The organism is Pollutimonas subterranea, from assembly GCF_002849655.1.
Taxonomy (GTDB): Bacteria; Pseudomonadota; Gammaproteobacteria; order Burkholderiales; family Burkholderiaceae_B; genus Pollutimonas; species Pollutimonas subterranea.
Genome location: NZ_PDNW01000017.1, coordinates 1 through 88,445 on the forward strand (window position 1 = coordinate 1; position 88,445 = coordinate 88,445).

Here is an 88,445-nt window from a genome sequence, read left to right on the forward strand (position 1 = left end):
TACTCACCACGGTGCTCTTGCACCATGCGCACAGCGCGCTCACGCACCTCGGGGGAAAACTTGTTCTGCTTCTTCATAGCTCCATTCTCTCAGATGTTGGAGCCTCTACAAATCCCGGGGCGCTTCAGAGCGTCTCTTCCAAGAAGCTTATTGTTTCCTTCGACGATGTCGTTCCATGACAATCACCGAGGTTGAAGTCCGCCCGTTGCTGTCCGGGATCTGCATGCGTCGGAGCCCCGATTGCGGACATGCAGTGACAACTGAGTTGGACCACATAGTCATGGCGTTCGTGGGTTTGCTTTATGACGCGCGCCAACTCTTTGTGATATGGCTCATGGAAACGAGCCAGGCGCTCCTGAGCTTCAGCGATAGTGAGTTTGCGCTCCTGGAACGGCTCGCCATAACGCGACAGACGTTTGAAAAGACCTAGGCCCCGCTGAGTGAAGTCACTTGCTTCAATAGGCCCAGGCCACACTCCTTCTATTAGCTCCGGGTCGATATCCCGGGCACTTCGATTGGTATCGATATACATATTGGGAAAACATGCATAGAGCAGTGTGCCTCCGAGGTCCGGTGTAGCCGCGTAGATTTCGTCAACATACATCGAAATATTGTCATGCACGGTGGTGAGCGCCACTGGGGAACGAAAATCATGGGGATATTCACGGCCGCTTCGTGAAACATCGACAACAAGTGGCGAGGGCTCGCTACGCGGGTCGTCCCTATAGAACACGCCGCGTAAGGCGGCAGATGGTGTGTCAGGATGTTGAGTTGGCATGGTGTTGTGTCCATTCGAGTAAAAGTCTTGGCCGGCAGACCGAATCACACGGCGTCTACCTACTATTTACGAAAATATATATTATTTTCGAAAAAAGCTCGACTAGGGATTACCCGCTTTCAGCCTATCTTCCGACGCATAGGGACGGCCAACGAAACCCAAGACTAAGACGCGGATTCCATAACATCGGGCCACACGAGCGAATGGGATCGCGCAGTACGGGGGAAACTCCACACTGAAAGTAGGTTTGCACGCCATCGAATAACCTCCAGTCTCCCCTTGAGCCGGGACACGCCTTCTGCACCTACGCTGACACCGCGCGGTGCACATGAGACGATATACAACGCTGGATCGGCTCGACCGTCGTACAATGTTTTCGAATATATGACTTGATTAGAGGCGATCGATGCGGAACATGCCACACCATAACGCTCACACCCGTGACGACGGGGAACAGCTGTCGACGGGCTCATCCTTGTCTTCAACCCTCACCAGCCAGATCTATGAGCGGCTGCGCGATGACATCGTGTTATGTCGACTCGTACCGGGTCAGAAGCTCGGATTGGATCTGCTTAAAGAACGTTATCAAGTGGGAATGACACCATTGCGAGAAGCGCTGTATCGGTTATCCGCGTCGAACTTAATAACACTCGAAGATCGCAAGGGATTTAGAGTCGCGCCCGTGTCGCCCGAACATCTATCCGAAGTGATTGAACTTCGTCAGATCGTCGAAATAGCGCTTCTGACGAACGCCTTTCAACATGCAACCGTGGAGTGGGAGTCGCAAATCGTCGCGGCTTTTCATCGACTTTTGCGCATTGCAGACTTCAAGTTCAATCCCGGTCCCTACGACCGCGGCTGGGAGATAGCACATCGAGAATTCCATTACACCCTCCTATCGACGGCACGACTCCCAATGCTCACGCAGTTCCATATCGCAATGTGGGACCACTCGTCGCGCTATCGAAACCTTGCCTTTGCCGGCAAAAAAATGCCCGAACACGTATTCGACGGCCACAAGCAATTAATGGATGCCGTGGTGAGTCGCGACGCTGAGCTCGCCTGCATGTTGCTGCGACGACATATCACCCTAGCGACCGCGCACATCATGGACAATGTGTTTCCCACCAAATAGCCGCATACTCCCGCGGCGCCGCTGACCGCGACAAGCTCGCCCCGCTCCTCGATGTCTGTAGCGAGGAGCGCAAGCAAAGGCGAGACGATAGGGCGATGATAGCCAATTTGAAAAGGCTAGGTTTTGTCTTTCGTGACCACCCTTCACCGCATTCACTAACTGGCCCCACCAACGCTTAGACGCCGGCATGAATGCTATACAGATAAGCACCATACAGCAGCCAAAACGGAAAGATGTAGCTAAAGGCCAGGCCGTGGTCCCAGGCTGAGAAGCTCCAAGCCGCTTGCGCCTTGTCCCCAGACGATCTGATCGTTTTGCTACAAGAAAACACCGATTCAGATTGGTCATTTGAGCATGGACGGGCGCAGTTCCTAACCGGTGAGCTTTGATAGTGCCAGGAATGTCTGTGGCGGTCTTATGAGTTTTTCGTTGGACAGTTGAACTCCAGAGAACCAGGTAAAGCTTGTCGGTGCGGGCCGAGACCATCGCCACGCTAATTCAAGCAATTGGTTGTTGGGCTCAGGAGGATGGCAGTGCGATAGCAAGAACGGTACTGCTTTTCGTATATGGTGAGCAATTCCGTTCTTTCATGACTATTTAGGCAAATAGATCATTCGATTTTGCCCATTTTGTTAACGGCCTGGGCAATCGCTTTAGCGTCCTCCTTCCAGTATGCGTCGAACTCGGCTGCGTCCTGGTAATCCAGCGGACTACCGATACCGAGCATTGTTTGTGCGAAATTAGGATTGGCCGCTATCCTGCTCAGACTACTGTTCAAGGTGTCAACGACCTCTGGTGGTACGTTCGCTGGAACGAAGACTCCTGACCATTGGATGAACCGGGCGTCGTAGCCTGAAGAGCTCAGGCTGGGAACGTCTGGCATTGATGAAAGCGGTTTGTCGCCCCAGTGGGCTAGAGCACGTAATTTGCCCGCCTTGATCTGCTGAAGTGCGCTGGCTGGCCCTGTGGCAAGCGCTTCAACGTGACCACCCAACAATGATGCCACAGCAGGGCCAGCTCCGGTGAACGGTATGTGTGTCAGTTTTACGTCGGCGGCATGCGATAACATTTCCATTGGCACATGCATCGTGCCGTAAATGCCGGAGCTTCCGTACGTGATGTCTTCAGGATTTTTTTTCGCGGCCTCAATAAATTCTTGAACTGTTTTCCAGGGAGCGTCTGCCTGTACGACCAACACGGTAGGATCGGCTGTAATGCGAGCTATGGGTTTGAACTGATTCAGTTGATAAGCTGGCTTGCGCTCAAGAATTCTGTCGGCCTCGGGCATGATGGAAATAGACGATAGGCTTAACAATATTGTGTAGCCATCGGGCTTGGCGTTAGCCGCGGAACCTATGCCAATAGCGCCGCCCGCACCTGCTTTATTTTCGATAATGACGGTTTGGCCCAAATCTTTGGACAGTGCATCGGCCAATGGACGTGCGACTGTATCGGCCACACCCCCGGGCGGAAATGGCACGATCATCGTAATGGGACGTTCAGGATATTGCGCCATGGCATAGCCGGAAAGACCCAGCGCCGCCGTGGCGCCGAGCATCTTGAGTATTGTTGTGGTGTTTGGCCATTCTTTAAGCTTAATACGCATGATTTGTCTCTTTTTTCTAAGAATCAGCGGGCGAAGCGCTGAGTTATTTGAACGTGTTTTCCAGCACGCCGATGCCGTCAACTTCAATACGAACGACATCGCCGGTTTTAAGATATTGCGCGGGTTTCATACCCATGCCCACGCCAGCAGGTGTACCGGTGGCAATAATGTCGCCCGGATAAAGCGTGATGCCGCGCGAGCAAGTTTCAATCAGCGTGGGTAAGTCGAAAATCAAATCTGGTGTTGCGCCATCCTGACGCAGCTCGCCATTGACCCAGCAGCGCACGCGAGTCTTGCTGCCATCTAACTCGTCGGCAGTCGCTATCCACGGACCCATGGGGCAAAAGGTGTCAAAAGATTTGCCTAAATCCCACTGCTGGTGTCGAATCTGTACGTCTCGTGCGGTGACGTCATTGACAATGGTGTAGCCGAAAACATGACCCATTGCCTCGTCTCGCGAAATATTCTTGCCGCCCTTACCGATAATGATGGCAAGTTCCGCTTCGTAGTCGATTTGCTGTGATACTTCGCCCGGCAACTCGACGATATCCAAATGAGCAACAACGCACTCTGGTACTTTGGTAAAGACAATGGGCCAGCTTTGCGGGTTCTTGTCATTATCCTTAAACACGGACGTAGCAAGTTCATTTGCATGGGCGTGATAGTTTCGGCCTACACAAAAAATATTCCGGCGTGGGCGTTCGATCGGTGCCAATGCCTTAGCCTTGCTTAGGTCGTAGCCACCGGAGTCAGTGCTCAGTTTGTCTTTGATGTTTTCATACGCGTGTACCAATTGGTTCATGTCGCCATCGAATCCACTGACTAGCTCAGATACAGGCCAAAAAAGGTTTTTTTCTGTGTTTACAATACAAACTTGTGTTTTTCCTTGGTTGTCCAGTGTTGCGAATTTCATTATTTCCTCATCGAGTAAATGCAAAGGCATAAATCTACCACATTAAAGGGCCAAAATTGGTCTATTTTTGGGCTTTTCTTAGGTAGTATTCAATCAATTGGTATAATGGCAAGAACACAAACATACGGTCAAAAGGAAGAGGCATGGAGGAAATACAGGCTTTCCCGGAGGTCCGAACGCAAGGAGCCAAGACGCTCGCCAATTATTTGATGGCTGAAATGGTTAGCGGAAAACTAAGACAAGGCGTGAAATTGCCGCCCGAAAGAGAGCTTGGCGAGCGCTTTGGCCTATCGCGCGGATCGGTGCGACGTGTTTTGGCTCAATTTCGAGATCAAGGTTTAATTGGCCAGCGCGTTGGCAGCGGCACATTTGTACTGGCGAAGGCTGAAACCTTGCTTCAGCCGCAAGAAACCGCCGTGGCCATATCAACCAGTCCCGCCGAGCTCATGGTAGCTCGGTTGCTCATTGAACCTTTAATGCCTGGCTTGATCGTGCAGAATGCGACTAGCGCTGATTTCAAGCAGATGTTTCACTGCTTGGGTCAATCGGAGGCTGCCGTTGGGATCGACGATTTCGAGCACTGGGACGAGGAACTGCACAAAGCCTTCGCGTTTGCCACCCATAATTCCTTTTTTGTGCAGTTGATGGATCTCACTAACAAAGTTCGTGAGCAGGGGGAGTGGGGACGGTTGAAGCGCATTTCATTGACCCCAGAAACCAGGCAGCAATACGAGCTGCAGCATCGGGCAATAGTCGAAGCGCTCAAAGACAGGGATGCAAGTCTTGCCAGGAACTTGCTGCTTGGGCACTTGCAACTAATCCAACAGAATCTATTTGGAGGCTGAACTTCATAGATGGGTTATAGGCGAGGCATAGCCTCGGCGCTGGTGTCAGCTTTGGACCTCGTCCGGAGGAGGGGGTTGGATTGACCCAATCGCTGTTAAAGGAGTGCTATCCCCAGATGAAACCAAAGCTGTGCAGCACAGAGTGGCCGGTAATCCATCGCGTCGATGATGGGTGCCGCGTCCAATTATGCGTACTGTCGATTCAAAGATCATGACGCTACGACCAAAACGTGTCCATTTTTCTAAAACTTTAGAATGTTGCTAATTTGGTGTTTACTTATGGATACTTTCCCATGCGGTACGATCCGTTGTACTGGGCTGCGGTGTTTCCCCTGGGTATGTACGCGGCGAGTACATGGGAGGTGAATGCCGCCATGGGATTCGATTTCCTGCAAGCCGTGCCGAAATTGTTCTTTTTTATCGCGATCGCCGCGTGGGGGTTGGCCTTCATTGGAATGCTTCGGCGCGTTTTTAGAACGCTTATTCCTTGATGGCGCCCGTCATGCCGGACACGTAATACTCGACGAAGAACGAGTACACGATAGCCACCGGCAGAGACCCGACCAGTGCCCCGGCCATCAGCGCGCCCCAATGGTAGACGTCGCCTTCGATGAGCTCTGTCACGATACCCACAGGCACGGTTTTCATCTCGGTTGACGAAATAAAGGTCAAGGCATAGATAAACTCGTTCCAGGACAGTGTGAACGCGAATATACCTGCCGAAATCAGACCGGGCACCGACAAGGGAAGAATGATCTTTATAAGGATTTCCCATCGCGTGGCGCCGTCGATCAGGGCGCACTCTTCGAGTTCGTAGGGAATGGACCGGAAATAGCCCATCAACAGCCAGGTGCTGAACGGTATCAGGAAAGTGGGGTAGGTAAGGATCAGCGCCATCCTGGTGTCGAACAGCCCGAGCTGGAACACGATCGCAGCCAGCGGAATGAACAGTATCGATGGCGGAACCAGATACGCAAAGAAGATGCCCAAGCCCACTTGTTTGGACCCCTGGAAGCGCAGGCGCTCGATGGCATAGGCGGCAAAGACGCTGGCCGCCAGTGATATGAATGTTGCCACGGTGGAGATCAGTATTGAATTCCACAGCCAGCCTGGGAAGGGCGTGTCGAACATGAGCTTCTTGAAGTGCTTCAAGGTGGGGGCAAGTACCCAGAAAGGATTGCCCGAACTCAGCGCCATTTCCTCGTCAGGCTTGAACGATGTGATGACCATCCAGTAGAACGGAAACAGCAACACGAACACGAATATGCCTAAGGGAATATAGACGGTGACCCAGCGTCGCGGAATCGACTGAAGGTACTCCATTCCCTGTTTCTCATGCTTGTCGCCTTTCTGGCGCTTTTGCTCAGTGTTCATTATTTGTCTCCGCCTTGTTGCCAGGCACGCCGTTGCAAACCGAAGTAGGAAAACATGATGGCCGCCAGCAGGAAGGGCACCATCATGATGGCCAATGCTGCCCCTTCGCCAAGCGATCCGCCCGGGATGGCGCGTTGGAACGACAGGGTAGTCATGAGGTGTGTGGCATTAAGCGGCCCACCGCGGGTAAGGACGTAGATCAACTGGAAGTCGGTGAACGTAAAGAGCACCGAGAACGTCATGACCACGGCAATGATGGGGGTCAGCAAAGGCAGGGTGACGAAACGGAATTGTTGCCACGGTGTCACGCCGTCGATGGAAGCCGCCTCGTACAAGGCGGGCGATATGGTCTGCAAGCCGGCAAGCAGCGTGATGGCCACGAAAGGAATGCCTCGCCAGACATTGGCGATGATGGTCGAGAGGCGCGCCAGCCAAGGGTCGCCCAGGAAATTGATATACGTATCGATGATGCCCATCTTCACCAGCACCCAGCTGACAATGGAAAACTGGGCATCGTAGATCCACCAGAACGCCAGCGCGGACAGCGCTGTCGGGACTATCCATGGCAACAGCACCACCGAACGGAAAAACGCTTTGAACGGAAGATTCTTGTTCAGGAGCAATGCTAGCCAAAGGCCGAGTACGAACTTCAGCACGCTGGCAATGAAGGTATAGAACAAGGTGTTGAACAAGGCCAGCTGCGCTACCGAATCGCCGGATAGGTAGATATAGTTGTCCAGGCCCACCCATTCGCCGGCACGCCCGATCTTGGTGTCGGTAAAGCCCAGCCATATTCCCAAGCCCAACGGATAGGTAAGGAATAACAAAAGCAGGACGGCGGTGGGAAGCATGAACGCCAACCCCAACCAGTTTCTGTTGTTCATCAAGCGGGAAAGCATAGTCGTCCTCGGCAAGGTCCCGTGGTCTGCAACCGCGCAATGTCGGCGCAGACCGTGGGACAGACACACATCAACGGTGCACAGGTTCGGATTTTCAGGTCTTGTAGTAACGCTTGGCGCGCTCGGCCGCCTGTTGTGCTGCCTCTTTGGGCGACTTGGAGCCGCTGGCGGCGCCGGCGATCATGTCCAGCAGCACATAGTCGGCCATGACTGCCGCGGAAGCGGTTCCCAGGGGCCCGGCATGGCCGTTATCGAGCATCAGCGCCGCCGCATCGCGATAAACCGTATGCTTGGGATCGACCGTCCAGATGGGATTGGCCTCGTACGCTTTCAATGGCTGGCTGACATAACCGATGGCGGCTTCCATCCATGGGTTGTACTGTTCCGCTTCCAGCATGAATTGCAAATAAGCCTTGGCGGCGTTCGGATACTTGGTGTGCTCGAACAGCATCATTTGCGTAATCTGCATGAGCTCCGTGGGCTTGCCGATAGGGCCAATGGGCAAATGCGCGTGCTGGATGTCCTTGGCCATCGCTTGCCATTTCGGGTCGGTGGAGTTCTTGGCCGCGTAGTACACCGAGATGCCGTTGGCGGTGACGCTGACCTGGTTGTCGAGAAAGGCCTTGTTATTGGAAGGGTCCTGCCAGGAAAGTGTGCCGGGTACGAAGGTAGGATACAGTTGCTTCGCATACTCCAGCGCTTCCCATGTTTCAGGCGAGTTGATGACCACATTGGCTTTTTCATCGACCATCATGCCGCCATGCGACCATAGCAGCCAGTGTGCCCAGTTGTTGCCGTCGCCCACCGCTTTGCCGAGCGCGAACCCGACAGGCGTGCCCTTGGCTTTAAGCGCCTGGCACAGCTTGAGAAAACCCGCCGTGTCCTTGGGGATGCCGTCGAATCCGGCGGCCTTGACCTGGCTTTCACGATATATGACGGCGTTGCCGACCACCCCCAGAGGCAGGGCTATCCATTTGTCGCCGTGCATGCCGTACTTCTTGCATACGTCGTACCAGCCGCCGTATTTCTTGTCGAGATAGTTGGCCAGTTCGGACAAGTCGATCAATTTATCGGGGTATTGGTGCGGGTCGTCGAACCAGCCAATGACAATGTCGGGTCCGCTCCCGATATTGGCCGCGACCGCCGCCTTGGGTCGGACATCTTCCCAGCCCTCGGAATCGACCCGGACTTCCACGCCAGTTTTTTCCGTGAATTTTTTGGTGTTGGCGTTCCAGAGATCTTCGTCTCCTTGTACAAACCGTTTCCATCTGAGAATACGCAGCTTTGCGCCGTCTTCGGGCTTGTACACCAGTTCGTTCCCAGTGGCGGCAAATGCTTTGCCTCCCACAGCCGACGCGGCGGCAATACCCGCCGTCGAAACCAGGAAATCACGCCTTGTAAGCTTTGTCATGTCATCCACTCCTTTGGTTAGCGGGACCATGTCCCATGCCGCGGTGTTACATTGTCAACGTCCTCCAGAAATCAAGCTTGCGCCAGCGCGTTGCCGGACTGTGCATCGAATAGGTGAGTATGGCTGGCGTCGGGTGCCAGGTGTAATACGTCGCCGGCGGCGAAATCATGCCGTTCGCGAAAAATCGAAATAATGTCGGCGTCGCAGAATCGTGAATAGACTTCGGTATTGGCACCCGTAGGCTCCACGACCCTGACTGTGGATTTCAGTCCCGACCCGGGTGAACCAATGGCCAGGTGTTCGGGTCGCACGCCATAGATGACCTTGTCGCCATCCGAGCCCATGCCATGAGCGCTGGAGGGCGTGGGCAGGAAGCTGCCGTCGGGAAATTCCACCCGCGATCCACCAGCTTGGTGCCGCAGGATGCCTGGAATGAAATTCATGGCGGGCGAGCCGATGAAGCCTGCGACGAACAAGTTGCGGGGATGGTCGTAGATTTCCAAAGGCTTGCCGAATTGTTCGACGACGCCGTCGTGCATGACGACAATTTGATCGGCCATGGTCATGGCTTCGATCTGATCATGTGTGACATATACCGAGGTGGTACCCAGGCGCTGGTGCAAGGCCTTGATTTCCGCGCGCATTTGCACCCGGAGCTTGGCGTCAAGATTGGAAAGCGGTTCGTCGAACAGGAAGACCTGGGGGTCGCGCACAATGGCGCGTCCCATGGCCACGCGCTGGCGTTGCCCACCGGACAGCTGGCGTGGATATCGTTCCAGCAAGGCGCCCAGCCCGAGGACTTCGGATGCCTTGTCCACGCGTTCTTTGATGACGGCTTTATCTGACTTGGCCAGGATCAGTGAAAAGGCCATGTTGTCGTAGACCGTCATGTGCGGGTACAGCGCATAGTTCTGGAACACCATGGCAATGTCGCGTTCCTTGGGCTGCACGTTGTTGACGACTTTGTCGCCGATAAGAATTTCACCTTGCGTGATTTCTTCGAGCCCCGCCAGCATGCGCAACAGCGTGGACTTTCCACAACCGGATGGCCCCACCAGCACCGCAAATTCGCCATCCTTGATATCGATGTTCACGCCCCGGATGACCTGCGTACTTCCAAAGTATTTTTGTACGTCTCGAATTTGCACTGATGCCATGCCGCCTTCCTTTGTCTTTGGGGGTTATCGGTCTTTGCTTGCCTACCTTCCTTCAACGACTACATAGGATGGGCGGCCGTTGCTTGCCCAGTCGATCAGATTCTGTGCCGCCTTGCGCCGGAGTTCTTTTTCAGCGACTACCGAGTAGAACGCAGCATGGGGAGAAAGCAGGACACGGGGATGCTGGACGATGCGTGCGTCGGTGGTGGGCGGTTCTTGCGGCAATACATCGAGTGCCGCGCCGTCCAGGCGGCCTTCGTCCAGAGTGTCGAGCAAGGCGTCGATATCCACTACCGGGCCACGCGCCGTATTGACTAATACGCTGCCGGGCTTCATGAGCCCAAGTACCTCTTTGTTGACAATGTTGCGGGTTTGGTCGTTCAGCGGCACATGCAGCGATATGGCGTCGGCCCGGGAAAACAGTTCAGTCAGGGTGACGCGCTCGACATACGACGGAAAGTCGCCGTCGAGCAGATAAGGGTCGCAGGCGATCACATGCTTGAAACTATTGCGGCTGATGTGCGCCATGCGTTTGCCGATACGCCCCAGCCCCAGGACGCCCACCGTCATGTCGGACACGCGGCGTATCGGGCCTGCCGAGGAAAAGTGCCAGGTTCCGTTTTTGATGTCGCGGTCGTAGAAGGTGATGTGCCGCAAGAGCGAAAGCATCATGGCAAAGGCATGCGTGGCCACTTCGCCCACGCCGTAATCGGGAGAATTGCCCACCCATACGCCATGCGCTTTCGCATCGGCGGTATTCACCGTATCGAAGCCGGCGCCGTAGCGGCTGACGATGCGTATGTCGGGCCGTGCCCGGAAAACGGCGGCATTGACGGGTGCATATTGCACCAGCAGTCCCTGGCAGCCTTCCGAGGCCGCGATAACGTCGGCTTCCGTGCGGCATTGCGCCGTGACGACCTCAATGCCGGCGTCGCGATACAGCGATTGCTCGAGGTCGAGGTCGGGAAAGTCGTAATCGGTGACGAGAATCTTGATGGCCTGCTTTGTGTTGCTCAATGCCTATACCCCTGGTTCGTGGTTTTGTGGTTGCGTGTATGTGCCTACATGGTGGGGCCGAGTATCCAGGGCGCGAACTCGTCTTCACCAAAGCCATGCTGTTCGCTTTTGGTGGACGCGCCGGATGCGATCTGGATAATGCGGTTGAAGATCTCTTCGCCTTTCTGTTGCACGGTGCTTGCGCCATCAAGGATGTCGCCGCAATTGATGTCCATGTCTTCGCTCATGTGGCCATACATCAACGAATTGGTGGCCAGCTTTAGCGAAGGGGAGGGCTTGCAGCCGTATACCGAGCCGCGCCCGGTGGTAAAACAGATGACATTGGCACCGCCGGCTACCTGGCCAGTGGCCGAAACGGGGTCGTAGCCGGGCGTGTCCATGAACACGAGGCCGCGCGAAGTGACGGGCTGTGCGTACTCGACCACGTCCGACAGATTGCTGGTGCCTGCCTTGGCGACGGCCCCCAGCGATTTTTCAAGAATGGTGGTGAGGCCGCCCGCCTTGTTGCCGGGCGACGGGTTGTTATTCATTTCGCCACCCAGGCGTTCTGTGTAGCGTTCCCACCAATGAATGCGGTCCACCAGCTTCTCGCCGACTGCCCGCGATACCGCCCGGCGGGTCAGCAGATGTTCAGCGCCATAGATTTCCGGTGTTTCACTGAGGATGGCAGTGCCGCCATGCTGCACCAGCAGGTCCATGGCCGCACCCAGTGCCGGATTGGCCGTGATGCCTGAATAACCGTCGGAGCCGCCGCATTGCAGCCCGACCGTGAGATGGCTGATGGGTAAGGGTTGACGTTCAACCTGATTGGCGGTCGGCAAGAGTTCGCGCACCAGTTCAATGCCGCGCTCGATGGTTTTGCGTGTGCCGCCGATGTCCTGGATGGTCATGACGCGCAGGCGCTCGGATTCGGCCAGGCCTTCGGCGCCCAATAGCGAGCTGACCTGATTGGATTCACAGCCGAGTCCGATGAAAAGTACGGCCGCGAAATTGGGATGACGGATATAGCCGGCGGTGACGCGTCGCAGGACGTCGATGCCCTCGCCGTTGCTGGCCATGCCACATCCCGTTTTATGAGTAATGGACACGACGCCATCGACGTTGGGAAACGAATCCAGCGCATCGCCGCGAAAGGCATCGGCAATCTGGCGACAGACTGTGGCCGAGCAGTTGACGCTACTGATAACACCTATGTAGTTGCGGGTTGCCACTGTGCCGTCGGGACGGACGATGCCCTGGAAGGTTCGAGGCTGATCGGGAACGGGCGTGGTGATGACGTCGGCGCAAAAGGCGTAATCGCGCTCGAAATCGTGCATGGCAAGGTTGTGCAAATGGATATGCTGGCCGGGCTTGATATCGCGTGTTGCAAAACCGATGATCTGGTTGTAGCGACGCACCGGCGCGCCGTTTGCGATGAATTTTGCCGCCATTTTATGGCCTGCGGGGATTGCATCGGACGAGGCGATCTGATGGTCGGGCAACGGTGTGCCAGGCGGAATTTCGCGCGTCGCAATCAGTACGTCGTCGTTGGGATTGAGCTGTAGTGCAGCCGGTGCCAGATCGCGCCTGCCGATGGAGTCGACTGCTATGGATATTTCTTGCACCACGTTGATTTTCCTGTGCGCTCGCCGTGATAGGCCGCTGTTTTATGTTTGCCGAATAAGTGGTCATTCTCCGCGCAGTCTATTACAGCTCTCCTTACGGGTAAAGTGGTATTACCAATTCAGCTTCCTAGGAATTACCCCAAGGCACTGGGGATGCATATGGCTTGACAAGTTTATGTTGCTATGGAAATCTAGGCGCTCGATGTGGTCAGGCCAATTGACCAGATAAATGACGAGAATAACAGCGAGGAGAACACAGGTGGCACAACGCAATCATTACGATTTTTCGGGCCGACACGCCGTGGTAACAGGGGGTGCTGCGGGAATTGGACTGGCCATAGCCCATCGGCTGATTGAAGGCGGCGCGACGGTCAGTTTGTGGGATCGCGATGCCGCAACGCTGGAAGATGCACTGAAAACGTTCAAGCAAAATGTGCCGCATACGGTCAAGGTCGACGTCAGCCTCGATGATTCAGTCAGCGCCGCCCATGATGCAACGCTGAAAGCGGCCGGTGCTATCGATATTCTCGTCAACAGCGCCGGCATTACGGGTCCCAACACCACGGTTTGGGACTATCCGGTTGCAGAGTGGGACCAGGTCATGAATGTGAATCTGCGTGGTCCGTTCCTGTGTTGTCGCGCCGTGGTGCCGACTATGCGGGAAAAAGGCTACGGCCGTATCGTCAATATCGCGTCCATTGCCGGCAAGGAAGGGAACCCGAACGCGTCGGCCTATAGCGCTTCCAAGGCAGGTGTCATCGCCTTGACCAAATCGCTGGGTAAAGAACTGGCCCAGGCCGGCATCAGCGTCAACTGCATTACACCGGCCGCCGTGCGTACCGGTATTTTTGCGCAGATGACGCAGCAGCATATTGATTTCATGCTGTCCAAGATTCCCATGAACCGATTCGGCACACCGGACGAAATCGCTTCGGTCGTGGCTTGGCTTTGCTCGGAGGAATGTTCGTTTTCAACGGGCGCCGTCTTCGATATTTCCGGCGGAAGGGCGACCTACTGATGACTGCACATCGCTATTCGGCTCCGGCCTTGGTTCGTTACGCCACCGACCTGCTGGGCGCCGCCGGCATGGACCGGACCCTCGCCGCCGTCGTGGGCGAGACCCTGGTCGAAGGCGACCTGCTGGGCCACGATACACACGGGCTGGCCTTGCTTGCTCCTTATATAAAGCAAGTACAGGACGGCGCCATGGCGCTCTCGGGCTCAGCCGATGTCGTGTCCGACCGGGGCGCTTCATTATTGTGGGATGGCCGCCGCCTGCCCGGACCATGGCTGGTGCGCCAAGGACTCGACGCGCTGGTGCCGCGCGCTCGACAATACGGCAGTGCAACCCTGGTCATACGGCGCAGCCACCATATTGCCTGCCTCGCTGCCTACCTTCTGCGCGCCACCGAGCAAGGACTGATGCTGTTGCTGGCCAGCTCCGATCCCGCGGTGGCCAGCGTCGCGCCTTTTGGCGGGCGACGCGCCGTATTCACCCCCGATCCGATTGCAGCGGGTATTCCAACCTCCGGCAGCCCCTTGCTTGTCGATATTTCTTCATCGATCGTGACCAATGGCATGAGTGCGCGTTTACAAAAGGCGGGCCGCCAGTTCGATCACGATTGCATGCTGGATGCGCAAGGCGAACCCAGCCGTGATCCAGCCGTTCTTGCTACCGATCCGCCAGGTACCATCATGCCGCTGGGCGGGCAGGAGCACGGCCATAAAGGCTTTGGGCTGGCGCTCATCGTCGAGGCCCTGACCGGAGGACTGGCCGGCCATGGTCGGGCCGACCCGCCCGCAGGGTGGGGCGCCACCGTATTCATGACGCTTTACGATCCGTCCGCCTTTGCGGGTGCCGAAGCCTTCGAGCGCCAGACTGACTGGATCGCCGATGCGTGCCGCGGCAATCCGCCCGTGCCGGGTGTAGGGGCCGTACGCATGCCAGGCGATCGGGGCATGGCCCGCCGTGCCGAACAGCTGACAGAGGGGGTGGCGCTGCATGCCAGCATCAGGCCCATGCTGGATGAGTGTTCTGAACGTTATGGCATAGCGTTTCCATCCTCGATCAATGGTTAAATGTATTCCCTTTCCAGCACTATCGCGGTGAACTCCCATCATGCCCATCAAGGTTATAGAACCTCAGCGCCTTTATCGGCAGATCAGCGATCAGTTGCGTACGCTCATCATCGCTGGGGAGTTTCCCGTGGGTTCGCGGCTTCCGTCCGAACGCGATCTAGCGGTGCAGTTGGGCGTAAGCCGGCCTTCGTTGCGCGAGGCACTCATAGCCCTGGAGGTCCAGGGCTATATCGAGGTGCGGATGGGTTCGGGCATTTATATTTGCGAACCGCCATCGCCGTCCAGGGCCCGGCCTGATCTTTCGGGCGAAGAGGGGCCGCTGGAGGTCATACAGGCCCGGACCGTGCTGGAAGGCGAAGTGGCCGCCATTGCCGCGAAAGCCGGCCGCAAGCCGCACTACGATGCCATCGAGGAAGCCATCGACATGATGGAAGCTGACGCCCGCGCAGGAATAAAGCCCGTGGAAGCCGACAGGCTGTTCCATGTGCGGATCGCCGAGGCCACTGGCAACAGCGTGCTGGTCGACGTGGTGAAGCGCATGTTTGATTTCCGCATGGGGCCGCTCTTTGACCAGCTCGACAGTCACTTCGAGACCAATGACGTATGGCAGGACGCCATTCGCGAGCATCGTGAAATATTACAGGCGCTACGAAGCAAGAAGCCCGAGCTGGCCCGGTCGGCCATGCAGCACCATATGGGAATCGCCTTCAAGCGCCTGACGTCCAGCCTGGTCGATGGCAAGAAACCGGGTGGACGGCGGCTGCGTGTCGCCGCCGCGCAAGCCACGGCAGTGGCGCCTCGCGCCTCCGCAGTTCCGCGCAAGGGGGGCAAATAAGTCGGGCGCGCTTGAACCGTGCCGCTAAAAAATTTCCAATTCGGGCAACCACAAGGAAATGGCTGGGAAGTAGGTAACCAAAACCAGGAAACTGAGCAGGATAAGCAGCCAAGGAGAGGCTGCGCGCACGACTGCTCCGATAGACATTTTGGTAATACCCGCCGTCACGAATAAATTGAGCCCGATGGGTGGGGTGACCATGCCTATTTCAAGGTTTACGACAATGATGATGCCCAGATGAACCGGGTCGATGCCCAGCTGCGTGGCGATGGGAAACAGGATGGGCGCGAGGATCAGTATGATGCCGGTCGGCTCCATGAACATGCCTGCTATCAAGAGCAGGATGTTGACCACGATCAGGAATTGCCAGGCGGCCATATCCCAGGCGATGATCTGCTCTGCAATCGCCTGAGGGATGCGTTCTGTGGTCAGAACATGGGCAAAAAGCAGGGCGTTCACGATGATGAACATCAGCATGACGGTGACTTTGGACGCATCCATAAGCACTTCAGGCACTTGCCGCAATCCTATGTCGCGATAGATAAATACGGCAACGAAGAAGGCATAAACAGCGGAGACAGCCGCTGCTTCGGTAGGCGTGAAGATTCCGCCGTAGATGCCGCCAAGGATGATGACGACCAGCATCAGGCCCCAGAAAGAATCTCGCGCGGCTGTCAGGGCTTCATTCAGCGAGGCTCGTGGTTGGCGTGGAAGATTCTTGATCCTGGCGATGATATAAATGGCGGTCATCAGCAGCAGGCCCAGCAAAATGCCCGGCACGACGCCGGCCATGAAGAGCTTGCCTACCGAGGTTTCGGTGGCGGCGCCATATACCACCAGGACAATGGATGGCGGGATAAGTATGCCCAGCGTGCCCGCGTTGCAGATCACGCCGGCGGCGAATGGTTGTGGATAGCCTGCCCGCACCATGCCTGCGATGACGATGGAACCCACGGCGACCACGGTGGCCGGCGATGAGCCTGATACAGCAGCAAAAAGACAGCAGGCAAGGACCGAGGCAATAGCCAGGCCGCCGTGCAGATGGCCGACCGCGGCAATGGCAAAACGGATCATGCGCTTGGCGACACCGCCGGTGGTCATGAACGCGCCGGCGAGCACAAAGAACGGTATTGCCATCAGGGTGAAATGTTCCGATGTTTCGAACATTTTGAGCGATAGCGAGGCCAGTGAGTCGGTGCCGAAAAGAAGTATGGTCAGTATTGAGGAGAGCCCCAGCGACACGGCCACCGGCATGCCCATGAACATGAAGACGAACAGCATGATGAAGAGCGCGGCAGTTGTCATTTTTGCTCCGTGGGCAGATCGTCGTCGCTACGGTACTTGAGCGCGTCTTCGACTTCGTCGCCAAGCAGGGCGGCCTGCTTGCCGCGCAACATGTTGTAGAGGACCTGCGCAAAACGTAGAAACAACAGAGCGAAACCCACGGGCATGACCAGGCGCGGTATCCATTGTGGAATGGGGATGTCCTGCGCCAGTATGCCAATGTCATACATTTTGCTGACATAGATCCAGCCACCAACAAAAACAATGGCGCTATACAAAAGACAAAGCAGGGTGGCTGCCAGCCCGACGCGATGGGCAATTTTTGACGGCAGAATCTTGACCAGCGCGTCCACGCCGATGTGCGCGCCGATGCACACGCCGTAAGATATGCCCAGGAATATCAGCCCGCCAAAGAGGAAGGTGGTCAGTTCCAGCGCCCATACGAAGCTGTAATTGAATACATAGCGCGCGATGACCTGGCTGAAGGCGACAAGCGTCATGGCGGCCAGAAGTAGCGCAATCAAGCCCTCTTCCAGTCGTTCGTACCAGACTGTCTTCATGAGATGCTCCGTGTGACGGGCCTAAGCAGGCGGCCGCGCGAGCGCGGCCGAAACTCGAAAGTCTACTGATTGGATTTGAGCGCCGACTGGATCAGCTCGGGCCCGATGTCGCTTTCGAATTTTTTCCAGACTGGCTCCATGGCCTTGCGCCACGCGGCTACGTCCTCTTTGGTAAGCGTTTGCACCTTGGCTTTGTTGGCTTCGATGATGCGCTTTCGATCACGTTCGTTGAGTTCGGCGGCAAGATTATTGGCATGGGCGGTGGCTTCTGCCATGGCCTTCTCCAATCCGCTGCGCACGTCAGGTTGCAGGCCTTCCCACCATTTGGCATTCGTGACAACCATATAGTCGATGACGCCATGGTTGGTGTTGGCAATGGTTTTCTGGACTTCGTGGAATTTTTGTGAATAGATGTTCGACCATGTGTTTTCCTGGCCATCCACCACGCCGGTTTGCAGGGCTTGATAAACTTCGCTGAAGGCGAGCTTTTGCGGATTTGCGTCCAGTTGCCGGAATTGGGCCTCGAGCACGTCGGACGCTTGAATGCGGAATTTCAGCCCCTTCACGTCTTCGGGACGGGTAAGCTTGTCCTTGTTGGTGGACAGTTGCTTCAGGCCGTTATGCCAGTAGGCCAGGCCTTTAAGCCCGCGATTGGTCATGGAGTCGAGCAGGCCCTTCCCCTCGGCACTTTGCTGGAATCGATCCACCGCTGCCATGTCGTCGAACAGGAAGGGAAGGTCGAACAGCTGGACTTTTTTCGTATAGCGATCGAACTTGGACAACGAGGGCGCGATGAACTGTACATCGCCCAGCAGCACGGCTTCCATTTCCTTGGCATCGCCAAACAATTGGGAATTGGGAAATACCTGTACCTGTACCTTGCCGGGCAGGTATTTTTCGGCAAGTTCCTTGAACTTGATGGCGCCTTGGCCTTTGGGTGTGGCATCGGCCACGACATGGCTGAATTTGACGACGATAGGGCTCTGCGCAAGAGCGGAAGCAGAAAATGATAGGGCAAGGCTGCTGCCCAAGATGGTGAGTATCCTGGATGCGTTGTTCATGTGGCTGTCTCCGTGTAATTATCGCCGCTCAAACTGGCCAGCTGTCCTTTTACTCTACCGGGCTCCAGTCACGATGTCAAAGTTATGTTACGCCTTGTAGGCCAACTGGTCGGCAGAAGGAAACAAGCCGTGGTGGCCGCTGCGCTCGGCGAATTCGGTCTTCCTGTAAGGCTTATCTGTCGGAAGATGGCTGTCCTCTGACAGGATGAACCGGGCGACGGTCTCGGCCAGGGTATCGGCCTGCTCCTGTTGCGCCAGGGTGGCATGGGCGGCTCTTTGCACCTGCTGCGCGTTTTCCTGCGTTATGGTGTCCAGATGGCCGACGGCCACTGCGATCTGCGCAATACCATTGGCTTGCTCATGCGATGCTTCGGCAATTTCGTTCATGATGTTCTGGACTTGCTGCACGGACTGCACAATCTCGCTCATGGCGTCGCCGGCGGTGCTGACCAGGGAAGCGCCGGCATCCATTTGCGAGACCGACTCTCCTATCAGTCCTGCGATTTCCTTTGATGCTTCGGCCGACCGTAGCGCCAGGCTGCGCACCTCTGCGGCAACCACGGCGAAACCCTTGCCCTGCGGACCCGCACGTGCCGCTTCCACTGCGGCATTGAGCGCGAGGATATTGGTCTGGAAGGCGATGCTGTTGATCAACTGGACGATATCTGTCATTTTGCGCGAGCCCTGGCGCATATGCTGCATGGTGGTCACGGCATTTTGCATCGTCAGGCTCCCGCGCCCTGCGCAGTCAGCGGCCCGGGTACCGAGTTGCTTGGCCTGCTCCGCATGGCCGGCATTCAGCTTCACGGTGGCGTTAAGCTCTTCCATTGCTGCCGCGGTGTGCTGCAGATTGGCGGCCTGTTCGTCTGTGCGATGCGACAGATCCTGATTGCCCTGGGAGATATGATGCGAGGCGGCCGCCATCTGGATGGCGCCCTCTCTGACCTCACTGACTGCCCGATTGAGTCCCTGGCCGATTCCATTCAGCGCCTCAAGTAGCTTGCCGAGTTCATCGTGGCGGCTGATGGTGATTCTCGCACTCAAGTTTCCGCCTGCGATTTCACGGGCCAACCATACGCCTTGATCGAGGGGGCGTTTGATCACCCTATATAGCGCCCACAAAGCCAGGGTGCTGCACAGCAGCAGGGCAGCAATGCTCGAGACGGCAACCCGGTAAGCCATCTTGTTCGCCACTCCGGCCTGGCGCACTTCATGTCCGAAGCGTTCGGTCTGCATCGTGTTGAACTCATCGATGGCTCGAGCAATCCCGTTCGATGCGTCGGTGTATTGCTGGCCGAAGATCATCACCTTGGCCATCAAGGCGTTCGGAAGCGCCACCTTGACTCCTCCTTGTCCATCATCGAATTGGCCGCTCGCGGTGCTGATGGCTTCTATCTCCGTACGGGCCAGTTCGGTGCTTTGTGCCAGCGCTGACTCCAGCTTGGCCATCTCGTCGGGGGTGAACCCCGCGGTCGTGAAGCGTTCCACCATGGCCTGCTGGATGCCTTGATCGTTGGCCGCCTCGCCGCTCAGGATTGCGGCGTGGTGGAGATAGCTTTCCTGGAATTCGGGCTGCTCGGTCGCGACAAAAGCCATGACGTCCCGTGTCATTGCGCGAGTGATGCTTTTATATTCAGCGGCCAGTTCCGTGGCCGCGTAGCGTAGTCCTTCCACCTCTTTCACTTTGTCCGCACTGCGCGCCAGGTTGTAGAGGGCGCCCAGAACCAGCAGGGACAGCACGACCAGGATGGTGAGGAAAAAAATGAAGCTCTTCTTCAGGGTAAAGAAATTCGACATGTATGGCGCAGCCGGCAGTTGGTGACAGGGCGGATTATTGCAGCGCATCATTGCGGATATGTGACAAGACGCAAACGCGCTGTTCGCCGGCATGCTACTGTTTTCTTTATTGGCCAGCTAATCTGTAGAAGGGAAAAGATACGTGAGATTCATTCATGCCGCGGATATTCATCTGGATAGCCCCCTGACCGGCTTGAGCGCCTATGCCGACGCCCCGGTCGACACGTTGCGCACCGCAACGCGCGATGCGTTCACCAACCTTGTCAGCCTCGCGATTGATGAACGGGTGGACTTCATGGTGATCGCGGGCGATCTGTACGACGGCAACTGGAAGGACTACAACACGGGCCTTTACTTCGTCAAAGAGATGAGCCGGCTGGATCGGGCCAGTATTCCTGTTTATCTGCTTCACGGAAACCACGACGCCGAGAGCGAGATGACGCGCAAGTTGCTGCTGCCCAAAAACGTTTCGGTGTTCGATAGCCGTAAACCCAGCAGCTTCCGCTTGGATTCGCTGGGCGTCGTGCTGCATGGCCGCAGCTTCAAGAATGCCGCTACGCTCGAGAACCTCGCAGCCACGTATCCGGATGCCGTACCCGGTCTGGTCAATATCGGCGTATTGCATACGGCGCTGGAGGGCAATGCAATGCATGCCAGCTACGCGCCCTGCAGCCTTGCAGAGCTTCATGCCAAAGGCTATGACTATTGGGCCCTGGGACATGTGCACGAGTATGCAATGTGGCGCGGCGACTCCGTTATTGTTTTTCCCGGCAACCTGCAGGGGCGTCATATCCGGGAAACCGGCCCGCGCGGCGCTGTATTGGTTGAATGCAGTGCAGCGGGCGAGATGGAGGTTCAGCGCGTCTACGTGGATGTCTTGCGCTGGCATCGCCTCCATGTGGATGTGGCCGGTTGTTCGAACCTCGAGGAAGTGGCGCGCGCCATAGGACGTGAACTGGAAAGCCTGCTTGACGCCGTGGCGGACACGATACCGCTGGCCGTTCGGGTAATCGTGAGCGGCAGGACGGCGGCCCACGGCGAACTATTCGGTATGGAAACGCAGTTGCGCCAGGAAGTGCTGGCGTCGATTGCAGCCTTGGGCAATGACAAGTTGTGGCTGGAAAAGGTCCGGCTCGATACGCTTGCGATCGACGACGGCCAGGCCTTGCGCGAGCGTGCCGACGCCTTGGCTGACCTTCAGGATGTGTTGGCAAGCGCCCAGGACGACCCGGTTTTCCTCGAGGCCTTGCGCGCGGATTTGTCGGGAATCCTGGGCAAGGCGCCGCTGGAATTGAGAAGTTCGGTGCCCTATTTCGACGATATCAAGAGCGGCGATCTCACCACTTTGTTGCGTGAAATCCGGCCGTCGCTGGTTGCGCATCTGGCGAAGGGAGATTAGCGGCATGCGATTGACTCGCCTGGACCTTGCCCGCTACGGCAAGTTTACCGATAGAAGTATTGAGTTTCCTGCGGCACGCCATGACTTTCACGTGGTCGTCGGTCCCAACGAAGCCGGAAAGTCCACGCTGAGACAAGCGTTTTCGGACCTGTTTTTCGGCTTTCCGGTACGTACGGCGCTGGACTTCCTGCACCCCAAAAGTGAACTCAAATTGCAGGCGGCCATCGAGCACGCCGACGGTCGGCTGGATTTTCAGCGCATCAAGGGCAACAAGAATACGCTGCGTGCACCCGACGGCACACCGTTGCCGGACGCGGTGCTGGATGGTTATCTGGGTACCGCCACCTGCGATTTCTTCGACAAGATGTTTGGCCTGGACCATCCGCGCCTGGTGCGAGGCGGTAACGACATGCTCAAGGCTCAGGATGACGTGGGGCAGGTATTGTTTCAGGCCGCCGCCGGAGTGGCCAGCCTGGGGAAGGTATACGAAGCATTACAGGCGGAAGCCTCCTTGCTGTGGTCGCCCAAGAAGTCCAAGGAACGGCTATGGTATATAGCGCAGGCGGAACTCGATCAGGCCAACGCTGCGCTCAAGGACGTAACCGTAAGGACACGCGAGTGGGCGGAGGCGCACCGGCACGTGGAAGACCTGGAAGGCGCGGTAGCCGACCGACGTGAGCGACAGCAGCAGTTGCTTGCAAAGCGGGTACGGCTCGAGCGAGTACGGCGCCTGGCTCCCGCGGTGGCGGTGCTGGCCGAGCATGAAAAATTGCTTCGGGAAATGGGGCCGGTGACCGACCTGCCCGTCGATGCGGCCGACATCCTCGCATCGGCCGAGATCGAACTGGCCAGGGCTGAGCAAAGAAGGAGCACTCATAGTGCGCAGTCGGCAAGGCTGGAGGCAGTGCTCAGGGATATCAGCATCGACGATAGGGTGCTTCTGCTCGCCGGGGATATCGAGGCGCTCGATACATTGCGCCATCGATACGCCATGCATGAGCAAAATATCCAGCGTTATGAAGGTGAATGTGCGTCGCTCTGGAAGGACGCTACCGACGCGGCCATCCAGCTGGGCTGGCCCGGTGCCGGGTCGCTTGATCTTGCCGCTTTGCAGGCGTGCTTGCCGCCATTGCCGGTACGTCGGCGCATCGAGCAGCTTTTGCGTGATCACGGTGGCCTGAGACAGGGCTTGCAGGCGGCCGATCACGCCGTCCAGAGCCGGGAGTCCGAGATCGCGGCATGGCGAGCCAGGATGGCCCAGTTGCCTGCGGTTGACGTGCCTGTCGAATTGCGGGTCGCGCTGGACCGCGCTGTCTCGCTTGGGGAGCCGCAAGCCGCTCTCGACAAGGCGGCAGCCGTGGTTGGTAAAGCCAAGGCGGAACTGGATAATTCCCTGGCAGCGCTGGGAACTTGGTTCCAGGACGTACCCACGCTTATTGCCTTGCAACTGCCGTCCTCACAGGTGCTGGCGCGTTTGCTTGCACAACGCCAGGAGCTGTCGTCGGACCTGAAAGCGGCCCGGTCCAGGCTCTCTGAATCGTCCGATGCCGTGGGTCAACGTGAGCTCGTCTTGCGTCAGTACCAGCAAATGCATCATCCGGTTACGGTCGACGATGTCCTGCGCGCTCGTGAGCGTCGCGATGACACGTGGCGTTCCTTGCTCAGCCGCACCGTATTGCTTGAGACAGGCGCATCGGCGTTCCAGGAAACCATACTGCGCGCCGATGCCTTGGCCGATGCCCGGTTGGATAATGCGCAGGAGGCGGCGGAGCTGCAAAGCCTTCAGCACCAGTATGAGCAAGAACAGCAAAAGCGGGATCACGCCGAGCAGTTGTGCCGGTCTGTCGAAGCAAGCCTGACGCAATTCGATGAGGCATGGCGCGACACCTGCAGCAGCCTGGGCCTGCCGGACATGCCTTTGGATACCATGCCGGAATGGTCAGTACAGAAAGGGAAAGCGCTTGCAGCATTGCAACAGCTGACCTTGGCCAAGCAAGAACACGAAGCCTTGCTGGCTACACACGGGGCCGTGCTGGAAGCACTGCGTAAAGCGCTAGCTGCGGCGGGACTGCCTGTAGCGAAAGCCGACACGGTGGCGGCCTGCTGCCTGCGCGCGCAGGAGTACATCAGCGCAGCCGAAGCGGCGCAGGTCAGGCGTGCAGTCTTGTCTGATCAATTAACCGAGGCACAACCCGTGTTGGCGGCGTTGCAGCAAGCCAGCCGTGTCGCCGCGGATGATATGCGGCAATGGAAGGAAGCGTGGACGGCCGCCCTGGATGCCGCCGGGCTGGTCAACGATAGCCCGGCCGCCGACGTGCAGGCGGCGCTCGGCCTGATGGAAGCCATCGCGGATAAATTGAAGCTGATACGACAAAGACGGGTCGAGCAGATTGACGTGATGCGCAGCGATTTGCAGGGCTTCCAGAACACGGCCGGCCAGCTATTGCAAACGCTGGGCATCAGTCCGGCAGGCATCGAGGCGGGACAGGTTAGTCGCGACCTGATGGCCAGGCTGCACGCGGCCCGTCAAGCGCAGGAGCAAGAGACTGCTGTGCGCCGTGAACTGCAGCATATTCATGCGCAGTTGCAACAGGCCGACGAAGCGATTCAGTCTGCCAGCGCCAGCTTGCGCCCTTTGTTCCAGCGCGCGGGAGTCGCCGATAAAGATGAACTTAGACAGGCGATCGTACAGTCGGACCGGCATAGGGCCTTGCTGGAAACGATCACGAAGGGGCAGGCGGACCTCTTGGCCAATGGCGATGGCTACACCCGTGTGCAGATACAAGATGAAGTCGAAAGCGCCGACCACGCGCAATTGCTCGCGCAACTGGATGTGCTGAATGCGGATATCGACGCTGATACGCTTGAACAGACCCGTCTTGCCGTCGAACTGGCCGACGCGGTTCGCAAGCTTGATGCCATAGCGGGTACTGACGCGGCGGCCAAGGCAGAATCACAACGGCAACAGGCCCTGGCGCGCATGGCCGACGTGACCGAGCGGTATATCAAGGTGTTCACGGCCGCCCGCCTGTTGCGATGGTCCATCGATCGTTATCGCGAGCAGAAGCAGGGCCCGATGCTGGCTCGGGCGGGGGCGATATTTTCGGGCCTTACCTTGGGCTCATTTCAACGCCTGGCCGTCGACTTTGATCGTGAGCCTATGGTGCTTGAGGGCCTGCGCAGCGATGGCGTGAGGGTGGGGATCGGAGGGATGAGTGACGGAACCCGCGACCAGCTTTACCTGGCCTTGCGCCTGGCAGCGTTGGAGCTCCACCTCCAGCAGGCTCCTGCGTTGCCATTTATCGCAGACGACTTGTTCATCAATTACGACGATGCGCGCGCCGAAGCCGCCTTGTGGGCGCTTGCCGAGCTGTCACAGCATACACAGGTGATTTTCCTGAGTCACCACGATCATTTGCTTGCGACGGCACACAAGGTCTTTGGCAAGGACTTGAATGTCGTCATGTTGTAAAAGCGCCGAAGCCTCGGGACACCGGCTCAGTTCAGCAAGCTTAACAACAGACTGATCGTGGCGAACGACAGAACGGTGGATACCAGTAGGGCAGCCGCGCAGCGCTCTTCCAGTCCGAAGCGCTGGCCGAGTATCGGATAAATGCTGAGCATAGGCGCGCTCGCAAACACCAAGCCCGCGGTTTTCAGGCCAGGGTCCATGTTCGGCACCAGCAGGAAAGCCAGGAATATGGCAATGGGATGTGCAATCAGCTTGCCGATTGCGATTTGCGTTATGTCCGCCATCAAGCCGCGGGCCTTCAACCCGTAAAGCGTGCCGCCGATCACGAACAGCGCCACCGGTGCGGAGGCGCCGGCGAGCATATCGATGACCTGGGTTCCGATGAGCGGCAGTCGCAGCCCGAGCAAGGAAAGCGCCAGTCCGGTCGCAATGGCGATAATGAGAGGGCTTCTGGTCAGGCGCCTGGCGGTCCGCAGCAGGACGACGCGGCGGGGCGCTCCGGAATGCTGCCCGGTCTCGGCCAACGCTTGTGCCATCGGTATGATCACAATGGTCTCGACCATGATGGCCATGGCCACGCCCAGCGCCGCAGACGGTCCGACGACCATGGCGGCCACGGGGTAGCCGATGAATCCGCTGTTGGAGGCTGACATTCCCAGGCCCGCCATGGCGCTGCTGCTGATGTCCTGCTTCAATCGCTTGTGGAAAACGAAGAATCCCAGGCCGAATGAAGCCAGCGAGCCCGCGGCATAAGCCAGCAGAAACTCGATGTTGACGATTTCATGAAATGGCCTTTCAGCCAGGCCCTTGATAATGAGCGCCGGCAGAGCCAAGGTAATGACAAAGCTGCCCATGCCCCTTATTTGCTCGCGCGTTACAAGCTGGGCCCGGGTGGCGACGAATCCGATTCCGATCAGCATGAAAATCGGCGCCGTGACAGAGAGTATTTGCTGCATTGTTCCCGCTGATTGCGGACAGTAGAAGGTGGGGCTGGATTTTACGACAGACAGCCAGTCTCTATATTTCCCAAATGAATAAGCAAAGACAATAAAAATTCTTGTAGGGTATTAGCCGTCTGAGTACAGTGCGATATAACCAAATCGTAAGACGAGATTTAATGAAGCTGTCCTTCAAGAATATAGAAAAGCAGTTTTCCGGCCTGCCAGTCATCGAGAATTTCAGCCGTGACATTCAGGACGGCGAACTGGTGGCGCTGGTGGGACCATCCGGCTGCGGCAAATCAACGCTGCTGCACATCGCCGCGGGGCTGGAAAAGCCTTCGGCGGGCGCGATGCTGGCCGATGGCTCGCCCATTGTGGGGCCGCATCCTGAACGCACCCTGATGTTCCAGGAAAACGCGCTTTATCCATGGTTGACGCTGGAACAGAACGTGTCCCTGGCGCTCGAGTTTCAGAAAATGGATAAGGCGCAGTCGCGCAAGCAGGCGCGCGAATGGCTGAAAAAGGTCAATCTTCAGGGTTTTGAAACCTACTTCCCCCATCAGGTGTCGGGCGGCATGCGCCAACGCGCGGCGCTGGCAAGGGCGTTCATATCAAACCCCAAGGCCTTGCTGCTGGATGAACCTTTTGGCGCGCTGGACGCGCTGACGCGCATGACGCTGCAAGATGCACTGCGTCAACTGATCCGTGAAACGGGACCGACTGTGTTGCTGGTGACGCACGACGTGGACGAGGCCTTGTTCCTGGCTGACCGCATCCTGGTTTTCAGTTCGCGCCCGGCGACGGTGCTTAAAGAGTTCAGCCTGGCACAGCACGAGAAGACGCATGACCTGTCGGAGTTTGCGGCCATGCGCAGAGAAATTTTAGGTCTACTGGGAATTCATGCCGAACAGGATGAAGTTGCCAAATCAATCGAGGAAATGGAAGTATGAAACTATCACGTTTATTGATCCCTGCACTGGCCACGCTGGCCATGGCCGGACAGGCTTTCGCCGCCGATAAATTCAAGGTCGGCTATCTGCGCGTCATGGACGATGCCCAGGTCATTGCCGCCTACGAAGGCGGGTTCTACAAGAAGCATGGCCTGGACGTTGAACTGGTTGAATTCAAGTCCGGTACCGACTTGATCAAGGCCATCGTCGGCGGCCAGCTGGACACCGGTGTGTTGGGTTTCACCAACGCTGCATCGTGGTCATCCAAGGGTGCGGACTTGAAAGTGGTGGGCGGCGCCCAGCATGGTTTCCATGCCATCCTGGTGCGTGACGACGCCAATATCAAGGACGTCGCCGGCCTGAAGGGCCACACCCTGGCATCGCAAAAAGAGGGCAGTACTGCCGATACCGTGCTGCGCGGTGTCGTGTTGAAGAACGCCAGCCTTACGCCGGAAGACTTGACCATTATGGGCGTAAGTCCGCAAGTGGCTGTCCAGTCCCTGGTGGGCGGTCGCGTCGATGCCGCTTTCCTGTTCGAGCCGCAGGCCAGCATTGCCCAGTTGATCGCGCCAGTGACACAGATTTATGAGATTGGCGAAGTGTGGCCTTTCCCATGCATGGTGGTCATCACATCCGGCGACATACTGAAGAAAAATAAAGAAGCGGTGTGGAAATCGCTGGATGCGCAGCGCGAGGCGATCGAACTGATGCAGGAAAAACCGGACGAGGCCGCCAAGCTGATTGCCAGCTACTTTATTGCCGAGCCCACGCTCAAGACATTGAAGCATGGCGACGTGCCCCGCGAGAAAGTCATCAGCGATGCCATCAAGAGCCAGACCTTCAGTGCCGTGCTGACGCCCAAGGAACTGGAACGCATGCAGGAGATCGCCAACATCATGCAGGAGTCGGGTGCATTGAAGACCAAGGACGGTTCCGAATTTGTCGTCAAGAATATTGTCGACCTGGAATGGCAGAACACGCGCAAACTGTAAATCGTCGATACTCGCAGGCCTTGCACTGCGGATTGTCACGCGCAGATTCGCCCCCTTGTATGGATGGCCGGCCTAGCCCGGCCATCTTGATTTAGAAGCATTTATGAGCACCCAGATTCGTCTCACCGGTTATCGAAAAAAGCTGGCCATGGTCGTCGCCATCGCGGCCATCCTATTGTTTTGGCAGATTGCTGCCTGGATACTTCCCGACTTTCTCATGCCGGGCGTTCCCGCGGTCATGGTCCGTCTTTGGGAAGATGTCCAAACGGCCGAGTTTCGCAGCGTGCTCGCAGGCAGCCTGACGCGGCTGGGCTTTGGCTACGGCTTTGCCTTGCTGTTCGGCATAGGCTTTGGCTTGATAGGCGCTGTGCTGTTCTTCTTTCGGGAAGTGCTCAAGTCGGCCATTATCATCCTGCAGTCGATTCCATCCATTGCGTGGGTGCCTTTGTTCCTGATCATGATGGGATTCGGCAATATGCCCATCATCGTCGTGATCGCCCTGGCTGCGTTCTTTCCGGCCGCGTTGTCGGTGATGAATGCAACGGAAAGCGTGCAGAATGTTCATGTCTCCGCGGCACGGGTCATGGGGGCGAGCCGCTGGGAAATGCTCAAGCGCGTGTATTTGCCCGCCGTCATGCCCGAACTCATCACGGGTGCCCAATTGGCATTCGGCAACGCCTGGCGGGCGCTGATTTCGGCCGAGATGCTGATCGGTTTCGGTCAGGGCCTTGGACGCTCGCTGGCGTACGCCGGTGAAACGGCCGACATGATCGGGGTGATGGCCAACATTCTGACCATTGCCATTTTGGCGACCCTGATCGATCAGGTCATTCTTGAGAACATGAAGCGCAAGCTGTTGCGCTATCAATACGTATAGCCATGAACGCCATTGCCTTGCCCCGCCGCACGATCGTCATTCCAGGACTTGCAGCCCTTGTGTTGTCATATGCCTGCATGAGCGGCGCAGCGGCGCAGGCGATGCCGGACCCGGCCGCCGGCGATACGCTGGTGGCCGGTGTGCAGTATGTACCGCCGCCGTTCGTGGCGGGCGAAAAGGTTCGCACGCCAGAGAGCCCGGCCACGGCGCTTCTTGAAGACCTCGCAAAGCGGCTGTCCCTGCAAGCGCGAACCGTTACCGCCGATCCCGCCACGCCCGAGGCGATGCTGGCGGCTGGAAAGGCGAGGCTGCTTCTTGTGCCGGTCAGCGAGCCGGATGCCCTGGGCGCCGCCACGACCTCCATTCCGACTGGCTACTCGTCCGGCGCCATGGCCATCATGCGCACCGACACGGATATAAAGACGTGGGAACAATTAAAGGGACGTACCGTGTGCCTGGCGGAGGGCGGACGCTACTCGGGCCAGATGGCCACCAGGTACGGCGCCATCGAGAAATCATTCAAGGCGCCCGCCGATTCATTGCTTGCCCTGCGCATCGGTGGCTGCGACGCCGCCGTTCATGACAGTGCCATGTTGAATGCGCTGATCAAGCTGCCCGAATGGAAAAAGTTCTCTGCGCGTTTGCCGGTCAGGGATACGGCGCCCCTTGCCTTTGTCATACCGTCCGATGATGTGCTGTCGCGCGGAACGCTCAAGCAGGTGGTCAGGGACTGGGCAAGCAGCGCTTACCTGGAAAAGCTTACGACGCTGGCGGCGCGGGATATTGCCTTCGAGGTATACCTGGACCAGACCGTCACGGATTGCCACTAGTCTGGAATTGCACGACGCTTGCGCATGGCGCGGCCAATGCGGGTAATTTCGTCGTCGCTCAACAAGCGTCCCGCCATGGGAAGCAATTCGTCTTCTTCGAGTCTCATATGGGTGTCATACAGGTTTATGAACGACTCCACCAAGTCTTGATCCAGCAGGGCCAGAGCGCGCGCTTCCACCTGCTGCAGTGACGGTTTCAAACGTTTCCACATTGCTTCGAGTCGGCGATGGTCGGCGGCCAGCCTTTCCGTGAGTTCCCTGATACAGACCGCATCGGACCCGGCCATGGATTCGATCAAGGCCGGGAACAGGTCTTGTTCTTCGTCAGCATGATGATGAAGCGCCGAGGTGTCGAAATAGCGCATGATGGCCGTGGCGGCCGAGCCGGCCTGCGCATCGCTGCCATGAAGGCGCAAATGCGCCGACAGGCGTTTCAGCGTATCGCATTGCCGTTCAATGCGATGATGGCATGCAGCCAGCATTTCGAGCGGCACTTCGACACTGGCCGCCGGGCCGGAATAGCCGGGAAAGTCTGTACTCATGGCCTTGATCCTTTTACGGCTTGTCGTTCCAGAGAAACATGCCATTGAATCCTGTATTCTTGAGTGTTAGCGACACGCATCGACACCAGGCATCATGGGCACAGTTAATCATAGCGCGAAGCGCGATGGCTTTACATCGGGCTTTGGAGTATTGGCCGCTACCTTGGGGTCGGCCGTTGGTCTCGGAAATATCTGGAAGTTTCCTTCCCTGACAGGCGCCAACGGCGGCGCCGGTTTTCTATTGGTATATTTTTTGGCAACCCTGCTTATCGGTTTGCCCGTGATGATCGCGGAAATATCGATAGGCCGGCAAGCCAAGGCAAACCCGATTACGGCCTTGCGCCAACTTGCTCCCAAGGGACGGCCATGGTGGTTGATCGGTGCGTCCGGCGTGCTGGCGTCATTCCTGATCATGGCGTTTTACTCGGAGGTCGTGGCCTGGGTCTTTGCCTATGTGGCCAAGGCGGTGGGCGGGTCCATCCTTAGCAGCGATCCCGCCGTGACGCAACGGGCTTTTGACACGCTGATCAGCGACCCCCTGCAGTCCTTGCTGTGGCAGTGGCTTGTACTGGTGTTCATCGGCAGCATTCTGCTGTGCGGGGTATCCAAGGGTATTGAGGCCGTCACCAAGCGATTGATGCCGCTGCTTTTCCTGTTGTTGCTTTTACTGTGCAGCGTGAGCCTGTCCCTGGATAAGGCAGGCGAAGGACTGGCCTTTCTGTTCAGTCCTGATTTCAGCAAGCTGAATGCGTCTGTGGTGCTGACTGCCATGGGCCTGGCATTCTTCAAGCTTTCGATAGGCATGGGCACGATGATGACCTATGGCAGCTATTTCCGTGACGATCAGAATATCCCACGCACTGCATTCCGCGTGATGACTGCCGATCTTTGCGTGTCGCTGCTCGCAGGCATTGCCATATTCCCGGCCGTATTCACGTTCGGCTTTGCGCCGTCAGCCGGGCCGTCGCTGGTGTTCATCACGATACCGGCGGTATTTGCGCAGATACCCATGGGGCATGTGCTTATGGTGGTGTTTTTCGTGTTGACGGCGGTGGCCGCGACGGGCGCCATGCTTTCCTTGATGGAAGTGCCGGTGCTCATCCTGCACGAACGCTTCGGCTTATCCCGGGCCCGGGCTACGCTGACTACCTTGGTCATGCTGGCAGTCATCGGCTCCGGTTGCGCTTTGTCCAACAGCACATTGGCCGAATTCCGCCTGTTTGGCTTGAACCTGTTTGATCTTTCCGACTACCTGTCGTCCAACATTTTCCTGCCGATAGGCGGAATATTCATTGCATTGTTCGTGGGCTGGAGCTGGGGGCTTGAACGTTTCAGGCTTGCGATCTCGAATCATGGCACGCTGAATAACGCCAGGCTTGCGGGCGCCATATTCTTCCTGCTGCGCTACGTGTCGCCGGCGCTCATCCTGCTTGTCATGCTCAGGGCGCTGCAACTGGTCTGATTCGCATGTCGGCCATGGCTCAACAATGGCTGACATGCGTTGTGCCCGGCGTATGGCCCGGCTCTGGCCGCTTATTCGTGGGCGGCCGGGTCGCAGCTCTGCATGCCCTGGGAGTCGGCTTGCGTAACGTGCCCTCCTGGGGGGACATCGTCGATAAGCCATACGTTGCCGCCTACGGTGCATCCTTTTCCGAGCGTCACCCGGCCCAGGATGGTTGCGCCCGCGTAGATAACCACATCGTCTTCAACGATAGGATGGCGCGGAAGACCCTTTTCAAGCTTGCCGTTGCCGTCGGTGGGAAAACGCTTGGCGCCCAGCGTGACCGCCTGGTAGATGCGGACTCGTTCGCCGATGATGCTGGTCTCGCCGATGACCACACCCGTTCCGTGGTCGATAAAGAAGCTTGCGCCGATTTGTGCGCCGGGATGGATGTCGATGCCGGTTTGCGAGTGGGCCAGTTCGGCCGACATGCGGGCCAGCAGCGGGAGGTCCTGGATATAGAACTGGTGCGCAATGCGATGATGGATCATGGCCAGCACGCCGGGATAGCAGAGCAGGACTTCATCCACGCTGCGCGCTGCCGGGTCGCCGTGATAGGCCGCCAGCACGTCGGTGTCAAGCAAACGACGTATGTCGGGCAGAGCGGCGGCGAAGGCCTGTACGGCCGTGGTCGCCCTGGCTTCGATCTCGGTGTCGGTCAGTCCCTGGTGCCGCGTTTGATACTGGAGTTCGAGGCAGACTTGGCGCAGAAGGGCGTGTAGCGCCGAGTCCAGTGTGTGACCGATGTAGAAGTCTTCGCTTTCCTGCCGCAGGTCCAGCGGGCCCAGCCGCATGGGAAACAGTACGCCCTTGAGATCATCCAGTATCTTCGTCAGTGCCTGTGGCGAAGGGAATTCACGGCCGCCGGGTTCGCGCGAGCGACCCTGGGCGGTACGCCAGTCCTGGCGTATCGCATTGAGCGAACTGACAATGGGGTTGATGTCGAAAACTGCCATGGGAATGATGGGCTCCGGCCTTGGTTCTGCGACCAGGCCTTATGTGCCTGGGGTAAGTAAGTATGATACCAATCTATTTGCCCGTGCTGGAACCGGATCCATGGATTACAAACTTACCCCTTCGACCGCGTTATTGCTTGTTGTTCCACCTTTCCTGTGGGCCGGCAACGCTGTTGTCGGACGCCTGCTCAGCGACCTGATACCTCCGATTACGCTTAATTTCCTGCGCTGGGCGATTGCCTTCCTGATCCTGTTGCCGATCGGCTATTCGATATTCCGCAAGGGTAGCGGTCTTTGGCAAAATTACAGGCGCTATGCCCTGTTGGGGCTGCTGGGCATCGGCCTCTACAACGCCTTGCAATACATCGCGCTGCATACCTCCACCCCGATCAATGTGACCCTGGTCGGCGCCAGCATGCCTGTGTGGATGCTGCTGATTGGCTTTTTGTTCTTTGATGCCAGGGTCGCGCGCAAGCAGGTGATAGGCGCCATCCTGTCCGTCATCGGCGTGGTCATTGTGTTGAGCCATGGCGAATGGCGGCAGTTGCTGGGATTGCGTTTCGTGATTGGCGACGTCTTCATGGTGGTAGCCACCATCGTCTGGTCTTTCTATAGCTGGTCGCTGAGCCAGTCGCGGGATCCCGCGCAAATCCGCCGTAACTGGGCCACGTTCCTGCTGGCCCAGATTTCCTTTGGGGTAGTGTGGTCAGGTGCTTTCGCGGCGGGCGAGTGGGCGCTTACCGATAGTGTCATTCACTGGGGATGGCCCTTGGTGGCCGGCCTGGCGTATGTCGCGGTAGGGCCGGCCATTATCGCCTTTCGCTGCTGGGGCTTGGGCGTACAACGCGCCGGCCCCAATACGGCCGGGTTCTTCAATAACCTGACGCCTTTGTTCGCTGCGCTGATGTCGTCGGCGTTCCTGGGCGAGTTGCCGCAAACGTATCATGGCGTGGCATTTGCCTTGATTGTCAGCGGGATTGTGCTGTCCTCGCGGCGTTAGTTTGTCCGAAGGCGCCCTCAGGCAGGCTGAATAAAGCCAGGAATGATTGCACGACGGCCTTGTCGCCCGAGAACGTGACCATTCCCGCCTGCGCCGCCTGGTCCAGATCGGCCTTGCCATAGGCCAGCATGAGTAGTGCATCAGTGCTGGCCTGAATCCGGGCATCGGACCTGTCGGGCATGCCTCGACCAAGCTCGATCGTCGAATCGGCCACCTTTGCGAAGAATACGTCGTCTTCCAGCTGGATTTCCAGTGTGGCCGTGAAGCTGTCCGCGTTGGCAGGAATGAACATGGTGCGCAAGGAAAGAATCATTGCGTCGGTTCCCAAGCCGGAAGGACGGGGGAACGATGCTGATTGCACGCCCCACTGCGCGAGTTGAAGCAGGATGGGTTCGAGCTGTTGGCCCCAGGGTGTAAGCCGGTATGCCCATGCGCTGGCGGGCGGCGGCAGTCTTACGCGTTGAACCACCGATGCCGTTTCAAGTTCGTCCAGGCGTTGGGTGAGCACGTTTGGACTGATGCCGGACAGGCCGCGCCGCAAATCGGTAAACCGCTTGGGACCCAGCAGCAGTTCTCGCACGATCAGCAATGCCCATCGTTCGCCGATAAGGTCGAGTGCATGGGCGGCTGAGCATGCATCGTTGTAGCTTCGTTTTATTGCCATGCGTAAAAGTTTATCACTGATCAGGACTAGTTAGTTGTTTATTAGGAGTAAAAAGTGGTAAGTTATGGCGATGGCCATTGAGCCACGGTCTGTTTTTACCGATAGGCGCGCCATCCTTTTCCAAAGGAGAGACACGATGGATACAGCAAGCAGTACAAGTACTGAAGCCCGGTCCGAGATCAAGGCACGGGTCGACAGTTGGTTGAAGGCGGTCGAAGCAAATGATTTAAAGAAGATCATGTCCCATTACGCGCCCGATGTGGTGGCATTCGACGCCATCATCCAGCTGCAGTTCAAGGGTGCCGAGGCATATGGAAAACACTGGGAAGCGTGCCTGCAGATGTGCACCAATCACATGACCTTTAAATTACGCGAACTGGACATTAACGTAGACGGCAACCTGGCTTTCGCTCATTGCCTGCTCAGTTGTGGCGCTCAGGATGATGGCGGACAGGAAAAATCATCCTGGATGCGCATGACCACATGCTACAAGAAGATCAACGGCGAATGGCTGATCGGCCATGAGCATATATCGGCGCCGTTCGATGTTCAAACCAGCAAGGCGCTGTTCGACATGGAACCTGACGGGACGGTCAAGCTCATGCCCACTCCCCGCGGCATGAACACTGTAACGCCACATTTGGTGTGTGTGGGCGCGGCCGATGCAGTGGACTTCTATATAAAGGCATTCAAGGCCACGGAGATGGGGCGGCTGGCCGGGCCCGACGGAAAGCTCATGCATGCCGCCGTGCGCATCGGCGATTCCGTTGTCATGTTGATGGATGAGTTTCCCGAGTGTGGAGCGGTGGCGCCCACGACGCTGAAAGGTACGCCCGTATCGGTGCATCTTTATGTCGACGATGTCGATAAGGCGATAGAACATGCCGTGGCGGCGGGTGCGAAAGTCATCATGCCTGCCGATGACATGTTCTGGGGCGACCGCTATGGTGTGCTCGAAGATCCGTTTGGACACCACTGGTCCATCGCAACCCATATCCGCGACCTGAGCTATGAAGAAATAGCGGAGGCGTCCAAATCGGCAATGTGCGGCGCGGAAGGGCAGCAACAAGCATAAATAAAGCCCGCGACACTTATGTGAACTGCGCCGGCAAAAGCTGGACCGTTCATAAGGTGTGGCGGGCTTTTTAGGCAAGAAATTCTTCGTGCTGCGGTGCCTATTTGGCCAGTGAGGCCTCGGCCGCCGTCGCGCTCTCATCGTCGGCCTCGTCGACCTCGTCGTTCTTGAAGCGCTGGAACAGGGTGGCGACCAGAGGACCCGAAATGTTGTGCCACACACTGAAAATGGCACTCGGTACCGCGGCAAGCGGAGAAAAATGAGCGGTGGCCAACGCTACGCCCAGTCCCGAGTTTTGCATGCCGACCTCGATCGACATTGTTTTACGCTTGGCAACGCTCAAGCCGCTCAACTTTGCCAGCCAATAGCCCAGCAAAAGTCCCAAGCTGTTGTGAAGCACGACCACCGCAAAAATCATCAGGCCGCTGGTCGCGATTTTTTCCTGGTTGCCGGCTACGACAGCGACCACGATTGCGACGATGGCCACGACAGACACCAGCGGCAGTACGTCTACGCAAGCCTTGACCTTCTCACGCAGCAGCGATTGGGCAAGCACACCGAGTGCGATGGGCAGCAGCACGACTTGTACGATGGACCAGAACATCGCGCTTGCACTCACTTCCAGCCATTGGCTCGCCAGCAGGTAGATCAAGGCAGGCGTCACAATCGGCGCGAGCAATGTGCTCACGGAAGTAATGGCCACCGACAATGCCACGTCGCCGCGCGCCAGGAAGGCCATGACGTTGGAAGCGGTACCTCCGGGGCAGCATCCGACCAAAATCACGCCGACGGCGATTTCCGGAGGCAGTTGCAAAGCGATGCTAAGTCCCCATGCCAAACTTGGCATGATGATGAACTGGCCCAGTACGCCGATCAGGACAGTGCCCGGACGCTTGAAGACTTCGGCAAAGTCGCTTTTGGACAGCGTGAGACCCATGCCAAACATGATGATGCCCAGTAGCGGCACGACGTAAGGGCCGATCCAGCGGAATTGCGTGGGGGCCAAAAAAGCGAGTACTGCAAACAGCAATACCCAGATTGCAAATGTCTTGCCAACAAAGTGGCTCAGGCGGGCAATAGCCAGCATGGTGAACGTCCTCGGAGCTGATTAGTATGGGCAACCGCGAGTGGCCCGCAACGGGTACGCAGCAAGCGTAAAGGTGCGATGGCGAGTCGGGTGCAGGGGTACAGGGAACCGCGCACGGGGCGGCTTGCACGAATTCCATCGTGAGTCATAATCGCGGGTCTACCTATTCGAAAGATTCTTGATGAGTATTTTGAGAAGCCGCCTGGCTGCCTATGCATGTCTCGCCCTCAGCATGTCCCTGGTCGGCTCCTACGTTGCGCTGTCCAAGCCTCTGGCGCTGGTGTTTCCGGTCTTTCTGCTGGGATGGCTGCGCTTCGGCATCGGAGGCATTGCCATGCTGCGGTGGCTGCGCAAGCCGGCAAGCGAACCCCGACTTTCCAGCCAAACGAGAGTCCTGGTCTTTCTCGAGTCGTTCCTGGGGAATTTCCTGTTTACGATCTGCATGCTGTACGGAGTAAGCATGACGACCGCGGTATCGACAGGTGTGATCATGTCCACGATTCCCGCCGTGGTGGCCCTGATGAGCCGGGTCTTCCTGAAAGAAGTCATCAGCCCGCGGGTGTGGGGAGCAATCGCATGCGGTGCGTTGGGTATAGGGCTGCTTTCGTGGGCGGGGGCCGATGCACCCAACGTTGAAGACGGTGATCCGCTGCGGCAGGCGGCCGAGCCGGCTATGGCGTGGCTGGGAAACCTGCTGATCGTTGGCGCAGTCATGTGCGAAGGCGCTTATGCCGTGATTGGCAAGAAACTTACCGCGGTCATGGGACCGAAGCGCATCAGTGCGGTGATCAATCTGTGGGGATTTCTGTTGATGACGCCCCTGGGCGTCTATGCTGCCCTGGACTTCGATTTCTTCAGCGTACCGGCCCAGATGTGGCTGCTTCTAGTGTTCTACGCCCTGGCTGCCAGTGTATGGACGGTCTGGTTGTGGATGACCGGCTTGAAATCTGTGCCGGCCTCGCGCGCCGGCGTCTTTACCGTGATGCTTCCAGTCACTGCGGCGCTTGTCGGTGTCGTGGTCTTGGGCGAAACATTGGGACCGGTACAAATTATTGCCTTCACGCTGGCCTTGGGAGGTCTTCTGCTGGCCACCTTGCCGGCGAAGGGTGCACCGGCAAGGTAAGGCATTTCGAACCGCAGCCGTGAGTTGACGAGCCAGTGTGGTTATAGGGAGCCGTCAGGCGTACAGGCATACTCAATAATCAGTTGTGCCGACACGACGCCGTTCCAGATGTTTTGATCCAGCCGGTATGCCACATCGGCATATTCCGGCAGCATGTCGGCGTGATTGAACCAGATGGCGTCGAAGCGCTGATTGCCGCGTTCGAGATTCAGTTTCAAATGCTTGTCCTTCAACAGCCGCTGCTGGCGTACATGGAAGGTATCCCGGAAGATGGGCGCCGGAAAGCCTGCGCCCCATACTTGCTGTTGCAGCAAACCCGCTACATCCGCATTGGCGTATCCGGTTTCGAGTGAACCATCGGTCTCGATGATGGGGTCAAAGCTGGCCTTGCCGCTCAACTCGATGACCGCGGCATCGAACCCTTCAATGAACTGGGCGTATGCGTCTTCACGTAGCGTCAGGCCAGCGGCCATGGCGTGGCCGCCGAACTTGAGAATGATGCCCGGATAGCGCTTGGACACCAGGTCGAGGACATCACGCAGGTGCACATCCGGTATGGAACGGCCCGAACCGCGCAGCTCGCCTGAGTCCGAACGGGCGAAGGCCAGCGTCGGACGCCAATAGGTTTCCTTCAGGCGCGATGCAACGAGGCCGACCACACCTTGATGCCATTCCGGGTGATATACGCAGACTGTTGCTCCGATGACCGGCGTGGAGGCCTCGATGGCCGCCAGTGCTTCTTCACGCATGGTTGTTTCGATGCCCCGGCGCTCCTGGTTCATACCATCCAGCTGGCGCGCCAGTTCAAGCGCTTCTCCTTCGTCATCGGTAATCAGGCAGTTGATGCCGATGCTCATATCGGCCAGCCGGCCCGCGGCGTTGATGCGGGGCCCCAGGGCAAAGCCAAGATCAAAGCCGCTGGCCTGACGTGGCTCGCGTCCGGCCACGGCAAACAGCGCCCGAATTCCGGCCTGCATTTTTCCGGCCCGCATTTTCTGCAAACCCTGCGTGACGAGCACTCGATTGTTGGCATCGAGCTTGACGACGTCGGCGACGGTGCCCAGTGCGACCAGATCAGCCAGCTGATCCAGGCGGGGCCCGCCGTCTTTGGGGTAGACGCCGCGTTGGCGCATTTCCGCACGCAAAGCCAGCAAAAGATAGAAGATGACGCCGACGCCTGCCAGGTTCTTGGAGGGAAAGCCGCAGCCCGGCTGGTTGGGATTGACGATGGCAAGCGCTTGGGGCAGTGTGTCGCCGGGCAGGTGATGATCGGTGATGACCACATCGATGCCGGCGAGGGTTGCCGCTTGCACGCCGTCTACGCTGGCGATGCCATTGTCCACGGTGATGAGAATATCGGGCTTGCCCGCCGGATGTTGCAGTGCCAGGCTTACGACCGCGGGCGAAAGCCCGTAGCCGGTTTCGAACCGGTTCGGTACCAGGAAATCCACGACGGCGCCCATGCTGCGCAATCCGCGCATGCCGACCGCGCAGGCTGTCGCGCCGTCGCAGTCGTAGTCCGCAACGATCAGCATGCGCTTGCCGCTATGTATGGCGTCCGCCAGAATACGGGCTGCCTGCTGGATGTGCGTGAGCTTTCCTGGCGGAATCAAAGCACCCCATACCAGTTGGGTGTCGCTGAGGCAGCTTACGCCGCGCGCCGCCCACAAACGCGCCAGCAGGGGATGTATGCCTGCGGCCTCAAGAGTCTGGCTGACCTGGAAGTCAGCCAATCGATTGCTTAGTTTTGGGGTGACCACCACTTTCTCCATGCTAGTCGGCTGCCGGGCAGCCATTGAGTCCATTGCGCCCACGCCGTGGGCTTGACCTCTATGATGCGGTCGGCGCCCGTCAGTACGACGCCTGGGGAGGGCCCGTTTGCCAATGGCTTGAAAACGGTGGCTTCAAGCTGCTCGAGCGCGGCGAGCCATCCTCCCCAGTCGCGGCTTGTGGCCGGCGCAAGCAAGGCGTCATGCGTCTTGATGTCGTTGTCTTCGTTGCCGCCGGACACTATCTGTTCGCCGCCGGCACCGCCAAACAGCCAGAGGCTGTTGATGGGCACCAGGCTTTGCCGGTATCGCGCTTGATTGACAGGATGCTCGAACCAGGTCATCTGCAGTTCGTTGACCAGGCGCCGCCAGGGGCGGGCGGCAACATCTTGCGGCCACCAGTCGTTCACCGTGCTCATGCTGACCACTGCCGGGCTGGCACTTTGTGGTGAAAAGCCCGGAGGCAATTCAATCCGCCAGCGTTTAACGCCGTCGGCATGCAGGGTGAAACCGGACTCGGCACACAAGGGTTGCGCCGATTCGAACAAGGCTACACTCTGCTCTGGCGTGATGGCGAGTTCGCTTGCGGGCAGCAGGGCGGCACCATCCCGGGACGGCGATACATGTACCAATTCTGCCAGCCAGACGGGCGTATTATCCGGCACTGGCTGTTGTAGCCACAAAGGACCCAGCCCTGCGCTAAGATTCTGTTCTTTCCGTGCCTTGAAGCCGCTAGCGGCCAATAGCCACTGCTCGTACGGCGTACAGCCGCTTGATGCCGGATCGGCCGCAATGGTGTGGGCGCGTCCTTGTTCCAGCCAGCGCACGAGCGTGGGTGCGGTTTTTTGCAGGTAGGAAGTCAGTTCGCGCGCCTCGCGAGGGTCGGGCAATGCCCCAGGTAGTACGATTTGCATTCCTGGATTGTAGTGTTAATGGATAACGGTGGCTTCAACGATGGCTTATGAATTTTGGATAGGGGCGCGCTACGCGGGCTTGGCGCGCTCGAAGCGCCGTGTCGGCCGGGGCGACCGATTTGTATCGTTTATTGCGGCCAGCTCCATGGCCGGTATCGCGCTGGGCGTGGCAGCGCTGATTGTCGTGCTTTCCGTCATGAACGGATTCCAGACCCAGGTCAGGGATCGCATGCTGTCGGTGTTGCCGCACATCGAGCTCTACGTACCGCGCACTGACCCCGGGCAAGTCATTTCGCAATGGCAGGCCATCGCGGATATGGCAAAGGAGAACCCACAAGTCAGTGGGGCGGCGCCGTTTGTCGCGGCCCAAGGCATGATCGTGCGCGGCGAGGCCTTGAGCGGGGTGCAAATGCGCGGCATCGATCCGCAGCTGGAAAGCGCCGTTTCGGATGTCGGAGGCCAGATGATTGCTGGCGACATCCAGGCCTTGAAGCCGGGCAGCTATTCAATAGTCCTGGGCAATCAGCTGGCCACTACGCTGGGCGTGAATGCCGGCGATACCGTAATGGTGCTTGCCCCCCAGGGTTCGATCTCACCCGCGGGGTTCACCCCGCGCATGCGCCAATTCACCGTTACTGGGCTGTTTTCTTCCGGCTACTACGAGTACGACGCCACCCTGGCCTTCATCAACTACGAGGACGCCGCAAAGGTCTTCAGGGATAGTGGAACCAGTGGCGTACGTTTGCGCATTACGGATATGCAGCAGGCACCCATGGTGGCCCGCGAGCTGAGCAAAACCTTGCCTCCGTTCGTGCATGCGCAAGACTGGACACTGAATAATCGCACCTGGTTTGCCGCCGTCCAGACCGAGAAGCGGATGATGTTCCTGATCCTGGCCCTGATCGTGGCAGTGGCGGCATTCAACTTGTTGTCCTCGCTTGTCATGGCCGTCAAGGACAAGCGCTCCGACATTGCCATATTGCGCACACTGGGTGCCAGTCCACGGGAAATCGCAAAGATATTCCTGGTTCAGGGCTCGCTGATAGGCATCGTTGGAACCTTGCTGGGCCTGTGCTTCGGCACCTTGGTCGCCTATAACATTGATGTTATCGTTCCGTTTATCGAGCGTATGCTGGGCGTGCAATTTCTTCCGCAGCAAATTTACTTCATCAGCGAGCTGCCTTCCAATCCCCAGATGAACGACATTCTGATCGTGGCGCTTACGTCGCTGGTGTTGTCCCTGCTGGCTACCCTTTATCCCAGCTGGCGTGCGTCCAGCCTGCAACCGGCAGAGGTGCTGCGCCATGATTGATACACCCGTCGTCCATGCGCTGAGCGCGCGCAATCTGGTTAAAACGTATCACGAGGGCGGGGTGGCCATTGAGGTCCTGCGCGACGTCAGCCTGCACGTGGATGCAGGCGAAATGGTTGCCATCGTGGGCGCCTCGGGTTCAGGAAAGAGCACGCTGCTGCATACCCTGGGCCTGCTCGATCTACCTACCTCCGGCTCGGTATTGATCAACGGCGAATCGGCGGACGGCCTGAACGAGGCACAACGCAGCCAGCTGCGCAACCGCAGCCTGGGTTTCGTCTACCAGTTCCATCATCTTTTGTCTGAATTTTCAGCGCTCGACAACGTCGCGATGCCGCTCATCGTACGGCGTGAAAAGCGCAGCGTAGCCAGGGAACAGGCCCAGATCGTGCTGGAACAGGTCGGTTTGTCGGCTCGCATTGATCACTATCCGGGGCAGCTTTCAGGAGGCGAGCGTCAGCGCGTGGCGCTGGCACGCGCGTTGGTCACGCGCCCCACATGCGTGTTGGCTGACGAGCCCACCGGCAACCTGGATCGCTATACCGCCGAGAGCATGTTCGAGTTATTGGTGCGCATGAACCGGGATTTCGGCACAGCCTTTGCTATCGTCACGCACGACCCGGCTCTGGCCGCCCTGGCGCATCGCCAACTGGCCATGGACAAAGGCCGGCTGGTCGATCCCGAAGTTCCTCCGCTTGAGGTGGCGGGACAAAACAGCATGTAGTCTTCACGAGGATATCGCGATGTTGATCGACACCCACTGCCACCTTGATGCAAGCGAATTCAACGCGGACCGCGTCGCGGTCATCGAGCGTGCTGGCGAGAAGGGCGTGGGCGGCATCGTGATTCCATCGGTAGCTCGGTTCAATTTCGACACCGTGCGCCAGCTTGCACATTCCTTCAAAGGCGGACGCTACGCACTGGGAATTCATCCGATCTGCGTACCCGATGCGCTCGGTCCGGATCTGGTCGAACTGGAATCACAGATACAGCAGTCCCTGGACGACCCGCGATTTGTCGCAATAGGGGAAATAGGGCTGGATTATTTCGTTCCCGCGTTGAAAACACCAGAGATGCGCGAGAAGCAGGAAACGTATTATTCCGCCCAGTTGGATCTCGCCCAGCGCTATGGTTTGCCGGTGCTGCTCCATGTGCGGCGCTCGCAAGATATCTTGCTGAAGCATTTGCGCCGGCGTCCCCGCATCGGGGGAATCGCCCATGCCTTCAACGGTAGTTTCCAGCAGGCCGAACAGTTTATCGAACTTGGATTCGTGCTGGGCTTCGGTGGGGCGATGACCTTTGGCCGAGCCTTGCAAATACGGCGCCTGGCAACGCAGTTGCCGATGGATGCGCTGGTGCTGGAGACCGACGCGCCGGATATTCCGCCTGCATGGCTGGGTCAGCGCGGGGATGTTGGCCCGCGCAACGAGCCCGGTGAGGTAGCAGGGATTGCACAGCTTCTGGCCGAGCTGCGCAATGTTGACCTTGCAGACATTATTCTTGCGTCGGCCGCGAACACCAGGCGGGCGCTGCCTCGCCTGGTCGGCACCAACTAATTAATTTTGAAGCCCGTTTTCTTGACGACTTGAGCCCAGCGCTTTTGTTCGGCGACCAGCAAATCTTGCAGTTCCTGGCGGCTGGACCCCACTATGACAAAGCCGCTGCCTTCAAGTGTTTTCCTGACGCTCTCTGCCTTGAGCGCTGTAACGGTGTTTTTGTTCAGGACATCCAGCACGTCGACGGGGGTGCCGGCGGGGGCGAAGAACGCAAACCATGCGCCGAACTCGACGTTAGGCATATTCTGTTCGCCGAACGTGGGAATGTCGGCGAGCATCTTGGTACGATCTTTCCCGGTAATGGCGAGCGCGCGCATCTTGCCGCCTGCAATTTGCGGTGCAGCCATTGCCGTCGTGACGAAGGCGCCTTGGACCTGGCCGGCTATGATGGCTGACAACGCATCGCCTGTAGACCGGTAATGGATAGGCTCGATCTTGAACTGTCCTGCATCGGCAAGCATTTCGGCGCCGAAGTGACCCGGCGTGCCAGCCCCGAAGGTGGCAATATTGAAATTGTCCGTGCTGGCCTGGGCCGCCGTGACAAATTCCTTCAAGGTCTTGTAGGGCGAGTTGGCGGGAATGACCAATACGAAATTTGCACGCACTGCCTCGGTGATGGCCGCGAATTCGGTCAGGGGTTTGTAGGAGAGCGTAGCCGTTGTCTCGGGCGAAATGCTGATGGACCCGACTTCGCCCAACAGTATCGAATAGCCATCCGGTGCATTGTGAGCGACCGAGTACGCCGCTATCTGGCCGCCTGCACCCGCTTTATTCTCCACAACGACCGATTGGCCGATTTCTTTTGATAATTGATCGCCCACGGTACGCGCAACGATGTCCGGTCCGGTCCCGGGCGGAAATCCTACGGTGAGGCGTATGGCTTGGTCAGGATAGGCCGCAGCGGCAGTCGCCGAGGCCACTGTCAGGATAGCCGCGGAAAGTAGTTTCTGGATAAGTGATGACTTCATGGAATTTGTCTCCGTTATTTGTTTTTAGCGCACTAGAAAGAAGTTCAGTTCGACGCGATCCGGATACCTGGCACCGATACCGAGAAATAAATGCGTGTTGAGCCAGTCCAGCCGTGGCGAGGCTGTTTCAAATCGGGGGTAGCTGCGAAAGTAAATGCGCGCCGGATCGACGTGTCGCCCTTGTGCCAGCGCGGCTATGTCAGCGGCCGAACCTGTACGGATTCCTGTGTTTTCGACATAGACCATTTCGCCGTCGGTAGTTTCGATGACGTAGCGCGCATGGATGTCGGTGAACGTGTCGGACCGTATGGACTGGAAATCGGCGCCGCCGGAAAGAACCTTGCCGCTCAGCAAAGCGCCCTGCACAGTACCGCCCAAAATGGGAATGACGCGGCGACGGCCGCCAGGGGTGACGCCGACTTCCTGGGGCGGCCCGACGTCGACGATGATTGTGGCCAGATGCTGAAGTTCAGGTGGCATGGGGTAAGTAGTCATTGCTTGCGCCCCTCTTGTAGCCGTGCGGGGTCGAAGCCCGCCAGGCGCTTGTAGCGCGACGCAACCTCGGTGAGTTCGGCTTGCGACACCGCGTCGTGTATATGAGCAAATCCATTTGGTGCGCGTTCGTGTGCAATCTGCATGACTTGTTCCGGTCCATTCAGGCGATTGCGAAGCACGATGCCGGCGGTGATGGGCAGACGTTCGGCCTCGTATTCCTTCAAGGCAAGCTCGATGGACCCGGTCTTCTGCGGTGACGCCGTCTGTATCCGCTCGGTCAGGTAGCGGGCATCCAGGATGGCTTGCGCGGATCCATTCGAACCTATGGGGTACATGGGATGGGCAGCATCACCCAGGAGCGCCGCCCGTCCCTGCGTCCAGCGGGGCAGGGGATCTTTGTCCACCAGCGGGAACTCATAGATGGCCTGTGCATCGCCGATGATCGCGGGAACGTCTATCCAGTCCCAACGCCAAGAGGCGAAGCGATCGGCAAAAATCGAGGCGTCAACCTTCCTGTTCCAATCGGTGGTTGGAAGCTCCGCCGACGGAACGCGCAATTCGGCGATCCAGTTGATGAGCGAGCGGCCCTGCTGGCGCGACTGTTCCGAAATCGGATAACAGACGAATTTCTGATCCTGATGACCCGCCATGAACATGGTCTTGCCATCGAGATAGGGCGTGGATTCCGTAACCGCACGCCATAACATGCGGCCCGAGAAACGCAGTTCATCATGTTGCGGATGGAAAAACCGCCTCACCGACGAATGAATTCCGTCGGCGCCGATAAGAATGTCGCCGCGCACTTCCTGCACGCTTTGGTCATTGCGGTTGCGGAAAACGGCTGTCACACCCTGTGCATCCTGTGTCAGGGACTCAAACGCCATGCCGGTGTGCAACCGGTTGCCGCCCAGCCGCTGGCTGACGGTTTTTGCCAAGAGAAGCTGCAGTTCGCCGCGATGAATGGACAGTTGCGGCACGGCATAGCCCGCATCCAGGCCACGCGGCTCCTGCCAGATAAGTTGCCCGTACTGGTTGTAGTAGTGCAGCGCCGACGTTGGCACCGCGGTTGCCGCCAAGGCTTCCAGCAAGCCAAGGTGCTCCAGCTCTGTGACGGCATGGGGCAGCAGATTGATGCCTACGCCAAGAGGCTTGATTTCGCGCACACTTTCAAAGATATCGCAGTCGATACCTTTTTGATTCAGCATCAAGGCGAGAGTAAGGCCTCCGATACCCGCACCGACGATAATGACATTCAAGACACGGCTCCTTTATTTTGTTATGCATCATAACAATCCAGGGTAGGCCTGCGCCTATTCGGAATAACCCGCATGACTGTAGGGATTTGTTGTATGGCTTCGGTGCGCGGGTTAACGTCACGGTGCCTATTGATACATGGAAGACTATTGGTTAAAAAATTGACCTCTCGGCCTAATAATCGACGTCCCTCGCAGAGGGGTGAACATTTCGATGTCCCCGAACCCGGCGTGGAGTACGGGGTGCTCGACAAGCTGGTGGGCTATGCCATTCGACGCGCACAGATACGCATCTACCAGGATTTCCTGGATGCGCTCGGGCACCTGGCCATAACGCCGCCACGCTTTTCGGCCATGACGATCATCCAATGCAATTCGGCAATGAAACTCACGGAACTGGCGAGCGCCATGGGAATAGCGCGTTCAGGCGCCGTGGAAGTCGTCAATTCGCTGGAGAAACTGGGTTACGTAACCCGTACCGACTCGGCGACAGACCGCCGCGCGTTTGCGCTGGCGCTTACCGAGAATGGAAAACAGGCAATGCACGAGATTACCGCGGCGATTGAAGATCATGATGCGCGCATCAGCGCGCGTTTGACGAAGGACGAGCAATTTGAATTGCGGCGACTGCTGGATTTGCTGGGGTAGGGGCCGGACCAGGCGTTATCCGAAGGGGCATTCTTACCCGCTTAGTGCACCATTTTCCAAGCTCCGCCAGTACGCTAGTCAATTTGGAGCGTGCAAGCGTGACCGGGCGTATCTGTCTGCTGGCTTTCGTCGCGGCAACCGGGGCGGTGCAGTTGTTGCCTTATTTGCCCGCCCGGGCTTTATGGCTGGGTGTGCTGGCGGGCGCGGCAATATTATCTTTTTCGATTTACTTGTTTGCGCCCGCAATCCGGTGGCGTGTGCTGCTGCCGATGTGGGCCGCGTTGGCCGGTCTGCTTATTACGGTAGCAAGGGCGGAGCACAGGCTGGCCGATGAACTTGCAGCCATTAACGAGAATCAGGTATCACGGGTCGTGCTGCGCATTGCCGCGCTACCTAAATCCAGTAACGATAGCCGCCAGTTCGAGGCGGAAGTGCTTTCTTCCATGCCCGAGGGTGTGCCGTCGCGCATCCAGGTTTCCTGGGCGGCGCCGAACTGGGCCGGTCCTTATGGCGGTGGCGCCCGGGATGCCGACCGGACCGATGCCGGCGAATCCGTTTTTCCGGAATTGATTCCAGGCCAAATCTGGCGCATGGCACTGACGCTGAAGAAACCCCATGGGAATCGGAATCCGCACGCATTCGATTACGAAGGGTATATGTTTGCGCATGGCCTGAGAGCGTCTGGCAGCGTACGCGGCCAGCCCCGGTATATTGGCGACGAGCCGTGGGCGAGCTTGCCGGTAGTTGCTCAGCGCGCACGCTACCATGTGCGTTCCGCCATGCAGCCCTATCTGGAGGGCAATCGCTATGGCGCGGTGATGCTGGCGCTGGCCATCGGGGATCAGGCCAGTGTCGATGCCGCCGACTGGCAAGTGTTCAATCGGACAGGCATCACACACTTGGTATCCATAAGCGGATCCCATATCACGATGATTGCCGCGCTGGCCGGAACCTTGGTCTACTGGCTTTGGCGGCGCGTACGTATACGGGGGCACTATCTGGCCGAGCGGCTTCCGGCCCAACTGGCCGGGGCGATTGCGGCCTTGCTGGTGGCCTGGATTTACTGCCTGCTGGCGGGGTGGGGCGTCCCGGCGCGGCGTACGTTCCTGATGCTCGCCGTTGTGGCGTTGGCCTACGTCTTGCGCCTGCCCATGAGCGCCTCCCGACTGCTGTCCCTGGTGGCTTTCTCGGTCGTGCTTCTTGATCCGTGGGCCTTGCTTGCCAGCGGGTTTTGGCTGTCGTTCGGCGCAGTGTATGTCTTGATGGCAAGCTCGGGATGGTGGGGATCTTCGGTAGGACTAAGGATTAGCACACGCGGTCAGCGGTGGCGCCGGTTCGCGGCCACGGCTACCCGACTGCAATTGGCGATAACGATAGGGCTGATGCCGTTACTGGCGTTGATCTTTCACGAAGTGTCGCTGGCTTCACCGTTGGCGAATGTCTATGCCATTCCGGTCATCAGCCTGATTGTTACGCCAGTGTCCCTGTTGCTGGCGGCGGCCGCATTCGTACCGGGTCTGGAGTGGCTGGCCGCGGCGCTGGCATGGCTGGGGCACCTTGCACTCGAATGGACGATGGTACCTACGGTATGGCTGGCTGATTTTCGGGCGTCCAGCTTCAATGCGGCGGCGGCTCCGTTGTGGCTTACGCTGGTGGCCTTGCTAGGGCTGGTCATTGCAGTCCTTCCATATGGACTTCCTTATAGAAACGCGGCTTGGCTTTTTACGCTGCCGGCCTTGTTGTGGACACCTCAGAGGCCTCCGCAAGGGGGATGGGACTTGTATGCGCTGGATGTCGGCCAGGCCAGCGCCATTCTCATACAGACGGCTGGCCACTCCTTGTTGTTTGATACCGGATTGCGCAGCAGCGCTACATCGGACGCCGGGGTACGCACAATAATCCCTTTCCTGCGAACACAAGGCATCAGGAAGCTCGATGTGCTGGTGGTTTCGCACGCCGATATCGACCACGCGGGTGGTTTTCGCAGCCTTTTGCAAAGTTTGGCGGTGGGGCAGTCCTTCAGCTCGTTCGATGCGGCAAGTTACCTGGAACGGGAGGCGCGGCTTCTTGGGGTGCCGCAGCAATTGCCGCCAACACCGCTGGCGATGTCGCCGTGCGAGTATGGAGTGGCCTGGCAGATTGATGGGGTGGCGTTCGAGTTTCTGTGGCCCTTGAAGGCCACTTCGGCTAGCCGGTCGGCGTCGCGCAAGAATCGCAACGACGACGCTTGCGTGCTGCGCGTCCGCGGCAAGTATCATTCTGCGCTGCTGCCCGGTGATATCGGCGCGGCACAGGAAGCCATGCTTGTAGACAGGGGGCTCGAGCCGCTGGACGTCGTGTTGGCGGCGCATCATGGATCGAAGAACTCGTCGAGTCCCCAGTTCGTCGACGCCATACAGGCCAGCCATGTGGTGGCCCAGGCTGGTTTATGGAATCGGTACGGGCATCCCAGCCCGCAGGTGGAGGACCGATGGAAAGAAGCAGGCACCAGGTTCTGGCGTACCGATGAACACGGTGCCATCACCGTCAAGTCGCGTCCGGCACGCTTGTTGGTTCATGGCGAACGTGAGTTTTTACCCCGATACTGGCAGGGGCGTTAGCACACTGGGGTTGGCCCCAGTTCCAGGTGCTTGCGCATCGTAGACGGATCGGCGATGATTGAAGCAACTGTTCACAAGACAGTAAAGAAAAAAGTAGCAATTCGAAAATTCCATAAGACGTTTTCTGAAGCAAGCATGAGACAAAATATTCCTTTACGGCTACACGTGCCCGAGCCCTCGGGGCGTCCCGGCCACGCCACCGACTTCTCCTATTTGCGCCTGGCCGATGCCGGTGCAGTACGCAAACCTCCCTTGGATACATCGGCGACCGACACGACCGACATGGCGTATACGCTGGTGCGCGTGCTCGACGACGACGGAAACGCAGTGGGTCCGTGGTCGAAAGTCATCGATCCGCAATTGCTGCGCAAGGGCCTGCAATCCATGATCAAGACGCGTATTTACGATGCGCGTATGTTGATTGCGCAGCGGCAAAAGAAAATGTCGTTCTACATGCAGAGCCTGGGTGAAGAGGCCGTGGGCACCGCCCAGGTCATGGCGCTCTCAAAAGGCGATATGTGTTTTCCATCGTATCGCCAGCAAAATCTATTGATCGCACAAGATGTCCCTTTGTTCGACATGATGTGCCAGCTGTTTTCCAACGATCGCGACAGCCTGAAAGGTCGGCAGTTGCCTGTCATGTATTCCATGCGCGACGCGGGTTTCTTTTCGATTTCCGGCAATCTTGCAACGCAGTTCGTTCAGGCCGTGGGCTGGGCGATGGCGTCGGCCATCAAGGGAGACACAAAGATTGCGTCGGCCTGGATCGGAGATGGCGCGACCGCCGCCGCCGATTTCCAGACCGCGCTCACCTTTGCCCATGTCTATCAGGCGCCGGTGATATTGAACGTCATCAATAACCAGTGGGCCATATCCACGTTCCAGGCGTTGGCGGGCGGCGAGAGCACGACATTCGCAGCGCGTGGTGTCGGCAGCGGCATTGTGTCATTGCGGGTCGACGGCAACGACTTCCTGGCTGTCTATGCCGCTTCGCAATGGGCGATCGAGCGCGCGCGCAGCAACCTGGGGCCGACACTGATCGAATGGGTTACCTACCGGGCCGGGCCTCATTCCACGTCCGACGACCCCACCAAGTACCGGCCTGCCGATGACTGGGCGCGCTTTCCTCTGGGCGATCCCATTGCGCGGCTCAAGCAACACCTTATCGGCATCGGGGCATGGTCCGAAGAAGAGCATCAACGCACGCAGAAGGAGTACGAAGCCGAAGTCATCGCGGCCCAGAAACAAGCGGAAAGCCACGGCACGCTGGCGACCGGCCAGACCTCCAGTGTCGCAACCATGTTCGAGGATGTCTATAAAGACATGCCTTGGCACCTGCGCCTTCAACGTCAAAAAGTGGGGGTGTGACCATGTCTGATAAAAATCAAAAAACGACTCCGATGACGATGATCCAGGCCTTGCGCTCGGCCATGGACGTGATGCTCGAACGCGATGACAATGTGGTTATCTTTGGCCAGGACGTCGGCTACTTCGGCGGCGTGTTCCGTTGTACCGAGGGGCTGCAGGCCAAGCATGGGCGCAATCGCGTCTTCGATGCGCCTATCTCCGAAGGCGGTATCGTTGGCGCGGCGGTAGGCATGGGTGCCTATGGCTTGCGTCCCGTGGTCGAAATCCAGTTTGCCGACTATTTCTATCCCGCCACCGACCAGATTGTCTCGGAAGCAGCACGATTACGGTACCGTTCCGCGGGCGATTTCACCGCGCCGCTGACCATACGCATGCCTTGCGGCGGCGGAATCTATGGCGGGCAGACGCACAGCCAAAGCCCCGAGGCCTTGTTCACCCATGTCAGCGGCCTGCGCACGGTCATGCCGTCGAACCCTTACGACGCCAAGGGGCTGCTGATCGCCGCCATCGAATGCGATGATCCGGTCATTTTCCTGGAACCCAAACGCTTGTATAACGGTCCTTTCGACGGGCATCACGATCAGCCCGTGGTCCCATGGTCCAAGCACCCATTGGGAAATGTTCCGGAAGGCTATTACACCGTGCCGCTGGAATCGGCCTCAATCTTCCGCCCGGGCGCCGACCTGACTGTTTTGACCTACGGCACCATGGTGTATGTGGCCGACGAGGCCGCCAAAGAATCCGGTGTCGACGCGGAAGTCATTGATTTACGCAGCCTGTGGCCGTTGGACCTGGACACAATCGTGGCCTCGGTCAAGAAGACGGGCCGCTGCGTGATTCTGCACGAAGCCACACAGACCAGCGGCTTCGGGGCCGAACTTACCGCACTGGTCCAGGAGCATTGTTTTTATCACCTGGAAGCGCCGATAGAGCGGATTGCCGGTTGGGACACGCCTTATCCGCATGCCCACGAATGGGCCTATTTCCCCAGTCCGCAACGGGTTGCCGACGCATACCGGACGGTCATGCTTGAAGCAGGGGAGGCATGAACATGGGAATCCATACCATAAAGATGCCGGATATCGGCGAAGGCATTGCCGAGGTCGAATTGGTCGAGTGGCACGTCAAACCGGGCGACACAGTAGTCGAAGATCAGCTTCTTGCTGACGTCATGACCGACAAGGCGACGGTGCAAGTTCCTTCCCCCGTAGACGGCAAGGTGGTCTCGCTGGGCGGCGCCGTGGGCGAAGTCATGGCGGTGGGATCCGAGCTGATACGCCTGGAAGTGGAGGGCGCTGGCAATGCGACAGCCGCTAGGCCATCCGGACGCGCATCGGCGGGGGCGGCGGCCGCTGGAGTGCAGGCCACCGGAACGCCGGCCACCACGGGCGATACCGTATCACCTGCGGCGATGCCGGCCGTCGGGCGGGGGCAGACACCGGAAGGGCGATCTTCCCACGCAAGTTCTTCGCGATCGGCAACCGGCATAGCGGTCGCAACCGACACAGCCGGAAAGGATGTGTCGAAACAGGCAGATGCGCCATCGCGCGACTCTCCGCCGTTCAAGCCGGTGACACCCGCCGGCGCGGTGCGCAAACCGGGCGAACGGCCTCTCGCATCGCCGGCCGTGCGCAAGCGCGCCTGGGACCTTGGAATCCCATTGCAATACGTGGCGGGCACGGGCGCCGCAGGGCGCATCTCCCACGCCGACCTGGACGCCTACGTGGCGCAAGGCGCCAATGCCGCGGCGGCATCATCCGGACGCGGTGCCGCCTACTTGCCGCGTGAGGGAGAAAAACAGATTCCCGTCATAGGCTTGCGGCGCAAGATTGCTCAGAAAATGCAGGAGTCCAAGCGGCGCATTCCGCATTTCACTTATGTAGAGGAAGTCGACGTTACAGAACTGGAAGCCTTGCGTGAGCGCTTGAATGCGCAGTGGGCAGGCCAGCGGGGCAAGCTGACCATTCTTCCTTTCCTGGCCAGGGCCATGGTGCTGGCTGTCCGCGAGTTTCCGCAAATCAACGCGCGTTTCGACGACGATAACGGCGTCGTCACGCATTACGATGCCGTTCACATGGGCATTGCCGCCCAGACCGACGCCGGTCTCATGGTGCCGGTAATGCGCCACGCCGAAGCGCATGATCTTTGGTCATGTGCGGCGGAGATCAAGCGCCTGGCCGACGCGGCACGCAATGGAAATGCCGCTCGCGACGAGCTTTCCGGTTCAACCATCACGCTTACCAGCCTGGGCCCCTTGGGGGGGATCGTGTCGACGCCGGTCATCAACCATCCCGAAGTGGGCATTGTCGGTGTGAACAGGATCGTCGAACGTCCCGTCATCCTCAATGGTGCTGTCGTAGCCCGCAAGATAATGAACCTGTCTTCGTCCTTCGACCATCGTGTGGTCGACGGAATGCACGCCGCCGAATTCATCCAGCGCATACGGGGCTATCTTGAGTGCCCCGCCATGTTGTTCATCGAATAGGGCCAGCAATGCAATCCAGCCAGTTATTGATCATCGGCGGCGGGCCAGGCGGCTATGTGGCCGCCATCCGCGCCGCGCAGCTTGGTATTCAAACCATTCTCGTCGAAGGTGAAAACGTAGGGGGAACCTGCCTGAATGTCGGCTGCATACCTTCGAAAGCATTAATACATGCGGCCGACGAGTTTCACAAGCTTTCGCGTTATGGGGCCGAATCGCCCATGGGCATACAAGCGCATTCCCCAAGCATCGATATTGTCCGTACGATTGCCTGGAAAGACGGTATCGTCAACCGCCTTACGGGCGGCGTGGCGGCCTTGCTCAAGAAGAACGGGGTGCAGGTCGTGAAGGGATGGGCGCGCATTATCGACGGTAAAACCGTCGAGGTAATGAATGCGCCGGCGGCTCAGGGCGGAAGCGGGTTGCGCATTTCCTGCGAGCATTTATTGTTGGCGACCGGATCAGAACCGGTCGAGTTGCCTTTCATGCCGTTCGGCGGGAGGGTCATCTCTTCCACGCAAGTGCTGTCGCCGGACAACTTGCCGGAAACGCTGGCGGTGGTGGGCGCCGGCTATATCGGGCTGGAACTGGGCATGGCGTACCGCAAACTGGGTGTCAAGGTCTGCATCGTCGAAGCGCAGGACCGCATTTTGCCCGCTTACGATGCTGAACTGGCAAAGCCGGTACTCGCCGCATTAAAGACGCTCGGCGTCTCTTTGCATCTATCGTGCCGCGTACTGGGCGTGGATGACGCGGGCAGCTTGCGTATCAAGGACTCGCAGGACAAGGAATCCGCACTGGCGGTTGATCAAGTCCTGGTCGCCGTGGGGCGACGTGCCCGCAGTTCCGGATTCGGCCTGGACTCTCTTCTGCTCGACATGAACGGGCCCGCAGTACAGATCGACGATCAGTGCAGGACATCGATGCGTGATGTCTGGGCTATTGGTGATTTGACCGGCGAACCCATGCTTGCTCATCGCGCCATGGCGCAGGGCGAGATGGTCGCCGAACTCATTGCTGGGAAACACCGCCGCTTCGTCCCGGCTTCGATTCCAGCGGTCTGCTTTACGGATCCTGAAATTGTGGTGGCCGGCCTGACGCCGGACGAAGCCAAAACGGCGGGTGTGGACGCTATCAGCGCCAGTTTTCCTTTCTCGGCCAATGGGCGGGCCATGACGCTGGAGTCCACCGACGGCTTTGTGCGCGTGGTGGCCCGGCGGGACAACCATCTGATCCTGGGGTGGCAGGCAGTGGGTCGCGGCGTCTCGGAACTCAGTGCCGCATTCTCGCAGTCGCTTGAAATGGGCGCGCGCCTGGAGGACGTCGCAGGCACCATCCATGCACATCCTTCCCTGGGCGAAGCCATTCAGGAAGCGGCGATGCGCGCACTGGGCCATGCGCTGCATGTTTAGTGCGCTACGCTACAATCTGAGCTCCATTCCGCAACGAGGGGCCCCATGATCAATACCACCTACACGCCCGGTGAACAGACAGAGCCCAGGCTCGACTATGTCATGTGCGCCAGTCCGGCCGGCACACATCGTATGGCGTATTGGGAATGGGGCGATCCCGACAATGACCGGGTATTGTTATGCGTGCACGGGCTCACCCGAACGGGCCGCGATTTCGACCTTTTGGCGCAGCGCCTGGCCAAGCGGTACAGGGTGGTTTGCCCCGATGTCGTGGGTCGCGGAAAGTCCGACTGGCTCATTAATGCGGCCAATTACGTCGTGCCGCAGTACGTCGCCGATATGCTCACCCTCATTGCGCGCTTGAAGCCCGTGCAGCTCGACTGGGTCGGCACATCCATGGGCGGCCTTATCGGCCTTGGGTTGGCGGGCGCGCTTGCCATGTCGACCGTGGTCAGGCCTAATCGCGGCATCTCCGGCTTGCCGGCGGAAAAGACCATCCCCCTGGGCAAAATGGTACTTAACGATATTGGACCCAAGCTAAGCTTTACAGGCTTGACCCGCATTGCCGAGTACGTGGGGGAACCCTTGAAGTTCGATACCTTCGAGCATGCCGTCAATTACGTGCGCACCGTGTCAGCGGGTTTCGGTAACCACGACCAGGCCGGATGGGAAGACCTTACCCGGCACGTCTTCAACAAACAGGACGATTGCTGGGTCAAGCACTACGACCTGCGAATTTCGGAGCCGTTTGCCGGCGAGTCCGAGTCCAAGATCCAGGCATCCGAAGCGATACTCTGGGCTGCCTACGAAAGCATTGCTTCGCCCATACTGGTCGTGCGCGGCGAAGAATCCGATTTGCTCACTGCTGAAGTGGCCACGGAAATGCTGGAGCGGAATCGGCATGCCAGCCTGCACAATGTGCCGAACGTGGGCCATGCGCCGACATTCCGCAGCGCCGATCAAATCGATCCGCTGATCGAGTTTTTGCTCGAAAATTAATCGGCGTACACTAAGAATTCCGACGGCATGTTGCCGTCGGTGTTCATTACCATTTGCAAGAGTGAATATTAACGTCGACCTGCATTCCCACTCCGTCGTCTCCGACGGCGTCCTTGCGCCAGCCGAGCTGGCTGCGCGCGCGCATGCCAACGGCGTGCAGCTGTGGGCCCTGACCGATCACGACGAGTTATCGGGCGTGGCCGAAGCGCGGCAAGCAGCGGTATCCCTGGGTATGTCCCATGTGTCGGGCGTCGAGGTATCCGTCACCTGGGGAAGGCAAACGATACACGTGCTCGGACTGGGCGTGGATGAAGCCGACCCCGGCCTCAATGCAGGCTTGGCCGAGATACGGGCAGGCCGCATCGTCCGGGCCAAAGAGATGGCCGACAGGCTGGAGGCCATGGGAGTGCCCGACAGCTATGACGGCGCAATGAAGTTTGCGGGCAATCCACTGTTGATCAGCCGGACCCACTTCGCCCGTTTCCTGGTGGAGCAGGGATACTGCAAGAACATGCAGGTGGTGTTCGATAAATATCTGGGCGAAAACAAGCCCGCCAACGTGAAGGTGCATTGGTCTACGCTGGAACAGGCTGTCGGCTGGATTGTCGGCGCGGGAGGCCGGGCTGCCATCGCGCATCCGGGCCGCTATAACTATTCGGCCATGCAATTCGATGCCTTGTTCGACGAATTCAAGGAACTCGGCGGCACCGCCATTGAGGTTATTACCGGCAGTCATACTCCGGCGCAGTACGTGCAATATGCCGATGTGGCGAGGCGTTACGGTTTCCTGGCTTCTTGCGGATCCGATTTCCACAGTCCCGCCGAAGCCCGGCTCGATCTCGGCGAACTTCCTTCGCTTCCATCCGACCTGACACCGGTCTGGCACGATTGGATCTGACCATGAACAAAGCCTTTGTAAAAGAATCCGAGAATGACGATGATGACGACCTCGGCCCCGAAGCGGTAAAGCTGCCCGCGGGCACGAAGAACTACATCACCACGCAGGGCTACCAGCAGTTGCGCGACGAACTCGCTCATCTGATCACTGTCGAACGTCCGTCGATCGTGCAGATCGTCTCGTGGGCCGCGTCCAACGGCGACCGGTCCGAGAATGGCGACTACCTTTACGGTAAAAAGCGATTGCGCGAAATCGACAGGCGCATGCGCTTCTTGACCAAGCGGCTCGAAATTGCCGAGGTCGTCGATCCCGCGGCCCAGCCGAATCGGGATCAGGTTTTCTTCGGTGCCACCGTTGTGTATTCAGACAAGGCGGGCGAAGAGTTCCGTGTCACCATCGTAGGGGTGGATGAGGCCGAACCCCTTGCAGGGAAAATCAGCTGGATTTCACCTGTGGCCCGGGCGCTGACCAAGGCGCGCGAAGGCGATACCGTCACCTTGCGAACGCCGGCCGGCATCGATGAACTGGATATTCTGGAAGTCCGCTACCCCTAGCGACGGGCAGGCCGGTACGATAATCCAACCTATGGTGCGCAATTAAAGCCGTTTGATACGCAAGCGGGTAAAATGGCGGGTCTCCCTTCTTTTGCCTGCGTCGTATCGTGAATCCTATCCAGTATCTTCTTGGCTCTTCTGTCTTGTCCTCGTTTCGCCGCGAGCAACTGCTGCAACGGTTTATTGAACTTGACCTGCCGGTTGCCGACATCAACGGCCGCTATGAACATTACGTGTGGAGCGACACCGTCCTTGCCGCGCCCGATCAATCCAAGCTTGAACAGCTTCTTGATTACGGCAGTATTGGCGAAGGGAACAAGGAGGGAAAGAGCGACTTGGTGCTGCGTGTCGTGCCGCGTTTCGGTACGGTGTCTCCATGGGCCAGCAAGGCGACCGACATTGCGCACAATTGCGGGCTGCAAGCCGTGCGGCGTATCGAGCGCGGTATTCGCTATACGCTGACGCCGGCGCGCGGGCTGTTGGGCGCCAAGACGATCGATGCGGAGCAATTGGCCAAGATTGCCGACTGCCTGCACGACCGCATGACCGAAACAGTGGTCGATGCAGACTTCAATGGCGAAGCCTTGTTTGCTTCCCTGCCAGGCAAGCCAATTCAAACCATAGACGTGATCGGTCAAGGGCATCAGGCCTTGGAACAGGCCAATCGCGAACTGGGCCTGGCGCTGTCCGACGACGAGGTCGAATATCTCGACGCGGCGTTCAAGCAGTTGGGGCGCAATCCCACTGATGTCGAGCTGATGATGTTCGCACAAGCCAATAGTGAACATTGCCGCCACAAGATCTTCAATGCGCAATGGGTCATCGACGGAGTCGCGCAGGAAAACACCCTGTTTGGCATGATACGCACTACGCATGCCGCGCAACCGGAAGGCACCGTGGTGGCATATTCCGACAATTCCGCCATCATGACGGGAGGGCCGGCGACGCAGTTCCACGCCGGAAAGATATCGTCCAGCGCCATCTACGAGCATCATGACGCTGTCGTGCACACCCTGATGAAGGTGGAGACGCACAATCACCCCACCGCGATCGCGCCTTTCCAGGGCGCCGCGACGGGGGCGGGTGGTGAAATCCGCGATGAAGGCGCTACTGGCCGCGGGTCCAAGCCCAAAGCCGGCCTGACCGGTTTCACAGTTTCCAACCTGCGCTTCAAGGATGCTCCCGAGCCCTGGGAATCGGATCCCCATGGTTCGCCCGACCGTATCGCAAGCCCGCTGGATATCATGATAGAGGGGCCTCTGGGCGGTGCTGCCTTTAATAACGAATTCGGCCGTCCCAACTTGCTCGGCTATTTCCGCACCCTCGAGCAAACGGCTGGCGGCACGCGCTGGGGCTACCACAAGCCCATCATGGTTGCGGGCGGCCTGGGCTCCATCGACGACCGCCTCACTCATAAAGATCCCATTCCTCCTGGCGCCTTGCTGATCCAGCTGGGTGGCCCAGGCATGCGTATTGGCATGGGCGGCAGCGCAGCGTCCAGCATGAGCGCGGGTACCAACAGTGCTGAACTGGACTTCGACTCCGTGCAGCGGGGCAATCCTGAAATCGAGCGACGAGCCCAGGAAGTCATCGATCGCTGCTGGCAGCAAGGGGAAACCAATCCCATCATTGCCATCCACGACGTCGGAGCGGGCGGCCTGTCCAATGCTTTTCCAGAGCTGGTCAACGATGCCGGACGCGGCGCGATTTTCGAGCTCCAGCAGGTGCATCTTGAAGAGTCCGGCTTGTCGGCCGCCGAGATCTGGAGCAACGAATCCCAGGAACGCTATGTCCTGGCCGTCTTGCCCGAAGATCTCGCTCGATTCGACCTGATCGCCAAACGCGAGCGCTGCCCCTATGCGGTGGTCGGGGTGGCCACGCAAGAGCGCCAGCTGCGTGTTACCCACGGCGAAGGCTTGCCGGGTGTTTCTCCGGCCAGCGCCATTCAGGAAGCCGCCGACATTCGACCCGTCGATGTGCCGATCGACGTCATCCTGGGCAAGCCGCCGCGCATGACGCGCGATGTGCAGCGCAAGGCCGCGGTGGGCGCCGAACTCGACATTACCGATATTGCGCTTGACGAGGCAATAAGCCGGGTGTTGCGCCATCCGACGGTGGCCAACAAGACCTTCCTGATCACCATCGGCGACCGTACGGTGGGCGGGCTTACCAGCCGGGACCAGATGGTCGGACCCTGGCAAGTGCCTGTTGCCGATTGCGCGGTCACCCTGGCCGATTACGAAAGCGTGCGGGGCGAGGCCATGGCCATGGGCGAGCGCACACCGCTGGCCATGCTCGATGCACCGGCCTCCGGCCGTATGGCTATCGTCGAAGCCCTGACCAACCTGGTGGCCAGTGATGTGCAATCGCTCAAGGACATCAAGCTTTCCGCAAACTGGATGGCGGCCTGCGGCGCGAGCGGCCAGGACGCGGCCCTGTATGACACTGTCTCGGCAATCAGCGACTGGTGCCGGCAGCTGGGCTTGTCCATACCGGTGGGCAAGGACTCGTTGTCCATGCGCACAGCGTGGTCGCACGATGGCGAGCCGCGCGAAGTGCTGGCGCCCGTTTCACTCATTGTCACGGCCTTTGCGCCGGTGGCCGACGTGCGCGCCACCCTGACGCCACAGTTGCGTACCGATGTCGGTGATACGGCGCTGATTCTTATCGACCTGGGCTTTGGACAACAACGCTTGGGCGCGTCCATCCTGGCACAGGCATTCAACCGTGTCGGCGTAACCGTGCCCGACATGACCGACGCACCGGCATTGATCGCATTCTTCAAGGTGCTGCGTCAACTGGCCGCCGACGGACTCATTCTGGCTTATCACGACCGTTCCGACGGCGGATTGCTTGCCACCGTCTGCGAAATGGCCTTTGCAGGACACGTCGGGGTTTCCATCAACCTCGATATGCTAACCATCGATCCGGTCGCCGCCGACTGGGGCGACTATAAGATCCGTTCCGAACAAATTTCAGTACAGCGCGATGAGCTCACGCTCAAAGCCCTGTTTGCCGAGGAGGCCGGCGCCGTTATCCAGGTGCCGCTGGCACAGCGTGATACCGTGTTGCAACAGCTGCGTGCCCACGGTTTGTCGGCGCACTCCCATGTGATAGGCAGCCTGAACAAGCAGGATGAAATTCAAATCTTCCGCGACGGCAACTGCATATACCAGAAGCCGCGCGCCGAACTGGGCCAGCAATGGAGCGAAGTCAGCCGCCGCATCATGGCACTACGTGACAATCCCGATTGCGCGCGGTCCGAATTCGATACCTGGAAAGACAGCGCCGATCCAGGCATGGCAGCCTTGGTGACCTTCAATCCCCAGGAAGACGTTGCCGCTCCTTTCATCGTTACCGGCAAGCGGCCCAAGGTCGCGATCCTGCGCGAGCAGGGCTGCAACAGCCAGGTGGAAATGGCCTGGGCCTTCGACAAGGCCGGTTTCGAAGCGCAAGACGTACACATGACCGATCTATTGTCGGGGCGAGCCCGCCTGGACGATGTGCAAGGGCTGGTCGCCGTGGGCGGCTTCAGCTACGGCGATGTACTCGGGGCGGGCGAAGGCTGGGCTCGGACCATACGCTATAACAATCAGCTGGCCGACCAGTTTGCCGCTTACTTCGGCCGGTCGGACACCTTTGCGCTGGGCGTGTGCAATGGCTGCCAGATGATGGCCGCGCTGGCCGGCATGATTCCCGGCGCAGAGCATTGGCCGCGCTTCACGCGCAACCAATCGGAAAAGTACGAAGCGCGCCTGTCGCTGGTTGAAATCCCCGAATCGCCTTCCCTGTTCATGCAAGGCATGGCCGGTACGCGCGTGCCGGTGGCCGTGGCGCACGGCGAAGGCTACGCGGACTTTTCGGCGCAGGGCGATCTTGCGAAAGTAAGAAGCGCACTGAACTATGTCGATAACCGGGGGCAGCGTACCGAGCAGTACCCGGCCAACCCCAATGGCAGCCCGCACGGGCTGACGGGTGTCACGACGGAAGACGGGCGTTTTACGGTCCTTATGCCTCACCCTGAACGCGTCACGCGAAATGTCATGATGTCCTGGGCTCCCGAACGATGGGGATCGCTGGATACCGGCGGTAAGGATTCGGCCCATGGCGGCTATAGCCCATGGCTGCGTATGTTCCGTAATGCACGGGTGTGGCTAGGATGATAGGTAAAGACCCTAGGTTCGCGTATAATCTCGCTTTGCACGGAGCTCGTTCATGCGTCTAATCAAAAAAGCGCTCACCTTCGACGATGTGTTGTTGGTGCCCGCGTACTCCGATGTATTGCCTCGCGATACATCGCTTGCCACCCGCTTTACCCGCGACATCATGTTGAATATCCCGCTGGTTTCGGCCGCGATGGATACCGTGACCGAATCGCGCCTGGCCATCGCCATGGCCCAGGAAGGCGGCATAGGCATAGTCCACAAGAATCTCACTGCCGATCAGCAGGCTCGCGAAGTGGCTCGCGTCAAGCGTCACGAATTCGGCATAGTGATCGATCCGGTCACCGTCACACCCACCATGAAGGTGCGTGATGCCATCGCCTTGCAGCGTCAACATGGTTTCTCGGGTTTGCCCGTCGTCGAAGCAGGCAAGTTGGTGGGCATTGTCACCAATCGCGATCTGCGCTTTGAAGACAGGTTGGATCTTCCTTTGCGCGACATCATGACGCCCCAAGATCGCCTGATCACCATGAAAGAGGGCGCAACGCTTGATGAAGCGCAATCGCTCATGCACAAGCACCGCCTGGAACGCGTGCTTATTGTGAACGATAAGTTCCAGTTGCGTGGCCTGGCTACCGTCAAGGACATCGTCAAGAACACCGAACATCCCAGTGCGTCCAAAGACAGCCAGGGCCAGTTGCGCGTTGGCGCAGCGGTAGGCGTGGGTGAAGGTACCGAGGAACGTGTTGAAAAGCTGGCCCACGCGGGCGTCGACGTCATCGTGGTCGACACGGCGCATGGCCATTCGGCCGGCGTTATCGAGCGTGTGCGCTGGGTCAAGAAAAACTACCCCAAGATCCAGGTCATCGGCGGAAATATTGCCACGGCGGCCGCGGCAAGGGCGCTGGTCGAAGCCGGTGCCGATTGCGTGAAAGTGGGCATCGGTCCCGGCTCTATCTGCACCACGCGTATTGTTGCCGGCGTGGGCGTGCCACAAATTACGGCGATTGCCGACGTGGCCAAGGCGCTTGACGGTACCGGCGTTCCCCTGATCGCAGACGGCGGCATCCGTTATTCCGGCGATGTGTCCAAGGCGTTGGCAGCGGGCGCCTCGGCCTGCATGATGGGTGGCATGTTCGCCGGCACCGAAGAAGCGCCGGGCGAGGTCGTCCTGTTCCAGGGGCGTTCGTATAAATCCTATCGTGGCATGGGTAGCCTGGGTGCCATGGCCGACGGTTCGGCCGATCGCTATTTCCAGGATCCCAACAACAATGTCGACAAGCTTGTTCCAGAAGGCATAGAAGGGCGCGTACCTTACAAAGGCAGCGTTATCGCCATCATCTATCAATTGATAGGCGGCATTCGCGCATCCATGGGTTACTGCGGTTGCGCCTCTATCGAAGAAATGCGCACCAAGGCCGAATTCGTGGAAATCACTTCGGCAGGCGTGCGCGAATCGCACGTGCACGACGTGCAAATCACCAAAGAAGCGCCCAACTACCGCGCTGAATAAACCAGCTCGTCCAGGCACTCGGCCAGCAGGCCGGGTGCCGACACCATCGCATCATGCCCCGTCTGTAGTTCCTTCCAGTCCCATCCTGTATTTTCCTTTGCCCATAGGCGCGAGCCTTCCACGGCAGCAAAGGAGGGCGTCGTGCAATGTATGTAAGTGCAGGGAAGCCCATTGCCCACAGGGTGATGCAGTTGCAGGGCAGTGTCGTAGGTTGCCAAAGGTTGGGGCGTCAATCGCGATTCAACAAAACCTACGTCTTCCGGTTCGAACAAGCCCAGGCTCTTGGGCTTGGGCGCGGGAAGCGATGGCTGCGGCTGCAGGGCTGCCATCGCGCGCAGCTTGTCCGTTACATCGGTCGGCAAGGTGTCGAAAGTGGAAACACCGCTGGGCAGGATAAACGCATCCAGGTACACCAGCTGCAGCAATCGTTCGGGCATGAGATCGGCCACGCCGGTAATAACCACCCCGCCAAAACTATGGCCCACTAAGGTCACGCGGCTTAGGTCTTCCCAGACCAGCACGTTGGCAATGTCCTGTACCAAGGTCTGCAGTGTGATGTCCGGACCCAATAAATGGTGACGTTCCCCCAGCCCGGTCAATGTCGGTGTATATACTTTGTGCCCTCTTGCGCGGAGGCGCTCCGCGACTCGGGCCCAGCACCAGCCACCGTGCCAGGCGCCATGTACCAGCACAAAGGTGCTGGGCTTAAACGCGTCAATGCTCATATAGGATGCCTTTCTTTTTATTGCCTAGTTTCAATAACAGATAGCTGCTTAGCAGTAGTCCGGCAGCCGCGAGCTTCAACGCGGAATCAAGCTCTGCCGAAAGGTATTCATGAGTCAAGCTGAAAACGATAGGTCCGGCAAGCTGCCCCGCAGCAAAGGATGCCGTCAGGGCGCCCATCAGCTTGCGCGCCTGGCCAGCGCCGGCGGCGGCCTGCGCTTCCTGCATGCCCAGCATCGTCACCACCATGAAGGTGCCGCCCACGCATACGGCGGCAATGCCGATGGCGAATAAGCTGGGCCAGACGCTGGGAAGCAATACGCCGGCCGCCATTATCAGTTGGGCCCCTGCCCAGACTGCGCGACGCGAGAATACGGCGGTCAGTCGGCCTGTGAGCACTGTTGACAACGCTGCAGCCAAGCCGAACAGCGGCCAGGCCAGGCCAAACAGGGTGGGATCAGCGACCAGCAGTTTCGCTTGCGCGGGCAAAAATGTGGCGGGCAATATATACCCGAACCCGAACAAGCCGTAGCACAGTATCAGATTCCAGTGGGTTTTCAGGATGGGGCGCGCCATGGCGGTGGCGGGGCTGGCGGCCGCGGTGGATTGCACCGTGACTGCTGCGTTTTGCGGCGCGGCAGGTGAAATCCATAAGCTGCGCGCAATCCAGGTTCCCAGCAGGGCGGCCACGCTAAGCACCAACCATGCATAAGACGACGAGACGGCAGCGATCGTCAATGCCATGCACAACAAACCCGCCAGAGCTATTCCGCTGCCCACGCCGGCAAAGACCACGCCCGCGCGGCGTGATTGCCCGAGTGCCGCCAGACGAGTCAGGCACAGCGACGAAGTGCTGACCAGGACCCAGGCGCTGGCGACACCGGCAAGAAACCGCCATGCCAGCCAGCTGCCCCAGCTATCGGTGATGCCCATGGCCGCGGTCGTCACGATTACCAACACCAGCCCCGCGCGTAATTGCACGGTGGCGGGCCAGGGCATGCCAGCCGCCATCAGGGCTCCTACCAGGTACCCGAGATAGTTCGCGCTGGCAAGCCAGCCACCTTCCGCGAGCCCGAGCCCGGCGTCGCGCTGCATCATTGGCAGCATGGGCGTGAACGCGAACCGCCCAATACCCATGGCAACGGCTAGCGCAATGAAACCGGAAAATGAAAGAACTGCGGCCGACTGCCTGGTTTGCATGGAGACTCCCTGTTACATCGAACTGTAGCCTTATTGCGCCATATCTTCCAGCGTAACGCTGCTCAATACGTTACATTAACGCCTTGCTTTCTTTTTTCCTTTTCTGCCATGCACCAGCGCATTCTTATCCTCGATTACGGCTCACAAGTCACTCAACTTATCGCTCGGCGCGTCCGCGACGCCGGTGTCTTTTGCGAAATCCATCCCGGTGACGTCGACAATGCCTTCATCGAATCGCTGGATGGCCTTAAAGGCATCATCCTATCGGGCAGCCACGCATCCGCCTACCACGAAGAATCCCTGAAGGTACCCACCAAGGTGTTCGAAGCCGGTGTGCCGGTTCTGGGTATTTGCTACGGCATGCAATCCATGGCGGCCCAACTGGGTGGCAAGGTCGAGTGGTCGGACCATCGCGAGTTTGGCTATGCCGAGGTACGCGCCCACGGCCATACACGGCTGCTCGATGGCCTGCAGGATTTCATGACCACCGAAGGCCATGGCATGCTCAAGGCATGGATGAGCCACGGCGACAAGGTTACCGCGCTGCCTCCCGGTTTCACGCTCATGGCGTCCACACCGTCGTGTCCGGTTGCCGGGATGGCCGATGAAACTCGCGGCTTTTACGGCTTGCAGTTTCATCCCGAAGTCACGCATACCACGCAGGGCGAAGCCATACTGGCCCGTTTCGTTACCGAGATCTGCGGTTGCGATCGTGACTGGAACATGCCGGACTACGTCGAGGAAGCCGTCGCCAATATCCGTGCCCAAGTCGGCAGCGAAGAAGTCATCCTGGGCTTGTCGGGTGGGGTCGACTCCTCGGTCGCGGCCGCCCTGATCCATAAAGCCATCGGTGACCAGCTGACTTGCGTATTTGTCGATCACGGCCTGTTGCGCCTGAACGAAGGCAAGCAAGTCATGGAGACCTTTGCCGATCATTTCGGCATAAAAGTGATTCATGTCGATGCCACTGAGCAATTCATGGGCAAGCTGGCGGGCGTATCCGATCCCGAAGCCAAGCGCAAGATTATCGGCCGCGAATTCGTTGAGGTTTTCCAGTCTGAAGCGGGCAAGCTGGCCAACGCCCGATGGCTGGCACAAGGTACGATCTATCCCGATGTCATCGAATCGGCCGGCGGCAAAACCGGCAAGGCCGTCGCCATCAAGTCGCACCACAATGTGGGTGGCTTGCCCGATACGCTTAACATGAAGCTGCTCGAACCTTTGCGTGAACTGTTCAAGGACGAAGTACGCAAGTTGGGCGTGGCGCTCGGCCTGCCGCCTCCCATGGTTTATCGTCATCCATTCCCGGGCCCGGGCCTGGGCGTGCGCATCCTGGGCGAAGTCAAGCATGAGTTCGCCGACCTGCTGCGTTCGGCCGATGCCATCTTCATCGAAGAATTGCGCAAGACCATCGACCCCATCAGTGGGAAAAGCTGGTACGACCTCACGTCACAAGCATTCGCCGTATTCCTGCCGGTCAAATCGGTGGGGGTCATGGGCGATGGTCGCACCTACGAGTACGTCGTGGCCTTACGCGCGGTGCAGACATCCGACTTCATGACTGCGGATTGGGCCGAGCTGCCTTATGCGCTGCTGAAGAAGGTGTCTTCGCGGATTATTAATGAGGTTCGGGGTATTAATCGGGTCACGTATGACGTGTCGAGCAAGCCGCCGGCTACGATTGAGTGGGAGTAGGGTTGTTGTAAAACTCCTTATAAATCATTGTGTTATATAGGTTTATTAAAGTAATTTATAAGGTATTGGTGCAGGACTAAGTGCTTTTGTTTTTGCGACCAATGCTGAACAGCAGTATCTCAATTGAGATGTGCGCAAGCAACCGTTCGCGTTACATCTAACTCCACGGAATTAGTCCCACAGCTTGTGGGACTAATTCGGAGCTGCCGATACCCACTACAAAACAGTACGTTTTCCAGCCATGGTCATATCAGCTGAATCGCACTTCCAGCTTCTTACCAAGAGCGGCTGCATATTTCTGAAGCGTAGCAATTGACGGGGAATGCTTGCCAGTGACCAGCGCATTTTCCAGCCGCGCTACAGCCGGTGCCTTGGTACCCATGCGTTCGACTACTTGGGCCTGCGTGAGCCCGGCTTCAGCCCGGGCCTTCAGGATAGTGTCCAGCATCGGCATTTCCTCGCGCTCGATGCGCTCGTACTCAGCACGTACGGCTGGATCGTCCATCATTTTTTTAATCAGTTCATCGGTAAGCGATCCACTATCCCCATGCTTCACATGCTTTGAGATTCATGGCAAGGTCTTCGTCGGTGGTGTTCCACGGTAACAGTTTTTCAATGTCGTCCACGTTACGCGCAAACGGCAATTGCTCCAGAACAAAGCGCAGCCAGGCATAGGGCTCCTTACCGTTGGCTTTGGCCGTTTCGATGAGCGAGTACACGACGGCACTGGCATGGGCGCCCGCTGGCGTATCGGCAAAGAGCCAGCCTTTACGACCGACCACAAACGGCCTGATGGAATTCTCACACAGGTTATTGTCGATGGGCAGGTCGCCTTGTTCGGTATAGCGGATCAGCTTGGGCCACATCTTGGCTAAATAAGCCAAGGCTTCGCCCAGTTTGCTTTTTGGGGTGATCCCGCCCAGGTGTTGATCCAGCCAGGCCTTCAAGTTAGCCAGGGCAGGCAGGCTTTTCTCCTGGCGCAACCGGTAGCGCTCATCACAGTTCATTTCTTTGGCGTCGCGTTCAATGGCGTAGAGTCGCGCAAATAAGGAGATCGCTTGATCAGCGCGTCCACTTTTACCTTTGGGCTGTGCGCGTTTGGCTTCAACAAACTTACGTCGCGCATGGGCCATACAGGCTAAATGTTCAACCCCGTTCTGGCGGGCGATGGCCCCATAGCCTTCGTAGCCGTCGGTCATCAGATACCCTTGCCAGTCTGCAAGCAGGCGCACGGGTACCGCCCCTGCACGGCGGGGATCATAATCAAACAGGACAACCGGTTTGTCGGGCGGGCCGGATCGCTGCACCCACATATAGCTCTTGGAGGACGGTGCTTTATCCGGTTCTTTGAGCACCTGCACGGTGGTTTCATCCATGTGGATGACACGCGCCTCTAACAGCGCATCGCGCAGCAGATTATGGATGGGCTGTAAGGCTTGCGCTATTTTAATGGCAGCGCGCGCCAGGCTTTGCCGGGGAACGGTCACGCCGTGGCGCTCTAGAACCGTGGCAAAGCGATTCAGTGGCAAGCCATCGGCGTATTTGACCGTGAGCAGCATGGCCAGCAAACCCGCCCCGAAGTTGCTGCGCGGCAGGACTTGGGCCGGTGCCGGCTGTTGTACGGGTTTGCTATCGCCCTTCGGGCAGGCATAGATGGGGCGCACGGTCTTGCGCACCAGGATTCTCATGGGAATGATATCGAGCTGTTCGCTGACGTCCTGACCGATCTGGGTCATTGACGTGCCGCATTCGCAGGTGCGCTGGGCCTGGGGCACGTCAATGACGTGTTCGACGCGAGGAAGATCAGGAGGCAGGGGCTGACGCTTACCGCGTTTGCGTTGATGCGCCACGCCCGTCAAGCTCGGCGCCCCGTCATGCGGGTCATCGAACTCGGGTCCGCCTGCCAGGAGTTCGGCTTCATTAAACAGCTGGCCCTGGGTTTCGCTGCTGGGGCCAAACTGGCGGTAGCGCGCCAGGCGCCAGTTTTCGATAATCTTTTGAACTTCTGCCGCGACGCCCTTGGCAATTTGTGTTTGAATTTCCTTTTGGATAACGCCATCCAGGGCGGCAAGCAATTGCTCGCGATCAGCCGCCAAGACGGCACGCAGCTCTTGGGCGGTGCGCGGCAGCGGGTCTGTTGGAACAGACTCGGGAAGCTTGATTTTTTGAAGCAGCGATGAGGGCAATACAGCATCGGAAGACATGCTGTATTATACCCCAATTACCTACGCAACGCTCTGATAACTCGCGGTTTTATGCGGTGCGCTGGCCCACAGATCAAAGCCTTCCAGCAACCACTCAAGCTCACGCAACGAGAGGCGATAGGTTCCCCGTTTGGAGGGGTTCTGGGGCCAGGCAAAGCGCTCTTGCTCCAGGCGCTTTTGCCATAAACAGAAGCCATTGCGGTGCCAATAAAGGATCTTGATGCTGGTGCGCCGACGGTTGATGAAGACATACAACGCCGGGGCAAAAAGGTTCAGCGCCAGGTCCTGCTCCACAATGGCCGCCAGCCCGTTGATCTGCTTGCGAAAGTCGACCGGTTCCCGATGCAGATGTACGGCGTGAATTTGGCATCCCGGGTGCATCATCGTTCTCGCGTGCTGGCATTCACCAGCGATGCCAGCCAGTGCGGATCCGGCAAGCCAGCCAGGCGCAGCTCCATACCTGCGGCCAGCCTCAGGGTGCATGCGATGTCTGTCGCGCGGTACGTATCAATCTCCAGCGCCACAAAACGGCTGCGTAGCGCGACCTGATCCGAGGGGGTCGTCTGCGCGTGAATATCCCCGCTTTTTAATCGATTGCGCCAGGCATAGAGCCGCTGTGCAACCAACCCTTCGCGCCGAGCATAGTCGGCGGTCGAAATACCTTCGGCGTCAATGGCGCTCAAGTGCGCCTGCCAGAATTCCTGTGTCTGCATTTCCTATTGCTCCTGATGTAAAACCAAAAGCAACAGAATGCCAAAGATGAGCTACGCCGACAATAATGGGGATGATGGATCGCTTACATTACATCACCCTGTACTTTCCGGAAATGGAACACTACTTCAACAGCTCTCGTTCGGAGTGGTTTTGTCGGTTTTTGTTGAAGTTCCCAACACCGGCCTCAATCACACGGTACCGCTGTCAGACCTTCGTTAAACGTGCCTGGGATGTGGTCGGTCGAAAGGTGAGCAAGCAGAGCAAACTGGAAGAAATTTATGCGCTCGCCCACCAATCGGTTGGGTTGCCAGTCGCTTTAGACAGCGTCGCTGTGCAAACCTTCAAATTGCAAATAACGCGATTTCTTGAGTTGACCCAGCTACGCAAAAAACTTGAGCAACAGGCCGATAGTTTCTTGTCATCACGCTCAGACTACCATCGTCTGCGATCTATACCTGGCATTGGTCCCATCATTGCTTTAATCATATTGGCTGAAAGTGGCGATCTGACACGCTTTAGTCATTATCGCCAGTTTCTGGCCTTTTGCGGATTTAACCTATCCGCTCAACAAAGCGGAAGCAAACGTGGCGCCTACCGTCTCTCGAAACGCGGCAATAGTCGCCTGCGTTACGCTTTCTGGTTGGCCGCAACCGTTGCAATCAACATGAAAGAAAATGCGTTTCGGCAAAAATTTGTCAGATATGTGCAGCGTGATCCGACCGATGCAGACTTATGTCGCAAAGCGCGGGTCGCGGTGGCCGCCAAGATGGCGCGGGTGGCGCATGCGGTGGTTAAACAAAATGTGAACTATATCGGGTTTTATGAGGTTAGCCATGGGACGTAAGTCACGAGGGCCGTCAGGGCGCTGAGAGGCGACCCCATAGATAATGCTCCACGCCCATGGCTATTTGATAACTGCTGTGTGAAGCTTGTTTAGGCCGGTTGATTCGGACCTTCTGTATATTATGGTGAGCATCTAACATGATGCCGTCGGCACAGAGCATGCATTAAGCAGCGCCCCCTGGGTGGGTGCTAGGGACGGATTTTGTCTGAAAATGACTTGACAGCGCAGGTAGCTCGTTGTCACAACGTAAGCACGCGGGCTTGCCCCGCCATTCAATGATCGGATCCAGCGCCCGCGTGACTCGCTCGGCCGGCAGCGAGAAGTCCACTTCAATGCCCAGACCTTCGCGGTTAAAGTCGTCGACCACGTTAAAGAGCCGAATGCTGCGGCCGTCCGCCAGCTGATCGTGCATAAAATCCATCGACCAAATCTGGTTTATCGCGGTGGCCGTGCCCAAGGGTTCGGGGCGTTCGCGCACGAGGCGCTTTCTGGGCTTGATGCGCAGGTTCAGTTCCAGTTCGCGATAGATGCGGTAAATTCTTTTGTGGTTCCACTTGAAGCCTTTAACGTTGCGTAGGTACAGGAAACATAAGCCAAAACCCCAGTTGCGCTGGGCCGTGGTGAGCCGCAATAGCCAGTCAGCAATTACGTCATTTTCATGCGCGTGCTTCGCCTGATAGTGGTAGCCGCTCTGGCTGATGCCAAACGCCTCGCACGCCAGGCGGATGCTGGATTTAAAGTGCTCAATGGCACAGCGCGCCATCTCTTTGCGTCGAGATGGCGCTACCACTTTTTTCGTAGCGCTTCTTGCACCATTTCAGCCTTCAGGCGCTCTTCGGCGTACATCTTCTTCAAGCGGGTATTCTCCGCCTCCAGCTCCTTCAGGCGAGCCATCATCGAGGTGTCCATGCCGCCGCATTTAGCGCGCCACTTGTAAAACGAGGCGCTGCTCATACCGTGCTCGCGGCACAGTTCTGGCACGGGTGTCCCGGCTTGCGCTTGTTTGAGGATCGCCATGATCTGGCTATCGGTGTATCGCGACTTTTTCATTGAATTTCCTTTTATGGAAATTCTACCTTCGATCGCTGCGTTTTAATGGGGGTATTACCGTCTTGGTGTTCTTTCTAAGGATAGTAAAACTCATTTGCCGAGTTTTTCCTGTATAGCCTGGCACTGGGCTATCAGAGCATCGAAAGGCTCAACGTCGTCCAGAAACAGACCGTCATCGACCATGTGTTGATAGTCGGTTGCCAACTTGGTCAAGGCGTCTTCAGTGGGCACAAGCTGGAGATTTCCACGCACTGCAGCGTGATAGTCAATCCGCTTTCCCTGTGCATCTTTTTCCGTGAAGAATATGGTCTTGTGATCGGCTACAGCGGTGGCGAGTGCTTGATCCAATAATGCCGTGTCAGCTATACCGGCAGTATCCAGACGGGCGATGTCATGCCAATGGCGCGCGAATCGGTCTCCACCGCGGAAACTACCTTGAGCGCAAAAGACATGGATCGCTGTGGCTTTTTCCCAGAAGGTTCGTTCGGCACGCATCACATTCGGTGTTGCCTCGGGAAACGCCACACCTTGCAAGTGTGGCGCTGCATCGCAATGAATTGACCGCAGTTCCGAGGGTTCTCCGGTGGATCGCGCACCAAATTCGAGCATGACGGAGGAGGGGATGTATCCTGTCCCTGAAGCCAAGGGTTGATAGTCGATGAAGACCTTGTCGGCTTCAGCCCGGACTGTGGCAGGCAAGTTGTGCTGCGCCAAGTCTTGTTGAAGAAGGGGGATGACATCAGTCGCTGCCCAGTCAACTAAGCGGGAACGGATCTCTTTGCTCCATTTTTTTTCCTGAGACTTGCTGGCTGGGAGTGGATCGTTTGTGTCGCCGATCAGATCGGGCGCAATGGCTCGGATGTCGTAGGTGAGATCCACATCTTCGGAGAAACGCTGAATGACACCATAAGCCTTCGACAGGGAGGTGCCGCCTTTGAATACCAGGTGTGATGCATAGGGTGCGGTGAAAATGTGTCGCAACGACCACACTACCCAGACATCTTTTTCCAGCAGATGAGGAGGACGCCCCGACATGTTGGCAGCCTGCTCAAGCGCTTCCAGGCGATCTTTGATGGAAAGGCCGAAGAATTCAGCCATGGGACACCAGAACGCTGATTTTCTGTGCCATCCAGGTCGGCAGACGCCCACGTGCTGAAGTCATTTTTTCCACTTCAGCGGGTGATAGTTTGGCGCGCAACGTACGTATTGCTTTACCGGATTTTTCTGGTCCCAGCCAGGCCAGTGCACGCACGGCATCGCCAGCGGCGCGATCCGGGTAAATCAATTGCCATCCAGGTGCGTGACGCAGTTCCACTTTCTGCGCACCTAACTGCAGGTGCCGACTTGGACCGGATGTCAGATAGATGGCCTGCATAGGAACTTGCGTCGTGAGGCCTAGTGCGTTGGCAGAGGATGCACCGTGCGGCACAATGGTCTCGCCACGTTGCTTAGCCAGATTTTCGACCATTTTGGCTGTTGAGGGCGCACGGGTCCCAAAGCGGTTTTCGATTGGCAATACATAGATGCCACGGCTCGCACGCAACAAACGACCGCGCTGAGCTAGGCGGGACAGAGCTTGGTCTACGGCAGCACGATTGCCCAGGTGCAGTAACTCTTTTGCGACCAAAGGCGCGCCCTCCGGTAAGCCGGTAGCGTGCTCAAGTATTCTTTTGGAAAGAGTCTGCATAAGGTCGCCTCCTGATTGGTAGAAATATAACAAAGTTTCTGACACTTTTCAAGTTGAGCGGAAGATCGTACGATATAATATGTTCGGTAATTGTGCTGCTAACGTTTAGATTTACGCCCGCAATGCGCTCCATCTCCCGCGCCCACTTTTGCCCCGGAAGGGGATATTCGAACTACCAGCGAGTAAACCGATGAACACCAGCGAAAAGATCTATTCCGGCAAGACCAAGGACCTGTACGCCCTGCCGAATGACAACATCCTCCTCGTTTTCAAAGACAACGTCACCGGCGAGGACGGCGTCATCGACCCGGGCGCCAACACCGTCATCGGTCAGGTCGAAGGCAAAGGCCGAAAGTCTCTTGCCATGACCGACCATTTCTTCAAGTGCCTCCACATTGCCGGCATCCCCACCCACTTGGTGCGTCTCGATCTTGAGCAGGCCAGCATGGAAGTCCGTCGCGCCGAGCCACTGGGCAAGGACATCAGCGGCAAGGGCGGCCTCGAGTTCATCTGCCGCACCCGGCCCTGGGGCAGCTTCCAGCGCCGCTACCAGAACTACATCCAGGACACCGTGCACAAGCTTGACGACCTCGTCGAGATCACCATCAAGGACGATGAACGCGGCGATCCCCTCATCAACGACGACACCATCGTTGCCCTCGGCCTCCTTACCCAGCAGCACCTCGAGCAGGCCAAGGACCTCACCCGCCGGGTGTGTCGCATCGTCGAGGCCGATTTGGCCGAGAAGGGCCTAACCTTGATCGACATGAAGATCGAAATCGGCTTCGTCAGCGGCGAGGTCGTGGTCATCGACGAGGTCTCGGCGGATGCGATGCGGGTCATGGACGAAGAGGGCAGGGTGCTGGATAACGGGACGCTGTACGAAAAGATGATCCCCTAGGGTGGTGGCGCACACCTGACAGCACAAAACACCTCAGTTTAGGTGCCAGGGAAGATGGGCCAGACGCCGTCTGACCCATCTTTGGATGGACCGGATAAATCTCGTCACAGCCTCCGACTGGTGAATAATTCTACTTTATAGTCTCCGGTATAGCGCCATGCACAACACGTAAAAAGCACTATTCCAATACCACGGTCTAGCGATTTTCCTCAAAAATCAGCATTTATGTACGTACAGGCTCTATGCGTGCTGGCAGCCCTTGTCGAACTACCGAGCCTGACACCCAGTCGATCCAGACATTTGAGTGCGCACCACGGCTGGGGTCGGCGAAGCCAAGCTCATTCAGGTTTACACCAGCCGAAAGTTGTTGGTTGTGCGGTGTTGCTTTGCCGTCGATGGTGTGCGAGGCTGCACCCAGTTCGGTATGACCGTAACCGTGCTCAATGGCAATGGCACCCGGCATAATGCCTTCGCGCACCAGGGCCACCCCCGTAATCTTGCCGCCTGGGGTGATAATATTGATTGGATCACCGTTGCTGATTTCCAGTCGCATCGCGTCGGTTCGGTTGATTGATACCGGGTTGTGCGGATGCAGTTGCCGTAGACGGTCCACGCCAATAGACATCGAACTCATCAAGTTCGACTTGTACGATGTTATTAGCATCGGCCACTCCTGCTCATTAAATTTTTCACGCATAGGTGTGCCGTCGCCTAGGCGAGTCGGGTAATAAGTGGGGCAGCCGCTGTAGTGTTCACCTGTCATAGAATGGCGCATACGGGCGATCTGTTCACTCCAGATATTCAACGTGTTCGTGTGCGTTTTGCGTATTTGGTCACCATTCCACGCGCTTGTCAGATCATCAAACCGTCCGCCACGTGTCATTAGCATGGCGACACGCCGCCATTCTTCAGGCTTTAAGCGTTCTTGCAACAGGCCGGCGTAGCGGTTCACACCCGTGAGCAGCATATCGTCGTCGCTAGCCTCGCCAACCTTGCGGCCTGTGGCATATGCCATATTGGCCAGTCCACGTAGATAAAAGTCTTCGGCGTTCATCAGGTCGTGAGCATTGCCATCGCTGTCCTTAATGACGCCTTTGCCAAAGCCAGGCATTTCCAGGCGCAGTGCGGCCTCGATGAGAAAGGTCTCCAGGCATATCACGTCACCCTTGGCTGTTTGAGCGACAGCAGGTTTTATCGTGGGCCATCTTACTGTCGATGAACGTGCGATAACGTCGGCCCAAGGCGCACCGATGCCCCAGCTTTCATAGGTGATGGTGTCGGGCACGATATAGTCTGCCCAGGCGCTGGTTTCATTGATGAACGCATTGACTGAGATGTGCAAGGGCAAGACTTTGGGGTCTTTCAGCTTATCGAGCAGTGCGTTTTTGAAGCCACACATTGCATAGACCGGATTGCTCATATGATTGAGCCAGATTTTGATCGGATAAGGATAGCCCAGCAGGCCCGATGCCAGCATTTCACTACTTAATGCGCCCACAGCGGGGTACCAGGGCGCTGCGGCAGGGTAGGGGGTGCCGTGCTGCTCCAGTTTGCGCTTGTATTCGCTGGTTTTTTCGTAGGGAAAACGGCTGCGCGACAGTGGTACACCCGTCGGCTTGGCACGCCCGGGAAACTGTGCAAAATTGTAGCGTGGTCCGGGTCCGAAGGGCCCAAAAGGCCCGGCATCCAGAACCAGCCCGCCTTTAACGTTCAGGTTCCCAACCAGCGTATTGAGCATGTAAATGGCATAGGCCGTGTAGAAGCCTGCACCGTTCATTGTGCCGCCGTGCATGTCGGTGACAGCCTGCTTGCCGTAACTGGTGAATTCGTGAGCAAGGTCTTCAATGACCTGCACGGGGATGCCACAGATATCAGCGTAATCAGAACGACTCATGCGTGCGGCTTCTTCACGCAGTTTCACAAAGCTGCTGCTGACCTGTACGACAGTGCCATCAGCCAAGGTTAACGCGTGTGGCTCGACCAGTAGTTGGGCAGGGCTTGCCACCGTGTGCGGTGACAGGCTGCCGTCGGCTAACTGCACAACATAGACGTCCTCGGGTTGTTCTGAGCCTTCCGTGGCTTCGGGCAGTGCCCACCCCAGGTCGGCGCCGCGCACGAAAGTGCCGAATCGTGGGTGATCTTCCTGTGTTATCAGAAGGTGTGTGGCATTAGTCCAGGCGGCTTCTTCAGCGGCCTTGGCCGCAGCGGCACCGGGTTGCGACAACATCGTAGCGTCGTAGCGATTGTGCTCGATAATCCAGTCAATCATGGCCATGCACAAGGCCAGATCTGAACCGGGTTTTACGCCTATCCATCGGTTGCCGGACCCCGAAGCCAAACTGGATGAGGTCGGCAAAATCGGTGAAACCACGACGTAACGAAATGGCTGGTCTTTGCGTGAGCGGGCTGTGGCCAGTTCGCGTCCTTGGCGTTGAAACGGGTTGCCCGACTGGGCTGGTGCGGCGCCGATAAATAATCCGAATCGTGCGCTAGTCCAGTGGGGTTTGCCGTGGGGCATACCGGGCAAATCGCCCAATGCGGCGGCCGCGCCAATGCGGCGGCTCTGGCCACAGTAGGAACCGTGATTGCTGCGGTTGACGGTACCGAACGATTGTTGTGCAAACCGGTTAACCAAAGCAGAGCGCCCTTCATTCGCCGAATCGTTTACGACGAGCTGGTTAGATACGGGGCCATACTCTGGATTCTCGGGATCAATCAAGGTTTTCTGATCGAACACTGCACGAAGGCCGTCGACGTGGCCTTCGCCGAACAGATCGCCGCCCTCACAGACTTCTTCGAGCATCTGCTCAAAGGCAATGGTTTCCCACTTTCCTGAACCCCTGGGTCCGACACGTTTAAGCGGAGCCAGTACACGGTAGGGACTGTCGACCTGCGCCATCATGGACGAGCCGCGCGCGCAACTGGTTGCGCGTCCCTCTAGGCCATTGTCGCCACCGAGCATGGCGTATACCTGGCGTACCGGCATGTCCATGGGGGCGGGGTTAGTCGTTGCAAGTGGGTGGTAGGGGTTGCCTGCGATGCGAAGTATGCGATTGTTTTCCGTATCGACACGCACCCGGACACCACACTGTGTCCAGCAGCCCAGACAGCTTGACGGGCTGACAATCTGACCGTTGTTCGTCGACAGATTCCCGCTGGCATCGATCATAAATTCCGGCTTAAGCGAGTTGCCACGCAGGGCGTCACCGACCGGCTCGCCGGCGGTGCCACTGGCCAGACCTTTGACGGCTTTATGCAGGGTGTCGCCATAGCCTGCGACAAAGGTCGCCATTCCGCCTGCAGCAATACCGCCACGTGCCAGCAATTTGCGTCGGTCTAAGCTGGTTGGGGTGTCATCGTTTTGCGCGTGATCATTAGGGTGCTTTTTACTCATGATAAGTGCCTCTGATTCGATTCGATTCGTTGCGGTGCGTCGTTTTAGTGCGCTACGTTTTACACAAGGGGACGGGCGTTTTGGATGTGCTGGCGCAGATCGCCGATCAGCCACGTAACAATTGCGATCAGCGAAATGCATAAGCCCAGAACTCCAAGCATGCCGAGCAGGCCATCGCTGCCCAACGGCATCTCATACAAATACAGACCCGCTCCATACTTAGGGACTTCCTGTGCTTCCATGAAGATGACCCATCGAAACACCCATCCCGAGGCCAGCAGCAGGGCTGCGGTCACAAGCGAATACACGGGACCTGTCAAGCGTTGTGGCGAGCATGACATCAGCATAATGACTGCTAATCCTGTAGCGATCGAGCCCAAGAAGCTCATGCGCCATGCTGGAAATTCGGTAAAGAGGCGTTGTGCCTGGATGAATGAAGCATCTTGTCCAGTCATGCCCGTTACCAACCATGCCAAGGCGGTAATGATTGACCCAGCAATTCCGATCCACACCAGCCGGCGCACCAGGATGGCGGGTAAGAGGGTAGTGCCGCCCGGCAGCCAGCGGGCCACCAGCAGTATTGCTCCCAGTGCAGCGAGCCAAGCGGTCAGGGCGAAGTTTACGGGCAGAAACGGTGTGCTCCACAGCGGACGTGATTTCAGCACCATGACTTCAGAGCCGCTGTATACCAGCACTGTGAGTGCCGAGGTGATCAACAGGATCCCGAGCACACGTAGCAGACCGCGATGGTTGAACCACCAAGCGACGCAGAAGGCCAAAGCCAGGGTTACGAACGCCGGAAGGAGCACGGCACCCAGCGACATCCATGACCACGGTGTGAAGTGCACGAAAAAATGCCAGAAACGACCCGGTTGATGTAGGTCGGCTAACAAGGACACCGGTGCAGCGATGGCCGAAACGGCGAGCACAACCACCGCTGCAGGCAGTAGCCGGTCGCCTGCCGAGCCGGGTGCGCTGAAGGCGCAGCCAGCTGCAATCAGCGCAGAGCATGTTGCGATACCCACTAAAAAGAAATACTGCACTGCCCAAGGCAGCCACGCGACTTCATAATGGGGGGTAAGCAGTTCGATGATTTCCATGGTGTATTCCTATAGGTCCATCAGGCGCAGACTGGCCTGGCCGTCGATGTCATTTACGAACTCATCAGGCAGGCCTATATAGAAGACGTGCGGATTAGTGTTCTGATCCGGTTTCAACACTTTGATGTCACCGTGACTCTCGGCCATCTGGCGCGATATTTCGCTGTCGGGGTCGTTCAGATCGCCAATTACCCGGGCTCCGCCAACACAACTCTCCACACATGCCGGCAATAGACCCACTTCCAGCCGGTGTTCACAGAAAGTGCATTTGTCGGCCGTTTGAGTTTCATGATTGATGAAACGTGCGTCATAGGGACAGGCCTGTACGCAGTAGCCGCAACCTACACAGCGGTCACTGTCGACTAGTACAATCCCGTCCTCGCGCTGAAATGTGGCCTGGACCGGGCACACCGGGACACAGGGTGGCGTGTCGCAATGGTTGCACAGTCGCGGCAGGCTCAGCATGGCTGCGTTCTGCTCCTCCGGAAGGTTGACCTCGTACTGAAGTACGGTCGTGCGAAATTGACCGATGGGTGCCTGGTTTTCCAGCAAGCAGCTTACGGTACAGGCTTGGCAGCCAATGCACTTACGTAGGTCTACTAGCATGCCATAGCGTTTGCCCGGCTGACCGGGACGGCGCACGGGCTGGTCGCCGATAGCAGCTTTGGCAGGCATAATAGGGATGACGGTTGCGGCGGCGCCCAGGCCAAGGATTTCTTTTAGAAAGCCCCTTCGTGCGGCCGGTTTGGGCAAATCCGAAAGCGGTTTTGTGCTGTTGTTTTCCACGTGGGCTCCTTGGAACATGAGGTGCCTTCACGATATCAACCATGCCGTCACGCAACCATTCTTGTCTTCTCGTAGTGGCCTAGGTACTTGTACCTATTTCGAGCGACTAATTTGGTTATTGTTGCGTTTTGTCAAATGTATTTAGGTGGCCGGGTACTGGAGGCGGTGTCACCTTCCAGCGCGTCAGGGTCGGCGCGCAGCACGAGGCGCGTCAAACCGGGTGCATTGCTAGCGCCGGTTTTTTCCATAACATGCAGGCGGTGAATGTGCACGGTTTTCTCGCTGATGTCCAGTTTTTTTGCGATCTGCTTATTGGGCAAACCTAACGCAACCAGCTCGGCAACCTCGCTTTCACGTGGTGATAGGCGATCGAGAATGATCCGAGCCTCTAACTTTGTCTGAGCATGCGTGCGCAGGTTATGTGTACGTGTGACTGCCGCCGACACTGCATCTAAAAATGTCTGATCGTGGAATGGCTTTTCAAGAAAATCACAGCCTCCTGCCTTCATGGCTTGTACCGCCATTTGCACATCGCCATGGCCGGTGATGAAAACAATAGATACCGGCCAGCCTTGCGCCATCAGCTGCTGCTGGAGTGCCAGACCACTCATCATGGGCATGCGTATATCAAGCACCAGGCAGCCCATGTCTTCGGGAGGGGCGGCATGTTCGTTAAGAAAGGAGACGGCGCTGTCGTAAGCAACAACTTGCCATCCTGACGAATCGAGCAAGAAAACAAGGGAACCTCGAAATGAGGCGTCGTCATCAATGACGTAGATCGTATTGGCTGATTGACTTTTTTGTTCCATGAGTACTCCCGATCTGGCATAACCTGGCGCATCTATACTGCCGAACCGCGATATTGATGCTTTAGCTTGGCTTTATTATGTGTTCAGAGGTGTTTGTGTCTTGCACTAAGATGGGCAGAGACAACGAGAGTATCATTCCCTTGCCATCGCAGGGCGTGCTTGCCGTAATAGTTCCACCATGTGCTTCGATGATGCTATAGCTGATCGACAGACCCAGTCCCAGGCCGTCGGGCTTTTCAGTATAAAAGGGTTCAAACAGCTGTGCCTGCTGGGCGTTACTTAAGCCAGATCCGTAATCACGCACATGTATGAATATGTCTGTGCCCTGCTGTGCGAGGGTGATATCAATGTGTCGCTTATCGGGTTCTATCCCGCGCATGGCATCCATGCTGTTTTTCATCAAATTTAGCAGGACCTGCTGTATTTGCGATTTATCGATTTTTACCTTGATGTCTTGCGACAATTGATCATCGATATTTATCTGCGGCGTTTCCGACAACATTCCGCAAAATAGCGAAACAGCACAGGACACCACGTCGATAGGCCTGCAATCCTGGCGGATGCTGACACGCTTGCGTGCAAATGCCCGTATGCGTGAAAGTACGTTGGCGGCATGCTGGGCTTGCTGAGCAATTTCGGTTGCGGCCAGACGAACGGCATCATCATCCAACCGGCCGCTGTCCAGCCGGCGTAGCAGGCTTCGACCATAATTAGCCATGCTTGCCAGCGGCTGGCTTAATTCATGCGCAAGCGTTGTTGACAGCTCGCCAAGAATCGACAAGCGTGCCAGGTGATCAACAGACTCCTGGCTGGCCCGCATACGGGCTTCGATTTGCTTTCGTTCTTCCAATGTCTCGCGTAGTGCGCGCGTTCGTGCATGCACCAACTTTTCAACCCGAAACGTGTACAGCAGCCACAGCAGCACCAGGACGCCCAGCAGGGCCAACACCGGCCAGTGGCGGCGGGCCAGCGCGGCAACTCCTTGTTCCTTCAAGTATGCGTATGGTCCGATCTGCAGTTCGCGAAACAGATCGTGCACAGACTGGTAATCTGCGGGTACGGTGAACCTAAGACCGCCTGTTGTTGCGGGCATCTGCAGCAGTGTGATGGCAACGTCGCGTGCCAGTTCGGGCGGTGTGTGGGGCAGGGTGGCGAGCGGCCAGTCGGGGTACAGCCGTGTGGAAACGGCACATCCGAATCCGGTATCCGGTTGCGGTGACAATACTTTATAACGGTCGCGCCAGTCGGGTATGTCTTCGAGTACGCAGGCACGTAGAATACCGGCATCGGCGCGTCCGTCAGCGACGGCGTCAAGCACGCGGCTCATGGGGAAATCGACGAAACTTTTTGCTTCCAGATCGGACTCCGGGTCAATGCCCAATGCCGCCAGTTCGCGCCAGACAGTCTGATAACCGCCAAACCCGTCGTGAGCTGTGGCGACCAGAGTGTGCCCCGGCAGGTCCTCAAGGTTAATCAGGTCTTCGCGGTCCGCGCGTGCGATGACGGCAGAACCCAGACTCAAGCCATTTATCGAGTTGCGACCCTGCTCGACGGTAACGATACGGCTGGCGCCGACGCTTAATTCCAGTGTGACGTAGTGCCCAGGGTTGGTGAGGACAAAATTAATAGAGCTCCCTACGGCCGCATCGGCAATCTCGTTCAGATCAAGATAGACGAACTCGACCTGATAGGCGGGAAGGGCCGTTTGCAGAAACTGCTGCACGGGCGACCATTCTTGTGCAGCGTGCGCTGTTCCCATGTACGCCAATACGCCGACGCGCACGACTGAAGCGGGCGCATTAATGGAGGGTGTCGCATCGCTCGCCGGGGAAGCTTGGATCGGTTGCCCATGCGCAGTGAGGGGCTCGTGGGCCGGGTCTGTATTTACCGCCTGGACAGTTGATAGTTGGGTTGCCGTCAGGGACAGTATCAGAAGCGATAAAAGTCGGGATAGACGGCCAGGACGTGTCGCCTTAGCCATATGGATAATTTTGAGTATGAGGAGCGTCTTATTAGATGCTGGGTGGCGTTATTCGCCTCTGTTACGACATCATAACGCTAGTACTTTCCAACCGGGCACGTTCTATCCCGTTAGCTACTGCTTGCCATTCATGCTTTATAGCGTGAAGGTTTCGTCTGCAGATGCCAGCTTGGGCAACGTGACGTCGGGGGCTGGGCTATTAATCAGGGGCGAAGGGACATCGCTGAGTTTCAGTGTCAAGCCAACAGCCAGAAAACAGAAGAGGCGCTTCAATCCCAGACGGCGTGCTTTCGATGGTGCGTGCTGGCTGCTTTCCCAGTTGCGTCGATTCTACTTTATAGTCCTGGGCATAGCGCCGTGTGCGATACGCAAAAGGAACACTTCAATATCAGCTGAATCGCACTTCCAGCTTCTTACCAAGAGCGGCTGCATTTCTGAAGCGTAGCAATTGACGGGGAATGCTTGCCAGTAACCAGCGCTTTTCCAGCCGCGCTACAGCCGGTGCTTTGGTACCCATGCGTTCGGCTACTTGGGCCTGCGTGAGCCTGGCTTCAGCCCGGGCCTTCAGGATAGTGTCCAGCATCGGCATTTCCTCGCGCTCGATGCGCTCGTACTCAGTAAAACACTCGGGCGATCCCCTCTGCGCCTTTTAACCGTAACTCGAATAGGCCTTCACCAAAAGCTTTGGTATGTTCGGACCGTTACTCACCATCCGTCGCGATAATGCTGCATAGCGTGCCTGCAGAGTCTTGGGCAGAGAAAGAATCTGAGCCTGCACCGGTTCACTGTAATAGTGGATGGAGTAGGTCATAGTGAAATGATAACAAATATGTTAATTAAGGACAAGAAAATATGGTAGGTTTCGGGTTCGATAGTCGTTTCTTTTTCTGTGCCGAATGGAGTTAATTCAGCACAAAACACCTCAGTTAGGTGCCAGGGAAGATGGGTCAGACGCCGTCTGATCAATCTTTGGATGGACCGGATAAATCTCCTCACAGCCTCAAGTTGGTGAATAATTCTACTTTATAGTCTCCGGTATAGCGCCATGCACAACACGTAAAAAGCACTATTCTGATACCACGATTCAGCGATTTGTCCCAAAAATCACATTTATGCCCAAAAACACGCAATCCGCTCAAAAACCTGGCAGCATCAAGCAATTTCAAGCAACGCCAAGCGAACTTCTGGGATGGTATTTTGGATGGTATTGGCAGGAGGCGTTATAAATAAACTCAATTAAATCAATGCTGTAAATAAGCTATTGACCATTGAGTGGGAATAAAATCAGGTCCTTTTGGGACTATCGCTGCTTATCGAAAAGCCACCGTAACGTATTGATTTATAGGTAAATATGTTGCGGTGACTATCGGTAGCTATCGCTGACCAGCAAAACAAGTTGACGATAGAAGTGGCGGTAGGAACCGGTGGCCCGATTAAGACCCTGCCGTTCACTATTCAGACCAAATCGGTCTTTGACGGTAAAACGCTCCTCTGGAAAGCTTATTTTATGCGGCTTTCCGGGCATCAGCAGGTCTCCTGACCCCTGACGGTAAAAAGCCGTCATAAACAGGAGAAAACCTCGATGCTTACTGACACCGCACTACGCAATCTCAAGCCTAAGGCCAAGATTTATAAGGCTTCTGACCGCGACGGGATGTACGTCACGGTATCGCCCACCGGTACCATCACCTTCCGCTACGATTACCGTCTCAACGGCCGCCGCGAGACGCTGACCATCGGCCGCTATGGGCCAGCGGGCATTTCGCTGGCGCTGGCTCGCGAAAAGCTAATTGACGCTAAGAAAACCGTCGCCAAAGGCACGTCCCCGGCGCTGGAGAAGCAGCGCGAGAAGCGCCGGCTGACCGCCGCCAAGACCTTCGGTGACATGACCGAAAAGTGGCTGGCCGGTGCGCGGATGGCCGACAGCACCAAGGCGATGCGCAAGCACATCATTGCTCGGGACATCCTGCCGGCCTTTCAGAATCGGAAGCTCAATGAAATCACCGCCGGTGACCTGCGCGCCCTTTGCAACAAGGTGAAGGATCGTGGTGCCCCCGCCACAGGGGTCCACATTCGAGACATCGTGAAACAGGTCTACAGCTTCGCCATTCTGCACGGCGAGAAGGTGGATAACCCGGGCAACGACGTGAGCGCTGCGTCGATTGCGACCTTCGTGCCTAAGGATCGCGCCTTGTCGCCGCTGGAGATTCGGCTGATGGCCCGACAGATGGAGTCGGTGGCGACCTATCCGACCATTCGGTTGGCGTTGCGCATGATTCTGCTCACGCTGGTGCGCAAAAGCGAACTGATCAAAGCCACCTGGGATGAAGTCGATTTTGAGAACGCGGTCTGGACGATCTCCAAGGAACGGATGAAAGGGCGCAATCCGCATGTGGTCTATTTGTCGCGTCAGGCGCTCGACATTTTCGTTGCGCTGCATACGTGCGCGGCCGGCTCCAAGTTCGTGCTGCCGTCGCGCTATGACTCTGACCGCTGCATGTCCCAGGCGACCTTGAACCGGATCACGCAGATCGTGGCGGAGCGGGCCAAGGCCGCCGGTTTGCCGCTGGAGCCGTTCACCGTCCATGACCTGCGCCGCACCGGTTCGACGCTGCTGAACGAGGTCGGCTTTAACCGCGACTGGATCGAGAAGAGCCTGGCGCACGAGGACGGCCGTTCCTCGCGTTCGATCTACAACAAGGCCGAGTACGCCGAGCAGCGGCGCCACATGCTGCAAGAGTGGGCCAACATGGTTGATGCCTGGATTGACGGGGAGAGCTACGTGCCGGCATTGACGCCGGCGAACGCGGGGGTGCCGACGTTGAGCGCAACAGCGTAATACGACGACAAGGTTGTCACTTGACAACCTTGTTGATCATCCTCATACTGGAGACTATAGATGGCCCGTTCCCTTCATTCGAAGAAAGAGGTCGAGGAAGCTCTCAGGTACGCCGAAGGGCAGGGTTGGCGCGTTGAAGTTCGCGGCGGCCATGCCTGGGGGCGGATTTATTGTCCGTACAACGATGAAGAATGTCGCTGTGGCGAATTCTGCATTACTAGCGTCTGGAGCACACCGAAGAACCCCGGTAACCATGCACGCGCCTTGCGGCGTGTTGTGGACAATTGCACCATGCACCGCAAGCTATTCGAAGCTGACGACGGTGCCAAGGAGTAGCGTGATGGAATATACCTTTACCCTGAAATATCAGCTCACTGACGATGACCGCAACTCAGATGCGTTGATCGAGCGCCTGGGCGTAGCGGGCTGCGACGATGCCCTGATTGGCATCGGGCAGCCGGGGCGCTTGGCGCTGGAGTTCACCCGCGAAGCCGCCGATGCTGGCGCGGCGGTGCGCAGCGCGCTGGCCGACGTGCGCCGCGCTGCGCCGTCGGCACGACTGATTGAGGTCACGCCGGATTTGGTGGGGCTGACGGATGTGGCCGACATCGTAGGCGTGTCGCGGCAGAACATGCGCAAGCTGATGCTGGCTCATCCGGGAACTTTCCCGGCACCGGTGCATGAGGGCAGTGCGTCGATCTGGCATTTGGCCGATGTGTTGACCTGGTTGCAGGCCAAGGGCAGCTATTCGCTGGCCGAGAACGTACTGGACGTGGCGCGCGAGGCCTTGCTGGTCAACCTGGCAAAAGAAGGGCGGCGGTTGCCGCGCTCGGTTTCCACAGAGCTGGAAGCTTTGGTTCAATAGCATCGAGAGAGGCCGCAACGTGTTGAAGCGCTGCTAGAACTCGCCTCGACGTTCCATTTCGTCGATGGTTGTTTCGGCCAATGGGATGATCTGGCGCAGTTCCTAGTGGTGTATGGTTTATCTTTGCCATAAAAAGATCACTGTAAGTGATCAAACTGTTCATTTTTCGAACCATGGCGATAAACCTGTTCGAGCATGACTTGCCACGGGTTGTCGGTGGATACGCGAAGAGTCACGATCTAACATAAGAGTTGGTAAAAGGGATGGTTTTACGGTGCGTTTTTGACGGGACGCGTTTTACGTTGCCGGACATCCGGCCCTGTCGAGCGACGTGTTAGTCCCACGCGTGAGGCTTGCTTACGCGTTTCTATCCAAGCGTGCACCTCGTCCAAGTCCCAGACGACGCAACGCGGCGTTAGGTTGAAGCGGCGTGGGAACTCGCCTCGGCGCTCCATTTCGTAGATGGTCGTTTCGGCTAAAGGGACGATTTGGCGCAGTTCCTGGCGGCGGATGGTGCGACGAAAGGGTAAAACTCCGCCCTTTGGAAACTGGGGCAGCTCGCCGTAGGCGTCAGAGTCGGGCAACGGCATCGATGCCGGGCAGGGCGATGCTTCGGTGCCCTGGCTTTGGCTGCTTTTCTGGAATGGTTGATTGTCCATGTCGCACTCCGTGAATATGTGGCGCTGCATGTTTTTCTGTTGCACGGAGCAATGGTAGCGTTCATCGACTATCGCTGAAACTCGCTGTAGCGTAGCGGGGCGTAATCGGCACCCATTGGTTAGGGTTGATCATGATCTTCTCCTCGTTATTGCGCGGTTTTGAAAACGTGTATTGCAGAAGAACGTCACATGAGCCATTGACTCGGATAGTTTGCGTTTTGGAGGCTTGTTGGGTGCTGGTGGGCATAACTCTAGGTTGATATGAATAAGATCGTGGAGGTTGTTGCATGCTTTTGAGGTGTCTGGGATGATTTTCCGTCCCCCTTTTCCACACCTTTACCCCAGGAGCACGATGAGGACGAGAGGACAACGAGCACACCGAGCACTTTGAGCACCGCAATTTTCCATTAAGTATCTGATATATAGGTGTTTTTGTAGAATAAATGTGCGGAATCGTGCGGTTTAAAATTGTTTTAGTGTGTGCTATCATGCGTCTTAAACGGTGTTGAACACTCGTTTCGGCTACTTGAACATCGGCTATATGATGCGTACTGAATCGTTGGTTTCCTGAGCGATGTAGGCGACACTTTCTTCATCGAAACTTTCTAAATGAGGTAAGCGTCATGGCCACAGCAAAGCAGGCGAGTAGCAAGCGGCTCAAGATGTCAGAGCGTGCAGAGCAGCAGTTGCAAGTGCTTTTCCCTGAAATGGCCCAGCAATGGCTTTGGAAGAGGAAGACCAATGATGGGTTCACAACGCTGCCGCGAACACTGCCTATTGTTATGCAAGCAATAGATCATCAATCCAAAGGACAGCCTGCGGGCCATACCCTTTTTTGTCTATGGGCACGCTCGCCAGACCATCCTTTGGTCACCATTGAACACCCGGCAACTTTTGCCAGCGAAGCGGGATTTGATGGGGTGCGAGCGGTGGATACGTGGCGCCGGCGCATGAAAACCTTGCAGAGGCTTGGTTTCATTGAGCCAAAAAAGGGGCCTTCAGGGGATTTCCATTATGTCTTGCTTTTGAATCCAAACATGGCGGTTGAGTGGATGCGGAAACAGGGCATGGTGCAGGCCGACTTGTACGCTCGCTTTCTCGCTCGAATCACTGAAATCGGTGGTTACGGGGACATTGAGACCATTCATGCCTATTGGGCCAGTGAGGCAGAGGCGGCAACGGCGAATGACAGTGGCAATGCTGCGGCACCCTCTGTAGCGACTGAAAGCCCAGCGAGTGCGCCATTGCCTCCTGAAACCCCGGCACCTTCGCCACCGCCACCGCCCCCGGTCTCGGTCCCAGGCTCAACCCCAGCGGCGAGTACGCATCCTTCTACCGTTGCGCAGAAGACGCCTCGACGCAGGCGTACGCAAGGGGTATGAGATGTGGCGCTTGCCCAAATCCAAAAGGGGGCGTGAGGCTGAACGAGACAGTCCCTACTGTGCATTCGACGATGATCGGTATCGGTTTTGGGCATTGCTCGTCCGAGATGTCAGGGGTGTGCTGTGCACGCTTTGCTGGGCAGTAGCAATGGTATTGGGTGCGTTACATGGTTGGCCTATTACCTCGTCGTTTTTTAGGGTCGTGCTAACGAATGTTGGCACTCTGTAAGGCTGTCGTTGTGGTTTCGACAGACTGGCAGCCAATCCCAGTTTTTATAAGCTGCAATAGCAAAGAGCTTACTTGCGGTTAGCCTGTGTAGGTAGCTTGAGTGAAATTTTAGGCATTACCCGACGCTATTTCTGCTTTAAGTCTGGCAATAGTGGGCTCGCCCCAGTCACGCCTATGTTTTATGACTACCCGACCCCCATTGCCTATACGTTCGGCCAGCTCAGCAAGTGTTTGCGCGTGACCGCTAGGCCATTTGTTGGCCAATGCGAGTGCTTCAACAGCGCTATATGTGAGCGGCTCGCCCGCTGCATGCAGTGCCTTAAAAAGCTCTTTTGCCCTAGCCTCATCCAAAGGATGAGCAAGGCCAGTTGCAACATTGACGATTGAATGTTAATGGCCAATTAAAATGACCCACTAATGGCCAATAGTTTTGACCCACCTGACGGTGGCTGCAAAGCCATGAAACGTGTAGCGTTCCTGCCATATAAAAGACAACGGGAGCGCGTCAGTGAAGGAGTGGGTAGTGATACACAAGATCAAAGGGCTGTATGACCGGGGCAAGGGGCTGTCGATCCGTGCCATTAGTCGGGAACTGAGCATCTCGCGCAATACGGTGCGTAAGTATTTGCAGTTGGAAGAGAAGCAAATCAGCGCCTACAAGGATGACGGGTCGCGCCACAAGCACCTGGACGCGCATCGGGATTTTCTGATCCAC

The 88,445-nt window shown here is 57.7% G+C and carries 74 protein-coding genes and 6 pseudogenes; 40 read left to right on the forward strand and 40 right to left on the reverse strand.

The features are described 5' to 3' along the window. Positions 1-124: 124 nt before the first annotated feature. Positions 125-778, reverse strand: a complete 654-nt coding sequence (locus CR159_RS16770; RefSeq protein ID WP_102075123.1) for an N-formylglutamate amidohydrolase — start codon at positions 776-778, stop codon at positions 125-127. 415 nt (positions 779-1,193) lie between these two features. Here CR159_RS16770 and CR159_RS16775 point away from each other — a divergent pair, with 415 nt between their 5' ends. After that, positions 1,194-1,913 (forward strand): GntR family transcriptional regulator, encoded by a 720-nt coding sequence (locus CR159_RS16775; protein WP_158238554.1) that lies wholly within the window; start codon positions 1,194-1,196, stop codon positions 1,911-1,913. Between the two features lie 275 nt (positions 1,914-2,188). Further along, positions 2,189-2,302: pseudogene (locus tag CR159_RS22250) on the forward strand (tautomerase family protein); the annotation flags it as partial. Between the two features lie 221 nt (positions 2,303-2,523). On the opposite strand, the gene CR159_RS16785 reads toward CR159_RS22250, so the two are convergent. Beyond that, a complete protein-coding gene (locus CR159_RS16785) occupies positions 2,524-3,618 on the reverse strand; it encodes a tripartite tricarboxylate transporter substrate binding protein (RefSeq protein WP_369406258.1) in 1,095 nt (364 codons plus the stop codon). Continuing rightward, positions 3,563-4,432 (reverse strand): fumarylacetoacetate hydrolase family protein, encoded by an 870-nt coding sequence (locus tag CR159_RS16790; protein WP_102075125.1) that lies wholly within the window; start codon positions 4,430-4,432, stop codon positions 3,563-3,565. Before CR159_RS16790 ends, CR159_RS16785 begins: the two co-directional genes overlap by 56 nt. A 143-nt stretch (positions 4,433-4,575) precedes the next feature. On the opposite strand from CR159_RS16790, the gene CR159_RS16795 reads away from it, so the two are divergent. Next, entirely contained in the window at positions 4,576-5,277 is a 702-nt protein-coding gene (locus tag CR159_RS16795) for a FadR/GntR family transcriptional regulator (RefSeq protein WP_102075126.1), read from the forward strand. A gap of 293 nt (positions 5,278-5,570) precedes the next feature. Continuing rightward, positions 5,571-5,768, forward strand: coding sequence for an SLAC1 family transporter (locus CR159_RS16800; RefSeq protein ID WP_102075127.1), 198 nt, complete (start codon positions 5,571-5,573; stop codon positions 5,766-5,768). Here the strand turns inward: CR159_RS16800 and CR159_RS16805 are convergent. The 6 genes from CR159_RS16805 to CR159_RS16830 form a co-directional block, all read right to left on the reverse strand. After that, positions 5,758-6,651, reverse strand: a complete 894-nt coding sequence (locus tag CR159_RS16805) for a carbohydrate ABC transporter permease (RefSeq protein WP_102075128.1) — start codon at positions 6,649-6,651, stop codon at positions 5,758-5,760. The genes CR159_RS16800 and CR159_RS16805 overlap by 11 nt on opposite strands. Beyond that, entirely contained in the window at positions 6,651-7,550 is a 900-nt protein-coding gene (locus tag CR159_RS16810) for a carbohydrate ABC transporter permease (protein ID WP_102075129.1), read from the reverse strand. Before CR159_RS16810 ends, CR159_RS16805 begins: the two co-directional genes overlap by 1 nt. A 94-nt stretch (positions 7,551-7,644) precedes the next feature. Beyond that, complete coding sequence (locus tag CR159_RS16815; RefSeq protein WP_102075130.1) at positions 7,645-8,961, reverse strand: ABC transporter substrate-binding protein; 1,317 nt, start codon at positions 8,959-8,961, stop codon at positions 7,645-7,647. Positions 8,962-9,032: 71 nt separating this feature from the next. Next, positions 9,033-10,118, reverse strand: coding sequence for an ABC transporter ATP-binding protein (locus CR159_RS16820; protein WP_102075131.1), 1,086 nt, complete (start codon positions 10,116-10,118; stop codon positions 9,033-9,035). Positions 10,119-10,160: 42 nt separating this feature from the next. Continuing rightward, positions 10,161-11,114 (reverse strand): C-terminal binding protein, encoded by a 954-nt coding sequence (locus tag CR159_RS16825; protein ID WP_102075194.1) that lies wholly within the window; start codon positions 11,112-11,114, stop codon positions 10,161-10,163. Between the two features lie 65 nt (positions 11,115-11,179). Next, positions 11,180-12,739, reverse strand: coding sequence for a UxaA family hydrolase (locus CR159_RS16830; protein WP_233208372.1), 1,560 nt, complete (start codon positions 12,737-12,739; stop codon positions 11,180-11,182). Positions 12,740-12,998: 259 nt separating this feature from the next. Here CR159_RS16830 and CR159_RS16835 point away from each other — a divergent pair, with 259 nt between their 5' ends. Genes CR159_RS16835 through CR159_RS16845 form a run of 3 tightly spaced genes read left to right on the forward strand, consistent with a single transcriptional unit; the run spans position 12,999 to position 15,653 of the window. Continuing rightward, the gene (locus CR159_RS16835) at positions 12,999-13,757 is read left to right on the forward strand and encodes an SDR family NAD(P)-dependent oxidoreductase (RefSeq protein WP_369406259.1); all 759 of its coding nucleotides are present in this window, start codon (positions 12,999-13,001) and stop codon (positions 13,755-13,757) included. Continuing rightward, positions 13,754-14,818 carry an Ldh family oxidoreductase gene (locus CR159_RS16840; protein WP_439650567.1) on the forward strand — a complete coding sequence of 355 codons (1,065 nt, stop codon included), beginning with the start codon at positions 13,754-13,756 and terminating at the stop codon, positions 14,816-14,818. Before CR159_RS16835 ends, CR159_RS16840 begins: the two co-directional genes overlap by 4 nt. A 40-nt stretch (positions 14,819-14,858) precedes the next feature. Continuing rightward, positions 14,859-15,653, forward strand: coding sequence for a FadR/GntR family transcriptional regulator (locus CR159_RS16845; RefSeq protein WP_102075134.1), 795 nt, complete (start codon positions 14,859-14,861; stop codon positions 15,651-15,653). A gap of 24 nt (positions 15,654-15,677) precedes the next feature. On the opposite strand, the gene CR159_RS16850 is transcribed toward CR159_RS16845, so the two are convergent. The 4 genes from CR159_RS16850 to CR159_RS16865 form a co-directional block, all read right to left on the reverse strand. Beyond that, positions 15,678-16,958 (reverse strand): TRAP transporter large permease, encoded by a 1,281-nt coding sequence (locus CR159_RS16850; protein WP_102075135.1) that lies wholly within the window; start codon positions 16,956-16,958, stop codon positions 15,678-15,680. Beyond that, positions 16,955-17,497, reverse strand: a complete 543-nt coding sequence (locus CR159_RS16855) for a TRAP transporter small permease (protein ID WP_102075136.1) — start codon at positions 17,495-17,497, stop codon at positions 16,955-16,957. The genes CR159_RS16850 and CR159_RS16855 overlap by 4 nt, the downstream gene beginning before the upstream one ends. A gap of 62 nt (positions 17,498-17,559) precedes the next feature. Next, positions 17,560-18,558: a TRAP transporter substrate-binding protein gene (locus CR159_RS16860; protein WP_102075137.1), complete on the reverse strand. Its 999-nt coding sequence runs from the start codon at positions 18,556-18,558 to the stop codon at positions 17,560-17,562. 87 nt (positions 18,559-18,645) lie between these two features. Further along, a complete protein-coding gene (locus CR159_RS16865; protein ID WP_158238555.1) occupies positions 18,646-20,355 on the reverse strand; it encodes a methyl-accepting chemotaxis protein in 1,710 nt (569 codons plus the stop codon). A 142-nt stretch (positions 20,356-20,497) separates the two neighbouring features. Here CR159_RS16865 and CR159_RS16870 point away from each other — a divergent pair, with 142 nt between their 5' ends. Then, on the forward strand, positions 20,498-21,754 hold the full coding sequence (locus CR159_RS16870) for a metallophosphoesterase family protein (RefSeq protein WP_102075139.1): 1,257 nt from the start codon (positions 20,498-20,500) through the stop codon (positions 21,752-21,754). A gap of 4 nt (positions 21,755-21,758) precedes the next feature. Next, a complete protein-coding gene (locus tag CR159_RS16875; RefSeq protein ID WP_102075140.1) occupies positions 21,759-25,226 on the forward strand; it encodes an ATP-binding protein in 3,468 nt (1,155 codons plus the stop codon). 26 nt (positions 25,227-25,252) lie between these two features. Here CR159_RS16875 and CR159_RS16880 read toward each other — a convergent pair whose 3' ends face one another. Further along, positions 25,253-26,182: an AEC family transporter gene (locus tag CR159_RS16880; RefSeq protein ID WP_102075141.1), complete on the reverse strand. Its 930-nt coding sequence runs from the start codon at positions 26,180-26,182 to the stop codon at positions 25,253-25,255. 161 nt (positions 26,183-26,343) lie between these two features. On the opposite strand from CR159_RS16880, the gene CR159_RS16885 reads away from it, so the two are divergent. The 4 genes from CR159_RS16885 (at position 26,344) to CR159_RS16900 (ending at position 29,816) form a co-directional block, all read left to right on the forward strand. Beyond that, positions 26,344-27,117: an ABC transporter ATP-binding protein gene (locus CR159_RS16885; RefSeq protein WP_102075142.1), complete on the forward strand. Its 774-nt coding sequence runs from the start codon at positions 26,344-26,346 to the stop codon at positions 27,115-27,117. Beyond that, positions 27,114-28,109, forward strand: a complete 996-nt coding sequence (locus CR159_RS16890; RefSeq protein ID WP_102075143.1) for an ABC transporter substrate-binding protein — start codon at positions 27,114-27,116, stop codon at positions 28,107-28,109. Before CR159_RS16885 ends, CR159_RS16890 begins: the two co-directional genes overlap by 4 nt. A 103-nt stretch (positions 28,110-28,212) precedes the next feature. After that, positions 28,213-28,986 (forward strand): ABC transporter permease, encoded by a 774-nt coding sequence (locus tag CR159_RS16895; RefSeq protein ID WP_102075144.1) that lies wholly within the window; start codon positions 28,213-28,215, stop codon positions 28,984-28,986. 2 nt (positions 28,987-28,988) lie between these two features. Further along, positions 28,989-29,816, forward strand: coding sequence for a type 2 periplasmic-binding domain-containing protein (locus CR159_RS16900; protein WP_102075145.1), 828 nt, complete (start codon positions 28,989-28,991; stop codon positions 29,814-29,816). Here CR159_RS16900 and CR159_RS16905 read toward each other — a convergent pair. Next, a complete protein-coding gene (locus CR159_RS16905) occupies positions 29,813-30,358 on the reverse strand; it encodes a hemerythrin domain-containing protein (RefSeq protein WP_102075146.1) in 546 nt (181 codons plus the stop codon). The genes CR159_RS16900 and CR159_RS16905 overlap by 4 nt on opposite strands. Before the next feature lie 94 nt (positions 30,359-30,452). On the opposite strand from CR159_RS16905, the gene CR159_RS16910 reads away from it, so the two are divergent. Next, positions 30,453-31,820 (forward strand): sodium-dependent transporter, encoded by a 1,368-nt coding sequence (locus tag CR159_RS16910; RefSeq protein WP_102075147.1) that lies wholly within the window; start codon positions 30,453-30,455, stop codon positions 31,818-31,820. A gap of 71 nt (positions 31,821-31,891) precedes the next feature. Here CR159_RS16910 and epsC read toward each other — a convergent pair whose 3' ends face one another. Further along, a complete protein-coding gene (gene epsC, locus CR159_RS16915; protein ID WP_102075148.1) occupies positions 31,892-32,815 on the reverse strand; it encodes a serine O-acetyltransferase EpsC in 924 nt (307 codons plus the stop codon). 100 nt (positions 32,816-32,915) lie between these two features. On the opposite strand from epsC, the gene CR159_RS16920 reads away from it, so the two are divergent. Continuing rightward, positions 32,916-33,815, forward strand: a complete 900-nt coding sequence (locus CR159_RS16920; protein WP_102075149.1) for a DMT family transporter — start codon at positions 32,916-32,918, stop codon at positions 33,813-33,815. On the opposite strand, the gene CR159_RS16925 is transcribed toward CR159_RS16920, so the two are convergent. Beyond that, complete coding sequence (locus CR159_RS16925) at positions 33,784-34,479, reverse strand: winged helix-turn-helix transcriptional regulator (protein ID WP_102075150.1); 696 nt, start codon at positions 34,477-34,479, stop codon at positions 33,784-33,786. The two genes, CR159_RS16920 and CR159_RS16925, sit on opposite strands and share 32 nt — an antisense overlap. Positions 34,480-34,615: 136 nt before the next feature. On the opposite strand from CR159_RS16925, the pseudogene CR159_RS22120 reads away from it, so the two are divergent. Both CR159_RS22120 and CR159_RS21715 read left to right on the forward strand, forming a co-directional pair. Beyond that, positions 34,616-35,011: pseudogene (locus tag CR159_RS22120) on the forward strand (YybH family protein); the annotation flags it as partial. 69 nt (positions 35,012-35,080) lie between these two features. Beyond that, on the forward strand, positions 35,081-35,554 hold the full coding sequence (locus CR159_RS21715) for a VOC family protein (RefSeq protein ID WP_439650568.1): 474 nt from the start codon (positions 35,081-35,083) through the stop codon (positions 35,552-35,554). Positions 35,555-35,654: 100 nt separating this feature from the next. Here the strand turns inward: CR159_RS21715 and CR159_RS16935 are convergent, their stop codons facing one another. Next, a complete protein-coding gene (locus CR159_RS16935) occupies positions 35,655-36,641 on the reverse strand; it encodes a bile acid:sodium symporter family protein (protein ID WP_102075152.1) in 987 nt (328 codons plus the stop codon). A gap of 181 nt (positions 36,642-36,822) precedes the next feature. On the opposite strand from CR159_RS16935, the gene CR159_RS16940 reads away from it, so the two are divergent. Further along, positions 36,823-37,764, forward strand: coding sequence for a DMT family transporter (locus CR159_RS16940; RefSeq protein ID WP_102075153.1), 942 nt, complete (start codon positions 36,823-36,825; stop codon positions 37,762-37,764). 41 nt (positions 37,765-37,805) lie between these two features. Here CR159_RS16940 and recJ read toward each other — a convergent pair whose 3' ends face one another. Further along, positions 37,806-39,524: a single-stranded-DNA-specific exonuclease RecJ gene (recJ, locus tag CR159_RS16945; protein ID WP_102075154.1), complete on the reverse strand. Its 1,719-nt coding sequence runs from the start codon at positions 39,522-39,524 to the stop codon at positions 37,806-37,808. Next, positions 39,506-40,447 carry a hypothetical protein gene (locus CR159_RS16950; protein ID WP_102075155.1) on the reverse strand — a complete coding sequence of 314 codons (942 nt, stop codon included), beginning with the start codon at positions 40,445-40,447 and terminating at the stop codon, positions 39,506-39,508. Before CR159_RS16950 ends, recJ begins: the two co-directional genes overlap by 19 nt. Positions 40,448-40,487: 40 nt before the next feature. Here CR159_RS16950 and CR159_RS16955 point away from each other — a divergent pair, with 40 nt between their 5' ends. From CR159_RS16955 to CR159_RS16965, 3 genes are read left to right on the forward strand one after another with little or no spacing between them, the layout of a single operon-like run. Beyond that, on the forward strand, positions 40,488-41,759 hold the full coding sequence (locus CR159_RS16955) for a lipoprotein-releasing ABC transporter permease subunit (protein WP_102075156.1): 1,272 nt from the start codon (positions 40,488-40,490) through the stop codon (positions 41,757-41,759). Beyond that, a complete protein-coding gene (locus CR159_RS16960; RefSeq protein WP_102075157.1) occupies positions 41,752-42,483 on the forward strand; it encodes an ABC transporter ATP-binding protein in 732 nt (243 codons plus the stop codon). Before CR159_RS16955 ends, CR159_RS16960 begins: the two co-directional genes overlap by 8 nt. A gap of 19 nt (positions 42,484-42,502) precedes the next feature. After that, positions 42,503-43,315 carry a TatD family hydrolase gene (locus CR159_RS16965; RefSeq protein WP_102075158.1) on the forward strand — a complete coding sequence of 271 codons (813 nt, stop codon included), beginning with the start codon at positions 42,503-42,505 and terminating at the stop codon, positions 43,313-43,315. Here CR159_RS16965 and CR159_RS16970 read toward each other — a convergent pair. The 3 genes from CR159_RS16970 to CR159_RS16980 are packed head-to-tail and all read right to left on the reverse strand — an operon-like array spanning position 43,312 to position 46,034. After that, complete coding sequence (locus CR159_RS16970) at positions 43,312-44,283, reverse strand: Bug family tripartite tricarboxylate transporter substrate binding protein (protein WP_102075159.1); 972 nt, start codon at positions 44,281-44,283, stop codon at positions 43,312-43,314. The two genes, CR159_RS16965 and CR159_RS16970, sit on opposite strands and share 4 nt — an antisense overlap. 24 nt (positions 44,284-44,307) lie before the next feature. Further along, the gene (locus tag CR159_RS16975) at positions 44,308-44,778 is read right to left on the reverse strand and encodes a DUF3237 domain-containing protein (RefSeq protein ID WP_102075160.1); all 471 of its coding nucleotides are present in this window, start codon (positions 44,776-44,778) and stop codon (positions 44,308-44,310) included. Then, the gene (locus tag CR159_RS16980) at positions 44,775-46,034 is read right to left on the reverse strand and encodes a flavin-dependent oxidoreductase (RefSeq protein WP_102075161.1); all 1,260 of its coding nucleotides are present in this window, start codon (positions 46,032-46,034) and stop codon (positions 44,775-44,777) included. Before CR159_RS16980 ends, CR159_RS16975 begins: the two co-directional genes overlap by 4 nt. 159 nt (positions 46,035-46,193) lie before the next feature. On the opposite strand from CR159_RS16980, the gene CR159_RS16985 reads away from it, so the two are divergent. The 11 genes from CR159_RS16985 to guaB all read left to right on the forward strand — a co-directional run bounded on the left by CR159_RS16985 (position 46,194) and on the right by guaB (position 62,668). After that, positions 46,194-46,679, forward strand: coding sequence for a MarR family winged helix-turn-helix transcriptional regulator (locus CR159_RS16985; RefSeq protein ID WP_233208369.1), 486 nt, complete (start codon positions 46,194-46,196; stop codon positions 46,677-46,679). A 98-nt stretch (positions 46,680-46,777) separates the two neighbouring features. Then, entirely contained in the window at positions 46,778-49,279 is a 2,502-nt protein-coding gene (locus CR159_RS16990; RefSeq protein ID WP_102075163.1) for a DNA internalization-related competence protein ComEC/Rec2, read from the forward strand. Between the two features lie 135 nt (positions 49,280-49,414). After that, positions 49,415-50,647 (forward strand): 3-methyl-2-oxobutanoate dehydrogenase (2-methylpropanoyl-transferring) subunit alpha, encoded by a 1,233-nt coding sequence (locus CR159_RS16995; RefSeq protein WP_102075164.1) that lies wholly within the window; start codon positions 49,415-49,417, stop codon positions 50,645-50,647. Between the two features lie 2 nt (positions 50,648-50,649). Continuing rightward, positions 50,650-51,696 carry an alpha-ketoacid dehydrogenase subunit beta gene (locus tag CR159_RS17000; RefSeq protein ID WP_102075165.1) on the forward strand — a complete coding sequence of 349 codons (1,047 nt, stop codon included), beginning with the start codon at positions 50,650-50,652 and terminating at the stop codon, positions 51,694-51,696. Positions 51,697-51,698: 2 nt separating this feature from the next. Further along, positions 51,699-53,132 (forward strand): dihydrolipoamide acetyltransferase family protein, encoded by a 1,434-nt coding sequence (locus CR159_RS17005; RefSeq protein WP_102075166.1) that lies wholly within the window; start codon positions 51,699-51,701, stop codon positions 53,130-53,132. A gap of 8 nt (positions 53,133-53,140) precedes the next feature. Then, the gene (gene lpdA, locus CR159_RS17010) at positions 53,141-54,541 is read left to right on the forward strand and encodes a dihydrolipoyl dehydrogenase (RefSeq protein WP_102075167.1); all 1,401 of its coding nucleotides are present in this window, start codon (positions 53,141-53,143) and stop codon (positions 54,539-54,541) included. A gap of 45 nt (positions 54,542-54,586) precedes the next feature. After that, a complete protein-coding gene (locus tag CR159_RS17015) occupies positions 54,587-55,540 on the forward strand; it encodes an alpha/beta fold hydrolase (protein WP_233208370.1) in 954 nt (317 codons plus the stop codon). Between the two features lie 61 nt (positions 55,541-55,601). Continuing rightward, positions 55,602-56,438 carry a 3',5'-nucleoside bisphosphate phosphatase gene (locus tag CR159_RS17020; RefSeq protein ID WP_102075168.1) on the forward strand — a complete coding sequence of 279 codons (837 nt, stop codon included), beginning with the start codon at positions 55,602-55,604 and terminating at the stop codon, positions 56,436-56,438. Positions 56,439-56,440: 2 nt separating this feature from the next. Continuing rightward, positions 56,441-56,992, forward strand: a complete 552-nt coding sequence (greB, locus tag CR159_RS17025; protein ID WP_102075169.1) for a transcription elongation factor GreB — start codon at positions 56,441-56,443, stop codon at positions 56,990-56,992. 107 nt (positions 56,993-57,099) lie between these two features. After that, the gene (gene purL / locus CR159_RS17030; protein WP_102075170.1) at positions 57,100-61,155 is read left to right on the forward strand and encodes a phosphoribosylformylglycinamidine synthase; all 4,056 of its coding nucleotides are present in this window, start codon (positions 57,100-57,102) and stop codon (positions 61,153-61,155) included. A 52-nt stretch (positions 61,156-61,207) separates the two neighbouring features. After that, a complete protein-coding gene (gene guaB, locus CR159_RS17035; protein WP_102075171.1) occupies positions 61,208-62,668 on the forward strand; it encodes an IMP dehydrogenase in 1,461 nt (486 codons plus the stop codon). Here guaB and CR159_RS17040 read toward each other — a convergent pair. Further along, a complete protein-coding gene (locus CR159_RS17040) occupies positions 62,653-63,393 on the reverse strand; it encodes an alpha/beta fold hydrolase (protein WP_102075172.1) in 741 nt (246 codons plus the stop codon). The genes guaB and CR159_RS17040 overlap by 16 nt on opposite strands. Next, complete coding sequence (locus CR159_RS17045) at positions 63,383-64,591, reverse strand: YbfB/YjiJ family MFS transporter (protein ID WP_102075173.1); 1,209 nt, start codon at positions 64,589-64,591, stop codon at positions 63,383-63,385. Before CR159_RS17045 ends, CR159_RS17040 begins: the two co-directional genes overlap by 11 nt. A 108-nt stretch (positions 64,592-64,699) precedes the next feature. Here CR159_RS17045 and guaA point away from each other — a divergent pair, with 108 nt between their 5' ends. Next, on the forward strand, positions 64,700-66,286 hold the full coding sequence (guaA, locus tag CR159_RS17050; protein ID WP_102075174.1) for a glutamine-hydrolyzing GMP synthase: 1,587 nt from the start codon (positions 64,700-64,702) through the stop codon (positions 66,284-66,286). 250 nt (positions 66,287-66,536) lie between these two features. On the opposite strand, the gene CR159_RS17055 is transcribed toward guaA, so the two are convergent. From CR159_RS17055 to tnpA, 4 genes are read right to left on the reverse strand one after another with little or no spacing between them, the layout of a single operon-like run. Next, the gene (locus CR159_RS17055; RefSeq protein ID WP_439650569.1) at positions 66,537-66,791 is read right to left on the reverse strand and encodes a helix-turn-helix domain-containing protein; all 255 of its coding nucleotides are present in this window, start codon (positions 66,789-66,791) and stop codon (positions 66,537-66,539) included. Between the two features lie 34 nt (positions 66,792-66,825). Continuing rightward, a complete protein-coding gene (gene tnpC, locus CR159_RS17060) occupies positions 66,826-68,490 on the reverse strand; it encodes an IS66 family transposase (RefSeq protein WP_102075176.1) in 1,665 nt (554 codons plus the stop codon). Between the two features lie 21 nt (positions 68,491-68,511). After that, complete coding sequence (tnpB, locus tag CR159_RS17065) at positions 68,512-68,874, reverse strand: IS66 family insertion sequence element accessory protein TnpB (protein WP_102075177.1); 363 nt, start codon at positions 68,872-68,874, stop codon at positions 68,512-68,514. Further along, entirely contained in the window at positions 68,871-69,203 is a 333-nt protein-coding gene (tnpA, locus tag CR159_RS17070; RefSeq protein WP_102075178.1) for an IS66 family insertion sequence element accessory protein TnpA, read from the reverse strand. Before tnpA ends, tnpB begins: the two co-directional genes overlap by 4 nt. Positions 69,204-69,289: 86 nt before the next feature. On the opposite strand from tnpA, the pseudogene CR159_RS17075 reads away from it, so the two are divergent. Next, positions 69,290-70,048: pseudogene (locus CR159_RS17075) on the forward strand (transposase); the annotation flags it as partial. A gap of 235 nt (positions 70,049-70,283) precedes the next feature. Here the strand turns inward: CR159_RS17075 and CR159_RS17080 are convergent. The 3 genes and pseudogenes from CR159_RS17080 to CR159_RS17090 all read right to left on the reverse strand — a co-directional run. Further along, positions 70,284-71,098, reverse strand: a pseudogene (locus CR159_RS17080) (IS3 family transposase); the annotation flags it as partial. A gap of 90 nt (positions 71,099-71,188) precedes the next feature. Continuing rightward, on the reverse strand, positions 71,189-72,196 hold the full coding sequence (locus tag CR159_RS17085) for a nucleotidyl transferase AbiEii/AbiGii toxin family protein (RefSeq protein WP_102075180.1): 1,008 nt from the start codon (positions 72,194-72,196) through the stop codon (positions 71,189-71,191). After that, entirely contained in the window at positions 72,189-72,785 is a 597-nt protein-coding gene (locus CR159_RS17090) for a DUF6088 family protein (RefSeq protein WP_102075181.1), read from the reverse strand. Before CR159_RS17090 ends, CR159_RS17085 begins: the two co-directional genes overlap by 8 nt. Before the next feature lie 190 nt (positions 72,786-72,975). Here CR159_RS17090 and CR159_RS17095 point away from each other — a divergent pair, with 190 nt between their 5' ends. After that, positions 72,976-73,686, forward strand: coding sequence for a phosphoribosylaminoimidazolesuccinocarboxamide synthase (locus tag CR159_RS17095; protein WP_102075182.1), 711 nt, complete (start codon positions 72,976-72,978; stop codon positions 73,684-73,686). A gap of 223 nt (positions 73,687-73,909) precedes the next feature. Here the strand turns inward: CR159_RS17095 and CR159_RS17100 are convergent, their stop codons facing one another. The 6 genes and pseudogenes from CR159_RS17100 to CR159_RS17130 all read right to left on the reverse strand — a co-directional run. After that, positions 73,910-77,080 (reverse strand): tetrathionate reductase subunit A, encoded by a 3,171-nt coding sequence (locus tag CR159_RS17100; protein ID WP_102075183.1) that lies wholly within the window; start codon positions 77,078-77,080, stop codon positions 73,910-73,912. Positions 77,081-77,139: 59 nt separating this feature from the next. Next, on the reverse strand, positions 77,140-78,180 hold the full coding sequence (gene nrfD, locus CR159_RS17105; protein WP_102075184.1) for an NrfD/PsrC family molybdoenzyme membrane anchor subunit: 1,041 nt from the start codon (positions 78,178-78,180) through the stop codon (positions 77,140-77,142). Positions 78,181-78,189: 9 nt separating this feature from the next. Next, a complete protein-coding gene (dsrO, locus tag CR159_RS17110) occupies positions 78,190-78,984 on the reverse strand; it encodes a sulfate reduction electron transfer complex DsrMKJOP subunit DsrO (protein ID WP_102075185.1) in 795 nt (264 codons plus the stop codon). Between the two features lie 113 nt (positions 78,985-79,097). Continuing rightward, entirely contained in the window at positions 79,098-79,775 is a 678-nt protein-coding gene (locus CR159_RS17115; protein ID WP_102075186.1) for a response regulator transcription factor, read from the reverse strand. Between the two features lie 61 nt (positions 79,776-79,836). Continuing rightward, positions 79,837-81,756, reverse strand: a complete 1,920-nt coding sequence (locus CR159_RS17120; RefSeq protein WP_255398929.1) for a sensor histidine kinase — start codon at positions 81,754-81,756, stop codon at positions 79,837-79,839. Positions 81,757-82,144: 388 nt separating this feature from the next. After that, a pseudogene (locus tag CR159_RS17130) lies at positions 82,145-82,372 on the reverse strand (helix-turn-helix domain-containing protein); the annotation flags it as partial. Between the two features lie 966 nt (positions 82,373-83,338). Between CR159_RS17130 and CR159_RS17140 the strand changes: the two are divergent. From CR159_RS17140 to CR159_RS17150, 3 genes are read left to right on the forward strand one after another with little or no spacing between them, the layout of a single operon-like run. Continuing rightward, entirely contained in the window at positions 83,339-84,595 is a 1,257-nt protein-coding gene (locus tag CR159_RS17140) for a tyrosine-type recombinase/integrase (RefSeq protein WP_102075188.1), read from the forward strand. Between the two features lie 60 nt (positions 84,596-84,655). Continuing rightward, positions 84,656-84,931: a hypothetical protein gene (locus CR159_RS17145; RefSeq protein WP_102075189.1), complete on the forward strand. Its 276-nt coding sequence runs from the start codon at positions 84,656-84,658 to the stop codon at positions 84,929-84,931. A 4-nt stretch (positions 84,932-84,935) separates the two neighbouring features. Next, the gene (locus CR159_RS17150) at positions 84,936-85,460 is read left to right on the forward strand and encodes a helix-turn-helix transcriptional regulator (protein ID WP_102075190.1); all 525 of its coding nucleotides are present in this window, start codon (positions 84,936-84,938) and stop codon (positions 85,458-85,460) included. A 269-nt stretch (positions 85,461-85,729) separates the two neighbouring features. On the opposite strand, the gene CR159_RS17160 is transcribed toward CR159_RS17150, so the two are convergent. Continuing rightward, on the reverse strand, positions 85,730-86,119 hold the full coding sequence (locus tag CR159_RS17160; protein ID WP_102075191.1) for a helix-turn-helix transcriptional regulator: 390 nt from the start codon (positions 86,117-86,119) through the stop codon (positions 85,730-85,732). A 623-nt stretch (positions 86,120-86,742) separates the two neighbouring features. Here CR159_RS17160 and CR159_RS17165 point away from each other — a divergent pair. Continuing rightward, positions 86,743-87,501, forward strand: coding sequence for a hypothetical protein (locus tag CR159_RS17165; RefSeq protein ID WP_199173347.1), 759 nt, complete (start codon positions 86,743-86,745; stop codon positions 87,499-87,501). A gap of 337 nt (positions 87,502-87,838) precedes the next feature. Here CR159_RS17165 and CR159_RS22255 read toward each other — a convergent pair whose 3' ends face one another. After that, positions 87,839-88,114 carry a DUF1889 family protein gene (locus CR159_RS22255; protein ID WP_369406260.1) on the reverse strand — a complete coding sequence of 92 codons (276 nt, stop codon included), beginning with the start codon at positions 88,112-88,114 and terminating at the stop codon, positions 87,839-87,841. A gap of 139 nt (positions 88,115-88,253) precedes the next feature. On the opposite strand from CR159_RS22255, the pseudogene CR159_RS17175 reads away from it, so the two are divergent. Then, a pseudogene (locus CR159_RS17175) lies at positions 88,254-88,445 on the forward strand (HTH domain-containing protein); the annotation flags it as partial.

Bases quoted from the DNA above. Each gene is read 5' to 3' on its own strand.
- CR159_RS17005 (WP_102075166.1), top strand. From the start codon at position 51,699: ATGGGAATCCATACCATAAAGATGCCGGATATCGGCGAAGGCATTGCC.
- CR159_RS21715 (WP_439650568.1), top strand. From the start codon at position 35,081: ATGCCCACTCCCCGCGGCATGAACACTGTAACGCCACATTTGGTGTGT.
- CR159_RS16910 (WP_102075147.1), top strand. From the start codon at position 30,453: ATGGGCACAGTTAATCATAGCGCGAAGCGCGATGGCTTTACATCGGGC.
- CR159_RS17120 (WP_255398929.1), bottom strand. From the start codon at position 81,756: ATGGCTAAGGCGACACGTCCTGGCCGTCTATCCCGACTTTTATCGCTT.
- CR159_RS17165 (WP_199173347.1), top strand. From the start codon at position 86,743: ATGGCCACAGCAAAGCAGGCGAGTAGCAAGCGGCTCAAGATGTCAGAG.
- CR159_RS16900 (WP_102075145.1), top strand. From the start codon at position 28,989: ATGAACGCCATTGCCTTGCCCCGCCGCACGATCGTCATTCCAGGACTT.
- CR159_RS16970 (WP_102075159.1), bottom strand. From the start codon at position 44,283: ATGAAGTCATCACTTATCCAGAAACTACTTTCCGCGGCTATCCTGACA.
- CR159_RS16800 (WP_102075127.1), top strand. From the start codon at position 5,571: ATGCGGTACGATCCGTTGTACTGGGCTGCGGTGTTTCCCCTGGGTATG.
- CR159_RS16940 (WP_102075153.1), top strand. From the start codon at position 36,823: ATGAGTATTTTGAGAAGCCGCCTGGCTGCCTATGCATGTCTCGCCCTC.
- CR159_RS16905 (WP_102075146.1), bottom strand. From the start codon at position 30,358: ATGAGTACAGACTTTCCCGGCTATTCCGGCCCGGCGGCCAGTGTCGAA.
- guaA (WP_102075174.1), top strand. From the start codon at position 64,700: ATGCACCAGCGCATTCTTATCCTCGATTACGGCTCACAAGTCACTCAA.
- tnpA (WP_102075178.1), bottom strand. From the start codon at position 69,203: ATGCAGACACAGGAATTCTGGCAGGCGCACTTGAGCGCCATTGACGCC.
- CR159_RS16935 (WP_102075152.1), bottom strand. From the start codon at position 36,641: ATGCTGGCTATTGCCCGCCTGAGCCACTTTGTTGGCAAGACATTTGCA.
- tnpB (WP_102075177.1), bottom strand. From the start codon at position 68,874: ATGATGCACCCGGGATGCCAAATTCACGCCGTACATCTGCATCGGGAA.
- CR159_RS16965 (WP_102075158.1), top strand. From the start codon at position 42,503: ATGTTGATCGACACCCACTGCCACCTTGATGCAAGCGAATTCAACGCG.
- CR159_RS17090 (WP_102075181.1), bottom strand. From the start codon at position 72,785: ATGCAGACTCTTTCCAAAAGAATACTTGAGCACGCTACCGGCTTACCG.
- CR159_RS17040 (WP_102075172.1), bottom strand. From the start codon at position 63,393: ATGAGCATTGACGCGTTTAAGCCCAGCACCTTTGTGCTGGTACATGGC.
- CR159_RS16810 (WP_102075129.1), bottom strand. From the start codon at position 7,550: ATGCTTTCCCGCTTGATGAACAACAGAAACTGGTTGGGGTTGGCGTTC.
- CR159_RS16785 (WP_369406258.1), bottom strand. From the start codon at position 3,618: ATGTCGTTCGTATTGAAGTTGACGGCATCGGCGTGCTGGAAAACACGT.
- CR159_RS16845 (WP_102075134.1), top strand. From the start codon at position 14,859: ATGCCCATCAAGGTTATAGAACCTCAGCGCCTTTATCGGCAGATCAGC.
- greB (WP_102075169.1), top strand. From the start codon at position 56,441: ATGAACAAAGCCTTTGTAAAAGAATCCGAGAATGACGATGATGACGAC.
- CR159_RS17160 (WP_102075191.1), bottom strand. From the start codon at position 86,119: ATGGACAATCAACCATTCCAGAAAAGCAGCCAAAGCCAGGGCACCGAA.
- CR159_RS17115 (WP_102075186.1), bottom strand. From the start codon at position 79,775: ATGGAACAAAAAAGTCAATCAGCCAATACGATCTACGTCATTGATGAC.
- CR159_RS16890 (WP_102075143.1), top strand. From the start codon at position 27,114: ATGAAACTATCACGTTTATTGATCCCTGCACTGGCCACGCTGGCCATG.
- CR159_RS16960 (WP_102075157.1), top strand. From the start codon at position 41,752: ATGATTGATACACCCGTCGTCCATGCGCTGAGCGCGCGCAATCTGGTT.
- CR159_RS16795 (WP_102075126.1), top strand. From the start codon at position 4,576: ATGGAGGAAATACAGGCTTTCCCGGAGGTCCGAACGCAAGGAGCCAAG.
- CR159_RS16975 (WP_102075160.1), bottom strand. From the start codon at position 44,778: ATGACTACTTACCCCATGCCACCTGAACTTCAGCATCTGGCCACAATC.
- CR159_RS17000 (WP_102075165.1), top strand. From the start codon at position 50,650: ATGTCTGATAAAAATCAAAAAACGACTCCGATGACGATGATCCAGGCC.
- epsC (WP_102075148.1), bottom strand. From the start codon at position 32,815: ATGGCAGTTTTCGACATCAACCCCATTGTCAGTTCGCTCAATGCGATA.
- CR159_RS16815 (WP_102075130.1), bottom strand. From the start codon at position 8,961: ATGACAAAGCTTACAAGGCGTGATTTCCTGGTTTCGACGGCGGGTATT.
- CR159_RS16875 (WP_102075140.1), top strand. From the start codon at position 21,759: ATGCGATTGACTCGCCTGGACCTTGCCCGCTACGGCAAGTTTACCGAT.
- CR159_RS16805 (WP_102075128.1), bottom strand. From the start codon at position 6,651: ATGAACACTGAGCAAAAGCGCCAGAAAGGCGACAAGCATGAGAAACAG.
- CR159_RS16880 (WP_102075141.1), bottom strand. From the start codon at position 26,182: ATGCAGCAAATACTCTCTGTCACGGCGCCGATTTTCATGCTGATCGGA.
- CR159_RS17055 (WP_439650569.1), bottom strand. From the start codon at position 66,791: ATGGACGATCCAGCCGTACGTGCTGAGTACGAGCGCATCGAGCGCGAG.
- CR159_RS16950 (WP_102075155.1), bottom strand. From the start codon at position 40,447: ATGCAAATCGTACTACCTGGGGCATTGCCCGACCCTCGCGAGGCGCGC.
- CR159_RS17015 (WP_233208370.1), top strand. From the start codon at position 54,587: ATGATCAATACCACCTACACGCCCGGTGAACAGACAGAGCCCAGGCTC.
- CR159_RS16850 (WP_102075135.1), bottom strand. From the start codon at position 16,958: ATGACAACTGCCGCGCTCTTCATCATGCTGTTCGTCTTCATGTTCATG.
- CR159_RS17140 (WP_102075188.1), top strand. From the start codon at position 83,339: ATGCTTACTGACACCGCACTACGCAATCTCAAGCCTAAGGCCAAGATT.
- CR159_RS16790 (WP_102075125.1), bottom strand. From the start codon at position 4,432: ATGAAATTCGCAACACTGGACAACCAAGGAAAAACACAAGTTTGTATT.
- CR159_RS17100 (WP_102075183.1), bottom strand. From the start codon at position 77,080: ATGAGTAAAAAGCACCCTAATGATCACGCGCAAAACGATGACACCCCA.
- CR159_RS17095 (WP_102075182.1), top strand. From the start codon at position 72,976: ATGAACACCAGCGAAAAGATCTATTCCGGCAAGACCAAGGACCTGTAC.
- nrfD (WP_102075184.1), bottom strand. From the start codon at position 78,180: ATGGAAATCATCGAACTGCTTACCCCCCATTATGAAGTCGCGTGGCTG.
- guaB (WP_102075171.1), top strand. From the start codon at position 61,208: ATGCGTCTAATCAAAAAAGCGCTCACCTTCGACGATGTGTTGTTGGTG.
- CR159_RS17085 (WP_102075180.1), bottom strand. From the start codon at position 72,196: ATGGCTGAATTCTTCGGCCTTTCCATCAAAGATCGCCTGGAAGCGCTT.
- CR159_RS17045 (WP_102075173.1), bottom strand. From the start codon at position 64,591: ATGCAAACCAGGCAGTCGGCCGCAGTTCTTTCATTTTCCGGTTTCATT.
- CR159_RS17150 (WP_102075190.1), top strand. From the start codon at position 84,936: ATGGAATATACCTTTACCCTGAAATATCAGCTCACTGACGATGACCGC.
- CR159_RS16920 (WP_102075149.1), top strand. From the start codon at position 32,916: ATGGATTACAAACTTACCCCTTCGACCGCGTTATTGCTTGTTGTTCCA.
- CR159_RS16885 (WP_102075142.1), top strand. From the start codon at position 26,344: ATGAAGCTGTCCTTCAAGAATATAGAAAAGCAGTTTTCCGGCCTGCCA.
- CR159_RS16995 (WP_102075164.1), top strand. From the start codon at position 49,415: ATGAGACAAAATATTCCTTTACGGCTACACGTGCCCGAGCCCTCGGGG.
- CR159_RS16770 (WP_102075123.1), bottom strand. From the start codon at position 778: ATGCCAACTCAACATCCTGACACACCATCTGCCGCCTTACGCGGCGTG.
- dsrO (WP_102075185.1), bottom strand. From the start codon at position 78,984: ATGTTCCAAGGAGCCCACGTGGAAAACAACAGCACAAAACCGCTTTCG.
- lpdA (WP_102075167.1), top strand. From the start codon at position 53,141: ATGCAATCCAGCCAGTTATTGATCATCGGCGGCGGGCCAGGCGGCTAT.
- CR159_RS16865 (WP_158238555.1), bottom strand. From the start codon at position 20,355: ATGTCGAATTTCTTTACCCTGAAGAAGAGCTTCATTTTTTTCCTCACC.
- CR159_RS16925 (WP_102075150.1), bottom strand. From the start codon at position 34,479: ATGGCAATAAAACGAAGCTACAACGATGCATGCTCAGCCGCCCATGCA.
- CR159_RS16955 (WP_102075156.1), top strand. From the start codon at position 40,488: ATGGCTTATGAATTTTGGATAGGGGCGCGCTACGCGGGCTTGGCGCGC.
- CR159_RS16820 (WP_102075131.1), bottom strand. From the start codon at position 10,118: ATGGCATCAGTGCAAATTCGAGACGTACAAAAATACTTTGGAAGTACG.
- tnpC (WP_102075176.1), bottom strand. From the start codon at position 68,490: ATGTCTTCCGATGCTGTATTGCCCTCATCGCTGCTTCAAAAAATCAAG.
- CR159_RS16775 (WP_158238554.1), top strand. From the start codon at position 1,194: ATGCCACACCATAACGCTCACACCCGTGACGACGGGGAACAGCTGTCG.
- CR159_RS16895 (WP_102075144.1), top strand. From the start codon at position 28,213: ATGAGCACCCAGATTCGTCTCACCGGTTATCGAAAAAAGCTGGCCATG.
- CR159_RS16860 (WP_102075137.1), bottom strand. From the start codon at position 18,558: ATGAACAACGCATCCAGGATACTCACCATCTTGGGCAGCAGCCTTGCC.
- CR159_RS16855 (WP_102075136.1), bottom strand. From the start codon at position 17,497: ATGAAGACAGTCTGGTACGAACGACTGGAAGAGGGCTTGATTGCGCTA.
- CR159_RS17145 (WP_102075189.1), top strand. From the start codon at position 84,656: ATGGCCCGTTCCCTTCATTCGAAGAAAGAGGTCGAGGAAGCTCTCAGG.